Raw genomic sequence first — 115,343 nt, 5'->3', positions numbered from 1 at the left:
CATACTGTCTCCAAACGGGTTTATTGAGTCCCAGCTCCTCTCTTACCTGTTCAAGCTGCTCTTCTGTTACCGTTACATCCTCTGCTCGTAAAATCGTAGTGGCTGGATCTCCTGGAGATAAGCTAATCAACAAAAAGCTTATAGTAGAAAAAATCCACACAAAAAGAAGAAAACTTATGATACGCCGGCTTGCTGCTTTCATTATTCTTCGATTCCTATCTCATTTGTTATCATGTAGTATTCACTGGTACTCGTTTCCCACCCTGTAATGTTTTTTCTCATCGCCACACTATTAGTTGGGTGAACAATAAAAGAATGATAATATTCATCAAGAATCAAACTTACTGCTTCTTGGGCTAATTGGTTTTTTTTCTCTGCATTGGTTTCTTTATTAAATGCGTTGATTTTCTCAGTTAATTCATCATCTTCTACGTTTCCTACATTCAATCCGCCATCCGGGGCATAAGCAGTGTTTAATAAATAACTAGCATCTCCCTGGGGGGCGGTGACGAAACTATAAATAGAAAGGTCCCAGGACGTGTTATTTGCAAGGTAGTCATCAATTTGTTCGTTGAGCTGAATATCTATAGTAATTCCTGCTTCTTTCGCTTTGTCTTGCAGCAGTTGAGCAATTAAAGGAAGCTCCGGTCTTGCAGAATACGTTACAAGAGTCAGCTCCAGCGGTTTGCCGTCTTTCACAGCTTTGCCGTCTTCTATGGTATAACCTGACTCTTCTAATAAATTAATAGCCTCATTTATATCTGCCTCATTATCCTTGCGTTCCACAGAAAAATCAAAGTCCTTATGGAATGGCCCTTGTGCTGGTACGGCTTCTTGATTCATCGTTTCGACCACTTCCTGACGGTCTATTAATTTATCCAACGCTTTACGAACATTTTTGTCCTGCAGGGCCGGGTTTTCCATTTGATAAATGAGCTGATGGGTACGCAAACTTGAAACTGTATCCACCTGATATTCTTCTAGTGTATTTACTTCTTCCACGGGCGGCCGGTAAACAATATCGGCATCACCAGATTTCAGCGCAGCCAATCTGGAATTCGCATCTTCGTTAAATAAAACGATGACCTCTTCCAATTCAGAAGCACCAACCCAATAATCATCAAACCTTTTTAGCTTGAGGTATTGATTCGGCTTAAAGCTGTTCGTTTCAAAAGGCCCTGTGCCAATCACTTCCCTTTTATCATCAGATGGTTTGATTATCGCTGTGTTCGGGTGAACCAATTCGGATGGAAATGAAGCGTTGCTTTCTTCTGTCTTAATCGTGAGCTCTTGTCCGTCAGCTTCCATTTTTTCTATATCAAGAGCTTCCTCCATTGCTTTACTTTCTGCCATGGTTTCTTCTAACGAGTTCTTCACAGCTTCTGCGTCAAGCTCTGATCCATCGTGAAAGGTGACATCCTCCTGGATCGTAAAGACCCAGGTGTTTTCATCCAATTGCTCCCATGATTCAGCAAGCCATGGCTCTACTTCTTCATTTTTTGTATGGGCCAATGTTTCTGCAGCTCCCATTCTAACTGTGGTATAGTTTACATCAACCGCCGGATGAAGCACCTCTGCTGGATAATGAAAAGCGTATGTAATAGATGTTGATTGTTCTTCATTATTGTCATCTGCTCCTGGTGCCTCGCAGCCAAAAAATAGAGTAGCTGCCGCACCCATGAACAAAGCTAAATGTTTCATTTCTTCCCCTCCTATATTTTCGAATATTGCAACTTTTACACTAAATAACTCTTTCTTGCTCTAGATTAGTTTGCTTAAAAGAAGAACGTATTAACGACGGTGCGTAAGCCCAAAGCACAAGTGTGCGAGTAAGGGAAAATACGATGAACGCAAGCCAGAGCCCGTGGTTTCCCCAATTAGGCAAAAACAGAACCAGCGTTAATAAAAATAACACCATAGCTGCGATTAAAGAGTTTCGTACAGGAGCTGCTTTGGTAGCTCCGGTAAAAAAGCCATACAGTTGAAGACCCCAAAATGCAGCGATTGGAAACAAAATAATCCAAGTACTGTAATTGATAGCTGTATGGGCGACTTCCTCTATAGAAGTAAATAAACTTACAAACCAGCTGCCGCTTACAACCATGAATAACACCCATCCAACGGCTATTATAAAGGACCAGAACGCTCCTGTTTTCATTGTTCGCAAAAACAGTGAACGATCGTTTTTCCCTATCGCTCTGCCTGCTAAAATACTGCTCGCATTTGCTAATCCATCAAAAAAATAAGCCATGATGAAGTGCACCTGCATCAATATAGCATTCGCCGCTAACGTTACTTCTCCAAATGACGTTCCAACCGATGTAAATACACCGAAAACAGTTATTAAACAAGCCGTTCGAATAAATAAATCGCGGTTTACACGTATCATATGTAAGAATGGACCTGCTTCCCAAACAGAAGACCACCGAAAGACGGAAAATGTGAAGCCTGTTTTTTTCCAAAGATATACGGCCGCGATAAACACTCCTGTTATTTCAGCTATCAACGTAGCAAGTCCAATTCCGGCTGCTCCCATATCAATAAAAAAGACAAATAAAAGATCCAGCCCCATATTCAGCAGGTTACAGCCAAGCTGTAGAAAAAGAGCCACGTTTACATGGGAACGGCCAATCAACCACCCTAAAAGCACGTACTGTATTAAGGCAAACGGTGCTCCCCAAATGCGATAGGAAAAATAACCTTCTGCCTGATCCTGTACAGCTTCAGACGGCTGAAGCAAATGTACAGCAGTTTGCCAGAGCGGATACTGAGCAAGGATAAAAAATATCCCCACTGCAGATGCCAAAAGCAATGGCCTTGCCAGCATAATAAGCATCTCGTTTTCATCTTGCTTACCTGCAGCCTGCGCTGTAAAACCAGAAGTGCTCACCCGAAGAAAACCAAACAGCCAGTACAGTGTATTAAAGATTAACGCCGCAATGGTTACACCACCCAAATAATGAGGCGATTCTAAATAACCGACCACCGCTGTATCTACAGCCCCCAGCAATGGAGTCGATATCGTCGCCAGCATCAGGGGGATGGCAAGCGCCAGATAATGCCGATGGCTTCCCTCCTGTCGTGATCCATGTTTCATGCTATCTTCCCTTCTTTCGTGCTTGCTTTCCACTAGTAAAAATTTACTCTTTTGCAAATAGCAGGTTCACAAAAGGAAACTATGTATGATTTAATCGTAATAATTACGATTTGTCAATAATAAGAAAGGCGTAAACGCTCTGGTCAGCCTCGACAGGTAAATGTTCTTCAGTCATGAAAGGCGCTCTTACTTCCATAAGGATGTGGTGACTTCTGCGTTGCACTTTCGTCGCCAAAAACGCCACGTCCTGTGGCATTGGCGACATTAGCACGTCCTGTGCGTCGACGTGTGCGTCTCTTAGCAGAAGGGGCCTAAAGGATGTTCGACTAAGAACGTCACGTCCTGTGACAACGTCGAACTGACCCGCCTCATGCGGGCCTCCGAGAGGCTGAGCGTTGAAGCTAGACATCAAATTACAAAATTAAATATTTTATCACCTAATAAGAAAAGCCCAGAAGCTTATGGACAAATCCAAAAAGGAGGGATTTATATTGCTTTATACGATGACTGCAATCGAACAACATATTTTTGATACATATCAAAAGGCTTACCATACGCTACAACACGAAACAGATCTTTCTCCTAAAAACCCGGTTATTAATCAAACACTTTCTCAATTAGTTTTTACATTAACAATGCCAGTGGATCAAAAAGTTACAGACCAAATTATCGAACACCCTGAAATCAAGGCCATAAGAAAATCAATGTTGTCCTTACTTGCACAGGCAGAAAGCGAAATGGAGAAATACTATGCCATGCACTACTTAACAACTGCCCGTTCTATCAACGATTTAACTCACTTTATGTACTGGAACAATTACATCAACCTTGTCCAAAAAGAATGGGAAATCAGTCAAAACATCACAGAAGTAAATCGGATTACGATGATCGGTTCAGGCCCTCTTCCATTATCTGCTTTAATGATGACCAAGACGTGGAATGCAGAGGTACGGTGTTTAGATATCGATCCATTTTCCCATTTGTTAGGGGAACAATTGCTTATGTCTCTTCAAGGAAATGATGAAATTTTACACGAGCAGGAAGACGGGGCAAGGGCTGATTATAGCAGCGATGATCTTGTACTCATTGCCTCTTTAGTACCTAACAAAGAGGATATTCTCCAACAGATTAAGAATACCAATCCTAAAGCTATGGCAGCTATTCGCAGCGCCGACGGCCTGTACCAACTTTTATATGATCCGGTTCAGCCAGAAGTTTATAAAAAAAGCGGCTATCAGCTCATTCGCAGGACCGAAGCAGATTCCTCCGTCATTAATTCCACGTTGTTTTTACAGCAGGAAAAATAGAAGCATCATCACAAAAGGGAGGGTTGAGGTTGCAAAGGACTCTTGTTCCGTTATTTCTAGAAATTCATTCTTTTAGAAGAGATTTTTCATGGTTTTAGAAGCAATTGAGGAACGAGCGTCCGCTAACACTGCCAAATCCCTCGTTTTAGAAAAATAACGGAATGAGGGGCCGACCTACCTCCCTATCCATCTTCTACTCTGTCATCTTTCTCAGCACAGGATATACATAAGGGTTAGAAGGTTCTTCTATGACTCGGCCGCGCTCCGCTTTAATCAATGGCAGCTCAACTCCATTGTAGGTAGCTACCTTAAGAGTCCCTTCGATTTCCATCCAGATGTCTTCTTCATAGGAGTCGGCCTGCTCAAATTCCGTTAACCACCCTAGTACTCCCGCATCTGCAATACAATGCGTAATAATAAACCGGGAAATAACTAACTGGTTAGAAGGAAGGCCTTCTTCTTTGTAGGTGAATCCTTTCAGCTTAATTGTTTTCCCTGCAAAATCACGGGGGTTCTCATGAATTGCATCATAATAAGAGGAAAAGATATCATCTTTCATTTCGATCACATTTAATGCCTCTAAATCTTTCATTTTCGCTTCATATTCATCTTCCTGAAAATAATTATTATTAGGAAGAGGTTCCTGATCATGTAAATCAGTGGTACTTTCTTCAGCCCGTTTCTCACCCGTCTCAATTCTGTTCCCTTGAGATAACATCGTTCCTTTGTTTTCTGCAACAGATGAATTGAGAGTTTCTGGGGGCAGAGCAAATCCAGTTATGAGCGGAAACATAAGGATCCCGTAACAGATACATTTTTTTAAAAAGGAATCGTCATATCCATGATGATGAGTGCATCCTGAAGAGCAGTGATGATGAGTTTCTTCAGGCTTCCAAACTCTAGTGATTTGAATAAGGGTAAGAAAGACAAAGACCGCTCCAGCTGTTTGGCTTAACACTTCATATTTAGGATTCACAATTTTCGTTATATCACCAGAATAATGTAATCGTATAAAAAAAGCAGCAAAAACGGCGAGAATTACAGCCCTTAAAAATTGTTGAAAGGAAAAGCGCATGGATACTTCCCTCCTTACCTTATATGAATGAAGTGAGTATAATACATAAAAAGACAATGACTGTGATGAAAATGAACAATGTTACAACAAATCTTGCTTTAAACACACTAAGCAGCATAATTGTATTTTTTAAATCAATCATAGGACCGTAGACCAAAAATGCTAATATAGAAGTATCAGGAACTAAATTTCTAAAAGAAGCCCCTATAAAAGCATCTGCCTCAGAACAGAGAGATAACAGATAGGCAAGACCCATCATAATAAAAGTCGATGCTATCAGACCATCACCGAACAGAAAAAGAGAAGTGGCAGCAACGTACGTTTGTAAGAATGCTGCTACAAAAGCACCAATAATTAAATACTTTCCCATATCAAAAAACTCGTCTATCGAATGCTTTACCATCTCTTCTAATCTGCGTATAAATTTTTGCTTATGTGCAGCTTGTTTTCCAGACGCCGCTTCTTGTGCTTGTTTTAGTTGATTCGATTGAAAGAAAAAGCTGATAGAAAGTGCAATCAGCAGAGCCGCTGCAAAACCAGCTCCCATACGCAAACTCGCCATTTTTATGTCATTTCCAAATGCCATGTAAGTGGACAGAATAACAATAGGATTTATTAATGGACCTGTTAAAAGAAATCCTACTGCTGCATAGATTGGAACTCCTTTCGCAACCAGCCTTCGAACAATAGGGACTATGCCGCATTCACATGCCGGAAAGAAGCCTCCAACCACACAACTCATCGTGACAGCCATAAATTTATTCTTGGGAATCAAACGCTGTATGTGCTTTTCTGTAACAAACATCTGAATAAAGCCCGCAATAAACACACCAATCAGCACAAAAGGAATCGCTTCTATTAATATACTTAGAAAAATAGTATTTAATTGATAAAAGGAATTGGGTAAATGAGTCATCCATTTATCTCCGAGCCATTCATTAAAATACATAAAATAAATAACCAGTCCAATGACTAAAATACCTGTATAGTCAATCAAATATGTACGGAGCCCGCGATACATACTTACCCTCCCTCTAATCCCACAAATCGTAATATTTCTTTTTTAAAATCTATGTGTTGGTGTGATGAAGTATGTATGGGTTTTAAAAATAATAGAATACATAAAAATAGAGCCGTATCTCACAGCTCCTTGTTTGTTTTTTTGCTGGCTAAAAAATACGCATATTCAATAGGACGTTTATAAACAAGCTCCCTTTCCGGGAAAGTCTCTCTCACTTTGTGATAAAGGTTTTTTTGTAGTTTACCATTCACCTCTATGATTTTTATGTTTTTATTTTCATCAATAACCATATCTATACCAATTTCACCTAATATTCCCAGATGTTTTTCTATTAATTTTGACATTTTAATACTCATTTGGATCATTATTTCATAAAGATCATGTTGTTCTTTCGTGTCCTTTACTACTAATGACAGTACCTCTTCTGCTAAACAAATTCGATTGCTGCAATTGGTCACATAGTAGTCTTTTTGAGCGATCCGGCTGATGCCATTGGTAACAGCCCATTTCCCCTTGCTATTTTTTTGGACCAGCATTCGAATGTCTGCTATTCGGCCTGCGGCTCTTTCTGAAGGTACATATTCTTGAACGATGTGCTGTTTTCTGCTCGTCAATTCATCTATTTTTTTGTAAAAAGGTGCTGCGTCCTCGAAGATATATTTGGGTCGTTTTAAGGTGTCCTGATAGACTTTGTAGGGTTGGTCGTCTGTTTTTGCTTCCACCAGATACACACGTCTTCCTAAATATCCATAACAAGACTTTAAAATTAATTGTTTGCGGATCTCCAACAAGTTTTTAAAACGTTTCTTCTGATAAACCCACGTTCTTGGCAGATATGCGTTCAAATCCGTAATAGATAAAATCTTATAGAGTTCCCATTTGTTAAAAAAAGTGATCGTATTAAAGCATTTATTTTTTCCGATATATTTCTCTAAACGTTTAATAGTCTTCCCCTTTTTTTGATAGCATCGGTTATAAACAGCGTCTGGGAAACGAAATATCGTTGTTTCCCACTTTTGATTACGGAAAGAGCACCCTTTTATTCTTTTCGATTTCCAATCAATATTTTTAGGAGTAAAAGAAAAAAGCTCTACCGGAATATTTCCTTTGTATTTTTGATACAACCTTAGCGTTCGTTTTCGCTGGCTTCGCTTATTAACCATAATCCCAACCACAGGTTTACTACTCATTTTTTCCTCACTTCATATTAAAAATTGATTTCAATTTCTTTATAAGTTCCTCTTTACTAATCTCTCCATTATGCTTTTGCTTTAGGGCTTCGATGACTTTTTTATTGTCATTCTCATTTATCTTTTTCACAGCAAATTTCCTCCTTTAAGGTTTTATAGGTCACTGTTGGTTGGTTTTAAATGCGATAGCATTAAGACCTCGTGTACTAACAGTAATAAAATTTTCTGGTGCTAAGGCCATAATGGAGAAAGTATACGTTTTAGTTCCAGGCGTTGGTGGCTCTACGATCCAGCTGATATTCAGAGATCCACTCCATATTCCTAATTGGGCTGCTGTAGGAATCAAAATTCTTTCCAAAGCTACCGGAGGTATATCTATATCTGAACCAAATAAAGTTCCAAATAAAACAGCGTCACTTACCACCTGATTGAACGATCTGATTTCAGCACTTGCAAACATATCCAGCTTCACTGCTTCTCCTTCCTCTACATCCAGTTCGACTTGTAAACTTTCATTAAACATATCAACTTCCGTCGGAAAGTTAGTTCTTTGATCATAATCGGTTTTAATAAAGCTTCGTCTCGTTCCCATACATGCCACCCTGTCTATTGTTTTTCTTCTTATCAGTTAATGAAAAAATATAGAGGCAGACACGGCATTCGTCATAGACAAGGACAGCTTTGGACACGTCCCCAAACATAAAAAAAGCGCGCCTTCTTAAACAATGTAAGAAGAGCGCCATTCTGTCTCTAAAATCTTTATCCATGAATATCTCGTCGGTTATAACCGATAAAACCGGCTGCCAACAATATAATCGTCATAATAGTTAATATGGACACTTTCATAAAGTCCATTTCCTCTACCGGCATCTGCGGAATGTGGACAAAAGGTGATAAATTACCAACCCCAGTCTTCAAATTGAAACAACCCGCCTAAATAAACAACTATAAAAGAATAGCCCAGGTACAACCATGTAAATCCAGAAATATTTGGTGCAAAACCTACTAACAAGACGGCAAGGCCTGTCATTACCCAGATTGCAGGCAGATAAACTATGGCAGCACGACTAAAACGTACCAAATGAAATTCCGTCGTCCATTACTGTAATAGCTGTTGCTCCTATTAGAGAAATCATCACAAAACTGACGATCAGCCCTATAAGAAGATAGCTTCCCATCAGCCGGGTACGCGATATGGCTCGCGCTAATAAATGCTCTGTGCGTCCCTTTTTCTCTTCACTTATAAGCTTAAAAACAATCATAAGAGCTGGAACTGTGCTGATCATCGCTATAATGGACATTAGCTTAGCAGTGAATTGCTCTGTTAAAGAGATTCCCCCAACGGGTCCAATCAGATCTTCCATTACATCTATTTCATTAAAAAAAAGACTCTAAATCGCCAAACACAGGCCCGTAACACGCACCAATGAATAACATTCCGACAGCCCACCAAATAATAGAAGTGCACTGAAGCCTAAATGCAAGCCCAAAAGGACTTTGTAAAAAGGAAGATGCGAACTTTCTGCCTGGCTTTGACGGTAAAAACCCTGAGCCTGTATCTCGAATGGAATTTAAATACAGCACCATAACAACGAGAACGATAGAAGCTGCTGCAGTTACGATGACCGGCCACCAGTAATTGTTTACATGGAGAAAACCAGGAAAGTGTTTCATTGCTGACATCACTAATAGCCCGTATAAGATAGGAAACGCCCAGCATAGTAAAGGATAACCCAATCGTGCCGCACGAGCTTTCTGAAAGCTGGGCAAATAATGCGGTGATCCCTGTGAAAAAACATCCAACTGCTCCCAGCGCAGCCCCATATAATAAAGACCCCTTTACATCCATGCTTTCGATGCCTAACGCATATAAACCAAATCCCATTCCTAATGCTAACAGGACATTTGTTCCAAACAGAACTAAAATAACAGCTAGTAAATGAGATAACCGGCCGGCTGGCAAGGAACGTACAATTTCGATGCAGCCGTCCTCTTCCTCTGCTCGTGTACGGCGCGCTGTAAGTAAAATACTCATATTCCCAACCGTAACAGCAGTAAATAGCAGCATTTGATGGGCCATCATCGCACCAAAAGTGTAATTTTCTAATCCATAATCAGGCCCCACCATGGGAGTCATGGTAGGATTAACCATCGTTTCAGCAATTTTCTGTCTATCTTGCTCCGTTGGATAAGCTTGTAAAAGAACCCGAAAGTAAAAGAGTAAAACCGGTTAACGAAAGCAGCCTTACCGGAATACAAATGCGGTCCTGCCGTAATAAAAAACGGGAAAGCACCCCTGTTTTATTGTATAAGGTCGACATTAAGACCACCTCCGTCTCCTGTACTAGGATTTTGCCCGGCTGATTCGTAATGGCGCATAATAAATCTTCTAAGGTAGGTGGTGCACTTTCTAGCTTCACGATCCCATATTGACTTATATGTTTTATAACGTCGTCAAGCTTCTACGATGATTAGAAAGTCATGTTCCTCTAAAACATCCCCCTCTTTGACTCTTAAATTGGATTTCCCCATGAAAGAACAAAGACTTACACATCAATGGTGCTTTTTTGAAACAGTATGATCTACAATTAATGACCAAAAATAAAATTCATACAAGCATTAAATTTGCTACCATGGGATCTTAATTGTTTCATATAAATTGGTTAATAGCACCTAGTATTTTTCTCTGCTTTTCGGTGCGAAAAAGAACCAAATATTATGAGTGTAAACCCTTTTGTGGTGCAAAAAAGAACCAAATATCAAGAGCGAAGAAATAGCATCACGGAGATTCTTTAATAATTATCAAGGGATACACTAGTGTTTGCAGCTTAATCAAAAAAATTCTCTACTAAAAAACGTTTGGCATGATACTTGCACATTTCATAGTAGAACCAATCACAATTATGATACTTGTGATTGTATTAAAGGAGGTTTATTTTATGCTAAATACATTGGAAAATGGAGTTAAAGACACTCTACAAACGGTTTCACGCTTATCGAAGGAGGTTTTTGCTCCTCGTGCAAGTCAAATTGATAGGGAGAATAGGTTTCCTTATGAAAATTATCAAGTTTTGCAAGAACATGGGTTACTCGGCTTAGTGATCCCTAAGGACTATGGGGGTGTTGGGGGAGATTCGTTTCTGATGGGAGAGGTTATCAGAGAGATCGCTAAAGGTGATGGTTCCACAGCTAATACATTTAATATGCATTGTACAGTAATTAATATATTAAAAGAAATGGCTAACGAGGAACAAAAACGCCGATTATTTAGCGATGTAGTAAATGAAGGGAAGTTGTTTGCTTCACTAACTAGTGAACCGACAAGTAGTTTAAGAGGAAATTTTCGCCCTAGCACCATAGCTAAAAGGGTAGAAAGTGGTTATATCGTATCAGGTACGAAGCATTTTGCTTCTTTAAGCTCGGCCGCTGACTACTTTAATACACTTGCTCTTATAGAAGGAACTGATTTTGTGGAAGATGGCCTCATAATGCTGACAATACCAAGAACTACACTTGGTATTACAGTAGATGAAACTTGGGATGCTATGGGTATGAGAGGGACTGCGAGTAACACGGTACATTTCAAAGAGTGTTTTGTTGAAGAAAGAAATGCAATTGGGGAACCTGGAGATGCGATCCGGAAAAACGTTAGTGATGGTTATGCCTACGGTTTCGGTGCTGTTGGTATAGGATTAGCCGAAGCAGCCATGGAATTTACCGTTAATTATGCACAAAATACTACCTTCAAACCTGACACTAATTCCATCAGCCATTATCCTACTATTCAACAGCATGTTGCAGAAATGGCGATAGAAATTGAAAAAGCTAAATACTTACTGCGTCAAGCGGCATATGTTCGTGACCATGGAACTCTTGACGAACGTGTTCTCCCAGTGACAGTTGCTAAATATGTAGGTACGGAAACCTCTATCAAGGTTACAGATATGGCTATTCGGGTCTGTGGTGGAAAAGCGTATATGAGGAATTTTCCTCTTGAGCGTATTCATCGTGATGCGCGAGCAGGTATGGTAATGCCACCAAACAATGATAAGTGTTTAGAAATTATTGGTAAAACTAAATTGGACATTGATGTTAATGGTGGCTGGTTAAGCAAAGATAAAAAATAAATCTATATCCACCTTTAAATAACACACTTTGGTTTTTTATGGCGTTTAACGTCAAAAGAGATTCGTTCCATGTAAAAGGGTGCGGGAGATTCCCGTAACGAAGTAATAATCAATAAACCAGGTAGATGCAAGGCTACATGGGGCGAATAACAACCTGTATGTTCCAATCGAAACCGAATGTGAGCAAAATTATGTGATCGTAAACACCATTAGAAGAATTAATAAGTTTACTTCTATGGTTGTCGGATTACGCCCGAAAACCATAGAGCACACACATTAAGAACGAAAAATAAAAAGAGCAACTCACTGATTACTAAATCAGTGTCTGCTCTTAATATACAAGGAGGAATTGTAATGAAACTTGCACGTATTGATCATGTAGCCGTTTCAGTAAAAGATGTAGAAAAAGCCAGAGATTTTTATAGCCGTATTTTAGAATTACCTGAAATTCCTCGTCCGAATTTTGGGTTTAGTGGGGTGTGGTACAAATTAGATAAAGTTATGGTCCATGTCATTCAAAAAGATACTAATGCTAATCCAAATCGGGCAAACCTATCGGCTCAAGATCCGCATCTAGCCTTCTGCATCGAGGATCTAGAAGAATTAGATAAGTTTATACAAAAAATTGAATCAGAGAATATCCCATGGTATGAGCTTGAAAATGCACCAAGTGGATTAAGACAAGTGTTCTTTAAAGATCCAGATGGACATATGATTGAAATCGTGACTCCTAATCCTAAAAATCCTTACTATGAGTCTGTTTTTTTAAAATATTACGTTTAACAATTAATGATTTTAAGAGTTTAATGGTTACTTTTACTAAAAACTATATTTAGAGGAGGAAAAAAGGAATGAATGAAATCGTAGATCAAACCTCAAAATTTAAAGAAGTGATGGGGAATTACCCTACTGGTGTTACCATTGTCACCACTGCTGATGACGAAGGGAGTCCAGTTGGCCTAACTGTCAATTCATTTGCATCAGTATCTTTAGATCCTTTACTTATTTTATGGTCTATTGATCACCGCGTTTCTACTATTGATATTTTTAGATCTTCAGATAAATTCGCAGTTCATGTGTTAGCAGGTGATCAGACAGAGCTTTGTAACTTATTTGCTAGTAAAGGAATAGATCGTTTTAATAATTGTGACTGGAAACTATCTGAACATAACCTTCCTATTATCTCCGATGTTTTTGCTGTCTTACAATGTAAGACGTTCAAGCAGGTTGAGGCGGGTGACCATACCATTCTAATAGGTAAAGTCATAGATATAACAAAAGAAAACAAGGACCCAATGCTATACCATCGAAGAAATTTTGGTGTTATTCCCTCAAAGTTTTACGCTTAAAAGGTAGTTTTTGTGGTTAACTAAGTTTAGATTGGGCATAATTTAAACTTTAAAGGGTCTCTTCACAAATATACAGTTTAGAATTAGAAATAGTTCCCTTTTTTGTTAGTTTCTATTGAGATAACATCTTCCATAACGTAAACACCTGAAGGAGAACTTCAAAATTTAAGTGCTCCTTCTTTCAAAAAAGGCTACACTTAGTTGGACAGATTCGATAAGGTCATATAGGATAGTTCAAATATAAATTCTGATAATCGAAGAAGCTTCACGAAACATTCAAAGAACAAATTGTTCAGCTGCATGCTTCAGGAAAACCCAGGGCTGAAAGAATATGAGTTGACGCCTTCCGTCACAAATACTCGGTATCAGCAATGTGCGCCGTCCTGCAAATTGCAAGAAGTACGTATTATTACGAAGCTCAAATCCGTGGGGACCAGGCTGAAGAGTTAACACTGGTCTCCAAAGATACAATCGCTCAATACAAGCCTCCGTAAAATAATTAATATTCCCCTTGAATTATTGTTCATTAACATTAAAATAACGCGTTGCACATTGACTAGACCAATGTAGAGAGTATTTCGTAGGGCCTTGATTATCCGCGCGATTTTCTTTTTAATTATACCCTTATACCACTACATGTAGATAAAAAACCTAATGTAATATTCTCCATTATAAATGTGGGATAGACTATCAAAGAAGAACAAAAGCGCAAGCGCCCTGATCAGCGTCGACAGGTAAATGTTCTTCAGTTATGAAAGGCGCTCTTTGCCTTTCATGACTGGAGGTTATTTAACCCCGAGAGGCTGGGCGCTGAAGCTAGACGCGGATCAAACAATATGGAGATAGTTATCCACAACTTGTAAAAACATAATTTCCTAAACAATGAAAAAAACACACCTCAAAAAGTAAGATGTGCTTGAGTAATTATTTTTGATCTTTACGTATCTCTCGAATGACATGTGCAAGTTCATGTGAAATAATTCCAAAGATTTCTCTGAATCCAGGCATTTCCTTGTCTAAAATAACGAAAGAATTTAATTTTCTCTTTCAAGAAAAGAATTTTCAATCCAATTTAGAAAAAGACCTAACTTTTAGATCTCACAAATACAAACCTCTTTTTTTCGTTTAAAACCGATCACAAAAAAAGTGATGATAATTTCATCTAAATTTAGCTTTTTCTCCTGTTAACTTAACCTGACTTCTTTTCCGCAATTTCCCCTAACATTTCAACTTCAACCGCCTCACCTGGATTAAAACCCTTCCCCCCAGGCACCTTCACCAAACAATTACTTTCAAGAAAGCTTGAGAGAACATTTGAAGCCTGTTTATTGGAAATCCTAACTCTTAATTCACCTGATAAAGAACTATACGTTAATCCACGTAAAAATCGAGTATGAGGTATTTGTTTCTTTTCAATATTTTCATCGCATATTGCCTGTATTCGATTCGGTAACGGCTCTTTCCATCCTGCCATATATCGTATTGCAGGCATTAAATAAAGCCTTGCGTTAACATAAGAAGAAGCTGGATTTCCGGCCAAGGCAAAAATAGGTTTGTCTTGCCATGTGCCATACAAAGCTGGCATCCCAGGACGGGTCAGTGTTTTCCAAAAAACAGCTTTAGCACCAATTTTTTCAAATGTCATTCCGAGATAGTCATAATCCCCCATTGAGACTCCACCACTAGTAACCAAAATATCGACCTGTTGAAGAATTTCTAACATCCTTTTTTCCAACTCTTCTGGATCGTCTGGAACAATACCATAATAAACAGGGTCGCCGCCCATCTCTTTAACCAGACCGGCAAGCATTACCCCATTACTATCACGTAGTTTACCTAAATCAATGGGTTGATCTACATTCAATAATTCGCTTCCTGTTGAAAGAATACCAACCTTTGGTTTGGCATAAACCGGTACAACAGAAATACCGAAAGTGGCAAGCAAACCCAGCTCAGCAGGCCCTATAAGGGTCCCTGGGGTAAGAATAGTTGTTCCCTCTTTAACATCTTGTCCCTTTCTGGAAATGCCTTCACCAACCAAAACTGATTGGTAAATCATAACGCTCTCAGAATCTTCGTTTGAAATATCTGTTTCCTCTACTTTGACTACTGCATTCGCTCCTTTTGGGATAGGTGCTCCCGTCATAATGCGACTAGCCGACCATCGAGTCACTTCTTGTTGGGGTACATGTCCAGCTGGAATTTCTTCAATAATACGCAGCTTAACCGAGTTTGAATAGCTAGAAAATTCGATAGCCTCTGCCTGTAGAGCGTACCCATCAACAATGGAACGGTCAAACATGGGGACATTGTGTTCAGCCTTCACCGAATCTGCAAGACAAAATCCATAGGCTTCAGACAAAGGGACATTAATAACTGAAAGGCGACGTACTGTCGAAAGAACAAGTTGTTGTGCTTCCTCTAAGGGTATAGGTGAAGAATTGGGTATTGCTAACATGTTGGTCACCACCTAAAAAAATTGCTTAAATTGATTTACGCTTTCATACTCCATTAATTTATGTCATTCCTAATAAGGCAAAGCTCTTATATTGTCGATTTATTAACCCCCACTGACCGGAGGAAAAAAAGCTATCTCGTCAGAAGTATTTAAAACTTGGTTAGCCAAGACGTATTCTCGGTTGACTGCAACATGACAAATAGGTAGGATATCTGTAATGTTTGGGAAATTTTCTACCAATATTTTTTTTACATCTTCTATAGTTGATCCATCTGATAAAGAAGTTGTCCAACGTGAAGTGCCAGCTTTATCTGCCACAGAAGCAAAGAACAAAACAATTATTTTCAAAATGTAACACTCCTTTTTTTATGTTTTTTAATAGATATAACTCATGATATCTTTCATAAAGGTGACTTGTTAGTTGTTTATCTATTTACGTATATCTAGGTTTTTATTTTAAATTCGGCTAAATTTTTAAACTTTGATGATACTGGTTTACTAATCTACCCCCCAAGATATTGTGAATATAATACACGAGCAACTGACTCTTCGGATGTTCCATGGACTAGAACTCGTCCGTCCGGAAAAATTGATATCTGATATGGATCTTTTTTAAACTGTAGAAAATAAGGGCTTAAACGAACGCTACCTAAGGGAGAGAGCTCTTTAGCTAAAAGATTTAAATCTAGTTTCTTTGTTTCTTTAGGGTGCACTTGTACCGTATCACGGCCGCATAGCAATGTTACCGAGTCTCCCTCTTCTCCTTGTAAATATGGAAAATGCCCTTCCCCGCAAACCCGGCAAGAGGAGTTTATAGGCAGTTTAATTTCTTGTTGAGTAAAATTATCCCACATCTCTAAATGAAGTAAACTTTTCCTTATTTTCCCAAATTGTTTCGTTAAAAGTTTCATTGCTTCTGCGCCTTGGTAGGAAGCTACCAATTGTACAATCGGTCCTATTATTCCGGCCGTTTCACAAGTTGGTAACATCCCTGGTTCTGGTAGTTGAGGATGAAGACAGGCAAAACAAGGTCCCTGACCCGGCAAGAAGGTACTGGTTTCTCCAACATCTCCCACAATAGCACCATAAATCCAAGGAATATCGTGCTTCTGACTTACTTCATTAATCAAATACCTTGTAGAAAAATTATCATTCCCGTCCAGAATCAAATCCACGTCGCTAAGTAGGGCTTCTGCATTCTTCGCATTCAGATCTTGAGCCATAGCTTCAATCTTGATTGAAGAATTGATCTGCTCCAGGTGAGTTTTCGCGGCTATCGCCTTCGGTAACCCGAGTGCAGCATCCCTTTCATGAAACAATGTTTGGCGCTGCAAGTTCGAAACAACAACAACATCACGATCTATGATACGTATAAAGCCTACACCAGACCTAGCTAAATGATTAGCAGTAGCTCCTCCTAAAGCTCCGACTCCTACAATTGCTATGCGAGATTGAGATAATAAGTTTTGTCCTTGATCACCAATGGCAGGAAAACGAATCTGTCGTGCATAGCGCTCCTGTGGGTCCCAATTGGTGTGTGGATGTTTTTCCATGTTTGTGTTGGGTTCCATCCAAGCAGTTTCGTGAATCTGGCATCCCTCAATCCATTCAATCCCATCATCGTAGATTTCTTTCTTCCAAATAGGTATAGTTCGCTTTAACTCTTCGATTGCAAAACGTGAAGCAGCATAAGCTTGTGGACGGTGGGGGGAAGCGACAGCAATAGCGACGCTGACATCTCCAATAGCAAGATCCCCTAAGCGATGAGTAATGGCTAAATCAACACCAGGCCACTGTGCAGAAACACGATCAGCTATACGTTGAAGTTCTTTCAGGGCCATAGGTTTGTATCCTTCATAGGACAGAAAGTTCGTTCTTTTTCCATGTGTCCATTCTCGTACAGTGCCTGCAAAAAGAAGAACAGCTCCAGCCCCTGGGTATTCAACTTTTGAAATGATTTCTTGCAATCTTATGGGACTTTTAGTTATTTCGAACTTCTCATCAGTCGACATGTAATGTTCTTTAGTCTCCATCTTTGTTTTATCCCCCAATGTAGTGCATCTCTACCTTTTGATTGTTTGATAGGTTTGTGTTGTAAAGTCTCTCTTCGGAGTAACGATCAAGACGTCTATTCCAAAACTGTTCTATAAGCTTACTTATTTCTGCATCAGCACTCCCAGAACGGAGCTCAGAGCGAAGATCCATTCCTTTAGAAGCAAAAAGGCAAGTGTAAAAATTACCGTCTGCCGATAGTCGAGCCCGTGTACAGGTAGAACAAAAAGAATCTGTTACAGAAGAAATAATGCCTATTTCCTCATTTGAACCTTGGTAGCGATAACGAGAGGCTACTTCCCCCAAATAATTTGAGTTAAGGGGTTCCAGAGGTATTTCGTTGTGAATACGTTCAACAATATCTCGTTTCGATTCCACCTGGTTAAGATTCCAACCATTGCTATTTCCTACATCCATAAACTCTATAAAGCGTAAAATATGCCCAGTTCCTCGAAAGTGGCGCGCCATAGGAAGAATATCTTGGTCATTAACCCCTTTTTGTACCACCATATTTACTTTGACTTTCATTCCGATCTTGGCTGCAGCTTCAATCCCTTCAAGAACGGTTGAAACATCGCAGCGACCACCGTTCATTTGACGAAAAACTTCATTGTCTATGCTATCTAAACTAACATTGATACGGTTGAGACCAGCATCTTTTAATTCTTTGGCGTATTTGGTAAGAAGTGACCCGTTCGTAGTTAACCCAATGTCGGAAATACCTTCTATCAACCCCAATCTTCGGATTAACTTCGGTAGGTCTTTTCGCAATAACGGCTCGCCGCCCGTAACGCGAATCTTTTCTACGCCAAGTGACACAAAAATTTTTGCAAGACGGGTAATTTCTTCAAAACTTAGCAACTTATCCTTTGGAAGAAAAGGAAAATCAGGACCGAATACCTCTTCCGGCATACAATAACGGCAGCGAAAATTACAACGATCGATGACAGAAATACGCAAATCTTTGAGAGGACGTTGTAAAGCGTCAGTTGTTTTAGCAATGGAACCCATTTATATACTCTCCTTCACTTTATGTGTCTTATTCCTCACTTTTAATAACTCTGCCATGATACTTATGCTAATTTCTTCTGGTCCTTCCGCATCGATATTTAGCCCTATCGGCGAATATATCCAATCTGGTAATCTATCAGGTAACAATAAACGTTCTGTCCTTCGTCTGGGTCCTAATACTCCTAGGTAACTAGGGGAAGATTGAATCAGTTTGCGTAATATATTACTATCTCGCTGAAAACTATGCGTCATAATGAGTATATAGCTTTTGTTAGGTATCTCATGGTTTTCCAAGTATGACTCCGGATGTGTAAGTATAAATTGATCAACCGTTGGAAAAATAAATTCGTTACAACGACTGCTCCTTGGATCAATGATGGTAACAGAGAAATCTGTATCCGAGGCCAACCGGGCTAAAGGTTCTACATCAGGACCTGCTCCGAAGATGTATAATTGTTCTCTTGGTTCATATAATTCGAACAAGATATTCTCTTTAAAATCAGACAATTGAATGAGATCAATCTTTTTGCCGCTTTTTATAAAACTCAATAACTCAGGGAGAAGCTTCTCTTTCATGTTTTTATTTGTAGTACCAATAAATTGGCCGTCTTCAGAATAAAAAACATGCGTTCGGTTGGAATAGTTATCGCTTATAATTTTGGCCATTCCAATCTTATGACCTAAATTTAATTTAGAATCCACCAGGGGCCATATAGATTGGGAATGAAATGGTGGTACATAATCCCATTCGTAAGGTTCAACATAAACCTTTATGCTTCCGTTACATCCTGCCCCCTGGCCCCAAGATAAATCATCCTCAGACCTCAGGTCATAGATTAATGTTTTTGGTTGCCGGTTCATTATGACATCGTAAGCTTGATAAGATAAATCTTCTTCCAAACATCCTGCACTAATCGTTCCATATTGACGGCCATCTTCAGAAATTAACATTTTGGCTCCCGGGTGTCGGTAAGCAGAACCATCTACTCCGATAATTGTGGCCATTGCAAATCTAGTTTCTTTATTATTTTTCATCTTTCCTAATATTCTGTAAAAATCATTCATAGCATCCACCCTTTTACCTTATTGTTTGGAGTTCTAGTGAACTTTCTCAATCTATCAATGTTGGAACAACTAACAACAGATCTTATCCCTTTGCATATAAGGGGGCTTTAATTAAAACTTGACCATGTATTTTAAAGGCTCGAAATTACATACTTATTTCCGCTCCTCTTTTATCATGGCTGACTTTTATTCTTTCAGTCCCCAATGCAATTAGGCTTTTTTGAGTACTTGGAGGCAAAATCCGAGTAGCATAGGAATTGTTTCTTAGATAAATAAGTTTATTTTTTGACATAATTCCGTCAATTCCTAAATATTTAATAGCCCCTTCAGTTACATTTTGAAGCAAAGTATCCGAAGCTGACTTAGCCCGTCTTAAATAAATACCTGATTTGGAATCCATGTGGGGACGAGAGTTAATTGATTCATCTAATAATAATTCTGCACTACGTAGCAGTACATCCATTTGACCTAACCATCTCATAACCTCAACATTATCATTTTTACCTCGATAATATCTTTCGAATAGTTCTATTCCTAAATCGGCCATACCAACGTTTATGGCACATATTCCGATTGTTAAAGTATCCGGGTTCTCTAACTTAGCAATTTCTCCAGGTTGTCCAACCAAGTCTGCTGGAGATAATTCATAGTCGTTAAAACGTACACTATAAGTGGAGGAAGCAACCATGGAATCAAAACCATTTGTTTTTATTACTTCAACTGTTGGTGCATTTCCAATAGCGATACAAACTTGTAAAGAATCCATGGATGGATCGGAAACCTCTGTTTGTGCAAAAACTACATAACAATCAGCTAACCCTGCAAGGGTACAAAAATCCTTTTGACCACTTAATACGCTTGAAGATTTCATATGTGATATTTTAGTAGAAAAATTATATCTGTAATCTCTTTTATATTCAGTTCGAGCGAGTGAAAAAATATTTCCTTCGTCAAGCCATGTTTTTAAACGCTGCTTGAGAGTTTTGTCACCTAATTCATTTATAATTTTCACGGCATAATTATGAACATGGACTGCTAAAGCCAAGGGCCCATCTCCATAGGCTAATTGCTGCATAGTGTCTATGTATTGTCTGAGATCCAGGCCCCAACCATCAAAACTAGGTTCAATTAACAAACGATGGAATCCATTTCTAACGATTAGAGGCCAAACTTTTAAGAGTGCCGATTCACTATCTACTTTCTGATCAATCCGTATTTCGTTGCTCAGGGCTTTAGCGGTATCAATCAAGTCTTTACAAAACATATCCTGTTGCAAATACACCACCCTTTCCAGATTAGCATTTTGTATCACTTGTTTCTTAGTGTGAACTGAATCATTCCGTTAATTTGGGCGTTGACCTTTGTATCGATTTGCCGTTTGTTATGTTTTTTCCCAAATGGCTAACTGACTGATCAACGCCCAACTTTGGTAACTCATACACACCCAAATAAATATGTGATTTTTCGATTACATTTCACTTAATTCAAAGACATCTTAAGTCCTTAAAGAAGTACTAATTTCTTTATTAAGAGCCTTAAAAAATTGTCCCATTAATAAACTTGCCACACCTGACATCATTCGCTGACCTATTCCTGCAACTACTCCCCCGACAGTGGCCTCCCCATCACAATATACTGTTGTTTGGTCTTCAGACACTTGATCAAGTTTGATCAACATATTCTGATGCACAAATCCTAATGGTCCCTGACCATCCATAACCAACCTAAATTCTTCACCCAAAACTTGGTCGACCAGTTTGACGGTTCCTTTATAGCGTCCTTTCACCGCCTTTATTCCAAGCACTAGCTCTGCCTCGTATTCATTCTCATCAATGGGATTTAGTGACTGCAATCCTGGCACGGTACGGGCCAAAACATCAGGATCTGTAATTAAGTCATAAGTAGTATTGGCATCAGTCGGAACTTCATAGCTATTGCTAATCTTCATAATAAAACACTCTCCCTTTAATTTAAAATTAGATAAACAACACAATGAAGATGGATACGATTTTTGTCGAATAACTTAAAAGTTGATCGTACAATATTTAAAATGATAAAATATTATATAATTGACTTAGAGCAATTATTATTACCGGAACGAACCTTCCGGTAATAATAATTCGCAAAATTTTTAAGTTTCAGATGGAGTTTCAGTCTTCGCTTCTTTTAATGCTTGCCATATTGATTCTGGGGTTAATGGTAAATTCAAAAGCTTAAATCCTGGACGATCAATAGCATCTGTTATAGCACTAGCTAAAGTTGCCGGTACTGGTGCCGGGATTCCTTCTCCTTTTCCTTTTGAGCCTAAAGGTGTATAAGGAGTTGGAACGTTGAACTCTATCATTTCAAACTCAGGAACATCAGCTGCTGACGGCATGTGATACTCCATTAATGTTGTAGATAAAGGTTGCCCTGATTCATCGAAGCCATATTTTTCATAGAGTGCATTCCCTATGCCCATTGCTGCACCACCGTGAACCTGGCCACGAACGATCATGGGATTAAGCGGAACTCCACAATCATCTACTATGATATAACGTAAAATTTTATAATCCCCAGTCTCAGGATTAACTTCTACCACTGCACCGTGTACTCCTATGCTTAACATACTGGCAATATCGGCCTCAAAGTAAGCGGTAGCTTCCAAGCCAGCTTCCATTCCTGGTGGAAGTTTTGTTGGAGCTAAAATAGCTACATCTGCAATATCTAGTAAGTCTACTTTTTTCGTGTTATCTTTTTTCCAAACAACTTCTTTATCTGTAAAAATAAAGTCGTCAGCTTCAGCGTCAATTCCTAACATATGGGCAGCGATCTTCCCAATTTTTGGTTTTAATTTACGACAAGCCATAATTGCTGCACTAACGGTATAAGACGCTCCTCGATTGCCCAAGGTACCTGAAGCAAAAGGAGAATTAAAGGTATCGCCGTAATTAATATAGATATCATCAAGATGTACTCCAAGTTCGTCAGCCACTGCTTGGCCAATCGTTGTTTCATGGCTCTGACCTTGAGGAGAATCACCCTCAGATACCTGAATTTTTCCATAAGTATCAACTTTAACTGTTGCAGAGCCATAACCAGGTTGATTTTCCATTGGAACAAAGACCTGCGATCCCAATCCGGACATTTCAGCACCCATAGCAAAGCCAACACCAATGAGTCGTCCGTTCTTTTTAGCTTCTTTTTGTTCCTCTTTAATCCGGTCATAATCCAAAGCTTCAATTAAAGACTTAAAGGCTCCTACATAATCACCACTGTCATGGGTGATGTTGGTAGCTGATACATAAGGAAATTGCTTAATTATATTTTTTTCAAAAACTTCGCGAGTGTCTAATCTTAATTCTCTTGAAATAAGATGTAAAGCATAGTCCATTGCAAATCTAGCAGGAAATTCTCCAAACGCTCTTCCAGGAGATAAGCAAGGTTTATTAGTAACTACACAAGAGAGATCAATTTGAACATTTGGAATATCGTATGCATTTGTTAAATAAGCAGCACCTAACCATGGCATTACAAAGCCCATGTATACACCGTTACTTCCATCTCCAGAATCGGCTATCATGCGGTCTTTAATACCTAGTATTTTACCGTCCTTTTTTACAGCAATTTCCAAATTGTGAATTTGATCACGTTCCTGTCCGATTGTCATTAGGCTTTCCATTCGATTTTCAATCCATTTGACAGGTCTTCTTATTTTCATTGCCAAATAACTAACAATAAACTCTTCTCGATATACGGGTGCTTTTGTTCCAAAGGCCCCTCCGACGTCTTTTGGCGCTACAACTCGAACCTTGTCATGAGGTAAATTCATAATTTTTGAGATAGCCATACGTAAAATGTGTGGGCGCTGTGAGTTTATATGCAGTGATAAACCATTGAATTTGTCGTACATGCCTACCATTCCACGCGTCTCCATTGGAGCCGCTCCTGTACGATGTCCATAAAATCTTTCAGACAAGATATAATCAGCTTCCTCAAAAGCCTTATTCACATCTCCATTGGCAAGTTGACCTTTCCAAAGGACATTACTTTCCCAGTCTTCGTAGATTTTAGAAGAATCAGGTTTAAGAGCTTCCTCTGGATCTGTAAGGACAGGTAAAGGCTCGTATTCGATTTCTACTAACTGAGCTGCATCCTCTGCAAGATATTTACTTTCGGCTACTACAGCAACAATTGGTTCTCCGACCCAATTGACCTTATCTATTGCTAAAGGATAAACAGGAGGAACCTGGAGTTCTCCTCCTAAGTTAGGTCTCATTGCTGGAATCAGAATTTCACTCATTGCAGTACTAAGCTCTTCTCCGGTAATAACTGTTACTACACCAGGAGATTTTTCAGCTTCATCTATATTGATTTTTCGAATCCATGCATGTGCATGAGTACTTCGTACAAGATGAAGATAGGTTGTACCATGTGGGGTTAAGTCACCAATATAAGTTCCCTCTCCTACTAATAAACGTGGGTCTTCTTTTCGACGGACCGACCGTCCAACCCATTTTTTTTCAGATTCAGTAGTCATAAAATCCCTCTCCTTATCTATTATTACTATTTTAATAAGCTAATAGCTTAGCACGTTCCTCTTTTGGCATAGCTGCCAAACGCTCAGCAGCAAATTGTACGGCTTCAATAATATGTTGATAACCTGTACATCTGCACAAATTTCCAACTAATGCTTCTCTTATTTCATCAGAAGAAGGGTGGGGATTGACCTTTAATAAATTATAAGCAGACATCATCATCCCGGAAGTACAATAACCACATTGTAAACCGTGTTTTTCCCAGAAACCTTCCTGAACTGGATGGAAATTATCCTCAGTTCCCAATCCTTCTACAGTCATTAGGTCACAGCTGTCTGCCTGAACAGCCAATGATAAACATGATTTTATATTTTCACCGTTGAGCATAACGGTACAAGCTCCACATCTTCCTTCAACAGAACACCCTACGTGAGTTCCAGTTAATCCAAGTTCTTCTCGTATAAAGTCTACAAGTAACATTCTAATTGGAACTTCTTTTTCAATTATTTCTCCATTTACACGAACTTGAATAGTTTTTTCACTATCGACACCTGTTTTTTTCACAGAATTTAAGGTACTCATTAAAAGTCCTCCTTTGCTCTTTGGATAGCTTTCGATAATACATTAAAACCATATTCTTTTAAGAGTATTTTTCGATAGGTATCAGAAGCACGCATATCAGATTCAACATCAATTTCCTCAGAAATTATTTCTGATGCTTGTTGTAAAATTTCAGAATTGATTGTTTTACCTTGAAGGAACTCTTCTGTTTTAACTGCTCTTTGAGGACGTGGATTTACTCCGCCTGCGTAGATTCGTGACGATTGACAAACATCTCCTCTAAGTGTAACTCTCGCCCCGACGCTAATAACGGAAAAGTCTCCAAAGACCAAAGCGTGTTTACTATAAGCTGTTCCTGTGTTCGGTTCAGGGGCAGGGATGTCTATAGAAACGAGTAGGTCATTTTCTTCTACCACCGTCATCATTAACCCCAAGAAAAAGTCTTCTGCGGGATAGGTATGATCCCCGTCTTTTGATAGAACTCTTAATGTTCCGTCCAAAACTAATATAGGAACCGGTAAGTCAGCTGCTGGGTCAGCATGAACTAAACTTCCGCCAATTGTTCCTCGATTCCTAATTTGAACGTCTCCTATATATTTTGCTGCATCAGAAATTATAGGATATTTCGATAAAACCAATGGATGTGAAGCTAACGTTTTATGCCTTGTCATAGCCCCAATTTTTAAAATACGCTTCCCTTCCTGATTTCTTTCTCCAAACTCTTGTAATTCAATGAGTCTATTGATATCAATTATGGTTGATGTCTCTACCATTCTTAGTTTTAACAATGGCAGCATGCTTTGGCCGCCAGCTATTATTTTCGCTTGGTCACCATATTGTTGTAGCAAATTCAAGCATTCCTCAATATTTGTCGGGTTATGATATTCAGAAATAGGTGCTGGGTACATGAACTTTCCACCTCTTTATTAATAATTTGGGGTTAAATTATAAACTTTAAAGCAATTGTTAAAATGTCCTCCTGTATCTCCCCTTTCATTAGAGATTATTACATTTGACCTCCTTTCAAAGAATAATAACCAAACCATAATTATAAATCCTCAACCATATTGCGGATCTTTGCATTTTAGTTGGTAGGATTAAAAAATAGTGAGCAGTCATCACACAAAACTGTTTATTTTATTGAATATTCTGTATTTTATAAGTGGACAACTGGTACCTGCATCATGATTATCGATAACCTTGCTTCAAATGAATGCGTTTACAAAATTTGTTCTAATTCGAATTATATATATCAGGGCCTTTTATTTCAATGAACTTATTTTCATAATATGAAATAAGCTAATCCAAAGAGAGAACAAAAACTTATGAATTGGGATTTGCTTATGACTAAAATAAAATTTAGGGCTTATGAATAATTGATTACTTAGAATAACCTTGGTATAAAGTAAACTAAAACTATCTAGTATTGAAAGTTTTTGGCTTGTTCGTACTCTTCCGGGGTATCGATATCAAACAAAATTCCTGGATCATCAACAGGGGTTTTGCTCCATATTTTTAAATTTCTAATGATCTTTTTTGCTCCCTGATCTCCTTTTAACCCAGTAAAATTTATCATATGTATGTTCCCAAAAAAGACAGGATGACCAGGGAAGCCTTGGTAGGTCGGTTGCATTACAAAAGGTTGATTTGGAGTTACTGAATACTGTTCAATACCTCTTTGAAAAACTAATTGAATGGTATTCTCAGATATGAGGGGTTGATCCCCCAAAAAAACCATAACTGAAGGTTCGGAATTACCGATCATTTTTATCCCCTTCAAAAGAGAAGAACTTTGACCTTTTTGATAATTTGGGTTTACTACCCACTGAAAGCGAGTATCGTCTATTTGGATTAAACTCTGGATTTTCTCTGCTTCGTGACCAACAACATTGATCACTCTAGTAAATTTAAAAGAAAGTGTTCGACGGATGACATATTCAAGTAGAAAGTATCCCTTATATTCAAGCAGTTGTTTTGTGCGCCCCATTCGGGAAGAAGTTCCAGCACCAAGAATTAATGCTATAACATTACATTTTTTCTTTTGATTATGTGTTACGTTAACTTGGCTATTGTTCATAGTTCACCTCTTTTTCTACAAATGGTTATTGTCAGTCGTGTTAAACTACTACGGTTTTTGTAAGCCTATTAGCCAAAAATAAATTCGGAATGTCGTTCCATATTTATATAATAAAATAAATAAAATGGATCTTTGTTCCATTTTATTATAAAATATAGTCCATCTAAGGTCAACAGTTTTTGAGATAATTATCTTACAATTTAAAATATTTTTATGATTGAATGAATAACTCAACTTACGCAGCAGCCATAAACAGATAGACCTGCAAACCATCTCGATAGTTAATTTTTAAGTAATTGTTTGTATTGGTTTACTGGTCTTATTCAAGCATCTTGATCTTGAAAAAAGAAATAAACTTTCTAGTCTTACCAATCAAAATATAAAAAATGAATAAATTAATCTAGAAAATATTCCCAATATAATAATTTGATTGATTTTTGTCCAAGAGAGTTAGAAGGAATCTCTTTAATTAACTAAAGAGATTCCTTCTAACATCAAAGAATTGTCTTTTCCCTTTCCAAAAAAACTAACAATCCCCTTTTATTCGCTTAAACACTGCAATATAGATTTTCTTTGAAAGCGCCTCACGATCTATATTTTAAAAAAGTCTTTATTAAGATATAGCTATAGGACAGCCAAGAGGAATAAGGATAATAATGATCAATTTTCCAGATTAAGGAAGTATTTCTCTGATTCACTTAATTCCTAAAAATTATTTAACAATTCCAACTTCCTCCATTTTTCGAGCAACACATTTTACCGATTTAATAATCCCCTGATATCCTGTACATCGACACAAATTTCCTGAGAGGGCTTCACGAATTTCTTCATCAGATGGATTTGGATTTTCATCGAGAAAAGAGAATACTGACATAACAAACCCTGGGGTACAAAATCCGCACTGTAAACCATGATTTTCTTGAAAGGCCTCCTGGATATAGTGAAGGTTGTTAGGAGAACCCATTCCTTCAATAGTTTGCACGTTACAACCATCCGCTTGTACAACGAGGGTAATACAGGAGCGTATAGCCTCACCATCCATCAAAATAGTGCAGGCACCACACACTCCCTGTTCGCACCCTGTATGCGTTCCTTTTAGTTGCAGTTCCCGACGGATGAAGTCAACCAACAACATCCGTACATCGACTTCCTTTTCATAAGAAACTCCGTTTACGGTAACAGAAATTTTTTTTCGTGAAACAGCTTCCACCATTTAAATGATTCCCCCTTTTGTTCGTTTAAATGCAATTTTCAATGCACGGGTGCTAAGCGTACCCGCTACCTCTTTCCTATATTCAGCGCTAGCTAATTCTGATACCCGACGACCCGTCATACCGGAAAATTGTTTAACAAAAGCTGCTTCAGTATCTGCGTCCTCATTAGGATTAACCTCATCTGAAATTTCTTTTGCCAAACCTTCTATTGTATCCACATTGAACTTCTGTCCAACGAGTCTATCTACAGCCTTAACTCTATATGGCACACCGTGTTCGCTTACGTTCCCCAGGATGACGCGAATCTCGGCTATTTGATCTTTTCCGTCTAACGTTATCATTGCCGCTGTCGAGATAATAGGGATATGGCCGTGGCGGCGCGTGACCTCAAGGAAGGAGTAACCCGCTCCTTGAGGCAGTGACGGAAAACGGATTTCCGTCAAAATTTCATTATTTTTTAAATCTACCTTAAAGTGTCCAACAAAAAATTGATCCGCGGGGACTACTCGTTTCCCATCCGGACTAGAAATTACCATTTCGGCTTCGAGGAGGCGTGCAATAACCCCATATTCTGCACCAGGAGCATTCAAGGACAAAGAACCTCCAATCGTACCTCGATTACGAATTTGAAAATGGGCAATATGTTTAACTGCTTCCTGCAAGATCGGGCAAACAGACCTGATCACTTCCGATCTCTCAACGGCACGATGCCGTGTTAATGCACCGATTGCAATTCCTGAGGAGATTTCATGAATATAATCCAAATCAGTAATCCCATTGATATCCACCAAATAAGCAGGCCGTGTTTGCCTCATATTCATAGATGGCATCAAGCTTTGACCGCCAGCAATGATTCGGCTATCCGCCCCATTTCTTCCCAAAGCCTCAATGGCTTCGTTAATACTTCGTACAACGACATATTCAAATGGAGCAGGTTTCATACAATCCAATCCTCCTTAAAATGTTTCGAAACGTCATATTCTCTATTCAAGTCTACTTTATTTAGATAGACCTTGATATCATGGGGAGCACTCTTAATGACAGTATTTCATTCTTTCCTCATAAACCATTTTCATATTTTTTTACTAGCTCATAATCATGTGAAGGAAGAATAACATTTGCCTCTTTCTTGATTTTGTTCATTGCTCGATATGTCGCTTCTAGGTCATAAAAAAGTCCCGGTGGAATCCCTTGGTTAATATTTAAGTCAACTTTCCTTGCGATATCTCCAAGTATTACAGCTGTACCAACTTCTGTATTGACATATACTGCCTGGCTTCCCGGAGTATGTGTATTGGAAAAGAGAACACACTGGACACCTGGTGCGATTTCTTCATCACCTTCGAGCAATTCCACTTGACTCCAGAGAGGATCGACGATTTCAGCAATATCTTTTCGATCATAGAAAAGAGCTCCCCCGCCGAAATCCAAATGGGGTGACACCACAGGTGCTGCAGCAGCTTTCAATTCACTTCGTTGAATAATGAACTTGGCATTGCTGAATTGAGTGCACCCTCCTGCGTGATCATAATGAAGATGAGTTAGAATGACTGTTTTAATGTCCTTTGGTGTTAAACCGTGATTAGCCAGTTGCTGCTCCAGACTCCATTCCGGCTTAGTGCGGTGAGGTCCGAGGCCATGCACGTGCTGACACCGTTCAGCATCCCTAAACCCAGTGTCTACTAGAATGGGCTCACCTTGATCTAGCGGCATGAGGAGCCATGCCATAATCGGGACATCCACCTGTGACTTATCCCGGGTTAGAGACCAAAACACATCTAATACCTGTCCTACAACTGCTTCCCCTACTACAAGCGGGTATAATTTCCATTTACACTTTTCCAACAGACAGATCCCCCTTTTTGATACACTCCAAAACCCGTTCCGGGGTTAAAGGCAAGTCTTTAACACGCACGCCAAAAGGCTCCAACGCATCTTCGACGGCATTGGCTACAGCTGCCGGAGAAGGAATTGTACCACCTTCGCCCATTCCTTTCGTCCCAAGAGGAGTAAAGGGAGACGGACATTCAATGTGGATGGTTTCCATATCAGGCACCTCCATGGCAGTTGGACATAGGTAATGCTGGAAGTCCGGATGAATCATCTTACCCTCTTTATCGTAAGCCAGATCCTCCATTAAAACACCACCGATCCCATGGGCAATGCCGCCATGAATTTGTCCATCGACAATCATCTCATTAATGATGGTTCCAGAATCATGAGAGGCAACAAATTTATTAATTTTAACCTGCCCCGTTTGAACATCAACTTCCACCAAGGCAATAAATACTCCTGTCGGATGTGTAGTGTACAGGTTGATTCTCCCGAGTTCGTCAGGTTCCCAGTTTACTACTTTACTTGTCCAAGTATAGGTCACCTCTAAATTGCAATCGACATTCTCCGGAACGATGCCATACGGACCTGGCCAAAGGTAAACTTTATTGCCCAGCTCCTGCAAGCTAATACATCGCTCTGCTCCTCTAACGATCACCTTGCCGTCCTTCATTTCTAAATTGCTAGGTGCTTCTTTCAATAAATGACCAACGATCTTTAGTATTTTTTCTTTTAAAAGTTTAGAAGCTTCATAAACAGCTGATACGGCATACGTCGCACCTCTAGATGAAAAAGAACCTAAACCGTAAGGAGTGATATCTGTATCGCCACAAATAAATCGGATTTGATGGATGTCCACGTCCATTACACTTGAAACAATTTGAGGAAGTGTGGTTTCCAATCCTTGCCCGATATTCTGATGACTGGCCAAGACCTGAAAATCACCTTCAGGAGTCATACGAACTGTCGCCGGCTGGTAACCATTAAAAATCCCATCAAATACTGCCCCACCTGAAGGTTCTAGCATGGCAGAAATACCGATTCCAATATATTTTCCTTGTTTTCGAAGTTCCTGTTGTTTTTGTTTGAAACCAGAATAGTCCGCTTTTTCCATTGCGAGATCCATAAGCAGGTGAAAATCCCCACTATCATAAAGGGGCCCGGAAATTTGTTCGTAAGGGTATTCTTCCTTATTGATAAAATTTTTTCGACGTATTTCCTCAGTAGAAATACCTAACTTATGGGCCATGATATCCATCATGCGCTCAACGGGATAACTCGCGATATCTTTCCCATATCCACGATGAGCCCCATATGGCCCTTTATTAGTGACTACACCAATTGTTTCCACATCATAAACCGGTACTTTGTAGGCCCCCGGAAAATAAGCACCTGCAACTAACAATGCCGGCGTACCAGGTCCTTGGCATGTTCCGTCTATACCAATATTACCGATTAGTTTGGCTTGAAGAGCGGTAATTTGATAATCTTTATCAAGTCCTACTTTTAACGTGCAAGACCAATCACGGGATTGTATGCCGGATAATAAGTTTTCTACCCTATCCTCCGTCCATTTGACGGGCTTGCCAAGCATATGAGATACCATGCAGGGTATCACTTCCGCATTTGCCTGAAGCTTACTGCCATATCCGCCTCCTACATCCTGCGTAATGACTCGGATATTATTTTCCGACATACCCAATGTCTGGGCTATCAGTGTTCTGACTTGATTCGGCGCTTGTGTTGAACAGTGGACGACCAAGTTTTGGGAACCGGGGTTATAATCAGCGAGGCAGACCCGAGACTCCATAGGAGTTCCGGTATATCGACTATGTGTAATTGTCTCTTCAAATACATGGACAGATTGTGAAAACGCATGATCGATATCACCTATGGTGTTTCTCCATTCCAACTGCTTATTGTGACCCCAATCTTCATAAAGTAGAGCTTTTGGTTCAATAGCGTCTTCAATACTCACCACGGCAGGTAGCGGGGAATATTTCACTTCAATCAAGTCAACGGCGTCCTCAGCGATATAACGGTCAGTAGCGGCAACAACTGCAACCGGCTCTCCAAAATATCTGACCTTTTGATACGCAATCGCATATACTTCTGGTACATTATTAAAAATGTTGATTGTAGGGGCCAGAGGTCCCATATATTGACGTGCCTCTTCCCCGGTTAAAACAGCGGCTACACCCTGCAACTGCTTTGCCTTACTTATGTCCAATTCAACAATTCTTGCATGGGCATGGGGACTCCTTAAGATGGCCAAATGAAGGGTACCCGGCTTTTCCAAATCATCTGTAAACTCACCATGACCCGTTAAGAATTTCGGGTCCTCTTTTCTTTTCTTGCTTGCACCCAAACCTTTCTTTGACATAACCATCGCGATGTTTCGCCTCCTCTAATGTTTCTATAGGAAATGAGAGTGTCACATGTATATAAATATTAAAATACCGTTTTTCGTCCCCTATCTCCTCTTTATATTCATGTATGATAACGATTCCGGCTTTTGAAAATTATCGACTGGAATTTTCCAGACCGCATCTACGGTGACGGCTTGACGCGTTAAAAAGTTGGCTCGCACAAGATACCAGTTTCTTTAGGGGTGCGATTTAGAAATAAGAAACATACCTCAAAGGTTAATTGGTTTTCACCAGTCCTCGAACGATATATTCAAAATATCTGTCGTAGGAATATCCGAGCATCATTGTTAAGCATTATGAATGTATTGGCCTATATCCCCCCTTTTCAAAAGATCTTTCTAGGTTTAGGCCCTATATCTACTATTTTTTATCTAAATTTCTTTACTACTAATTTTAAGTGGTTCGTGACAACGTTATAGCTCTTGTTCGTTAGCAATAAGTACCTATTCAGTCATTGTTGTTTTAATTCAACGATATCACCTCATAATCTAGAAAATTCGACTAACCTTAACAAATTACATTATTACATCACCAAATTCATTCTTAATTCAGCCCTATTTGATTCCTATTTATTTTTTTACTAAATAGAGCACCTCGATATGTAGTTGATATTTCCATACAATTTAGTGAAAAGGGCACAATGAATGATTTTAGCTTTGTTATCTGTCATATATCTGTTATTCTTTTGTAAATATATGAATTTTTAGATTACTATATATAGATTACTATATACAGGTAGATAATCAACAGTAAGCGTTTTCAAATTTTTTTCAGTTTTTTATTGGAGGTTTCAATATACATACCTTCCTATTTCAGTCTGTAAAAGTAAATTTGTTTTAATGTCATTATCAGTTCAAGTCGACTGTGGTTGTGTAAAAGACCGGAAGCATTCCTTTTAAAAATTCGGAATATCGTTTTATAAAAAAAGCATATTTTTTTAATTTCGGAACACCATCTCCATTTAATGATAAAATTCCTATAGCTTTAGTGTCAATAATAAATTTAATAATTTTAAATTTTAATAAAGTTCAGAATTACTACTCCAAAAATCAATGTTTTGATAACCTAATACCTAATTCTCAACTTAAACTAAGAATTGTTGACTAAAAACAAACAATATTTTATTATAAAATGGAATATCAGTCCATTTTATAATAAAGTATTACTATTTTTATGAACGATGTTCCGTTAATGGTTAAAATACAAAAAAGGAGTTAGAAATGTCTAAAAAAAATGAAAAACAAAGTAATTCAACGGCAGACCGAGTCTTGTTACTATTACAATATATAGCGAAAAATAGAGGTGGTATTACTTTAGCTCAATTAGTGAAAGATCTAAATATACCAAAAAGTACAGCTCATAGATTATTAGAAACTTTAACGAACCTTGATTTTATTCATTTAGAAGAAGATACGGAAAGGTATAGTATTGGATTAAAAACCATTGAAATTGGCGTTTCAGGACTTAAGAATTTGGACATTGTTGATGTTGCTACCCCTTATCTCCGGGAATTAGCTCAGAAAACAGGCGAAACATCTTTTCTTTCAGTCTACAATGAAGGATCTGTGGTGCATCTATATAAAGTTGAAGGAACACAATCGATTAGGACTACTGCTGAATTAGGAATGAGAAGACCAATTCATTGTACAGCTGTTGGTAAAGCAATCGCATCTACATTATCGCTTGAAGAGGTAGATAGGATATTAGAAGAACAAGGAACGCCTTCCTTTACCAAAAATACCATAACAGATCGACAAAGATTTCTTGATGAACTGAGTACTATTAGATTACAAGGCATTGCAATAGATCGAGAAGAAATAGAGATTGGTTTGACCTGTTACGCTGTACCTGTCTACAATTATACTGGACGGGTAGCCGGAGCTATAAGTATCGGTGCGCCTACTTTGAGAATGAAGGAAAATCATGAAAGTAATACGATCCTGTTAAAAGATGCGGGACTACAAATCTCGAGGTGGTTAGGTTTTGTACCAAATATGAGAACTAACTTATAAAAAAGTATAAGCCACATTAGAGACACTCTTTCTTGTTTGTGTTGGTATGGGAGGTACATTTTACAAGAAGGGGACTCTTTTTGTATATTTTTATTGGTTATTTTTGGCTAACTAACAGGCATGTTATAAAAAGGTTTCTTCCCATACAATTCAGTTTTCTTGTTTCAATTAACTCACTTGAATCCTTTAAGAAATTATGTAGTAAAATAATCACTTTTTCCGATCTGTTCTTAAAAAACTCAAAGGTGTTAGTTTAACAGTTCATATTTTGAAAATCATTTAATTGGTTTGAAAAAATATGAATTGTAATACTTTTCAAAATTTTATTAATGCCTTTGGGTTTTAAGATATGTTACTAACTTCGCATCTTTAATAGCCTTATTTGTTAATTACACAGATGTTTATTAAGAGGAACTATACGAGGAACTATATATTAAATAAAAGTGTGCCCGGCACAGCTGCTAAATGGTTGAATCTCAAACGTCATCAGAGATCATAGTTTAAGATACCATGAAAGAACCGGTACGACAGATGATACAGAAAATGAAAAACCAACTTTGAGGCGGAAACGGTGAATGGGGGCGGGGCAAAATGTCAGAAGATTTAATAAACCTTCGTCAGTTTCAAAAAACAGAATGGGAAAAAATTTTCAATTCGTTTTATGACGGTATTTGGGTGGCCGATAGGAATGGTCGAACGATTTTGGTGAATAGAGCTTATGAGGTTCTAACCGGCATAAACAGAGAAACTGTACTCGGCAAGTTTGTAGAGGAGTTACTGGAAGTCGGTGTCTTATCTCAATCAGCCATTCCCGATGTAATAAAAACGTTAAAACCAGTAACGATTATAAACAAAGTAAATAATAAAGAGCTGTTGGTAACCGGGGTACCTGTATTTGACGAACATAACCAATTAGATCTCATTGTTTGTAACGTTCGTGACATTACTCAATTAATAGAACTTCAGCAAAGAGAAATTGAAAAAAAGAATGATCTTATCGAACATTATGAAAGGGAAATTAAAAGTTTTAAAGATAGTTCTTTGGCGGCGGAAAATGGAATCATATGTAGAGATGAAAAAATGATTCAGTTATTACAATTGGCAAAGCATGTAGCTGTAACCGAGTCGACAATCATCATCCTAGGGGAATCTGGAGTAGGTAAAGAAGTTTTTACGAATTGGATTCATCAAATGAGCCCACGGAAAAACAAACCATTTATTGTTGTAAACTGCTCCGCTATTCCTGAAAGTTTGATAGAATCTGAACTATTTGGATATGAACAAGGTACATTCACTGGCGCAACGAAAAGAAAAACTGGGTTATTCGAAATGGCAGACCAAGGCACGCTTTTCTTAGATGAAATTGGGGAACTTTCTATGAATATGCAGGTTAAATTACTTCGCGTTCTACAAGAAAAAAAGGTACAAAGAATTGGTGGGAGTAAAACAATTCCCATTGATGTCCGCGTTATTTCCGCTACCAATCGTCCATTAGAAGCAATGATCGATGAAGGTTCGTTTAGGGAAGACCTTTATTACAGACTAAATGTCATTCCTTTAACTATCCCGCCTCTTCGTGAAAGAAAAGATGATATTCCTGTGTTAGTTGATTACTTTTTAAAACAATTTAATAAAAGGTACAATCGTAATATAGAGATCAGTTCAGGTATTTTTGAACAGATAATGGAATATCACTGGCCAGGTAATGTTCGAGAACTTAAGAATATCATTGAAAGGATTGTTGTAATATCGCAACAGGGTGATTCAAACAGCATAAATCTCCCAGAATCCTTTCAGAAAGTATCAGGACTTCCTAATTTAAAACTGACAGAACCGTTACCATTACGAGAGTCCATGGAATTATATGAAAAATCAGTTATTATACGTACATTAAAAAAAGTAAAATCTATTCGCCAAGCTGCAAGGATCCTTGAAGTTAGTCATTCTACCTTAGTAAGAAAAGTACAGCGTTATGATGTAGACTATAAGACTTTGCTGTCCACATATGAGTAATATGATTTTCCTTTATTAACCAGTTATAATTGATTGACAAATAAATAATATAACATACCCCTTTTCAGAAAAAGAGCTCGGAACATTGGGAGAGACCTTATTAAACGAGACAAGGAAAAAGCACCACTGTAGTCGTATTTAGATAATACGAATGTAGATGGTGTTTTTCTTATGGGAAGAAGAGATCATATTTAGAAGAAATAAAATGGCCGTTATTCAATTGAAGTTAACTGAAGAATATTTGAATCGGGAAATAATGGATAAATTCGACATTAAGAATATAACCCAAATTAAAATATGGATGAAGTAGTAGAATGGCAACAGTATCGCCTGGTTCAAGGGATCGGGAAACAGTATAGCTATGGTAAAGAACCAGATACCAAGAAATCAAAAGGAGTTGGTTCCAGAAGTTATTGTTAACGCATATAAAAAGTCGACGTTTTTTCCCTCCGACAGAGCAGCTGCCTCTTCTAATTCCATGACCATAAAGATGTCTTGGTTTAGGACCCAGTAAGATAAACAAGCTCCTATCTGTTAACATTAATAATGATAGTTTTGTATTTCTAGATAATCACATTTAGGTGTAACCGTCTAACAATTCTAGGAATTTTGAACGGTCGAATGATAGCAAGGAATACATATTACAACCGTCGGAGGTAGAACACGGTAGCCTGAGAAACTCTGACTCTATTTATGCTTTAATTTAAGTAATTTAAATGATTGTTCCAGGGAAATTGCTATAATAATTGAAATTAATAACCCATTGCCAATTATATTCCCTACAATGGGATGAAATTGCTGAATAAAAGTATAAGGAATATACATGGCCCCTATTCCTATCATTAAGCTTAAACTAATAATAAATAAATTATTGTTGTTCATTTCAATTAGATTAAAAAACTTAAATCCTATTTCGATCAGTTGGATAAATAAAACAAATAGAACAATATATATCACAGGGTCAGGAATAGAGGATACCAAATTACTAAGTCCTCGAAAAAAACCTAAACTCAACATGATAAAAGAAGCTAATATGAATGGAAGGCGTGAAGATATTCCAGACAATTGAACGACACTAGAAGAACTTGCTAAAGGTAATAAACCAACAGTCCCACACATGCCAGACAACATATAAGATAATCCAGTCACTTTACCAGTATTTTCATATATTTTTTTTGATACTTTTGATTGCTTCACAATTAACATTGATTGTATACTAACTGCTATATTCGATAACATCAATATACCTGTGACAAGAGAAATAGATAGAATGCCCCAATTTAGCTCTGGGTAACCCCAGAAAAAAAAAGTTGGATGAGTAAACAATGGTTCCATTGAAAAACTTTTTTTAAAGCCTAGTAAATAATAGACCAGCCACCCCACCATGAGACCTATCAACAAGGAAAATGAATGGATCCACTTAACCCTCTTAAACTTGGTAAGTATTAACAAAAAAAGCAAAACCATTAAAGAAATAATAAGTGTTATATTTTTATAGCTTTGTACTGGATCAATGCCTAGTATTCCTTTCAACAATACACCAGACATTGATAAAGGCATGATAAGCATAAATATTCCATTAACTAATGGAGTAAACAATGAAGATATTTTATTAATCATCTGGGTAAAACTCATACATAGCAGACAAAAACCAACAATAATCAACCCTAACTCCATGCCTCGACCAATGTCCATCCTATTAAGTCCTAATTGAGTGTTAATTGAATATGTAATAAAGATAACACCCCACCATATACCAGCTGGACCCTCAATAATAGGCAATCGGTGCCCAAAAAACGCTTGAAGCAGAGAAAACAAACCAACTAACAAGAACGTATTACTTAAGAAAATTGATGTTTCATTTACGTCCAATTGAAATAAATAAGCAATCGATAATGGGATAACCATTGCATTGGTAAGCATCATTACAAACCATTGGATAGTTGTTAAAAATAGGGTTCCATATCTTTTTTTGTTAAAACAGGTATTATTAAGTTGAAACAAAGACATTGGAACTCCTTCCTTGCCCGTCTTAAAATACTCCGGGCGATAAATACTAACATCGCATATACAAATCCAGTTATAATTTTTTTCATATTTATGGATAAACTTAAATATCTTATCTGATACTTCTTCTGAACTTTCCATATGAATTTGGTGACCACTATCTTTTAAAGTGAATATCAAACTATCCGGTAACTCCTGGGAGACTTTTTCTGAAAAAATAGGTGGAGTAATCTCATCTATTAAACCAACTATAAGTTGTATAGGGATTAAAATATATCCATAGATCCCAATTACTAAGTTCAACTACTTCGACATAAATTTTCGATCAACCCATGTTTCTCAGTTAATCATTTCCTTGAAATCTACTAAACTATTTAAACCTTTTTGTTTTTTTGTTTAGATGAAATATTTTGTTCTGCAGAAAAATCAATGGCAATGTAATGAAATCATTTACTAAGTATAGTAACTATAGGTTCCCACACTTTTTTTGACATCCCTAAACCATGAAGAAATAGGACAGGAGGGCCTTTTCCTTCTATGTTTAATTGATCTTTTGAAATATTTAAATGATCAATTCCCATTTTTTCCTCCTTCTTTATAGTAATAATTACTATAATCATCTTTTTTTGTAAAATATTTTTATCAGCTCAACCTCATCATTAACATTTTTTGGTTTATAAAAATGTTAATTGCAACATCTAAATTTATGTCATCAGTGTTCGGTTTTCTACCAACGGTTACTAATAAAACATCGGTTGATAGCTCATAGGAATTTTCATTATTGACTGTATACTTTAGCGTAATACAATTATCATCAGAGCTTATAGACTCTGCCTTTGCATTGGTTTGAATATTTACTCCTGACCTCTTAAGTTTTTTCTCTAGAATTCGCGTGAAATAGGGAGAAAAACCAGGCAATATACATTCTTGATTCTATATAAAGGTAACTTCAGAACCAATTTTAGTAAATGCTTGTCCTAACTCTATACCAATATACCCTGCTCCTATAATGGTTAATTTATTAGGAACATACTGAAGTGATAAAATGTCGGTTGAAGACAACACCCTTTCCCCGAATGGAAAGTTGGGAAGCTCCATTGGTCGTGAACCAGCTACCAAAATGGAATATGAGCAACAAATGGACGAATTGCTAGGTACAAAGCTTGTCCTAGTCGTTTTCGTCCCTTTGTAAATAATTTTTTTGCTCATTTAAACCCATGGACTATGTTTGTAATGAATCTCAGTAAGGCTGACATGATATATGCTGTTATATCTCAACTGCTGTTCCTAAATGATCTTCCAATCTCCACTTTCTAATCGTGTTTTTAAATCTCGCATAAATTTGGCTCCGTCAACTCCATCAATCGTACGATGATCAAAGGTTGCTGTCATACGAAGGATAGGAGCAATATACGTATCTCCATTATTAGCAACTACTTCCTTATTCGTACAACCAACAGCAAGTATTCCGGTTTCCGGAGGGTTTATTATTGCAGTAAATTCTTCAACATCAAGTGAAGCTAGGTTTGAAATGGTAAATGTTCCTCCTTCAACTTCGTGTTTTGATAGTTTATTTTGTTGAGCTTTTTTCACTAGATCATTTCGTTTTTTAGCTATATCAACCAACTTCATTGTTTCTACTTCATGGAATACAGGTACAAGAAGTCCTTTATCTGTGGCCACAGCTAATCCAATATTAACATGTTTGTATTCTTCTATATGACAACCTTGATGACTGTTGATAAAAGAAGCGTTGATATGAGGATGATCCTTTAAAGTAAGGGCAACGGCCTGAATGAAAAAGTCGTTCACGGATAACTTTACTCCTATAGATGTTTCAAAACTAGACGACAAAGTTTTCCTGGTGTTTAACAATGACGTCATGTCTACTGATTTTTTTATTTGAAATTGAGGAACTTGTTGAATACTCTCTGTCATACGTTTTGCAATTATTTCACGCATTTGACTCACCGGTCTTTTAAGTGCACCAAGAGGTAGTGGTTCGTGTTTGAATTCAGAAGAAGTAACTTGTTTACTTAGAATACGTTGAATATCTTGCAAAACGATTCTTTCACGTGTGCCGGTACCCTTGACATGTTGTAAGTCGATATTGTTCTTTCTTGCAAGCTTTCGGGCGGCAGGAGAAGCAGGAATTCTTTTTGATTGGCTTCCGTTATTTCTTTCCGAAACATTATTTAGAGGTAATGTATCTGACTTTAGATTTTGTGTGTGATTTTGTTTCAAATTTTCAATTTCACTTTCAGAATTTTGGTCCTCAGATTCAACCTTTTCAACATCTGAGTCTGACAAGTAGGCAAAAACCGAGCCTACCTGTATGTTTTCTCCTTCTCTACTAATAATTTGCAAATAACCTTCGTCTTCTGCTTCTATTTCTAAAGCAGCTTTATCTGTTTGTACCTCTAAAAGGATTTCTCCTTTAGAAACATACTCACCCTCTTTTTTCATCCATTCTACGATTTCTGCTTCTTCCATCGTTTGACCCATTTTGGGCAATGTGATTTCCTTCCCCAACTTTATCACCTCTTATCGATAATTTTTAGTTTTCCTATTATTCATCCAAAACCCTTAAGTTGTCCTAAAAAACGTTAAGATCAACTTTAATTAATCTGTATTAACAACATATTTATTTACTAAATTGTTTGATAAAGTGTTTTCTTCACTGAATCAATGATATCCTTAACTTGAGGTAACATTTCCTTTTCAAGGTCTAAATTATAGGGAATAGGTGTATCTTCAGCACCGACACGTTGAATAGGTGCATCTAATTGATCAAATGCTCTTTCTTGTATCCGAGATACTAGCTCTGCTCCCCAACCGAATGAAAGGTGGGCTTCGTGAGCGATTACCAAACGATTCGTCTTGGATAAAGATTGAATTACCGAATCGACATCCAAAGGAACGAGTGTCCGTAGATCGATAACTTCAGCATGAATGCCCTCTTCCTTCAATTTTTTCGAAGCTTCCATAGCCAGTGGAACAGTAGAAGAAATCGCTGCGATGGTCACATCATGACCTTCTTCCTTTACATCTGCCTTACCGAGCGGAATGACATACTCTTCTTCAGGAACTATCCCTTTTGTGTTATACAGCATTTTATGTTCGATAAACATTACAGGTCCATCAACTTGAATTGCCTCTTTTAGTAAACCTTTGGCATCATAAGGAGTAGACGGCATTACTACTTTTATTCCAGGTATATGGCTGTAAATCGTTTCTAAACTCTGGGAGTGTTGAGCTCCGTTTCCTCGCCCACCACCACCTTGTGTGCGAATGACAAGAGGTACTGTCGTTTCTCCACCAGACATGTAAGCTATTTTAGCAGCCTGATTAACAATCTGATCCGTGGCGACTAATGTGAAATCTACCCACATAATTTCAACAATAGGACGTAATCCTGTCATAGCTGCACCAACCGCCGCACCGACAAATCCTGTTTCAGAGATAGGAGTGTCGATTACTCTCTCTCCACCGAATTTGTCATATAATCCTTTAGTTACTTTAAAAATACCACCGTATGAACCGATATCTTCTCCCATTAAAAGAATGCTATTATCTCGGCTCATTTCTTCTTCTAACGCTCTATTCAAAGCTTCTCTATAAGTCATGTTATTAGTAGACATCTGTAAAAATCTCCTCCATTTCAGGTTGTTTCGATTTTTCCGCTCTAAGATATGCTTTTTCTATTTCATCTTTCGCTTTGTTTTGAATTTGAATCATTTTTTCTTCCGATAAAAGATTCTTTGTCATACATAGCTCTTTGAACTTTAATAATGGCTCTTCTTTTCTCCTTTCCTTCACTTCTTCTGCCGTTCTGTAAGTTTCTGGATCCCCATACATATGGCCTTCTAGTCTATAAGTTTTGGCCTCAATGAATGTCGGCCCTAATCCTTTACGAGCCCTTTCAATAGCCTCTTTGGTTGCCTCAAACACATCTATTACATTATTACCATCGACTACAACAGAGGGAATACGGTAAGCTAAGCCACGTTCAGCAAGATCTTCATTTAGCACCGAATTACGAATTGGGGTCATTTCAGCATATAAATTATTTTCACAAATAAAGATAACAGGCAATTTCAAAACAGCTGCTAAATTAAGAGATTCATGAAAAGCTCCTTGGTTTGTAGCCCCATCTCCAAAAAAGGTGCCAGCAACCTGATTTGTTTTTCTATACTTAGCAGTTAATGCTGCTCCAACAGCATGCGGGATACCGCCTCCAACAATCCCATTTGCACCTAAAATCCCATTTTTTCGTGATGCTATGTGCATTGGACCACCTTTACCTTTACTGCAACCATCGACTTTACCCAACATTTCTGCGAACAAATAAAATGGATCGGCTCCTTTTGCAAGCGCTTGTCCACGCCCACGATATGAAATAGTTATTTGATCTTGAACATCGAAATTCATACATACTCCAGTGGCAACAGCTTCTTGTCCAATATAAGAATGAAGGGATCCCCCCATTAATCCTTTTTTATATACATCAATACTTTTTTCTTCAAAATGCCGAATTAAATTCATTACATACCATGCTTGTTGCAACTTATCTTCATCAAACCTTTTGTAATTATCATCACTTTTATATATTTTAAAATAGGTATCCAATTTTAATTCTCCTCCTCTTTCTTGTTTTGTTGATTTAATGATTTATTTTATATCTATATAATGGCTTACAATATTTCTTCCCCCTTTAAAATCCAATTCAATTTTTTTATAACATTAAATACTATTTTTATTCTCCCTGCATAACACTAGGTAACCAAGTAATCAAATCAGGAAAAATTAATAGTATGGTCACACATATCATCATCATTATGATAAATGGAATGGACCCAGTAAAAATTTCACCAATATCGGCGTTATCGCCCAGAGCAGATTTCATTGAGTAGGCCACTAGTCCAAAAGGGGGCGTCAACAAGCCGATTTCTATGACAATAACCGCAATGATCCCAAAAGTAATAAGGTCATATCCTATTGCACTAACAACCGGCAGCATTAAAGGCATTGAAATAAGTAAAATTGAGGTTGAATCTATGACCATGCCCATTACAAACAAAATAATAAACAGTACAATAATTAACATATGTGTTGATACATTGAGTTGATTTACAAATTGATTAACATACGAAATTATTCCAGTCATAGATAACATTCGGGAATACATACTTGCAGAAATCAATAACAACAGAACGCTTCCAGTGGTATAGCCTGTTTCTATAAGATTCATCCAAAACTCTTTAAAATTTAATTTTTTTCTGAATATTACTAATAATAAGGCACCAAATGCACCAATAGCTCCAGCTTCTGTAGGGGTCAAAAAACCAACATAAATTCCTCCTAGTATCACAATAACGAGAGTGATTATAGGAAAAGTTTTAATTAGGGCTTTTAATAAATCCTCTTTATTAAATGTCGTATCTAGTTTTACATCCCTACCACCAACCAAATGAGGTTTTAAAGTCGCCATCGTATATATCCCTATGCAATAGACTAATACCAAAATAATTCCGGGAATTATCCCTGCAATAAATAATTTCCCTACCGATATTTCAGCTAGCATTCCATATACAATTAATAGTAGACTTGGAGGAATCAGCATACCTAATACGGAACTCCCAGCTACCGTTCCTAACGCTAACTTTTTATCATATTTTAAATCCAACATTGATGGCAAAGATATTTTACTAAACACAGCAGCAGATGCTACACTAACCCCTGTAATCGTAGCAAATATAGCATTAGCAATTACTGTCGCCATACCAATACCACCGCGTACCGCCTTCAATAATACATGGAATGAATTATAAAGATCTCTGCTTGCACCAGACATGTTTGATAATAAACCCATCAATACAAACAAAGGGATAACAGAAAAAATATATTCACTAATACTATGAAATGTAGTAGTACTTAAGACATTTATACTGACATTAAAGTCACCGATCGATAACCAAATACCAAGAATACTCATGAGAGCAAGAGCTACTGCTATATGGATACCTAGTAATATTAGTATTAGTAATAATACTGTAGTCATAACACCTATCGTTAATGGGTCCATAAAAGCCCTCCCTAAAATTCCCTGATTCCCACTTAAGATTGGCCTCTTTGCACATCAATCAAAGAAAAAACAGATTGAATTACCATACATATACTGCTAAAAACAATGATAAAATAGGTTGGAAAAGTGGGAATTCGTATCGAACCTTCTCCTGTAAATTCTTTATTCATGAAGGATGACATTGTTGCCGGCCAAATCGCGTAAATCAATAGAGCAAATAAAATAATAACCGCTATCCACGTCACATATAACAAAAATTGTTTCCATCTTCCTTTCAATTTGTCCACAATAACTGTTGATCTAATATGCCTTCCTTTAAGGAGTACATAAGGCAATTGTAAAAAGGTAATTCCCACAATTGAATTTTTCGCAATTTCTGGAACCCCAATGATTGGGTGATTGAAGAAATTACGACCTACCACATCAGAAACAATTATCAGCATCAAGGCCAATATCCAAATCACTCCAATAATTGCCATTATGAAGACTAAGTTTTTAAAGGTTTTTCTTAAAGAAAATGATTTCATGCTTTTCTCCTCTTTTCTTACGATGAGGTGTCAGCTTAAAGGACAGGCAACACCAGGTCATGATTACTAATTAATTTGATAATCAACCGGGAATACATGCCCTTCATCGATCTGTAGTTGAATATAATCTTTCATTATTTCACTTCCTGGAAGACCTTTTTTGTTCAATTCTTCAGCATATGAATTTGGAATATCTGAAAGCAGTTTTGCTATTTTTTTTCTTTCTTCATTTGGTAATGTGGAGAGAGTGCCTCCTCCGTCTTCAATTTCTTTTAATGCTTCATCAGTCTCATTGTTAGAGAGTTCAGCCATTGCCAATGGAAATTGTACACCCACTTCTACGATCACCTCTTGAACTTCAGACGGAAGATTATCAAAAGTATCTTGATTAATAGTCAACCCTCCAATGACAGCACATCCAAACCCTATCTCAGTAAAGTATTCGGCCTGTTCATAAAGCTTCGTGCCAGTTACCGATGTTGGTGCAGCCACTACTCCCTTATAAACACCAGATTGTAAGCTTTGGTACATTTCAGCCAAAGCAGCCTGGACAGGTGTAACACCCAGTGGTTCGATCCATTTTATGTTAGAACCAACTGCTGCAATTGTTTCCCCTTTTAAATCATTAAAAGATTTTACAGGGAATTTCGTTTGAATCGCATAATCCTCCGTTGTTCCCAATCCTAGTAATTTTTGATTAGCTTTATTATATTCTTCTGATAATTCAGGATATTTTTCATTTAGGGCATTGATTGCTTTTGAAACAACTACAGGATCTCCACTAGAAAATGGAACATTGTAACCAATATTACTTATTGGTAATGCTGAAACTTCGAAAGGTGAAACTACAAATGCGATATCCAATAACCCATTCTTTACTGCCCCCAATTCCTCACCAGCTTTTGCAACGGTTCCACTATAGTTCTCTGTCCAATTAATTTTATAATTTGTATCTTGCAAAGCTTTATTTACTTCTGGTATAAAAAAATTTTTTAACGAATTGGTCCATGGTAATTGTGGTGAATAAGCGGAACCTACTTGTAAGGAAATCACTTCTTCATTTGCACTTTCAGCGTTTTTTGTGGAGGTATTATTACCACAAGCAGCGATTATCATACTAAAAGACATTAGACACAATAAAATGGATAAACCCTTTATTTTTACATTCATCTTTTTTCACCAACCTTCTTTTAAATTAAATTCATGTCTAATTGTCAATATGTTTAATCCACATAACCACAATAACTATTGGGTATTATTCCAGGGAGGGAATGACTAAGACCACGCCCAATACTTACAGCGTTTCCAATAGGCTGGTTTTACCGTTCTAAACATAGATATAAGGGTTGTCTACCACTATAGTTCAACTCAAGACATTGACATAAACTAAATATGATATTTCATCTATAATTAGTTATTGATTAAGGAGTTCAAACAATCAACCAATTGATCGAAAAATAATAAAGGATCCAGCAGGTTTAACTTCTGCAATAATGTTCATTGGAAAGCAAACCTGCTGGGAGATTGGTTTAATCTAAGGTGATGATGGTATGAGTATTGATCGAAATTTTTTTGAGAGAGGTATTTTTTTTGGATACCCATACAAGCCTGCACAGTATTAGGTGTGGCACTAGTTGGAATAACCATGAGACAGCTGTATTCCCATGACTTTGCCAATGCTCTTATGATGATGGGAGATGCTAATATTAGTTATTTTTATCGGTTACATTTGTTAATCTTGTAGGATCCTCAAACAAACCTGCACCAGCATTAGGGGTAGCACTAGATTGAATAACCATAAGACGAGCTGTGCTTGCCCCGACATTTGCAAATGCTCTTAAGATATTGGGTGGTACTGAAATCAGATCAAGGGGACCAATTGTAACTTTTTCCTCTCCATTAGGCCCCCAAGAGACTTCCCACAAACCATCCAATGGAATGAAAATTTCTTCTATCTCATGATCATGCAATTGAGATTGAGGACCAGGACCAGCTTCAATAATGCCAAAAGATATATCACTCTCTGTTAAATTAGGGGGGATTGATTTGTCTGTGGATGCTAATGTACCCATGTAACGGAAAGTACCTTTTTTAATATCTGGGAATGCATCCCAATTCACAGGAACATCTTGTCTGCGTACCAATCTCTCATAAACATCTTTTGGATTTACTTGCACTTTTTCTACATCCTTATTTGTAGTCATTTACATTCTCCTTTTCAAACAAATTTTTGAATTTTCAATCTTTAATTTAAATATTACATACTATTTTCAAAGGACTGTACATAAGATTCCTAACTATCATTAAAACCACGCAAATCTTACATGAACTTACTTATACCCTTATTAGAATGCTTTATATTTCCAGCACTACCACCACCTTTAAAAACTATTAACAACTCCCGGTACCATATATAATTAATTGAACTCTTGTGAACTATTCATTTACATACGATCACCCCCATAATTTTTATATTGTGTAAAGTTTGAACCCCAAAGATTTTGATGCTTCCTCGGCTATTGTGCAAACACTGTCAATTAATACATCGCTTTTATTACGGTACCTTTCCGACGGTACGGTTACACATAAGGAAGCAGCGACCTTACCTTGTGCGCCAAATACAGGAGCAGCAACACAACTAATTCCAGGAATAAATGATTCTTCATCTAAGGAATAACCATCTCTTCTTATATCTTTAAGTTCCATTAACAACTGATCAATATTGTTCGGAGTGTTCTCAGTAAGTTTTTCCATATCCCTTCCTTCAAAAAATTGAATGACTTTCTCTTCTGGCCAAAAAGCCATAATTGATTTTGGAAGAGCTCTTGCATGAGGATGCTCATTGTATCCTAAATGAAGAGATCGAACCCGGACTGCTTGAGGACTTTCAAAAATATCCTGTATCAAAACCTGAGAATTATGTTCAATTCCCAAGTATGCAGTTTCTCCAGTCCTTTGTGAGAGTATTTCTAAATAACTAGATAAATTATAAGTAGGTCCAATAGATTGTAGGAAGGAATTGTTTAAAAATGGAATCTTGCTTCCCAAGATATAACGTTCATTATTTACTTTTTGAATGTAATCGCTTTCAATCAATGTATTAACTAGATGGTATGTGGTGCTTAGATTAAATTTTAACTCGATACTTAATTCCTTTATTAACATTCCTTTAGAATTTCTACCTAAAATATCAAGTATCATTAAAGCATTCGTCACTGAATTGATTTTGGTTTTTTCTTTTTTTGGTTGAAAATTTTTTTCAGAATTTTTCATTATTCTTACCACCTTTACACAAACTATTAAACTTTGAATATTATGAAATAAGGATCTGCAAATATCAGTAAAATTCCCTCAAATAACTGAGTTTATAATTATTCGTTGTCAGAATTTTCATCGGCTTATATATAGACTATTAAAATTTTTTAATAAAATCAATAAAATTTTTTTCATAATATGAAATAGAGGGCTGCTCCTTGTTAAAGTACTTAAAAAACCCTGAATCTCAACACTCAGGGTCCTAATGTATGTGGATTAACAACAAAGTTATCATGCAACTGCTTTATTCAATGATGTTTTAAAAGTTATTTTTGTACCTTTTTTAGACTCTTAATACTTTTTCTGTTTTTTTCTTGATTCAATAAACTCATGCGTTTGAATCAGTTTAGTATGTTGGGTCCAAAGAGACCATCTATAAGAAAATAGAATCGATAAGGATATGTGAAGACTTTTACCAATTCTAATTTAGGAAGAATGTACAAGTGGAGAGTGTGATTGCCTTCGTTCGCTTGGGGAAGAGTTATATGGTGGTCTATGACCAAGGACAAACATGTATTTTTTCCTTCACAATCGAAATGGTTTTGTACATCTCTTAAGGAAAGTACAGGTTATGAATAATAAATTCAATTAAATATTAAAAAAAGAAGGATTAAAAAGACAAAAAATAGAATTATAACAATGTATTCAGAATGTTTTGAATAAGGAGAGTGGTTATATGCTGACAATGTTATTTTTTTTTAAATCAAAAAGGACATGGCATGACTACAATGATTTTGAACGTAAAATGTGGGTACAGCTCTTCATGGAAAAAACATCTGAATTACAAAAACAGTTTGGTTTCTCATTGGAATGGTATAAAATAGCAAAACGTTATGCAGATCAGCAATTGAGGTGTTTAGGATAAGTGTGTACTGTAAGTATGGAGCATAAAGACATATAGGGGCCGTTTTAAAAAGGTATTATTTTTAAGACGGCCTCTTTGTGGTCCTTGGTTCAATGTGTTCGCTAGTATCTAGCCGGTGCTCTTTTCATCCACCAGTACATTGCATCTATATCTTTATAAAACATTCGATCAGTTTTGATAAACGGAACGACAGTCCTCCCACTTTCTAAAAAAGTTCTTGTCTTCGGTGCCATTTTGTCTTTTCCACGGTATTCAGCTGCCTGCATGCTGCAAATCGCTTCAATGGCCAGTACACGAGTGGTATTTTCAACAATTTTGGCGGCGTGCCTTGCCGCAATAGTGCCCATACTGACATGATCCTCCTGGTTGGCCGATGACGGAATCGAATCAACACTAGCCGGATGGGCCAGCGTTTTGTTTTCCGAAACGAGCGAAGCTGCAGTATATTGCATAATCATGGCGCCAGATTGCAGACCCGGTTCGGGACTTAAAAATGGCGGCAAATCATTTAGATGAGGATTGACCAGCCTCTCTATACGCCGCTCGGAAATGTTCGCAAGTTCTGCAACTGCAATTCCTAGAAAATCCATGGCCAGAGCAATCGGCTGTCCGTGGAAATTTCCTCCTGAAATCACTTTCTTTCCATTTTCAAAAATAAGCGGATTATCCGTTGCAGCATTCATTTCAATTTCAAGTTTATCTTTAACATAGTGAAGCGTTTGCCAGGTTGCTCCGTGAACTTGCGGTATACAGCGGAGTGAATAAGCGTCTTGTACCCGCAATTCTCCTTGTTTTGTCGTTAAGCGGCTGCCTTTTAGGTATTTCCGTATCCTATCTGCCACCTCTGCTTGCTCTTGATAGCCACGCGCCACATGAATATCTTTATCAAACGCATCAATAATGCCTCGCAGCCCCTCCATCGTAAGGGAAGCAATGATCTCCGCTTGATAAGCAAGCTTTTCGGCTTTCAAATAACCGAGGACCCCCATTGCTGTCATAGCCTGGGTACCATTAATGAGGGCCAGGCCTTCTTTTGCTGATAGTGCAATCGGATGAATTCCTTCCTTTTTTAAAGCAGTAATAGCAGGGACTTTTTTTCTTTTATAAAAGACTTCCCCTTCCCCTATAAGTGCTAATGCTAAGTGGGATAAAGGCGCCAGGTCTCCGCTTGCTCCTAGTGATCCCTGCTGTGGAATTACCGGATGAATACGCTTGTTTAATAAATCAATCAAACGATTGATTAAGAGAGGACGCACCCCGGAATATCCCTTTAACAATGCATTTGCCCTCAATAGCAGCATAGCGCGTGAAACGATTTCTGGAAAAGGATCCCCGACCCCGCATGCATGCGAATATATTAAGTTTTTTTGAAGACCTTCTACATCTTCTTTTTGAATCAGTACATCGCTGAATTTCCCAAACCCAGTTGTAATGCCATAAATAACACTCTCTTTTTCCACAATGTCTTCCACCGCTTTGCGGCTTTCTTTTACATCCTCCATGCTTTTGTCGGAAGCAAGGACTGTCTCTCTTTCAAACAATACTCTCTTTATCTCTGAAAAACGAAGGGAATGACCTGTTAATACTACCATATCTTCCACTTCCCCACTCTTACCTTTTACAATAGCCCATTAAAAAAGACAGCATGGTGTGGATAGCACTTTTCACAGATTGTTCGCCTACATCCTTCCTCGGGTCTAAACAAACGATATCGACAGCCTTTACTTTTGCATGTTCGCCGGCCAGCTGGACGGCTTCAAATAATTCTTCCGTATACATGCCTCCGGGTGCTGCAGCAGGCGCTGCGGGGCTGTAAGCGATATCAAGCACATCCATGTCTACCGTTACATATATCGTATCTACGTTCTTCTCCAATTGCTGTAAGGCATCCCTTATAACGTAAGAGATCCCTTTTTTCCTTGCCTGCTTCATCGTTGTATAGTTTACGCCCGCTTTGTCTGCATACTCTTTAAGTTCCTTCGTGTTAAAAAAGCCGTGCAAGCCGATATTATGGACATGATGCCCCTTGATGCTTTCACTTTCAATTAAGTGACGAATCGGAGTACCATTCGCAGGGCCGATGATGTGGTGGTCTCGTAAATCGAAGTGGGTGTCCAACTGTAATATGCCTACCGTTTCATGAGGGTGTGCCTGCTTCCAGCCTTTTACGAGCATGGCTGTAATCGAGTGGTCCCCGCCCATCACAACAGGCAGTGTGTGCGGATGCCTCTCCCGCATCGCAGCCATCACCTTTTGAATTTGCTGATGTGTATATTCAATGCTCGTAACATGTTGTTTTACATTTCCGAGATCTATCACTCTTAGCTGGGCCAAGTCGATATCTTCATCGAGGTTATAGGTAGTGAATGATTTCCACGCCAGCCTCATCGCTTCCGGGTTTTCACTGGCAGCCGAAGTACTGATGGATGATTTTGATAGAGGCACACCAAGAATAGTTACATCATAATCCGCCCAGTTTGGTTCATTTTCTCCTGCCGTCTCAATCCATTCATGTACCTTTATGTCTGTATTTTCGGACCGTTGGCAGGACCATACTAGATTTGGTCTCTCTAACATAGGATAAGGATACCTGCTCATTTCAGCTGACCGCCTTCAACTACTGGTACTCCCGCTTTTACGACTGTATCCACGTGATTTATTCCATATTTATACGACAATGTGAGATAGTTCGGCACTTTAAAAATAGTGACGTCTGCTTTTTTACCTGGTTCGAGGCTGCCGATGCTTTCTGCACATCCAATCGCGTGGGCGGCATTTATAGTCGTTGCTGTTAATACTTCTTCAGGTGTCATCCCCATTTTTAAGCAACCTAAATTCATCATGAATGGAAGTGAAATTGTTGGAGAAGATCCAGGGTTTGCATCAGTAGATAGGGCTATGGCTACGCCGGCGTCAATCATTTTTCTTGCTTCGGCAAATTCAGCCATTAAAAAGAAGGCTGTTCCAGGCAATAATACCCCAATCACTCCTGCCTCTGCCATTTTCTTTATACCTTGCTCCGAAGCCTTAAGAAGATGATCTGCTGAAATCGCTCCAACTTCTGCCGCTAATTCTGCTCCTTCATATGGTTCAATTTCATCGGCATGAATTTTTGGCGTTAATCCATATTCTTTGCCTGCTTCTAAGATTCTTCTCGACTGTTCTGGCGTGAACACTCCTCTTTCGCAAAAAACATCATTGAAGACAGCTAACTTTTTCTTCGCTACTTCCGGAAGCATCTCTTCTATAACACGTTTAACAAAACGATCAGGATTATCTTTTTCATCCATTGGAACAGCATGAGCACCCATAAAGGTGGAAACGAGGTCAAACGGATGGTCCTTATCTAATTGTTTAGCTACCTCCAGCTGTTTTAACTCATGTTCAAGTGTTAAGCCGTATCCGCTCTTTGCTTCCACGGTGGTTACCCCATGCAATAGAAACTGATTTAATCTTTCTTCTGATTCGTCATACAGCTGCTTTAAGCTGGCCTGCTGTGTTGCTCGTGTCGTGGCATGAATACCGCCGCCAGACTTCATAATGTCCATATAGCTTCGGCCTGTCAGCCGCATAGCATATTCGTTTTCTCTTGTTCCCGCGTGAACAAGGTGAGTGTGGGGGTCAACCAGCCCAGGCACCACCACTTTTCCTGTGGCATCTATGTGTTTAGCTGATTGGAGATGGGCCTGGTATTTTTGACGAATCTTTTCTTCAGGCCCGGTTTCCACAATTTTGCCATTTTCAATGAAAATACTTCCATTTTTAATTATATTTATGTGCGACATGGCTTCTTTTACAGCTGGTTTCTTCGTATACCCTTCCATCGTTATCAGCTGTGCGGCGTTTGTAATAAAAAGCTTTTGTGTCACTTGCTTTCCCCCTGTTCCTTTCTAAGCATTGGGACGTGAATCCCTTTGTTGTGCGCCGTTTTTTCAGCAAGTTCATAACCAGCATCAGCATGGCGGATAATACCTATTCCAGGATCTGTAGTCAGTACTCGTTCGAGGCGTTTTTCGGCGTCTTTTGTTCCATCTGCCACAATCACCATTCCAGCATGCAGAGAATAGCCCATCCCCACTCCTCCGCCATGGTGAACACTAACCCAGCTTGCACCGACTACGCTGTTCATTAGCGCATTCAAAATCGGCCAATCCGCCACCGCATCACTGCCATCTTTCATCGCTTCCGTTTCCCGATTCGGGGACGCAACAGACCCAGAATCCAGATGGTCGCGCCCAATCACAATCGGATCCTTTAACTCTCCGTTCGCCACCATATTATTAATGATTTTTCCAAACTTCGCTCTCTCGCCATAACCAAGCCAGCAAATACGGGATGGAAGTCCTTGAAAACTAATTTTTTCTTGCGCCATACGAATCCAGTTGCACAAGTGTTCGTTTTCACTAAATTCTTTTAAGATTACTTCATCTGTTTTGTAGATATCTGCTGGATCTCCTGATAAAGCAACCCAGCGAAACGGCCCTTTTCCTTCACAAAATTTCGGCCGGATATAAGCCGGAACAAATCCAGGAAAGTCAAATGCATTTTTAACTCCTTCATCTTTTGCCACTTGGCGAATATTGTTTCCATAATCAAATGTAACCGATCCTTGTTTCTGCAAATCAAGCATCGCACTCACATGAGAGGCAATAGCCTGTTTTGAAAGGCTTATATAGTAATCCGAATCTTTCTTTCGAAGTTCATTGGCTGTTTGTAGATCCATTTCTATTGGAACATACCCATTTAATGGGTCATGGGAAGAGGTTTGGTCTGTCAACACTTCAGGTACAAATCCTATTTCACTCATTTTTGGCAGGATTTCTGCTGCGTTGCCGAGCAGCCCAATAGAGAGTGCTTTCTTTTTCTGTTTGGCTTCTTTTGCTAAACATACAGCCTCTTCTAGACTTTCTGTGTAAACATCCAAGTATTGTGTATCAATACGGCGTTTGATACGATATCGATCGATTTCAATCGCGATACAAACACCGCCGTTCATGGTAACGGCGAGCGGCTGAGCTCCCCCCATACCACCAAGTCCCGCAGTAACCGTAATCGTCCCTTTCAAATCTCCATTAAAATGCTGCTTAGCACACTCGGCAAAGGTTTCATACGTACCCTGGACAATCCCCTGGCTTCCAATGTAGATCCAGCTTCCTGCTGTCATCTGTCCATACATCATTAACCCCTTTTGGTCCAGCTCAAGAAAGTGCTCCCAATTGGCCCAAGCTGGTACAAGGTTCGAATTCGCAATCAACACTTTTGGTGCGTCTTTATGAGAAGGAAAAACCGCAACGGGTTTTCCGGATTGAATCAACAGCGTTTCATCGTCCTCCAGCTTTTTCAACGTATCTACAATAGCCTCATAACATTCCCAATTACGAGCCGCTTTTCCAATTCCTCCATACACGACCAGCTCCTTTGGGTTTTCTGCTACGTCCGGGTGCAGATTATTGTTTAACATACGAAGCGCTGCTTCTTGCACCCAGCCTTTCGCATGCAGTTTCGTACCGGTGTATTGTTTTACTTGTTTGTCATTTGGATCAGTCACTTTATTCATCCTTTCCTAAGTAAACAAGATCGTGTTGAACTTTTATCTTTACTTATAGGTATGCGTGCTGATACCACAAAAAAACTCCGAAACAGTAAACTTCGGAGTTAATAAGAAATTATTCCATTTAAAATAATTGCTTTATATGATTTTAGCGTTTTTTTCCGCGCTTTCTTTTCTTTTGTTTATTGTTCATCCCTTTATTAAGCCCTAAAGCCTTTTTACCACCGCCTACAGACTGCTGCTGTTTCGTATTAGAGCTGCTGATAGCAGCATTCGTCCCTCCGGTGCTGTACTTTCCTCCCCCGCTTGCTACTTGAGTAGCACCTGCTTCAGAAGCACCTGTACGGTTTAGCTGATTATTGATTGCGATAAGAATTTGATTTTCTTCCTTTCGACGCCGTTTCTTTTTGGACGGCTGAGTCTGCTTGCCCTTCATTCCTAAATTTTTTGCTTTGCCCTGTGCTCCCACACTCTGCTGCTGCTGGGTATTCGATGAGTTAAGGGCAGCATTATTCCCAGCTGCACTGCTTTTTCCAGCACCGCTGGCTATTTGGGTGGTATTTGGTGAATCCGTAAACTGATTGTTGATAACTGCTGTTATTCGCAGGTGTTTTGGCATAGGGTAAACAACTTTACTTTTTATCCCGTTTGTTTTAACCAAAACCGAAACTTTATCTTTCTTGTTCCGTCTTTTTCTTTTAGACCTCTTGCCCGTATTTTTCCGGGTACCTGTCTTTTTTTTCATGGTATCCCCCCTTCCATAGCACCAGCTTATGCAAAGGAGGACAAGATGGTATAAACCAGAATCCCGTGGGGTCGTTCATTCAAACTGGCGCCTTTATAAAAAGAAAGACGCACCGGTATATAGCACAGTTGCGATTCCAGCAGCTATGAGGGCCGGTTTTAATTTATAATGGGCATAATCTACTACTGTTAAATTTAATATTCTTGCGATCGTATTTGTATCATCGCTTAACGGAGAAGCAAACGCTCCAAAAGAACCGCTTGCAAATACGGCCCCTATAATTAAAGGCAGCGATACATCCCCAACCGTTGACAAAGACACTCCAAGCGGCATGAGAATACCCCATGTCCCCCATGCGGAACCTATAAAATAAGAGACCGCTGCTCCGAATATAAACATAAGCGGCGTTATGAACATCTCAGGAATCCAGCCGCTGTGTGCCGTAACAAAATCAGAAAACCCAAGCTCTTCTGTTACAGAAGATAAACCCCACACCACAGACAACAGCACAATCACTGACATCAATTCATTACCGCCGACTACAAAGCTGTTGATAATATCCTTTAATTTAAACTTTTGAAATAAGAAAAAAACGACAGTAATCAGTGTTGTAATTAAAAGCGCAATGACCATGGCTTCTAATACGTCTGCTTCAATAAAAGCTTCCGGAAAGCCATATCCTTGTTGGAAACCATCCCACCATGTCAAAAATAAAGTGAGACCAATAACGAGAACAACGGGAAGGATCAAATTCCACGGCTTGGTCGGCAGTTCTTTAGCAACCGCAGGGTGGCAATTATGCCAGTCATCCTCTTCTTCTTCCTTTTCTTTGTTATCTTCAATTTGTGTAGGAGCATTGGACTTTGAGTGATGAAAAAAACTTAAATAAATACCCAGTAAAATAATAACAATAGCGAAAAAATTAAAGGGAATGCTTTGTAAAAACAAATCGTATGGATCTCCTGCGTCTGCTTGATTTCTAACAGAAATCTGGATAACCGACACCATGTAACCCACAAAAGCGGTTGCCACTGGAATTAGAACAATAATAGGCGTTGATGTAGTCTCTATTACAAACCCAAGCTCTTTCGTGCTCATTTTCACTTTTTTCAACAGAGCTTTCATGATGGGGGCAATCGTAACAAATCGAAACGTCGGCGCACTGAATGTCCCAATGGTTGAAATGTAAGTAAGAAACAACGCTTCTTTTTTTGAGGTTATTTTTTCGGATGCTGTTTCCACAAACCCTTTTATTCCGCCGCAAAATTTTATCATGCCAATCAAACCTGAAAACGCATATAAAAACACAACAATCTTTATGTTGTTTTCATCAATTAGCGCTTCCACCAAATAGCCAAGCATTGCTTGCATTCCACCAATAACCGAAGGGGAAACAATATACGAACCCACGAGCAAACCTAATATCAGGCCAGGTAGCACTTGTCGTGTGATAATTGCTATAGGCATAACGACCAAAAACGGAATTATTGACATCCAATTGGAATCCATACGCATCTCACCTATCTTTTTCATTCATACCGATTAGTGTATGGAAAGAAGGTGAAAGCATGCACAAAAAATTCAGATAGTGCCGAGGACCAATTTGAAGCATGAAGGGTGTGGACACCTTGGAATTGATATGTGATATTGCTGTCTATTTTTTCTTCATAAAATTTACAGTTCTTAATCAAATTAAAAGCAAATTAACACTAGTCCCAAAGTATTGCATCTTCACCCAATAATTACCACGATGTGATGAGACAGTATAAAACAGATTGAAAAATAGACGCAATCCATAGACGCATGTGAGCCTACTTTGCTAGTTTATGTTTAGCTGATATAAAATCAGCGTCTTAAATTCTAACCTGAAACGGGGGAAACACAAGATGAACAAAAAGCTCCTTTACACTACAGCTTCTGCTTTAATGGCCATTGGAGTACTTACAGCATGCGGCGAAGCCGAAGAAGAGCCGCCCGCCGGAGAAGAGGAACCAGCTGAAGAAACAGGTACTGACTTAAATGACGATGGAGAACAAGGAGAAAAGGAAGAACCTGCTGGCGACGAAACGAATGAAGAAGCTGACATGGAAGAAGATATGGAAAAAGGTATGGATGAGAGCGGTCAAGAACAAGAAGACGCTGAAGAGCCTGGCGACGAAGAAACTGATACAGAAGGCGACAATACAGAAGAAGATACCGAAGTTCCTGAAGAAAACAATGAGGAAGAAATGGAAGAGGGTGCCTAATGTTTAGTGCACGCCATTCATTTTAACATTTTCGCAAATGGAATCACTAATTAATAGGAAGATACCGAACCATTGATTTTTTTACCGAAAGTGTAAAACTTTCCATGAAACCACCACATTGACAGACTGCCCAAATTTTCCGGTATGAAAAGGATTGCCCCGCCCCGGGTGAAGCAATCCTTTCTCAGCCGGATTTTTTTTATGTTAATCAAAGGCTGGAACATGAAAAAGAACCGAAACGCCGTTTTACGTATCCCGGTTCCATTTTCAGCTTATTTTATAAAGAATAAACTTTTTGATGAGTCCAGAAATAAACTAGGCTGCTCTCCGATAACTTCTTGCGTATTTACGTATTCGCTTATACATGGAAGGATCAACTTTTTTCAGCATCCGATATTGAGGCCTTGAGTTGATTTCTAACACCCACAAATTCCCCTGTTTGTCATACGCGAAATCTATTCCTAACACGTGGATATTTTTATTCTTTGAACTTAAATATTCAGCAATGTTCAGAGCAGCGCTTTTCAGTTCTCTATCTCGCTTTTTTTGTTCAGATTTGGATAACTCTAGCTTATTGTACAGTTCTCCCATCAAATAGATTTGCCCCCCACGGCTTACGTTGGTGACAATTTTATCTTTCTTTCCTACTCTGCCGTTAATTCCAGTGCGAGCCCACTTACCTTTAAGCTTCCGTTGTACCGTTGCCCGGATGTCGTATGGGCGCCCTGCCACATGCTCCAGCGCAATACCTTGCTGAATGATTCTCTTCTTCTTAGACTGGCTCTTGATATATTTATAAAGATTCGATAAGTTCTTAAACGTTTTAGTCCGCTTCGTCGAACGACACTCGTATTTTGTTTTTAAACGTCTTATTCGATAGATGCCTCTGCCTTTTGAACTTCTTTGCGGCTTCACATATAAAGTCGGAAATTTCTTCGTCATTTTTACTAAATTTTTATAAGTGAAGTTTTTCGTCGTTGGAAGATATTTTTTAAATGTTGAGTTTCTCGACAACGTTTTATACATCCCTAGTTTTCCACCGAAATGAAAGGGCCGATAATATTTTCCCATTTGTTCTCACCTCCTCAGGCTATAGTATGTTGTTCATTGCTTGCTAGATTATACGGTTGTACATATAGATGTTAATGTGAGCAGCTACCTTGTTAAATGAAAAGACTGCCCTGTTTACGGGCAATTCCAACTTTCGAAAAAAAGAGACCGCTAAGGCCTCTTTACTTTTGATATGAAAGACTTGTTCCGCTCACTGCTATCAAACACATTTTTTACTTTTTCTACGGTATACTCACTGCCTCCCCGGCCCTTTACATCTTCGATCATCATGGTGATCAGCATGTCTTCCTTCTCATAATCATAAGCGACAAACCAGCCATTTTCCGTTCCGTCCTCTTCACCTTGAGCTGTCTTCAGTTCAGCAGTTCCTGTTTTTCCAGCAATGGTGAGCTGATTTTTAACTGGTTCATACGCAGAACCGCGTTCATTTTCCACAATACCGCGCAGGCCTTCTGTTATTATTTCTGTGTCTTCTGCTGGAATGACTTGTTCCTGCCATGCTTCTTGCTGCTGCTCTTGAAGATTCAGGGTTGGTGTCAACATATCTCCGTCATTCAAAAACGGTGTGTATACAACTGCCAGATGAATAGGCGACATCAGCATCTGTCCTTGCCCGTACCCCGTATCGGCAAGTAATATTTCCTCATCCAATCCGTTATTAGCAATCGCAGAACCGTTCACCGGGAATTCGTACGGCACATCTTCTTCAAAACCAAAGCTCCGCAGTCCTTCTGTGAAGTCCTCACTGCCGGTATCGAGCGCAGCCCGGGCAAAAAATATATTGTCTGATGTGATTAGTGCGTCTTGCAAATTCACTTCGGTTAATCGATCGGACACCCGTGTTACTTTATAACCGCCCCAGCTCTCATTTGGCTGCCAGCTCTTTCCTTCTATCGTTTTCGTTTGCTCCGCATCAAGGCTTCCGGCCTGCAGTGCAATCGAAGCAGTAACCGGCTTTATCGTTGATCCGGGAGCATAACGATTGTTAAACCTTGCGGAAAAAGGATTTTCCTCATCTTCGCTTGCCTTGTCATATTCTCCATCCGGCCAGCCAAATACAAAATGATTTGGATCATAAGCCGGAGTGCTTACAAGGGCAAGTGTTTCTCCGGTTTTCGGATGAAACGCAACTCCGGCACCAGCGTCGCCTTTCATTTCATCGTACATTTTTTGCTGTAAAGACGCATCTATAGTTGTGGTAACATCGACTCCGTCTTCTGCTTCTTTTTCTGCAATGGCCGTATCACTTTCCGGAATAAAGATTCGCCAGCCCGAAGAACCGCGGAGTTCTTCTTCATAAATGTTTTCCAGTCCGGTGCTTCCGACGACGGATCCAGCACCGTATTCATTTTCCGGAAGCTCCTCTAAGTCCTCAGCTGTGACTTGACGAATATATCCGATCAGATGAGCTGTTTTTTCAGCAAATGGATAATAGCGTGAAGAAGAATCCTGAATCATTACTCCATCCACTTCTAAAAGCTCCTCTGCGGTATTCTCTTCATCCGGTCTTATTTTTGTTAAAGGTACAAACGAATCATCCGACACCCACTCTGCTTCTAATGCTTTTTCGATATCCTCTTCTTCGGTATCTATAATATCAGCAACTTCCTCCACCGTGTCATCGCCCATTTTCCCGGGAACAAGGCCTGCTTCTTCCACCGATGAATTGATGGCCAGGGACGAGCCTTCCCGGTCGAAAATTTCTCCGCGAACCGGCTCTTCTGACGCCACTTGTACGGTTTCTCCCTCTTCAAGCTCAGGAAAAATAAACGATGAATCCCAGTTCACTTTCCATGTCTTCCCGTCTTCTCGCTCTTCTTCAACTAGCTCGGCTTCTCCAGTAAAGGTAACCTCTCCGGCCAAAGTTTTCATGGAAACTTCATAGGGCCAGGACCCATCTCCCTCTTCTTCTTCGGAAACACCCACTGCTTCCACGGCAAGCTCCTCTGCCCCGACACCCTCATAAATAGATTCATAGCGTTCTACAAAAGTCTCTTCATCTATATCATCCTGCGATTCTTTAGAAAGATATGTATACATTTCTTCAAAATCTTGCTCATTCCAGGCAGAAACAAATTCATTCATAACTTCTTCCTGGGTCGGACCGTTCGAACAAGCAGCAAGACTGACCAGTAACATAGGCAGCACGTATTTTTTCATCCTAACCCCTCCATTCGACAAAATCTTCCCTAAATCCATTGTACTAGACAAAAAGTTTAATATCATTTATCTTCCACAAGAAAACAAGCCCTGGTCTTATATCATAAGATAGAGTTTCCGAATTCATTCTTTATTTCTGGTTAAGTTCACCGATACACTGCCTAAAATTTTTGATATAGTAAAACGTAGTAATAAAAGGAGAGGAATAAAGATATGGAAAAAAATAAAATTATGCTTGTGGACGGTATGGCCCTTTTATTCCGGGCATTTTACGCGACAGCCATGAGCAACTACTATATGGTTAACAGTAAAGGCATCCCGACCAACGCCGTGTACGGCCTTGTCAAACATTTGTTTACAGCCGTTAATAGATATCATCCGACTCACGTGATCTGCTGCTGGGATATGGGAAGCCACACCTTCCGTAACGCTCTCTACCCTGAGTACAAAGCGAACCGAGGAGCGCCTCCTGAGGAATTAATTCCGCAATTTGATCTCGTGAAAGAGGTTATCGGCGCACTGAATATACCCAACGTTGGCGTTGAAGGCTATGAAGCGGATGACTGTATCGGTACGCTCAGCCGATTTTTCAGTAAAAACGAGGAAGTTTTGATCCTGTCAGGCGACCAGGACCTCCTTCAATTGTTGAAGCCAAACGTCACGGTTGCGCTGCTGAAAAAAGGCTATGGCAATTACGCCGAATATAACGAAGCTTCTTTTACCGAAGAAAAAGGCATCACCCCCGCCCAAATGGTTGATGTAAAAGCTCTGATGGGAGACACAAGTGACAATTACCCTGGCGTCCGCGGCATTGGGGAAAAAACAGCTCTGAAACTTTTAAAAGAACACGAGACGATCGAAGGCATACTAGAAAACATAGATGCCTTAACAAAAGGGCAGCGCGCTAAAATCCAGGAAAACATCGAGATGCTGCACCTTTCGCGCCAGCTTGCCCGTATCCATTGTGAAGCAGATGTTAATTGCTCATTAGAAGACGCATTATATGCGATTGATGATATGAAAATGGCCGCTGCCTTTGACGACCTTGAATTTCGGAACTGGCGTAAAAACCTTATTATTCAGCAGGAAGAAAAAACAACAGTAGATCCCTTTTCATAAAAGATAACTACTGTATTACCCAATCGCAGGGAACGATAAAGTATGGAACCTAAGTGAAATTATGAGCAACATCTGCAGAGGCCGATGGCGTCAGGGGGAACGGATCCTATGTCCGCCCACTCCCCTCTAAATAACCCCGCACTTCCATGAAACAGTGCGGGGTTATGTTACTCTTATTTAGTGTATTTAAGTCTTCTAAACAACGAATTTTTCCTCATTTCCACATCCAAACATTATCTCCATCGTAAACTTCATTTCTCTGCCGTTAATTTTAGCATTATTCACACCCTACTCCATCCCCATCTCGGTCCAGATGAGTATCATAGCCAGGATCGCCTTCATAAACCGGTGCCGCACCTGCTGCACGTACTGTATCACAATTTTCATAGTACACATTTTCTTCGGAGGAACTAGAAGCAGGCTCTGACTCGTCGGAAGAAGTGTTGTCTTCCATTTCAAAACCTTCGTCTGTGACATACCCATCCATACTCCATACGCCTTTATTTTGTTCTTTTGCTTTTTCTTCAGCAGCTTGCAGGACGTCGGAGTGAGTATAAGGAGGGTCGTATTCATAGGCGTATCGAGCAAGTCCTTCTTCTAACAGCATTTCATTAAACATCTCATCTTCTATCCAAATATAAGCAAGAATACGATCATAATGGTCACGTTTCGGACCATCGTATTCCAGTTCCACTTCTTCTCCACTTAAGGTTTCTTCAGCAAATTCAGTAGCTTCCGGTCCATATTCTTGAACGGGAAGCTCTGGATGATTTGTCTCTGGGGTATCGACTAAAAGAAGACGGACACTTTCTTCCTCCCCGTCCATATTCACTTTTATGGTATCCCCATCGACAACAGATGTAACCTCGGCCGATTCATCTTTGTCTTGAGATGACTCTTGCTCTGTTTCTTTTTCAGATTTTTCATCCTTATCTTGTTCGGTCTCCCGATTGTTATGGTTTTCTTTTTCGGACTTCTGATCTTCACTTGTTTCTTGTTTTTGATCTTCATCGGTTTCCACACTCGAAGGATAGGTTTGCTCTTCTATAACCTCTTCAGCAGTTCTGGTCATCGCGCTGACTACAACAAATAAGACACCTAAAGATACAATAATTCCTGGCTTTATTGACCTGGCGCCGAGATCTTTATTTATTTTCCATTCATACAGTCCCCAGCCTGCAACCACCAAGCCAATACTGAGAATAGGAAAATTTATTACAACTCCAATCAATAAAAATAAAACAATGAATCCTAAACAACCTTTTTTCAACCTTCTGTAACCTCCTCAACAAGCCTGAAACCTTTCGTCTTAAGAAATTTCATATGATGTGTAAATGTCTTAATTGTCTCAACGCAATCTATATTTTCAAAATGCAGCTCCTCCATTTCGTTTTTGTACATGAAAACAGACAGAATGCATCCATTCTTTTCGTCTGCTTCAGCCAGACCATAAACATGCACCACCACAGTATCTAATGGCAGTAATGAAAAAAGCTCTCTGCCTGCACGCAAAACAGAACTGCTAATATATTCTTGAAACAATGTAAAATGCTTCCCTTTGGTCATATTTTTTTGAGATAGTTTCCCTGTTTTTGTCACCGAAAGCTCTTTCGCAGAAACCACTCTTTTATCTACCTTCATTTTTAACATAGCTTGATTCTTCTTTTCCTCCACATAGAAATCTATGGTACTTCCCAAGTCTTCCAAGTCTTTAAATGGATTTGTTTTATGGATAACTTCTTTCCATGCTTTCCGGTCTCCCTCTAGGACTTGTTTTGCTTGATGTACCTCGTCCTGCCACTCTTTATAATGGATACGGTCTTTCTCTTGAGCTTCCGGTAATTGGGATTTCATTTTTTCAATGCGTGCCTCGGTTCTATTAAAAATTTTATCTCGTAATGTCGGTTGAAAGTTTTCTATTTGTGCATTTAACTTTCTGACATGTAATCCATCTTCCGAAGTGGTAGAAGGCGGTGGTGAATGAGCAATTTCCTGCCAATCAATCTTGTCCGCTGCCCCTTCGTGGAGAGAAGTTAACATATCCACGTGGGCATTAAACTGTTCTACTTGCTGTTCGGCAATGTACCTCTGATGGTCTTTTTCTTTGCTCTTTGAGACTTGTTTTTCCTATGTTTACTATTTTTACTAGTAGAAGTTAGCCTTTTGTTATATGAAATACCGGTTCCTGGTATGCTCGATCCAACTGAAACTCCTCGAGAACTAGTATTAACTCGCAAGCCTTTCCCGCCCACACTGGTACTCACACCGCGTTTCCCTACATTTAACCTCACACCAGGAGCTACTTTAAAACTTTTTCTAAACCTAAATGCCATTTTCCCCAGCACCTCCTCTTAATTAATTTCTTTTTTCTCATTTGCTCCCTCCACTCCTAATAGATTCATTTCACATACTAAATTTACCAATTTTATTACTTATGAACAAAACGCTTTAGCAACGCGAATCCCTCTTTTTTGCTAGCTATTATTTTTTTGTTATATGCAAAAAAGTAGTTTTTTGTATAAAAATTCTTCAAAAGAACAAAAGCGCAAGAGCCCTGTTCAGCCTCGACAGGTAAATGTTCTTCAGTCATGAAAGGCGCTCTTACTTCCACAGGATGTGGTGACTTCTGCGTTGCACTGGGACGCGGATCAAACAATATGGAGATAGTTATCCACAACTTGTAAAAGCATAATTTCCTAAATAACAAAAAAGCCAATAATGAAATTGGCTTTTTTTCTTTGGAGGACGTTTTACATTTTTCACGTTTATGGGAGAAACACTCACCAATCCGAGGAACAAGCTTTCTCCCGATTCTAATCCCATTTTTCCTAACTATTCGCTGCTTTTGGAATTAGTTTTACCGCGGCGCTGATATTGTTTTTTGCAATACCGCGTATTTTTTTACAGTATGACCGCTCCATTCGGTAAACATTTTATAATAGTGGCAAAATTGATAACGCCTTCTTGCCTTGTTCCATGCTTTTTTCGGCTTATTTCCTTTCCTGTCTGCTTTATATACTTCCATGGAAAAAAAGTCATTTATATCTATCACATCTGCTGTCATGGGTGAATTTGAAACGAGAAAATAACCCCTTTTCCACTCTTTCCTTTCTGCGTCTTTCATACCATTCATAGAGACGCTCATTTCCATTTACCCCCTGAATTTCCAATTGTAATATGTATATACTATTCTAAGTGATCAGATAAAAAGTCTCAACACTCTCTATTCTAACCTTTTTAACTAAGTCTATTCTCATTATTTATGAACGGATTTTATAAAGTTGGTATGCCTTTTTCAGGGTTGGCTGCGGTTTTTCGTTGGTGTCTAGTATATGTATAATTGGCTTGCGGACCCTCGTTCCGTTATTTGCTTTTCAACCAAATCAGGTGATTTGCGGCAAATAATGGAACAACGGTCTGCGAAGTGCTTCCTGAAGGAGAAAATGTAGGAAATAACGGAACCTAGGTCCACTGTCGATTACTCTTTTTCAAGAACAAAGCTCTCCGATTCTCCGTTCCTACTTACAGCACAACCGCTGCGCTACTGTCGTTGTAAATATTTTTAAAATTTAGAATTTTTGAATTGTTGGTAATATAGGACGGTGCTAATTGTTTATCAGCGACCATAGGACGATTATCAGCGATTTTTGAATCATTATCAGCGAAAATCTTGTCGCTTCAATCGAAACCGCATACTGACACATAACCAAAAAAATAAGCCAGCAACCATAAGCTGACTTACTTCTTTCGCGGCATGATTTCCTCTGATTCTATTAGTGCTTTTTCCAGAGCATCAATATGTTGCGAGATAGATGGCTGCTTTTCATATGAATGGACCCGCATCATGAAACTCTCTTCTCCTTCTCCTATGAGCAATTTCAAAAATTCAATATGATACTCGTTTTCTTCCATCACCGCACGTTCCATTTCATTTCTGTATGCTTTGGCTTGTTCTTCTGTCATTGGTTGTTCTAAGGAAAAATAAAGACACAACACGAAGGGATGGATTGGCTCCGCTATGCAGATTGTTTGGTCCTTTTCTTTGCTGGCAATGATTCTTTTTCCCTTTTCAAATGCTTCGACCACAAATTCCTCCAGGGAACCTTCTTTTTCCCCGCTCCCTCCAACAGAACATAGCCCCCCCTCTTCGTCTTCAACATAAAGAAAGGCAGCAAAGCAACCATTTATGGTGTTTACTACAGTGGGATTAAAATCAGGAGCCTGCACGATATCAACAGGGTGCTGGAAAAACGTTATTGCTTTATCTAAGAAAACGGACCAGGCTTTGCTGTGGTTATTTTCCTGTATCTTGTTTTTTTCATTTAGCATCATCAGGGTGTAATCGGCAAAGTGAAGCAGTTGAGATGCCTGTTTTTTCAACTTTTGAAGGTTGTCTCTTTCTGGGATAAATTTAACGACGGAGCGTAAAGACGTACTCAGCATTGCCGAAATATTTTTTGCCTGCTCTCCTGACTTCGAAATGTCAAAATCATAGAGCCAGTGGCCGTTTTGAAACACCTCAAAAAGAAATGCCCAAATAAATGGATCGGCTGTTTCAAGAAATTGTTTTGCAAGACCGCCGTTTTCTATTTCATCTTTTATCCAATTTTCAAACGGTTCAAAAGGGGAATCGGGTTTACGGTGATGGTTGTCTAAATAGGTATTGTGAAGGTCTTCTAGTTTCTTTTGAATGCGGAAAAAATTCTCCTTTACCTCGGGAGATACAAATACAAGGATATGTTTTTTTTCCATAACAGCCGCTTTGTATTCTAAATAAGCAGGCGTCACATTTCCTGGCAAGAGCTTTGTGCTCGCCCCTGACTTTCGATGAATGAGGAGGACGAAAACATCACTTGCTCTCACAACATCCTGGCATTGCTTTAGGGTATCTTTTTCCCACGTTCCAAAATCACCGTCTTCAAAAATAGGTACGTCATGCCCGCTTTCTTCTAAATGTTTTTTCACCATTTTCCGCGGCGTTTTTAGATCTTCTTCATACGCAGAACTAATAAAAATTCGTGTTTTATTGATCAAGGGAAAGACCTCCCTTCCCAATTATCGATGCTATATCTAAATTTTACCATAATCCATGCGTTGGGAAAGACGAGAAATTCGACGTGTTTTGCCAAAATGAGAGGATTTTCTTTCACCACGAGGTTTGGAAGAAAAAGAATCTTCACCAGCTACCAAGGGTGAAGGCGGCGAAGGCCTGTATTTCGCCTAGGTGTATATGAAATCACACATATTTCAAACGAACGTCGAATCCCTGCTTCTTTTAAACTGCCAGGCGCTCTAGTTGTGGGGCCGGTTTGGCTTTTTGGCATTAGAAAAAATACAGACATAGGATCTCTTATTTGTATAAAAATCGTCCTTAGAGAGTGTTCGCGGACAGAGAGTAAATGGCCTCTTTTCAGGAGTTTTTACAACTAATAACGAAACGAGGGTCCGCGAAACCTTCTTTTCGACCCTATTTTAGCAAAATAGCGGAATGAGGGTCCTTCTCCATGCCGCCCGTCATCTTTCTGCATCCTCGCCACACTGAAGAAGGAGCCGCCTAAGCAGCCCCTTCTTCCTAACTATTCACAGCTCCTGTATATCAAAAGCAATCACCTGATTAGTGTTTGTATGATAAACAACATTTCCACGAACCTGCTTCGCTTCCTGCGGTGATTGTAATAACAGATTGTACGTCTCTTTCGTTTGATGCGGATTTAAAGGTGTTTTTCCAACGGCCCGGAAGTTTGTCACATAATAACTTGGAAAAGCTGTTTGCGTGATGACTGATAAATAATCTCCCCATCTTCCGTTATCAAAATCTGATTCAGACTCTTCTACTGGGGTAATTTCAACATTTAAAACACCTACGTCGAGGTTGGCGCCCAGAGCCTCAAAGGCATTACGGTGAAGATTGATTTTATTGGGCGGATAACCTCTCGTCTCGTCGACGACCATAACAGTCACTTCTTTATCGGGATCAGAAAGATTTTTTACTCTAAGCATCTGGCCGCATTGATATGGGGAATCTTCTCCTACTGCTGCAGTCATATAATCATTTGTAGACCAGGGGATTCCGCACTTTGTCACCTCTCCTCCTTCTGTCCAGGTAGCCTGCCCGCGAACAGATTGCTGCCGCTCAAAGCCGTAAGAATACCCGAAATAATTTCTATCGTCCGTGAAATAAGGATGCGCCCCATAATATTGCCCTTGATAAGGGTTCGCTGCATAGGGATGTAGCGGTGGGAATTGGTAGTAATGAAAGTACATAATTTTTCCTCCTGTCTTCAAAACTCTGGGTTAATATATGCCCAGGAGAGGTTGGACTGTGACAAATTATTTTTCCTGCAGTTGAAATAGATTAACTTTCTTCTTTATGACTTGCTCCTTGCGCTGGTTTTTCTTTACGTAAAATACCCATTAATCCTGCTGGAACAAGGAAAAGAGCCGGAACCACTCCGAATAAACTAATTGAAATTAAGATAGCGATGCCGCTGATGGCCATTAACCAGCCGCCTAATTTCGGTTTAAACTTAACCAAAATCGCTCCTGCAATAGCTAAAGCACTAAACAAAAAAGCACTAGCGCCCAATCCTGTTAAACTGCTGGCCGTTTCATTGAAGGCTTCATCAAGGCTTCCCATAAATAAAGCAAAAAAGGCTCCCCCAAATCCAATTAGCCCTCCAATAATTCCCAGAACCATTTCCGTGACTCTGCTCATCCAGCCACCCCCTTCTAACATAAGGATAAGTGCACATATGTATAATATTTTGAGAGAAAGATAAATATTCCCTGTATTTACCAGTACAAGCATTATCAAAATAAACAATCGAGTAGGAGGGGATGAAATCCTGGACCCGTATAAAATCAAACGTGTTTATCTTTCAGTATTAATCGCTTAACGTATGATGAAGAATTGGAGGGTTAGATTTAGCATTAAAAAAATAAGGCTGCTCACGCATTCGACAGGCAGGATCGTTGCCTGCATATCAAAGGCAAAAATAAACAAACGGGAATCTCTTCCGCTGAATCTAGAAAAGCGTAAAGGCCTTTGTTTCGAGCGAAAAGCACTTGCGGACCAGCCTTAAGAGTGGTTAAGAGTTTAGAGATTAGTCCCTCCCTTCTCCATATTATAAATTCATTTCTATTTATCTAAGAGTGTTGGAACTGTAACAAACTTATAGCCCTGTGCGTGTAATTCATCAATGATTTGAGGCAATGCCTTAACAGTTTCAAATTGCCCCGATGCATGGTAGTTATGTTGAAGGACTATAACCCCTGAGCTAGCATCTTGCTTCACTCTTGATACAATTTCTTCTGCAGACACTCCGCGCCAGTCCTTTGTATCAGCCGTCCACATGATCGAACGGTAGCCTTGTTTATGAAGCAGTGCTACCTGTCGATCTTCAATTTCTCCAAATGGAGGTCTGAATAAATCTGGTTTGAACCCTGTAATTTCCTCAATTTCTGCAGTTGTAGATTGGATATTTTCAATAAATTGCTTGTCCGTGAGATCAGGTAAATGAGGGTGATCCCAAGTATGGTTGCCTATAGCATGTCCTTGTTTGTAAATTTGTCTTAGTCGCTCTGGATACTCCTTGGCCCTCTCTCCCATCACAAAAAAGGTAGCGTTCACACCTTTTTTCCTTAAGATCTCTAAAATTTTCGGGGTATAGTTATCTTCTGGACCGTCGTCAAAAGTAAGGGCGATTCTTTTCTTACTGGGATTTCCCATATAAATCATTTCATTTTTTATTGGAACATTGATTATTTGTCCAGGATAAATCCAATGAGGATTTTTAATTATTGGGGTCGCTTCTAATAACTCAGGTATAGAGACTCCGAGCTTATTCGAAATGTGATAAAGTGTGTCCCCTCCACTAACTATGTGCGTGTCTGGAATTTCTAAGTATTGACCTGGCTCGAGTATAGTAGATTGTAATTTGTTCAGGTTAACAAGCTTATCTAATGATGCTCCATGCTTGTCGGAAATCTTAGAAAGGGTATCGCCTGATTCAACCATGTAAGTCTCAGCCATTGCAGATTTATCAAACATAGTCAGACAAACGAAGAAAAATGGTAGCATTTTAAGCATGATTTGACCTCATCCTATCACTATAGGTTTATTTAAAAATTAAAAATTGGTTTAATCATAGCAGGCGCAATAGCGAGCTCAATGCCCACTTGAAATGTATTATTTATTCACCTCAAGATGTTCTTTTAGTTCATTAGAAAGTAACTGTAGATTTTCCTCATCCGGAAAATAATAGTAAACTCCATTCTTTTTTTTATCTTCTCCTTCCATTTGGTGCTGTTCTATATGATTGATGGCCTTTTTATATCCTGATTGAATATTCCACATGTCATCTAACGTCAAATTCGTTTTTACATTGTTCTCAACGACTTGAAAGATATCAGTAAAGTTCGTAATAGAGGATATGCTTGACCCCTTCTTAATGACAGCTTCAATAACTTGACGCTGTCGAAGTTGCCGGCCAAAATCTCCTCGTGGATCTGCATGTCTCATACGAGAGTAGCCGAGTGCTTTTTCACCATCTAAAGAGATCGTACCTTTCGGATAATGCTCGTCATAAAAAGTGAAATCGAGATCATTATATACTTCCACTCCTCCTACTGCATCAACAATGTCTTTAAAACTTTCCATATTGACCTTTACAAAATAATCAACAGGGACATCTAAAAAATGCTCGACAGTACGTATCGTCATTTGACTTCCGCCAATTGCATGTGCGTGGCTAATTTTATCTTTCGTTCTATTTCCTCTTATTTCAGTATACGTATCACGAGGAATGCTTACCATGTTTATTGATTCGGTGTGTGGATTAATGGTTAATAAAATTAATGAATCACTCCGCCCAAGGTCTTGACGACTTTCAAGATCATCAACCCCCATTAGCAAGACAGAGATTGGATCACCATCTTTAAAATTAATTTCTTCTAGGCGCTTTTCAGATTTTACTCGATCAATATTTTCTTGAATATTTGCTACAGTTGACATTACTACCTGCCATACGTAGCCTCCTGCACCTAAAACTAACACGCCAATTGTTGTTATGATAATAAGTAGAATTTTCTTTCTCTTTTCAGTTCCCATTATGGTACCTCCTAGCATTTCAATCTCCTCGTTCATCTCAGAATAAGAACGAAAAATGCCGTAAAAGCCCAAGACGAATTGAGTATTTACGGCGTTTAACTTGGTTAACTATAACTACTAGACTATGCAGCACGTTTAGGACCAGTTTGATAATCCCGGCCTGTTCGAGAAACTTTATTCCAATCTTTGTTAAAGAAATAAGCAATCGTTCCGTGTATTGCCACGTATATCAGGACAAAACGATAGAGAAAAACATCTATAAGAATTGTAATAAATAAGGAAGATATATCCTTCTTTTGAAACTTAAATCCGTAATGCCTATTCAATGCAATGGCTGCTAAATCATACACAACACCAAATACAAAAAGGTAGGACAAGTAGAATAATGTATAGTATAAATAGGAATCAGGGGGATACAAGATAGCGTTCACCACAAAAAAAACTGTCATGACAAAAGCAGAAACGATCCCAACTAGAAATGATTCAACGATATAGAAAAACGAGACTGCTTTCGTAAATAAAGTTTTCGAAAAGAAGGACCGCAAATGGATGACGCAGTCTATATAAGCTTTTTGCCAACGTATACGTTGTTTGAAAAAATCCTTCCAGTTTTCAGGTAGCTCAGTATAAGAAATTGCGTCTTTTATATGAACAACTTTTTTGTTGACATGTCCGGATATGTACCTATGTATGCGTAATGTTATGTCAATATCCTCTCCTATCGTTGATCGATAACCCCCTATATCAATAAGAGCTTGTTTTCTAAAAATACCGAATGCTCCTGATATGATCGCTAAAGCATCAAAGCGTGCCAGTGATAACTTTGTAATATAGAATGCTTTTAGAAAATCAAACATTTGTAAACGTACTAACATGTTTGCATGAAGTAAAGACAAACGGCTCAACGGTTTAGATGTTTTGGTTTGTAATATGTGCACCATTCCACCTGCAGCAACAACATCTTTATCTTCAAATGTTTCATTGACCTTTGGCAAGGCACTATCTGTCAAAATGGTATCTGCATCTAACGTGACAACCAAACTCTCGCTGGCATATTCAATACCCGCATTTAAGGCATCAGCTTTTCCTCCATTCGATTTATCTATAACGTATATATTAGGATAAAGATCAGATTGATAAACATTTTTCACTTTTTTATGCGACAATTTTCCGAGTGGAGCTTTAGAGCTTGGTTTCAACTTTAAAAACTTATTCAAAAGAGGAAGTGTCTGATCCGTTGAACCATCATTGACATAAACAACCTCAAACTTTGAATAAGATAATGATTTCATATTTTCAATTGAAGTTTCGATAATTCCTTGTTCATTGTAACAAGGGACTAGAATACTAATCCCCTTTTCTTTTTCAAGTTTTCGAATAACCCCTTCACTTTTTGTTCGAAACCAAGGGGATGAATGGATTAAATGAAGCAATGGAAAAATAATCCCTAATATGAAGAAAATACTAAACAGAATCTCAAAATAATCTATCCATTTATTTTTATCTTTTGCATCCCATAATCCGGCTCGTCGTGCATCGGCAATTCCATTAATTGAACCGTCTTCTTTATTTAATTCAAGGGATTGAATTCCCCCGAAATAGACGGCCAAATTTTTTGTATCAGATTGATATCCTTTTTTTGTAATATCTTTCAATACTTCATCAGAAAAACCATCCTCTACATACAGATTTTCATCTTCTCCATAGAACCGTTTAGCTTCTACAGCGTCTTTAAGTGATTCATCAAAATAGAAATGCCTGGCTAACACTTGTGCCATGACAGGTGGAATTCGGTTTCCTCCTGGGGTTCCGATTCCAAAAACTCTTTCTTCATTGGTAAATATAGTCGGGGCTGTTAAACTTCTTGAGCGCTTGCCAGGTTCATAACTGTTTGGTGAATCGCTATAACGGCTGAAATATTCAATTGAATTATTTATAAAAAAACCAGCCGTATAGTCTCCTGAACCGAAGAAATTACTTAATGTATGGGTTGCAGATACGACCATTCCATCCGGATCTATAATGACAAAGTGAGTCGTATCTGTATGTTCGTCTTCGACATTTTCCTCATCATCCACTGTTTCTCGTGAAAGATGTGAAGTAGAAATTTGATCTGCTAGGTTTTCGATATGATTATCGCTGATGAGCTCATCCACCTCAACATCAGTAAAGGACGGATCACCGACTTCTGTTATTCGATCATTTTTTGTTACTTTTGAGATTTCTGTCATTAAGTGGGCGAATTGACCTTCATTATCTTTTGTTTCAGCTATATTCAATTTTTCAGCAAGTAGTAACGACTGAACGACGGACACTCCGGCAAGAGGAGGACTCGCAGAATAAATGGTCCCGTCATTTAGTTCTCCTTTCACAGGTTCTGTGATCTCAACTTCATATTCTTCCAGCTCTTCTTCGTCCAAGTATGGAACAGATTGGATTAATTGCTTACTAATTTCACCATTATAAAAAGCGTTCGGACCGTTTTCTTTGATTTGAGTTAGGGTTTTTGCCAATTCCGTCTGCTTTAACGTTTCTCCTGGCTCTACAGCTTCACCTTCAGGGTAGAAATGCGGCAAATCTTCTACCGGCATGCGATAAGAAGCGCCTTCAAGACGTTCCCATAATAGATAATCGACCTTAAATCCGTCTTTGGCTAGGGAAATTGCAGGTGAAATAAGGTCCTCAAATGGTGTTAACCCATAATCCTGATAGATAACATCCAGCCCTTTAACGAGACCAGGGACACCTGATACTTTGTCATCCCACTCTTCATCAGAAGGGGCTCTTGCCCGATAGTCATAAACAACAGGTTCATTTTCGTCTGGCGGTAAAAGTAACATTTGCCCCCCGCCGCCAATCCCTGATCCAAACGGCTCTACCACTCCCAGCGCATATGAAACGGCAATGGCAGCATCAACGGCATTTCCACCATTTTCAAGCACTTCCATACCGACTTCAACTGCGGCAGGGTGGGAAGAACTTACACCATAATTGTCATATGTTTCAGTAGGATCAGTAACGCTATTTTCTTCACTTGATACTGAATGGGGGTGAACTATTCCACCTAGAACAAAAATATTTAGAATCAAACATAACGATAGTAATTTTTTTAGCAAGGACAGTTCACCTCCTCCTAAGTAATGTATTAAAATGGTATAAAAATCACCAATGGTTATGCTATCAAAAAAAATAGGGAAAAGTGTCTATTTAATCGAAATGTAAAAAAATTAACGTTCTTATTACAGTAAGAAGTGGCAAATCATAGTGGACTTAACAAAGTCGTTTTATGTCAAGATGACGTATTCCAACCCAACATGAAGAACGCCAGAAAATCATTAAAGCAAAAAGAAAATAAGGATATGTCGTGGATAATGAGGACTTATGGGATATATGATGACTCCTACAAACAATGATTACAATGGGGAAAATCAAAGAGGAAAACAAACGGACAATATAGTGAAGAAATGCCGGGGACAGAAAGGACAGGCTTGCCATAATAGGTAACCCTGCCCATGAACTTATTTTTGTTCGTTGTCTCTAATGCTTTATCGAGTGCCTGCCAGGCCATTAAGCAATTATGGCCGGTGAACGCTAGCGCCAAAACATCGCCTAAATCTACGAAGTCAGGAGAATGTCCCTTTTTAATCAACACCTCCATTTTATTTTTTTTACTTCTTCGATTGCTTTTCCTTTTACCAATCAGTCATCATGGAACAAGACAAAATGCTGATGCTCCAGCCTTCCCCAACAAAGGAAATATCTTTTATCCCTCCGGAGAAAAGTTCCAATACAGAGGTCATTACTCGGCATGTTGGATTTTTATAATATAGGTGGTGTACGCCTTCTCCTTTTAATGCCCCATGATTTCGCCGGTACTTTGCATGGTCCATGACAAGATGACGGTACAATGGATCGAGCATCCAATCCTCCTTGTTTAAAGCAGTTGAAGTCCTTTCTTGATTTTTTTCTCATCAAGGTCCTCTCCGATGATGACCAGAACCAGGGAAACATCTCTTTCTTGATGATATTTCTCAAAGGTTAATCCTCCATAAGAGTAATTAAACAGAAAAATTTCGGGGCCGCTGGTAAACCTTACAAATCCTTTCATTCGAAATACATTTGCTTCCATTTCTTTGATCCACTGAGAAAACTTGAGCCGGCTTACTTGTTTTGGCAGCGGGAATGTTAAAGAGTGAAGATGCAGATCTTTCTCTGCATGCGTATTATTTTCCGTTTGCGACAGAAAAGACGAATGATTTTTTTGTGAAAATAAAATCGTTAAATCTATATGAGCGTACGTGGTAAGAAGAACTTTTGCTTTTGGATTTATTTCTTTTATCGTTTGATTTGCCGTCTCTTGTTCGCTTCTGCTTACTTTGTCTATCTTATTAAGAACGACAATATCGGCATATTTTACTTGCTCTTTCATTAATTTTTTTACCTTGATGCTTCCTTTTTTCTCTATCCATTGTTTCGTGTCAACCAGAGTGGTGACGGCTTTTATTCTTAATTTGTCTGCGATAAATGGATGAGTGCAAGCCTCAATGACTTCGACAGGATGAGCTGCACCAGTTGCTTCAATGTATACCGCATCAAGTGTGTGTTGATTGAATAAATCGTCCAATTGCTGGCTGAGCTGGCCCTTGATGGTACAACAGATGCAGCCGTTTAATAGCTCTTTTAATGTTGTATCGGAAGGAACAACGGATGAATCAATGCTTTTCTCTCCCAATTCATTCATCAAAACAGCCACATTCCTTCCAGCTTCTTTCTCTTTCTGAAGTAAGTGCCTGAGCATCGTGCTTTTTCCGCTTCCGAGAAAACCGTTTAAGATGTAAATATCTGCTCGGTGATGGTTCAAAATAGCTCTCCTCCCCAGTTAGAAAATACGTTTATTATTATTGTTTTGTAGATTTAGATATGCCAACAGAAGATATATTGCCAGGCTCAAAGCTTGTATATTGGTAACGGTAAGTAATTAACGGGTGAAGAGGCTCATTTTTTTGGATATGTTGATTAATAATTTTTCTCCCCCAAATCAGGGCTGATTGCTTTGTACCATACTCCTTCCGGGTAAACCACCACAACACAAGCATCTTCACATCTTCCGTTACAGCGCGTCCGGGTGGTGTGAATGTATTCAGCCAGACCAGTTTTTTATTTCGTCACGGATGGCTTGATGACCATGTGTATATCCATCAAATCAATAATCGTAATCATTACTATTTATGTACAAGAATTCTAGTCGATGTTTCATTTTAAGTCAACAGTACTTTGGACTCCTCTTACATTAAAACAGCGCTTCTTCACCGTGTAAATCGACGAAGAAACGCTACTTTTGCATTCAATTTATATTAAGGTGCCTCTTAGGCAAACCCTTCGATTTAAGTATTTTATCCTGGAACTAAAACGGTACGGCCGTTAATTTTTCCCTCGTCCAGCATTTTTAAGACTTCATTCGCTTCGCTCAATGGATAAGAAGTAGAGTGCAGGTGTATTTTCCCTTTCGCATGTAATTTCATTAATTCATACAATTGATTGTAATTGCCCACAAGACTCCCCACTATATTCACTTCATTATTAATAATATTCAATGAAGGTACATGTAACGCACCACCATAACCAACTACAAAATAGGAACCGCCCTTTTTCAGCATTTTCATGCTATCTTCATGGGTTTGATCTATTCCTACAAGATCTATAATTAAATCTACTCCTTTGTCTTCAGAAAGATGCAGCACCTCTTCAATCATTCCATCTTTAACTAAAACATTTTCATCCGCCCCGTAGTCGACGGCTAATTTTAACCTTTCTTCATTGGTATCCATAGCAATGATATCGGAATTACCAAATTCTCGCAGAAGCTGCACCGCTATGTGACCAAGCCCACCCATTCCAATTAATAGTGCTTTTGTTCCTGGTTTAGCTAAAGGAGCAGCTTTTTGAACCGCTCTATAAGCTGTTATTCCAGCGTCTGCCAAAGGTGCTACATCTTTTGGTTCCACGCCGTTTTCTAATTTTATCAGAGCTCGTTCAGAGGTTTTTAAATATTCCGCGTCCCCCCCATCAGCAGTTAAACCGGGAAAAACCAGATTTTCACAATGCACATTGTCTCCTCTTGACTTTCTTCCTCCGAAAAACCACTTTCTTCTCCTGTCTACTGCTCTTCTTGTTGATCTACCTGATCCGCTTCCGTTTCCATATTCTCTTCTGAACTGCAGGCTGCTGTACCCATCCATAATATAAGTACCATCATAATCGAATATGCTGCTTTCATGCTTTTAACCTCCGCCTCTCCCAATTTAAGTCAAATTTATACGCTAATCTTATCACAATTGGTTATCTATTCCAGCTTGATATAATTGTAAAAACACTGAGATTTCAGTGTTTTTTAGTTCTATTAACAAAAAACTGGCTCCTTTCTACAATTTGCACGGAACTTGGAATGTTGTGATAAAAAGTACAGTGGTTTTGAAATGCAGGGGTTTTTAATTTTAAATATGGATTTCTCTGCAGCTGTAAAACCTGTTATTCTGCGATTCGCCGCTATTTCTTTTTCCAATTATGATCAAGCTACCATGGAATACAAGAGAAGGCGCGCCGTTCTTATTGGAGAAAAGATAGCATGAACCACGCACTAGGCATTCCGTTTGAAGAAGTAGCCGAAGACTTTACGCCGCTTGTCTTAGGAATGATCAAACGACTGAGGATTTACAAAAATACAGAAGAATACACGCACATCGGGTTTATCGCCCTCTGGAAAGCATACGAACAATTCGATGCAGAAAAAGGTGCCTTTTCCAGTTTCGCGTTTTCATATGTTAGAGGTGAAATGCTCGCTCACTTGAGAAAAGAATCGAGGTACGAAGAACGCTATGAACCAAGTGATTTCGAACAAAACACCGAACCCGCCGCTCCCTGCAGTGAAAGTATTTATCAAGAAATTAATAGTCTTGCTCCTTATTTAGAAGCATTGAGCCCAAGAGAACAGGACTGGGTGATCGAGCATGTCGTTTATGGTCGCGGAATAACCGAGATTGCAGAGAAATATAAGGTCGCACCGTCGTCGGTGAAGACGTGGCGGAAGAATGCGATTAATAAGCTGCGAGGATCAGCTTTTCTAGTTGATTAAAGAAGGCAGGGGGAATCTCCCCTTTCCTCCTCAAGAGTGCAGATAGATTTTGATAGTGTTGACCAGGATGGCAGAATGCTCTTAGTGACGCTATTTCATCACAGCAACTAAAATCAGGAGCTAAGAAACCTTGTTGGTTACCGTTTTATTGAAAAACCACTTTCACCGGTCCAAGACCCTTCTTTGGCGACTGCTGTTTTTTCAGCTAATATGGGCACCAACGATGACTTTAAGTAACCAATCAGTGTATTCACCAGCTTAAAAAACAGGCGCCAACACTTCATTACCTTTCCTCCCTGAAGTATATATTGTTAGTCTGATTCCCAAAATGTAAATGAGGTGATTTTTAATGCGAATTAATATCTTACTTTTCTTTCTATTTCCATGGCTTTTAGGGATATGGTTATTTAAACAGGACAAGAAGCTTTTTTTACGATTGCTCCCTTTTGGGATGGTGATCGCGAACGTCATCGACTTATGGGGGCATTACAATAATTACTGGGTATTGAAACCCATCCGGAAAAAATGGCAGTTCATAACCACCATTCCTTTAAATTTAGGATTATATCCTATTTCAGGTGTGTTAATGGTTTATTTAATAAGAAAAACGAAAGAACGAGAGCGTCCATCTTCATGGATCGTCGTTTTTGCGTGCCTGTTAACCATATTTGAATTCACCTCAAAATTCATCGGCTGGGCAGCATATCGAAATGGCTGGAACTTAATGAAAACTTTCCTCGCATATTTAACCGCCTATTATTTAGTCCACCGCTATTATGTGTGGCGGAGTGAGTGGTAGATGGATGTGCTGGAATGAGGGTTTTAACGGCTACCATGGTACTTGGTTTTTATAGTTGCCACCATATTCCCTGGACTCCATGGAGCTTCCTTGGTTACCGTGCTTATGGAGCAGCAGATTCAATGGGCTCCAAGAACTTCTCTTTAGTGACCAAATATGTCATTCTTTCGCTTTAACGGTCTTCATGAACCCCTCTTAATGACTGGCCAGTTCCTTTTTCCTCTTTCACGGGCTTCAAGGAATTCCCTGGTTACCGTTCACCAAATTATTCTCCCCCCAACAGAAATCAAGATGCTGCTTAAGCGCCCATCTGACTGACGTATCAGCTCAAACGGGCACCAAGCGGCTTGCACACTCTTACTTTCATCCGCGCTGGTAATGTTCACAGGGGTTGCCGTGGATCCAGGTCAGCTCGTTGTCTGATAGGTTCATCACAATGCTGAAGACATTTTCCATTTTTTCGCGAAGGTTTTGGCTGCTGGATTCATGCCGACAGATGGAGTTAGGGTAATTTTCATGGTCAGACAGGATGTGAAATACATCTTCTTTTTCGATTTCTTTATTGTTTAGTTTCCCAACATGTTTATTTATAGCAGACAGACGATGATATGAATCTGGTAAGATATCTTCATTCATTTCTTCTCTCATTTCCGGTGAGCAGAGATGATTGGTATGGACGAGCAGTCCTTCGGTAGGTGTTATTTGTTCGGTGCGCACTGGTGAGACCTCGAGGCTTGCCATATCACCTGTTTTCGATGCAACTAAAAAGTGAGCCGGTGATGCCATTTGGTTGTTTTCTACTTTTTCTAATGCTTCTCGGAAGGAAAATGAATCTAAAATGGCTCGTAATCCAAGATGTATAGGGATTTTCGGCAGCCAGGTGTCAGTGACCAAAGCATTCAAACATACCCCGAAACCTGTGCTGTTGCAGCCAATTTTGCCGATAATTCCTGCTTCGGTTACCATCTCGATTGTCGGCAGGTCGTTTTGTTCTATCTGTACGTGTACTAAGGATTTAAGCTGGGTTCCTTTCCAATCCCAGTTTTGAGCTAACCATGTTTTTGACGTTTTCGGATGGCTCATTGCAATTGACGTACAGCCATCAGGGGCTGTTATTAACGCAATTTCGCTTCTTGCGTTCAAAGCGAGCACGTCCTCAAATGAAACCCCAGCTCCTTTTGCCAGCCCTTCCATTTCCTCTACATACTGCGGGTACAGCTTTTCGATTGCATCCAAATGAGTTAATGCTTTTTCGCATGCTTCTCCCCAGGAGATTGCAGTGTGTTCTTTAAACATTCGTTCATATGTTTCTAGACTCGAATGCACTTTCGCTTTTGCTTCTTTTCCGTGCTGATGCCCAATATCAAATGAGGAACCGGACAGGGTAAGCATTTCTTGCGGCTTTATTTCTTTCATGACTGCACCTCTACATTCGCATTTTCATAAATCTTTTCCCCATCAATCATCGTCCATTCTATCTGAGCTTCCAAAATGTCATCGGTCTCTGCCTGCAGCAATGACCGGTCAAACAAAACAAGATCTGCAAGCTTGCCCGGTTCTATGCTTCCTTTCACCTCTTCTTCAAATGAAGCATGAGCCCCGTTGATCGTGTACATGCGGATCGCTTCAAGCAGGGAAATTTTCTGGTCTTCTCCATTCATCAGGCCGGACTCAGTCTGCCGTTTGACCGCCGTATGAATGCCACGCCTTGGATCAAAGTTGGTCACAGGGCAGTCTGATGCGATCGCTGCTGGTATGCCAGCTTTTACGTAATCGCCGAGCGGGTACATGTAAGAAGCACGTCTGCCGTAGTTTTCTATATAGCCATCGCCGTATTCGTAATGAAATGCTGGATTCGGGGTCGGCACCACGTTTTGTTCTTTCATTCGTTGAATTAAATCAGGAGCGGCCATGCCTGCGTGCTCAATCCGGTGCCGTGCGTCAGAGCGCGGATGCAGCCGATTCGCTTTTTCAATCGTATTCAACAGCATATCAATTGCTGCGTCACCCTGGGCGTGTGCTGTAATTTGCCAGCCTTTTTCATGAGCAGGAAGAAATAATTCATCCACTTCTTCCTGAGTAAAATAATGCACGCCGTAATTCTCAGGATCACTTGTATAAGGGTCGCGCGTCCAAACAGTCGGCCCGCTGCTGCTTCCGTCGAGAAAAAGCTTCACCGGTCCGAGCCGGAATTTATTATCTCCTAATCCAGTACAGATGCCCGTCTCCACTATGTGCTTTACAATCTTCTCTGATTCATTTAAAGCACCTGCCATCGCGTAGACACGCTGCTTGATCAATCCGCTTTTCGCATGTGCTTGCAGGGCTCGTAAATTATCCATCCCATAGCCGGTGGCATCGTGAATAGAGGTAATCCCTTTTTCCGCAAACTGCTGTGAAGCAATTTCGTGCGCCTGCTTGATTTCTTCATCGGTAAAAGCAGCAATTGAAAACATCTTCATATGAGCATTTTCCACCATTAAGCCAGTGAGCTCTCTCGCTTCATCTTTTTCAAATCTGCCGCCTTCAGGGTCTGCGGTCGTTTTATCAATGTTTGCTAAACGAAGGGCATGACTGTTTACGGCAGAAATATGCCCGCAAGCGCGGACGATAATGATCGGGTGGTCGGTTGAAACAGCATCCAGCGGAATCGTTTTTCTGCTGTGTTTTGTTCATTATACCCCCATGCCCGGATCCATTCGCCCTTCGGTGTCACCTGGGCCCTCTTCTTTAACTCTTTTAAAAGGTCCTCAACAGCCTGTATACGACCGCTTTTGCAGGAAATAGAAAGCTCATTGGTGCCGTGCATCGTAATATGAAGATGCGAATCAATGAAACCCGGCATGAGTGTCCGACCCTTAAGATCGACCACTTCACTGTTTTCATCTTTTAAGGCTAAGATTTCCTCGCTCGTTCCGACCGCAATAATTTTGTTTCCTTTCAAAGCGGCTGCCTCGGTCACCTCGTTTAGGTCGTTTACTGTTATTACTTCGCCATGAATAAACAAATACTGCTTTTCCATTCATCCCTCACTCCTTATGATACTGATGTTTTTGCATCATTCCATGTCAGAAACATCTTCTTCATATAACTCATCAACCATACCCAAGAAACGCTCAGTAGTTTCTCTGGAAAGAGGCTTGGTCATCAACGAAACGAGGACAAATACCGGCATATTCACAAGCAGGCCCAGATACCAGCATGAACACCGAGCAGCGGATGTGCATCGAATTAGAAACTTCTTTATCTTCGTTGGAATGAGCTAACCGCACGCACCGGTCTCACCAATTTTCCCAACATCCGCTAATCCGCTTTTTTAATCGTAAAACGATTTACCAGGGTACTTCCTTCCCATTGTTTTATTTTGATTATTTAGAATTAACTGTATATTATAACATTAAAAGATTTGAAGTAAAAACACATGGATCAACATGTTAAAAATACTTATCAATAATTTTATGATCTGCCTATTTTAAATGTAATAGACACTTGCCATCTTCCTAAAATTCGCGCTATTTGGTGCTTTTTATCCTATCTATAAAACTTTTTTCTGGCATTCTTCCTCAGAAAAAACTAGTAAGATCATCTTCCACTAACAAAATACGTGAATTTTCGATATATAATTCAATTCAACATCAATTTAAGAAAGGAGTTTTTAATAAAACTAGTCATCATGAAAAAAATGCAAATAGGTGTGTATAATCAATATGAAAATAAGAATTTTTCAGGCATTAGTTACTTGTTTAATAGTAACCATAACGATCTATTCATTCGTTCCCGCAGCCTATGCGGCAAAACCAAAGATTTCGGCTGATACAGTGGAAGGAATGTCGATAGAGGAAATAAAAAAAGGAATAAATACAAATCGTTTCACTTGTGAAGAATTAGTTTCCGCTTACATAGACAGGATAGAATCTTATGATCAAAAAGGCCCTGAATTAAATGCTGTTATTAACATAAAGAACAAAAGCGCAAGCGCCCTGTTCAGCCTCGACAGGTAAATGTTCTCCAGTCACTAAAGGCGCTCTTTGCCTTTAATGACTGGAGGTTATTTAACCCCGAGAGGCTGGGCGCTGAAGCTAGACGCGGATCAAACAATATGGAGATAGTTATCCACAACTTGTAAAAACATAATTTCCTAAACAAAAACGAAAAAGCAGCTGATCAAGCTGCTGAACTAGACAAGCAGCAACGTTCAAGCAAAAAAAGATCTTGGTGAAGCTCATTGTGTTCCAGGAGGTGTTGTCAAAGACGTTATCAATACAGATGACATACCTACAACAAATGGTTCTTCTCTTTTCAAAGACTGGACCCCAGACGAGAATGCTACGATAATAAATAAATTGGAAGAACAAGACGCAATCATACTTGCCAAGACCAACCTAGATAATTTCGCTGCTTCCGTTTACGGAATATCCAGCCTCCAAGGGGCTATGAAAAATCCATATGAATTAGAGCGTACGGTAGGCGGATCTTCAGGTGGCAGTGCATCAGCAATAGCTGCACAGTACGCTCCCCTGGCAATAGGAACCGATACAGGAGGCTCTCTCTTCGTATACCTGCAGCCTTGACTGGGGTTGTTATGATCAGGCCAACGATGGGATTAGTTAGTCATTGATGGAATCTTTTCACGTGCTTTAACTCAGGATACGGCCGGGCCAATGGCAGCGAGTGTAAAAGATGTAGCAACCGGGCTTGATTTCATTGTATGCTATGATGAGTCTGACCCAATGACTGCACGAAGCGTAGGAAACATCCAGGAGAATGGATACGCTTCCTCCGCAAAGGGAAAAAATCTGAATGGAGTCAAAATCGGTCTTGTTACTGAGGGATTATCCATCTTGGGGGGGGACGATCCAAATGGACCGGTAGTAGAGCTAATCCGCCAAGCAGCAGAAGATATTGAAGCAATGGGAGGAGAAGTGGTAGAGATAGACGGACCGGACAGGGACCTCCTTGGAGACTCATCCGTTATCACTTATGAATCAGCCCGTGACGTAAACAAGTTTCTTTCCGAACAAAATGGTGGCGTGCCTGTAGAATCTTTTAAGGAGCTTTATGATTCAGGAGAATATAGTGAATATGCGGGAGTATCCTACGACGGTGAAATCCAAATTGATCCTGATAATCTCTCTGAAAATTCCGATTACCAACGTGGACTTGCATTACGTACAGAACTGCAAGACTGGACGCTCAATACCATGGCAGAAAATGATTTGTCTGCCATCGCGTACCCTTCTTCTGCACAGGTAGCAGACATTATTGGAAATGAGCAAGCTGGCCTGTTTACAAGATGGAGTGAAAACACTGGATTGCCAGCTTTAAATCCCTATGAGATATGTCAAGTCCGACACTGGAACGTCCTTACCCGCAAATATCGGTTCCTCGGTAAAGCATTTGATGAATATGGCATTATTCAGATCGCACATGCTTATGAAAAGGCGACGAGCAAAAAGGAGGAACCTCCTTTACCAGAGATTAGCAACTAATAAAAAAGATAAAAATTAATAAAAGAATGGCTGCTCCACAGGTGATTTTTCACTCAAGAACAGCCTTCTTTTTTTTATTTAATTTTTCGAACCAAAAAACAAGGACCACTTTGTTAAGTGGCCGTATAATCCTATCCTACATATCCGTTTCTTCTGAATAAATGGCTATCAGCAGAATAGCTGATTCATCGCCGATGTTTTTGACGTAGTGAGGGACGCTTGCATTCCAGCTGAAAGAGTCACCTTCCTCTAACACTACCGAATCTTCTCCTTGTTCGGCGAGAATTTTTCCTTGCAGAACGATATGGCACTCTTCGCCTTCATGCGCATGAGGCTCCTCGCCGGTGGATGATCCAGGCGGCATGTCTACGCGCTGCATCCGCAGTCCACCTTTGTGTGTTAAATGCTCCACTTTCACCTCTTGATCGTTATGAGTTGTTACTTGACGCTCGTGTTCTCGAAGCACCCGTATTTTCTGGTTTTTTTCTAATAAAAGATAAGGAAGCGGAACCTTAAGAAAATGAGCGACCGTCTGCAAGGTGTTTATGGAAGGAGATGTATTATTGTTTTCCATATTGCTAATAAAACCTTTGGAAAGCCCGGTTCCTTCACTCATTTCAGCTATGGTTATTTTTTTCTTTTTACGGATCGATCGAACGGCGGAGCCTATATCCACGGCAGTTCACTCCTTTTCATTTTCTTATAATGAATTTTTTTCTATATGAGAAAACAAATAAATTGACGCTTCCATTCCCTTTTGTTATCTTTTAGGTAATAAAGTTTCATATAAGAAAACTTTAACACATACAACACTGCTTCGCCAATCTATATAAGGAGGATTTTTATCTATGATGCCGTCTTTTTTCATCGCTCACGGAGCACCTTTACTAGCTCTCGAAGATAACAGCTATACTCAATTTTTACATCAATTAGGTGAGGAGCTGCCTCGGCCAAAAGCGATTGTCTTATTTTCAGCCCACTGGGAGTCCCCTACTCAGATGGTAAGTGAAGTAGAAAAATACAAAACAATTCATGATTTCGGCGGTTTTCCTGAAGAACTGTTCCGCATGCAGTACCCGGCGAACGGTGATCCAGAGCTTGCGAAGGAAATTGAAAATATTTTTACCTCTCATAATATATCCTTTAATGTAGACACCACCCGTGGATTAGATCACGGGGCCTGGGTCGTGTTGAAGCTGCTCTATCCAAATGCTGATATACCGGTGATTTCCATGTCGGTCAACCCTGCCCTCTCCCCGGAAGAGCAATACAGCATCGGAAAATCTCTGGCTTTGTTACGAGAAAAAGATGTAATGATTATTGGAAGCGGCGGGCTTGTCCATAACTTATCCATCATTCGAATGGACACCGATGACAACCACGTCGAAGAATGGGTGCTGGATTTTGAAGAATGGCTCAACCAAAAAATAGAGGACTGGGACACCAATGCCCTGTTTGATTATCAAAACGAGGCGCCCTACGCTAATAAAGCTGTTCCTCCGTTTGGAAAAGAGCATTTCATTCCGCTCTTCTACGCCATGGGAGCAGCTGATAACAACAAAACAGCAAGCTTATTACACAACAGCTACCGCTATAGAAACCTCAGCCATACCGTGTGGCAATTTGGCTAGGGTCCCTGGTAAATGTAAAGGATGAAAGCTGACCAATCCATCGCACGATTGCTCAGCTTCACCCGTTTTATCCCCTATGTATTGGTTTGTGTATTTAAAATTAAATCGCGGTCCAGCTGCCATCTACCTTCACTGTATCTCCCATAGGACATTTTAAAATTTACCCCTGCAAATATCATGGCTCATACTTATTGCCTTGATGAAGAGCAATGGATAAACGTAACTGAGCCAATAAAGCCAAACACGTATATTGGACCGTATAAGGACTGTAATCAGTATAATCAGCAGTACGCACAACAGGAATTGCACCCATACCAGCAGTACCCTTACTATCCTCAGTATCGATTTTGAATTCAAATCTGGCACGGTTATTCTGTGCCAGATTTTCTTGCGCATTATGTGTCTACTGTGTAACATTTGTTATTTCGATAGAATGTTGAAATCTATTTTTCACTACATAATCCGAAGAGCCTAAACTATATGCTTACAATTAATACCTCCAGAAAGCTCGATCCCTACACTATTCCCAGTGCAAATGGTATACCTATACAAAATAAAATCCAAAAATGAAGTTTTGTTATTAATTTCATGATAATCGCCTTATTTCCCTAAATTCTGTTAAAAGATATATTAAATTTAAGAAACTTATACATTATAAATCCGTTAAAAAACTTTACTTCTGGTTTCCTAACCAATGAAAGACACTGCTGCTGGTATTCTCAAGTAAACGACAAACGTTATAATGTTTGTCATTTTATTTTGTGAAGTAATGCCGCAACGGGTTAGATGGATTTTCCTCGTATACATATATTCATGGGCAATTTATAAACATAGGAGGATTATAATGCTATTCTCGAATTTACGAAAGCCTAAAGAATTATTTGTAATAATTAGTTCTATCTTCTTAGTCGTATCTGTAGTCTTAACCCCTTAGTCAAGTAACATGCAGGCAGCAGCTAGTTCTGAAATTGAAGATACTGAAGAGTTAGAATTAACACCTGAACAAGAAGAAAAAGCTAACCAAATAGCTAATGATTGGGTTAAAATGTCTGTACTGGCTAATGAGCTGGATCAAGGTAAAGTAGATCAGTTAATTGAAGCATCTACAAAAGAAGAGGAAACCTCTGTAGTGATAGTGAGGAAGAACTTGATAATATTAATAAAGGATTAGATGAAAATGGAGTAGATAAACTCCCAGAAGACACAATTTCAATCGATTTTCAAGAAAATGGCAGCTTTGGGATAACAACTAAAACAAATGAAGATAGTGTTTCTACTGCTGGATTTTGGGATACTACATGGCAAGTCACTAAATGTGCAGGTCATCTTGGGTTAGTTATTTTTCCAGAAGCTGCCGCTTGGAGAGCAGTTAAAGCACTAGGAGGAATTAAAGAGACTGCTAAATTACTTGTTAAAGCAGGAAATGCAGATGATTTCATAAAAATAGGTGGTGGCGCTGCTGCAGAAATCGTTGGTATTCAAGGCGTGCAAGAAAACTGCTTTTTCTAAAATCAATGAATAAGGAGTTTTTTATATGCTAAGCTCGCGGGAAACATCAGAGAAGTCCGGTGTTCTTCATCCAATAAGTACAGGAGCAAAAATGGCATTTGTTTATGCTATGCTATTTGTTGCTTTGATGCTGTTTACTGGAGGAACAATTACTGTTGATGGATTAGGACTTCCGGCGTTTGTTTTATTTTTAATAATTTCTCTCGTTGAATATATTGTCACTAGAAATGGTAAACCTCTTCCTCAATGGCTCATAATAGGGGCTGTTCTATTGTCCATGGCCACAGCAGTCATTATGACTATAATATTTAATTAGAAGATTTCTAGGCTTCTAGGCTGTTGAGATATACTTTCTCAACAGCCTATTTATTACATATCGATTAGTGTTTTGTAGATATCCAAACTCATCTATCTTTGTAGAAATATAAGTAAAACTGAATAGGAGAGATGTGTTTTGCCAAACGTAAGTTAATTCACCTCTCCTGATTCAAAATATGTCTTTATTCATTTATCTTTATTTCTAGGTCTTTGTAGTTCAGTTTGACCCAAGTATGAAAAAGTCCAAAAGTAACTTTGCCCCTTTACAGCAAAAAAATACCTTAATTTCGGCAGCCCTTAAAGATACCTTACTTGAATCTAGAAAGTATTTCACAGCAATCACTTCGCTTCTCATGAATACGCATGCAGGAAAGATACTATTTTTCCTGTTTTTTGTAAACGCTTTAAAGTACATTAATAGGAAAGAAAGTTTTTCTTTAGCAAATATGGCAAGGTCTTTGTAGATATTATACAGTAGACATTGTGAGCAACTTTCCATGGAGGCTTTTATGACAAAAACGAAGTATATCAAAATATATGAGGATTTGAAAAAGAAAATTGAACAAAACGTGTTCCCTTATCAAGAATTGCTCCCTTCGGAAAATACCCTGCTTAAAGAGTACGGCTGTTCGCGAAACACTGTCCGAAGAGCAATTGCAGAGCTGGCATCAAAAGGATACGTTCAGACGAAGCATGGTCAGGGTGTGCGTGTTATTTACCAGGAGTTGAAGCAAAAAGAGTACATGTTTGGAGATGTGGAAACCTTTAAAGAGTTTTCGATGAGACATAATAATAAGCAGCGCACCGAAGTTTTCCGGTTTCAGGAATGGACGGTCGACGAGTCTTTACATAAGATTACCTCGTTTCCAGTGGGGACCGACATCTATTATTTACAGCGGGTTAGATATTTAGATGATAAACCTCTCATTATTGACCATAATTATTTTAGAAAAGATGTCGTCCAGGACTTAACGGTCGAGATCACGGAAGATTCGGTCTATGAATACATGGAAAAAGAGTTAAACGAAAGCATCGTGACCACAAAGAGAAAAATGACTGTCGAGAAAATGGATGACTTGGATGAACGGTATTTACAATTAAACGGCTATAATTGTGTGGCTGTGGTGACAAGTTATACGTACAATGCGGATGGTGTGATGTTTGAATACACCCAATCGAGGCATAAACCCGACTACTTTGTTTTTTATGATCAAGCTCAGCGACGAAAATAATAGCAAAAGTGTACGAGAACCACCACTGGCGGTGACTCTCGTACACTTTTTTTACTTCGAGGCTAAATGGATAAAAACACTTGATGTCCAGGTATGTGCTTTATCCCTTAAACCTTCCCCGGTCTCTGCATGGAAATTTTCCGCAAAGCCGTTATGTTTGACAAGCTCTAAGAATTTTTTTGTCACTTCTGCTGCCAGCTCTTTTTCTCCACATTCCTCTAAAGCTTCGATAAACAAAAGAGTCGTCGGCGCCCAAATTGGACCTCGCCAATATGCGTCTTCCTCATAATCAGGACTATCCAGAGCCTCTGAAGCAATCCCCCATTCCGTTAAATATCTGTCACTGCCAATGACGTCAATGATATTGTTTCTTGCTTTTTCGGGCAGTTTATCGGCAAGAATAATTGACATGAGCGGCAGAATGCTTTTACTTTCGATAGCCTCCCCATTTCGCGTATACCTCGCGACTGGAAAATCATTGACCAGAAAGTAGTCGCAAAACACTTGCGTTAACCGCTTCGCTTCTTCTTCCCAATAGCTTTTTTCTTCTTGTTTATCTAGCTTTCCGGCAATAACAGCAAGCATATCTATTGATTTAATAAGAAAAGCTGTCAAATCTGGAGAATCGATAATATCGGTATGTTTAAATACGGTGCTGTTGTCCTGGCCAGAGTCGTTTCCATGGTGATATTCGCATATTTCGTCCCGATTTGAATCCTTGTAGTGAAAATAAAACTGTACTTGTTTTTCAATTTGTGTGTAAATGGTCTCCAATTGAGAAGGACTCAATGTCATTTTTTCCATCATCTTTAATATAAACAACCCGTGCACCGGGGGCTTCGCAAAATTCCATCGAATCGATGAATCACTGACCGAACCAGGGATTTGTCCTTGCTCATCCTGATGATCGAATAACACTGCTATTTGATCCCAGGCTAATTTAGTATCCACACCAGCAAGTGCTAACGCGTTAAAGGCGTTGTCCCAGCTCCATACACCGGGGAAATTATTATTGGACATATACATGGCTTCTCTATGTAAAAGTCCTTCCGGCCGGACGATGCATGACCAATTAAGATATGCAGCATCGGCAAGCGTTTGTTGATAATTTTCTGGAACGACAGGATGTTTGGATAAAAACTCTTGAAATTGGTTTTTTGTTTTTTCGAGTGCTCTATTAAAATCGTATTCTCTGTCTTCTGGAACCGCGCCGTGTGTTGGAATGTCTTCAATCACACATAAAAATTCATCCGCGTCTTTTTCTGGTGTGATATGAATGGTAGATAAGTTATCTGCTTCATTGGTGCTGCCGGTTGTGTCGATAAACACATTTTGCTGCAGGGAAACAGAACCTTGCGGGGAGAAAATTAAGTATTTGGTCAGGTTTTTATAGCTGTTCACTATACAATATTCCTGCCCTTGACCTCCTAATAAATAGTTATATTCAAAGTTGTATACAGGCTGGGTGTCCAAGCAAAGCCCTGTCTCTTTTCCGACTCCCTTCACTAGAATTTGATTTTCGTTTTCAAAGCATATATGTAATTCTCCACCAGAGAAATAAAGAGAAATTTGAAATTCATCTGCTTGATACTTATATGCGACGGGTTCTCCCTTTACCATCGGTATAATTTTCATAGCGTTCATATGCTTTCTTGCTTTTCCTCTCGAAGAGTTTACGTACAAGCCGTTTTTATAGGACTCTTTATTTTGTTGGTATTTAAGCGCCATATAGGAACCGTAGCGGCTTAACGGCGTATTTTTAATATCCAAATAAAACCCTCCAATTTCGATTTTTCTTGACAACCATTTTCACTGTACTATAATGAACTTGTTTAAACAAGTTATAACTTCTTTTTTTGAAAACGCTTATTTATTATGGAGGAGAAGCTTATGAGTTTTAATGAAAACGTTGCCAAGCTCATAGAGAATATTGGCGGAGTGAATAACGTTTCGAATGCCAGCCACTGTGTGACGAGATTACGTCTGGTGTTAGTAGACGAAAGCTTGGTTAACCAACAAGAATTGGAAGAAAATGAACTCGTGAAAGGAACCTTTTCTGCCAGCGGCCAATTTCAAATTATTATCGGTCCTGGGCTGGTAGAAAAAGTGTACAATGAGTTCATAAAGCAAACGAACGCAGAAGAAGTCAGCAAAGACGAAATGAAAAAAATCACGACAGAAAAAGGAAATATTCTTCAAAAAGGAGTCCGGGTATTAGCGGATATCTTCATTCCTATCCTTCCTGCAATCATAGCAGCCGGACTTCTGTTAGGACTTTATAATTTACTTTCGAATCCAGGCATCTTTTATGATGAGCAGTCATTTCTCGATGTACATACCGGCTGGACAGGGTTTGCAGAATTTATTAATACTATCGCAAATACAGCGTTCACGTTCCTTCCTGTGTTGATTGCCTGGTCAGCGGTAAAAAAGTTTGGCGGAAATCCACTGTTAGGTATCGTCCTTGGTCTGCTTCTCGTGCATCCAGATTTAATGTCCGCGTATGAATACGCAGAGAACCCAGGGGATGTGGGATATTGGAGCTTTTTTGGCTTTGACATTGCTAAAATCGGTTATCAAGGACAAGTGCTTCCTGTTATTTTTGCGGCCTTCATATTGGCCTGGGGAGAAAAACATATCAAGCGTTTCATTCCAGATAATTTACAAATGCTTTTTGTGGCACCGCTTGCATTAATTTTTGCCGGCAGTATTACATTTGGAATTATTGGTCCGGTTACAATGGCTGGCTCCAACGGAATTACGAACGGGATTTTGTATTTGTTTGAAGTATCCCCTGTGTTTGCCGGAGCCATATATGGATTTATATCTGCGCCGCTCGTTATCACTGGCATGCACCATATCTTTTTAGGCGTCAACCTGCAAATGGCGGGAACCTTAGGATACGTTACGTTATGGCCGATCAGCGAAACCGTGACCCTCGCTCAAGGAGCAGCAACGTTAACGATGTTCTTTATTCTAAAACATAATAAAAAACTACGAAGTGTTTCCCTTACCGCCACTGTCTCCGCATGGCTCGGCGTAACCGAACCAGCAATTTACGGTATTAATCTAAGGTTCCGTTATCCGTTTATTGCAGTCATGATTGGAAGCGCTTTAGGAAGCGCCTTCATTGCATTGCAAGGAGTAAAAGCAACTTCTGTCGGCGTGGGAGGCGTTCTCTCTTTCTTATCCGTTTATCCAGAGCACTGGGTGTACTATTTCACAGGCTGCGGCATTGCGTTTATCGCCACCGTGCTCCTGACCTTTGGGTTCCATAAAAGTAAATTCTTTAAAACAACGAAAGCTCCCGAAACTTCTTCTCAGCAGAAAGAAACGAAGGTTGGCAAAAAAGTTACGGAGCTGACAACATAAATAATGAAAAAAAGTGGTTCCTTACGCGTTAAGCGGGAACCACTTTTTTAGCTTTTAATAGGAGAGAGTCACATCTGCTACTACAGGGAAATGATCACTAGGGTATTGACTATTTTTTTGATAGTTTACGATTTCAGTAGTATTCGTTGTAACCTTTTCATTGGATAGAATCCAGTCGATTCGATTGTCCGGTCCTCCGCCGGTTGGGTCATTGAAACCATTAAACGTACCGAGGTTTTCATTTACAACTGTATCTGCTTCTGTCCACGTATCCACAAAAGGACCTTCTTTTGTCAGAATGTCATAAGGCTCACTATCAGGCCCTGCGTTAAAATCTCCTGTTAACAATACAGGAAGCTCCTGGTCAAATTCTTCTATCTTCTCCGAAATAAGCTTTGCACTTTTCTGTCTTGCTTCTTCAGACATATGGTCAAAATGGGTATTTACAAAATAAAACTGCTCGTCTGTTTTCGTATCAAGAAACTTCACCCATGTTACCATCCGTGGAACGGAATTTCCCCAGGAGGTGGAGCCGACAACGTCCGGCGTATCTGACAACCAGTAATGATCGTACTCCATGGGAGTAAAACGGGTTTGATCGTAATAGACAGCCATAAATTCTCCTTTATCTCCGCCCTCTCGACCTAAACCAATCCAATCATAGTTTGGTAAATCCTCATCGACATCCTTCACTTGCTGATAAACAGCCTCCTGGGTCCCAAAGATATCAGGCTGCTCTTTTCGAATAACCTGACGCACAGTCGAACGTCTTTCCTCCCAAGTGTGCGGAGAAGGATCAGAAGTATTCAAAAACCTCAAATTAAAACTCATCACCGTTAAATCCGTCTTAGAGGAGTAACTACCTTTGGATGCAAAGGTCTCTGTTGGATGAAAAAATAAACTTCCCACCGTAAAGACAGCAAATGCCCACAGAAAAAAAGACTTCCATACTTGTTTCATTCCCATTCCCCTTCCATTATGTAATACCAGGAAATCATAGCAAATCTATGTAAATACATTACAAAGGCAATGTAAAATTTTCATTTGCTATAAAAAATAGCCTTCCATAACGAGAGTAGGCTCTATTAGTATAATACTTCAATCTTCTCTGATTAGGACTTTTATGAAATGGTCTAGTTGATTACTAAAAGGAAATTCAGGCCGGCAGATTCTATGTTTAATATTTTCAAAAACAGATATTTTTTAAATATTTGCAACAAAAATCCAGTACGGTTTATGTCTTCAAAATCAAAAAGGCATGGTCCCAACGGAATATCGTACCCATTCCATGATAAGACAACATCAGGGGCTAGTTGACATTTACAAGTTCATAGTTTCATAAAGAGGAAACATTATTTACAAAAAGTAGATTTAGCAGTAATAAGCATTGAGGAAAAGTCCAGCGCTTATTTGTAAGAAATAGTATGGTTTGATATTTCCCCCACGTTTGTAGCATGCCTGGTTGTATAAGTATAGGAAAATTCTAACCCCTCTCCATTGCGGCTCGCCTCTTTAAAATAATGAGGCAGTTCGTAATAAAGAGCACCAAGGGCGGTAGCCAAACCAAGCGGCTTATACCCAAGTAAACCAGAAATGATACTGGTCCAGCCAGAAATAGTCCGGACTTCTTGATAATTGTCTATGACTTCATTCACTTCACTAGGCGTTAAATACACCGTAATATCAAACGACTCTTTGGTATCAAATGGATCATCGTCATAATCGGGATAGGCGCTTGCATTCATAGGAGTCGAAACAAAGAAAAGGACGGTAAGCACTAAGGGAGCGAGAACTTTGACAGGCCGCAATATGAACACTCCTTTTCTTTAGGGGCTCCTCCCATTTTCTTTTGAACGGTAACGCTCCAACACAGAAGGAACGACCATAAGCAAAATAGCCAGGGCAACCAATAGATTCACTGGAACATCAATCACGCCTGTTAAATCCAAAACCATGAAAAGTAACACAATTGGAAGCAACACCAGCTGCCATGTTTTCAGACGTTTCACTTTACCCACTCCCTTTTACAGCGATCATACCAACTAGCCAACAATTGTAAAATAGGGTGTTCAAACACATTTCCATAATTAGTAAAAATATAGTTCTTCGCACCAGTACATTAGGAAACAGAATTTACGTCGGAGTTGACGGTTATTCGATGGTTTTCTCATCTGTCATTTCTTCAATACTATTGAGGCCTCTCTTTGCCTAAACCACTATTTTTAAACCACTCATATGGCATATTATCTGACCTTACTGTAGAGATATCGTTAATTAATACACCGCCAAATTTAATTACATCCATAGCTCTTAATGCAAGTTGGATATGGGTAGGGAACAGTCCAACTTATTAGTTTGTTCAAATACCTAATATATATCGTTATACGAAATAAAATTATAAAAAACGATGAGCTTTATTGTTTTTCGTCCATTCGGCTGACTCTTCATAGGTCTCCTTCACTTCGTATTGTTGTGGCTGCATGGTTTGAGTGCTCCTTTCTGAAAAAGTAGCCATTCGTAAACAATGTCTTTGATTTTACGATACCACAGCCTGCCATTATTTTACTTCTTAATGGTTTACATATAAAAAAATAATAACGACCGGAAACCGCCGAAAGCAAATCAGTATTAGTACAATCGGTACCAAGCCCGTTTTAGTTGGGGATAGAATATCCTTTCTATATCATCAACAAAGAAAAATAGTATACCTTTAAAACCTTTCCCTTCCGATTATTAAATAAATGTACCGGCGGATGAAAGAGTATGGACAAAGGATACTTTTACCAAACATCCGTAAATTAATAAGACTATATGAAGTGCCGAAGCCTGCTGCTGAGCGGCCAAGTCTCTTCAATATTTTGTTATTATTTTTTCTATAAAAAGCCAGCTATACATCCATCCATAAAAAGGATAAGTATAGCTGGCGTTTATTTACATCAAAACAAAACCAGCAAAGCTCATTGTTATAGTAAAAAAAGGTTTTTCTTTTTATTTCCTGGCTAACACTTTTACTTGCAGGTGCTTTGTAAGTAATTTCTTTACTAGCGAACCGTTAAGCTTTTCCCAATATCTAAAAACAACAAGCGAGACTCTCCTTCAACAGTTCCAATTTGACTGAAATGAAAACTTCTGTGAAAAAGCTGGGATTAACTATTTGCTTGTTTTTCCTCGTCCATTTCTTCTTCTATTTTAACGTTTCCTAAATAGGTAACGTTTTTATACACTCCGTAACGACTAACCAAAAAGTAGATGCCGATCAACCACCATCCCAATAGAATAATCCATTCATGCCAACCGAGACCTGCAGGCATGCTGGGAATATATTGGATCATAAAGAAAAGACTTAAGAAAAAAGCAAGCCAACAAATAATGGTGCTTCTCCCTGCTTTAAACGGCCGACTCATGGCTGGTTCTTTTTTTCGCAATTTCAGACAAGAAATGGCTACCATAAAATAAGCAATAACAATGGTTAGACCACCAGCTTCAACCAACCAACCGAGCATTGGAGCTCCGAAAAAAGGACTTATCGTGGCAAGAAGTCCAATAAACAAAATCGCATTTGATGGCGTTTTGTATTTAGGATGGAGTTTCCCAAACCATCCCGGTAACATCTTTGTTTCTGCCATCGCGTAAATAACACGACTTCCGCCAATGATGAAGGCATTCCAACTTGTCATTATCCCGGCAATACCACCAATAACTAAAATATTTCCAAATGTGTCTGAGCCAAAAACTGCTGCCATCGCTTCGGCTGTTGTGAGTTCAACGTTCGTTGTATTTGCATCATCAATACCAAACCCAACTGCGTAAATAATAGCAATATAGAAGGCAACAGCCGAAATGACAGAACCAATTAACAGCTTCCCAATAGATCTTTGTTTTATATTCATTTCTTCAGCTGCTTGCGGAATCACATCAAATCCTACAAACATAAACGGTGTCGCAATGACAACAGCCAGTATGCCTGCCCCTCCTCCTTGAAACAAAGGTTCTGCGTTGGCAAGGCTTCCATTTACCCCTGATCCAACAATAAGCATGAAACCTACCAAAAGAATTATACTTGTTAAAATCATTTGGACCGCAGCTGCCATTTTAATTCCGATATAATTGATAAAAGTGACAAAGAGAGAGGCTGCCACCCCTGTCATTACCCATGTGAAATAGACATCATACTCGGTGATGGTATACATGTATCCCACTTTATAGTGAGGAAAAATGTATTCCAAAACATTTGGCAAAGCAACTGCTTCAAATGATACAACGGAAATGTATCCAAGTGCGATAGCCCAAGAAGCAATGAATGAACCCCTGGGCCCCACCCCTCTGAGCGTATAAGCATGTTCCCCGCCCACTTTCGGCATAGCTGAAGCTAGCTCTGCATAAGTAAGACCTACAAAAACAACCAACGTTCCGCCAATTAGAAAAGCCGTTATAGCGCCTGCCACGCCGGCCTCCATGACCCAATCACCCGATAAAACGACCCATCCCCATCCGATCATAGCTCCAAAGGCTAACACAAGGGCATCTAATTTGCCTAATACTTTTTTCAATTTCTTGTCTTGTGACGCCACTCTATCAGCTCCAATTTTATAAAACGATTATTCACAATTAAATATCAATATTTTTAAATTCTTCTAAACATTTTTATTATCATTTCCAGTACGCCATAGAACGTTTTTTTATAGATTCTCGAAATTGCTGTGTGGATTTAAGCAGAACTTTATCTGTACTATAATCTATGATGACTCCGTAACGGCGAATGACATCCAACTTATCTATTTCTTGGCTTTGATATAATTGTTCAACATAAAGGGGATCCTCCTCTAACCATTGTTTCCTATTACTTCTGATAAATTTTCTTTCTTTAACGGTCTCCTCATCATCCACTACTAGATGACCTAAATTTTTATCAATCACTTTAATAATTACACCATAGTCTTTTTTAGCTCTTTCCAATGAAACGTATTCATCAATAACATCCTCTAAAACGGCTTCAGGTTCTCTTTCAAGTGGGTCGCCTAAACCACCGCCCCCCGCTGAAGGGCGAACAAAGGAATCACCGCTTTTTACCTTGACATTTGAAAAAATCGCACCTAAGAATTGTTCATTCTTTTCGCCTGGGTTTAACCACGCTCCATGAGGATAAGAAGGCAACCCTCCGAAAATCCCCCACGTTACGGAACGAGATCGGTCACAACAATAAGACATCACAGTATTATCTAAATCTGTAAGTGTGCCTCCTTTTTCCACTCCACATCCACCACGGTATTTACCAGGACCACCTGAGTCTGTAATAATTTCATGTTTTGTCGTTATAACAGGTGACAATCTTTCTTGTCCTTCGCAAGGCTGTACACTAAGTCCAACTCCAAATACGGGAGAAAGTGCATTCACACCATCTCTATCACTGCGCCCCCCATGACCACCTGCCATCCAGTCATACCACATAAAGTAACTTTTTTGTCCATGTCTTTTATCCGTACCGCCAATTAATAAATACTCGAGATTGAATGAGCAGGCAATCGCTTTATCTGGCAAGATGTTTGACCATAGTTCATAACAAATATTCATAATCTTCTCGTAAGCTCCAGAACAAAATCCAGTTACTGCTATTGGGTAAGGAGCATTCACGACAGAATTTTCTGGTAATTTTACCTTTACAACCCTATAAAACCCTGAGTTTAATGGAATTTCAGGGAAAAATGTCTTTGTTCCTGCATAAGCTGCAGATAAAGAAGCACCAAAACCTGAATTCAAGAAACAACCTATATAAGGATGAGAACCATCGAGATCATACAATACTTGATTGTCAGTAATCGTCATTTTAACTTTTATAGGAATTAAACCATCTCCAATGTCTGGATCCATATCAATATAATCTACTGATTCCCACGTTCCTTTTGGTAATGAAGACACTTTTGACTTGGCTAAACGCTCTACATAACCTTGAACTTCTTCAAAAGCAACCAATATCGTATCTATTCCGTATTTTTCTACAAGAGTTAGCAGTTGACGTTCCCCTACTTTGGCTGCTTCCACTTGCGCTCTCAAGTCACCGACTCTTTCATCAGGAACACGCATATTAGAAGATAATAAAGTTACAACATCCTCCAAATATTGGCCTTTACGATAAATTCGAACAGGTGGAATTCTTACCCCCTCTCCAAAATGGTCTTTAGCATTAACATCAAATGAACCTGGAGTAGACCCACCCATATCAGCCCAATGACCATTCGTTTGCATCAATGCAATGAGACGGCCTTCATAAAAAACGGGTAAAATAACACGAGTATCATTAAAATGAGTACCACCGCGGTAAGGATCGTTTACTAAAAACACATCCCCTGGATGTATGTCTTCTCCAAAGTCTTCTAAAACTGCTTTAGCTGTTAAATGTAATGTACCTACGTGAACAGAAATATCCTGTGTTCCTTGCATAATTGTATTCCCATCCGCATCAGATAATGCACAGCTAAAATCACGATTATAAATAACAAATGAATAACATGTTCGTAGTATTTGTTCGGCCATTTGATCGACAAGATTAATAAAACCATTCTTTAAAACTTCGAATGTAACCGGATCTAAATTGTTTTTCTCAAAGTCTAAATGATTAATTTGCATATTTCCCAAAATAATTCACCTCTTTTTTAATTTGCAGCAGTAATAATGAGATTTTTATATTCATCAACCTTAGCTGTAAAGGCTGGTGGTATTACTGTCGTTGAATCAAGTTGATCGACTATAGCAGGACCTTGTATTTCAGAAAGCACAGGAATTTTTTCTCGTTCATACACTGTAGTATGAATAAACCCTTCTTCAAAATACACTTCCCTGCTTTCCTTTATTGCGTCTTCAATCGTACCGGAAGGCTCATACTTTGGAAATTTTGGTTTTGGTACAGTACCAATAGCTGTCACGCGTAAACCATAAATTTCAACGGATTGGCTTTTATCGGAAAATGCAAATTCACGTTCATGTTCTTGGTGAAAGCTATTTAAAGTATCTTCTAAAGTTGGAATGTTTCGACCAACCGACACGGCTAACGAACGCCATTGTCCCATATATCTCATATCAACATACCTCATTAAAGTTGACTCTTCTTTCGAAACGCCCTCTTCTTGTAATAGATCTTCTGCCTCTTTTTCCATTTGCAGGTATTCCTGTTCCAATTCTTCAATCGAAACGTCACGAACGTTTTTAACATACGTTTTTGAAATATCATGACGAACATCAACTAATAAGCATCCCATTGCAGCTGCAACGCCTGGATGAGGGGGAACAATGACTGTTGGAATTTGCATTTCTTTTGCCAAATAAGCTCCTTGTAAAGGTCCAGCACCTCCCATAGTAACTAGCGCAAAGTCACGGGGGTCATATCCACGTCTAACTGATATTAAACGTAAAGCATCACACATATTCGCATTTGCAACTTGTATCATTGCATTGGCAGCTTCCTCTGTTGAATAGTTAAAGCGCTCACCAATTTTATTCACTGCTTGATATGCTTTTTCTTTATTCAATTCTATTTTCCCATCAAGAAGCTTTGTCCCAAGCCGGCCTAGTACTAAGTTTGCGTCTGAATTTGTCGGCTCCGTTCCCCCCTGTTCATAACAGGCCGGTCCAGGAACAGCACCAGCACTCTGAGGACCATTACGTAAAGAGCCACCTTCATCTGCCCAAGCAAGGCTCCCACCCCCTGCACCAATAGTAAGTATCTCAATACTTGGAAATCCAATTGGATAACCATACTCTATATACCAATCTTTTGTTATTTTTAAATCACCTTCATGCATTAAAGAAATATCGGTACTTGTTCCTCCCATATCTAAACCAATTGCATTATTAAAACCACAAAGTTTAGCAATATGCTTACTAGCAATGGCTCCTGCTGCAATACCTGAACTTGCCATCCTAGCAGCATAACGGGGAACGGTTTCTGAAGTCATTACTCCTCCCCCGGAATGAAGAACTAAAATATCATCTTTATACCCTTTCTCTTTCATTTCATTTTCAAGTACATTTATATACTTCGTAATAGGAGGTCCCAGCACTGCATTCACAATGGTTGTACTCATGCGCTCATGTTCAAAAATTTCAGGTAATACTTCACTGGAAATACAAACATATACATCCGGCAATTCTTCTTGCAGTATTTCTTTCACTTTCACTTCGTTTTCCCCATTCACATATGCATTCATTAAACAAACCGCTATAGACTCTGTGCCACGCTTCTTTAATTTTGCAGCTAATTCCCTCACTTCATTTTGATTTAGTTCGGTAGTAACGACTCCTGAATAATCTACGCGTTCTGTTACTTCAAAACGGTCTCTTCGTTGTATATATGGTCTAGCTACATCGTCATAAGCGTCCCATAGCTCCAGTTTTGTTCCGCGACGAATCTCTGTAACATCCCTAAACCCTTTTGTAGTAACAAGAGCTGTCTTTGGCAGTTTTCTTTCTATTAACGCATTTGTACCTACCGTCGTTCCGTGCGAAAAAATCTTTATCTCTTCACCATCAATCTCCGCTTTAGCAATTCCATCTAATATTCCACGTTCTGGGTTTGAGGGTGTAGAAGGTGTTTTTGTAACTGAGATTTCCCCCGTATTTTCATCAAAAACGAATACATCTGTAAATGTTCCACCTACGTCAATTGCAAGCCGGTATTGTTTCAAGTATCTACACCTCATTTTTTAAAGTTTTTTTTACACTGAAAAATAAGCACTGCAAATAGATAAATAGTTAAACTGCATAAGAAAGGTATTAAAGGAAAAGTTAATTCTAGTTAAATAGATTTACCTTGCATTTTCACACTTCCACTATTTTTGTTAAGTTCATACTTTTTTTGTATACATAGAATGCATCTGTACATGATGAAGCGGTAAGAAGCTCCTGGCTTACATCGATGAATACACGTTTTCTTCCACAGCAAAAATCGCTTCATCGAGGATAGAAACCATTTCGTGAATTTGTTCTTCGGTCACAATCAGAGGCGGAGCAAATACAAGTGTATCTGAACCTTCATAAATGGTACCTCTGCAAATTAGTCCTCTTTTCAATGTTTCTTTCACCACTTTTGGCGCCATGGGCTCTTCTCCTTTTTTAATCAATTCAACAGCACCGAGCAATCCGATCGTCCGCACCTCGCCGACGGTATCGTGTTTCTTTTGTACGTCCTGGAATGCTTTTAGCAATACGCTGCCCATCTCTTTTGCATTTCTTGCTAATCCTTCTCTTTCAATAATATCAATATTTTTTAATGCCACGGCACAAGCTGCCGGGTGCCCGCTGTACGTATATCCGTGGAATAAAATTCCTTCTGATTTACTATCAAATACCTCTTTGATTCTCTCTTTGATTGCAACACCGCCGAGAGGCATATATCCACTGGTTACCCCTTTGGCAAACGTAATCATGTCTGGCTCTACACCATATTGTTGAATGCCAAAATACGTCCCGGTTCTTCCAAATCCTGTAATAACCTCGTCTGCTACAAATAATATATTGTTTTTTTCACAGATTTCTTTTACTTGTTTAAAATAGTCTTCATGCGTCGGCAGTACTCCACCTGTCCCCTGAACTGGTTCCGATATATAGGCAGCAATATTGTCTGCTCCTTCTTTATCAATCAGCGCTTGTAAATTCTCCACTGAATCATTTTTCACATGCCTAAAATCCGGATCATTGGAATTCGTGAAATGATGAAAGGCATCCAGTCCTGTTGCACTTGTTGCTCCCATTGCAACACCATGGTAAGACCGCTTACGCGAAATAATGATTTTCTTTTCTGGCTGTCCTTTCAAGATCCAATAGTGGCGAATCAGCTTAAATGCCGTGTCGTTTGACTCTGAACCGCCGGATGTAAAGAAAATTGAATTTAAATCTCCCGGGGTTAATGAAGCGATTTTTGCTGCTAGCCGAATGGCTGGCTCGTGACTTAAAGAAGCGAAGCTAGAACTGAAGGCGAGCTTGGTCATCTGTTGTTGGGCTGCATCCGCTAATTCTTTTCTTCCATGCCCAACGTTTACATTCCAGAGACTAGATAAGCCATCAAATACTTTTTTCCCGTAAACATCTTTTAGGTAGACACCTTCCCCCTCTGTAAAAATAAAGTCAGGTCCCTCTTGCTTCTGTTTTTTTAGCGAAGAAGTAGGGTGAAAATAATATTTTTTATCCAATTCAATTAATTCCTCGATCATATTCTGATTTATTATTTTTTGTTCTTGCATGGTATCTCCTCCTAAAGGAATGAATTAATACAAACTTTTCAGTTAAATATTCTCACATTCCTTTTTTTCTGTTTTATTTTTCCATTTAGGGAACATTCTATTTGCAGCTTCAATAGCTGGTCTCGTTTCCGCCGTACCTTCTGCCGCAATTTCCTTCAACATCTTCTCTGTTGCCGTGTTATTAACTTGTCATTTTTCTTCTGACAACATTTCAATCCAATTTCCATCCATGTACAGCAATGCAGTATTCCTCCGTTTGCTTAATTTTTTCCTTTCTGGTTCATCCACAATATATTGCAATACTTATGCCAAAATTTATTAGAGTATATTCATATATTTGGGACGCCGCTTCTACGTCAATAAAAGTATATTGCATCGACCTTATTTCTAAAAAATTAGTATATTGACAGTTTTCTAAATAATATATAGTGTTTTTTATAAAATAATTTATCTATGCATCACTAATCATGCATAGGTGCATGATTAATCTATGGAAAGCAGGTGCTGAATATGAATACAAATGAAAAAGTTCCCCTTTTAGAAAACGAGCATGAGGGAATTATTATTTTAGATAACAGAGGCAGCATAGCTGCTTACAATAGAAATGCAGCCGACCTCCTTCCCACGTCTAAAGATAATCTATCCAAACAATTGTTTACCGATTTATTTCCACAGGACGACCAATTGAAAGAAATATGCAACAATAAAAAAGCATTTCCCACCCATTATGATGTTGAACATAAAAATATTAGGTTAATGTTTGATACTATAACTTTTTCTGCTGCGGGGGAAGAAGTTATTTGCAGAATTAAAAACTTGCAGCCTATGCAGGAATTAATGGAAAAACTCCAGCAGTCCGAACTTTTAACATTAGAACTTGAAACCATTATTAATTCAAGCATTGATGAGATTTTTGTGACAGACGGAAACGGGAAAGTTCTTCGTGTAAACCCAGCCGGGGAAGAATTGTATGGGATAAAGGAAGAAGAACTTATTGGACGCTATACTGATGAACTCGGAGAAGCGGGCTTTTATTCTCCTGTTTTTTATCCCACTATCATACAGCGTCAAGAAAAAGTATCCATGATTCAACGAACACGAGCCAATAAAACGATTCATGTCATTGGCAACCCTGTTTTCGATGATGACGGAAACATTTCACTCATTGTCTACACTTCGAGAGACTTAACGGAGATCAAACATCTCAAAGAGAAAATGGAAAGAACGGAATTTTTACTAGACACTTATAAATTAGAGCTGGAAGAGCTCAGTTCTTTTCATGACCAGGATTTTGATATCGTAGCTTTTTCACCTAACATGAGGAAATTAATGCTTTTCGTTGAAAAAATAGCTCGGGTAGATTCCACCGTTTTGATTACGGGAGAATCAGGAGTAGGAAAGGGGCTTATCGCCAATGCCATTCATAAAAAAAGCAATCGTTCCGAACAAACCCTGGTTCATATTAACTGCACGGCGATTCCTGATTCCTTGTTCGAATCAGAATTATTTGGCTATGAAGGCGGTACGTTCACAGGAGCAAAAAAAGAGGGGAATAAGGGGCTATTTGAACAAGCGGACGGCGGTGCACTGTTTTTAGATGAAATCGGTGAAATTCCTCTCCATTTTCAAGTGAAGCTATTAAAAGCGATACAAGAAAGAAAAATCGTTCGAGTGGGCGGTTCCAAACCGATTCATGTAGATGTTCGCATTATCGCTGCGACAAATCAGGATCTTGGCCGGCTTGTGAAGGAAGGTGCGTTTCGGAAGGATTTGTATTATCGTCTTAACGTTATTCCGATTCAAATCCCCCCGCTGCGAACCAGAATTGAAGATGTTTCGTATTTAATCGACTTTTTTATGGATACATTCAATAAAAAGTATGGGCTCAACACGCAAACGACACTTGAAATCGAAAATGCACTGATGAAATACTCCTGGCCTGGAAATGTAAGAGAGCTGGAAAATATTATTGAACGGTTAGTCGTCACGGCAGAAAAAAATGAAATATCATTAAACGACCTGCCCGATTATATACGGCACAATGAGAGCATTGAACATACGGATACTTCATCGGAAGATACCTCAGTCCTTGAAGTTCGGCATTTATGCACCCTGCAAGAAGCAAAAGAAGAAATGGAAAAACAATTGATTCATAAAGCTTATCAACAGCAAAAAAGCTCATACAAAGTAGGAGAGATTCTTGGCGTCAATCAGTCTACAGCTCTACGGAAAATTCAAAAGTACATTAAATAATTCAACATTCGCAGTCCAAACCACAAGTATGCCCTAATTTGTCCTTGCTATAAAATCTGAGCCAATGGCTGATAGGCCAGCATCTAACTTCCTAATCTTTTTGTGTTGCCTCTTCATCAATATAATCAGCATGGTTTAATCCTTATTTCACTTCTAACACTCTTTTAATTAATCAAACGTTTGATTAATAGTCTAATGAACTTCATAAAGAATTTTACATGCTGTTACACAAATAACTAGCTGATCATTCACAGGGCAGAGTATATTTTGTAAACTTTTGTCGTACTACCTCCGCTCCCTCTTTTATTGTGGTAATATTTAAAATATTAACAATATAGAGAGGAGTGATGCTATGACTGAGCCAAGAAAGTTACCAATCTCCCTTTTTATGAGTGTTATGCTGATTATGTCGCTAGGCTCTATTACTTTTGCAGAAGAGTCTGCTGTCCAGGAGGCGCAGGCGGGCGAAATTCAACGTGATTCCTTTGAGTTTGATGGATACGAGCGAACCTATCAATATTATGTACCGAGTTCTTACAATGGAAAGAAAGCCGTTCCGCTTATGCTATCTTTCCATGGCAGAGGCAGCAATTCGGATGAACAAATATCACTAACCGGGTTTGAAGAAATAGCAGAAAAAGAAGGATTTATTGTAGTATTCCCTGACAGCACAGAGATAGTAGATGATTATATAGATGAAGATTCTGGCCACCGTTTTCAATGGAACGACGGCCGGGAAGAAACCCCGCAGAAACGTGCCGGCGTAAATGATGTAGGTTTTACTTCCGAGCTTATTGATAGATTTGAAGAAAATTTCAATATTGACTCAAGCCGAATCTATGCAAACGGCATGTCGAACGGATCACTCTTCTCGCACCGCTTGGCTGTAGAGCTATCAGACCGTATCGCAGGGATTGGAGCTGTAACGGGACCGTTAGCCTCTTCCATTGCAGAAAAAACTCCAAAGGGACCCGTTCCTATTGTCTTATTCATGGGAGATAACGACACTATAGTGCCATATGAAGGTGCTGAGAATATCATTCTAGGTGCAGAAGCTACCGTAGATTACTGGGTTGAGGCAAATAACACGGCTCCAAAGCCAAGAGTGACGTATTTACCTCAAACCGCTGAAGACGATCCAACAAAAATCCGCCGGGAAGTTTACAGCGGCGGGAAATACGGAACAGAAGTGATCTTCTATAAGATGGAAGGAGCAGGCCATACCTGGCCCGGCGGACCGCAGTATGCACCTGAAGAATCCATTGGTCTCGTGTCCCGCCATATTAATGGAAGCCAGGTGATTTGGGACGAACTGAAAACACACCGGCTGCCGGGGGCGAAAAGACAATGCGGTAAGTAATTGACCGTACTGCCACACGAAAAAGAGCATGAGACCTTTAAACCTCACGTCTCATGCTCTATTTGTCATATGTTTATTTTCCAACATCTTCAACCCGAGGTTTTGTTGGATGAAGGGATACCTCCCCTTTCGTGTTCCCTGGTCTTTTGGACCAAATCGTGGCAAGGATGGGGCCGGATATATTGTGCCATACTGCTGCTATGACATTAGGTAATGCCGCTAATGGACCAAAGTGGGCTGCAGCCAGGGCTGCTCCCAGTCCGGAATTCTGCATGCCGACTTCGATAGAAATGGCTCGTCGTTTACTTTCATCCAACCTCATCAGCCATGCTGCAGTATATCCAAGCAGCAGTCCTAATAGATTATGAAGCATAACAGCTGAGAAAATAAGAAGCCCGGAGGTAGCAATACTCTCCACATTTGCTGATACAACAGCAGATACGATAATAATGATCGTAACAACGGAGATTAATGGGATAACTGAACTGCTTTTATTAACGGCGGCTGGAAATAATTTTCTAATCATCAGTCCAAGCGCTATCGGAAGAATGATGACTTGAACGATCGACACAAACATCGAGACCGGATCGACCGGTAACCATTGTCCTGCCAGCACCAATAAAATAAGCGGTGTGGCCACAGGAGCAAGTAAAGTAGAAAATGATGTCATAGCAACAGAGAGTGCCAGATTTCCTTTCGCTAGATAAACCATGACATTAGAAGCTGTACCCCCAGGGACAGCACCTAATAAAACCAGACCCGCCGCTAATTCATTCGGTAAATGTAAGGCATAGGCAATAGTAAAAGCGATCAGCGGCATCATCAAAAATTGAGCGAACACGCCAATAATCACAGGCAGCGGTTTGCTGAGAACCAGCTTAAAATCAACAGGCTTTAGAGTAAGCCCCATTCCAAACATCACAATTCCTAAAAGAATAGTGATATAACTATTAAAAAAGAGAAAAGGATTTGGAACAAAATAGGCTATTACAGCTGCACCAACAACCCAAATGGCAAAGTACTTCCCTGCTATGTTACTTATCATTTCCAGGCCTTTCATACGCTTCTCCTTTTTGGCTGAACCAGTTTGTGCGGATTAAAAATTCCCTTTGGATCTAATGCTGCTTTGATGTTTTCCATGACTTGCAGCGCCGAGCCGTGCTCTTTTTGCTGATATTTCATTTTACCGATGCCTACTCCATGTTCACCGGTGCAGGTGCCGCCGCGCTGTAAAGCATAGTCCACAATTTTCTCATTCAGCTTTTTTGCTTTTTTGACTTCTTCCGGATCCTCCGTGTTCAACATAAGCAGAACATGATAATTTCCATCCCCCACATGGCCAAGAATGCCCCCGTGAAGGTCTAATTCATTCACATTTTCTCGAGCGTGTGTTATCGCTCCTGCTAATTCGGAAATCGGAACACAAACATCGGTTACCATTAACTTTTTGCCAGGACTTCCATGGATATAAGCATAGGCGAGATTGTGCCTTGCCTCCCATAAACGGTTTCTTGCTGCGTTATCTTCTTCAAAATAAATCTCTTCACAATGATGATCGGCAACGATTTCTTTCGTAAATTCCACATCATGGTTAAGTCCCGGTTCATTTCCATGAAACTCTAAAAACAAGGTGGATTTTTCCTTATAATTGGTATCGCTGAACAAGTTAGCTTGCTTCATGGAAGGCTCATCAATAAGCTCCACTCTTGCAATCGGTACACCCGCATGCAGAATGGAAACAACGGCTTCCACTGCGTCATCTATACTGGCAAAAGAGGCTCTAGCAGCCACGATATGCTCAGGAATGCCATATAACTTTAATGTTAATTCAGTTATACAGCCTAATGTTCCTTCTGAGCCGACAAATAAACTATTTAAATGATAACCCGACGATGACTTTTGTGCTAAGTTGCCTGTATGTATGACTTGTCCATCGGCAAGAACAACTTCTAAATCATGAACTTGATCCCGCATCACACCATACTTTACGGATGTCGTCCCGCTGGCATTCGTCGCTGCCATGCCGCCTAGAGTAGCATCGGCCCCAGGATCAACGGAGAAGAAAAGTCCATATTTTTTAAGTTCTTTATTTAATTGAGATCGTGTGATACCTGGCTGAACTCGAACTAAAAAATCTTTTTCCCGAACTTCCAGGACTTTGTTCATTTGGGAAAAGTCTATAGTAATACCGTGATCATTTGGAATAACATGACCTTCCAAACTAGTTCCCAATCCATAAGGAATAATTGGTGTATGATGTTCATTTGCCACTTTCACAATCCCGCTTACCTCATCAGCACTGTCAGGAAAAACAACGACATCCGGTAAACTGCTTTTGTGATACGACTCGTCATGACTATGTTGTTCCCTCATCGTTTCATTCATCGTTACCTGATGATCTTTTAGAAACGCTTTCAAATCATGGAATACATGATCTACTGTTAGGCTCATAAACATTTCTCCTTTAATAGCAGCTAATATCTCTCGTGATCTAATTGTACAGAATAATCTAATAATTTAAAACAGTTTTCACTACAGTTCACTCCTTTCAATCAAAATTTATGAAACCCTTTATAGCGTTACTTGGAAAATTAAAAGAGATATCGCTCGTAGACAATAAAGAAACTTCTTTCATTCCGTTACTAATTAAAGAAAAGAGGCAAAAGACGATTTCCTTTGCCTGAAAATGTTATTTTAATATTTCACAAAGCTAGCACCTACAATAATTAAAAGAATAAACAATAAAGGCGATAATTTTATCACCGATGTCTGAAAGAAATGCTGGGTTGTATATAAATAAATATTAGGTCTTTAAAATCTCCTTCTTCTATCTGATCTATCCAAAACTTTCAATGCTGCTGCAACTTTTTTAGCAAATACAATTGGATCGTCATCTGTGGATTGAAAGTGCATATACATGGCACGAGGCTCATCAAAAAGCCAGTGGTTGTGAATAGCTGTAACCGTTATATCACGTTTACGTAGTTCAGTTAGCAGGGGGTTGATTTCCTCTTCTAAAAGTACAGTTTCCCCTAAATTTAATACTCTGCCATCTCTAAATTCAAATGAAAAAAATTGCGGTCTAACTAGGGGAGAACGTGTTGGAACTCTATCAATAGTAAAATTTAAATCACGCAGTCTTTGTATTAAGCAAACTCCATCTTCGGTTACACTACCTTCTCCATCTAAAATATCTGCAACTATATCACATAGCTCTTTTAATTTTTCTAAATGCAAAAAAACCCTCCTTTTATTGGTTTTAAATAGAATATGAATTTTTGTCATTGTTGCTTGGATAAATACATTAAGAGTAAAAACTATTATCCCTTCTAATTTTTGATAAGTATTACGGAACAAAAAGGGTTTTGTTATATATATTGTTATATGAATGACATCCTAGAAAAAATAGCATATTAAGGGAAATGATAGCTGGAGGAGTGAATACGATGGAATTTATACCGCGTGATCAACTAATAAATGAGCTGCAGGATTCTTTTCAGCCGCTTATGGAAAAATACAACATAGACAACATAGGTGTTTTTGAAGAAGAAGGCCAGGATAATACCTATTACGTCGGGTACACGGTTAGAAAGGACGGGAAGGTTTATATGGTGCATCTTCCGTATACCAAAAATGTGGACGGCCATTTAGCTCGTGCTCCCGGAGGATGGATGGTGGAAACGGACGAACCTTCGAATTTGGATGTAGCGGGTTATGATGATTTAGATGAAGTGTTCCAACGGTTTCTTATGTGATTTTCTTTTCGGTGCGATTTGCACACCCTTTTGCTGGATGGCCCTACTAAGCTTTGGTAACAAATAAGCGTAAGCCACATACAATATGGCAGGCGATGACCCACCATATTCTTTGGCAAGAAGGTGTTTTTTTTGAGACAAAATGAAATGTGGCAACCTGTTGTAATTGAGTTAAATCGCAGTCTGTTCAGTGAAATGATGGTTTGTTCCATGAGCACCCAGTTGTTTCATATCCCCGAAACCGAAAATTTACAAGGAAATGCAGAAATGCATTCCCATCTCGTTCCTGCTTCTTATCATCGAGTGACCGCAAGTGGATCGGCCCAAAGGTTAATGAATGGAGAAAACGGGCCATCCCTCGTACAAACCTTGACCAACTGCATACAAAACGCCGAACAGGAAGACCGCGGTGTACGCCGTGGCTTGCAGGTCATGGAAAATGCCGCTCCCTCTTCCTACAAACCGTTTATTCAAAGCATTATCCTTCATCAGAATGAGGCAGAACGGTATTTACAAAATGCGAAACAAACGACAATGCAAATCACAGGGGGTGGTGCGTGGCAGGGGCAGTCCCAGTACAGTAATTCACAAGGAGCATGGTATTAATTTTGGCAAACGACATCTTTACTATGCAGACAGAAAAAATGGTTCCCTCTCGTTAAGGGAACCTTTTATTCTAAATGTTTCAACTTGATCTTTCTATCTCTCATTCTGCGACAGTTTAGTTATAATTAATTTTTCTTATGAAGTTCTGCAAGTTGTTCATACATTCTCGTTGTTAGATCCCTTAGTACCGGGAAGTAAGGGCGAACCTGATTGTGATGATCGATATCCAGGTCTCCTAAAGTAATACCTTCTCCTTCATATGGAGCTTTGCATAATAGTGGGCTTCCAGGAACCTTTGTATCTTTTTCACCGGCTCCGATGATACAGCCGCCGCCCCAATATTCCGTTTCTCCTTCCTTCCCAACTAAGTTCGTGTAAACAAAGTTTACTGTATTTTCCATCGCTCTCACTTTTACGATAGGTTCAAAGATATCTTTTTCAAATGAAGGGGAGCCTGATATTCCTACAATAATATCTGCTCCTTTTAATGTTAACATCCGGGCTAATTCGGGAAAGAAAATATCATAACAAATAAGAACGCCAATTTTTCCTATATTAGTAGAAAACACAGGTAAATCTTCGCCTGCCTTAAAGTATCTTCTGTCAGGAAAGGCTCCAGGACCTGTTTTATCCGTTGCATGCCCTGGAAGAGTATTTTTTCTCCATTTTCCAATGTAACCTTCTGGCCCTACAAGTACAGCTGCATTATATAGTACACCATTCACACTTTTTTCAGGCATGCCCCAAATAATATAAATATTATGCTTTACAGCTAGTTTCTCTAAAAATTGGGTAGAGGCACCTGGAATAGACTCAGCTATATCAAAAAAAGAATCTCCACAATTGTAACCAGATAAAGCCAGCTCAGGAAATACTACTAATTCCGCACCCTTTACTGCTATATCTTCTGTATAGTGCTTCATTTTTTCCAGGTTACTATTTATTTGTGCCGTTTCGGGTGTAATTTGCCCTATAGCTATTTTAGCCACGTTAATCCCCTCCCATGTCTCATCTTTATCCCATTATTTCAATCTTTCTAGTTTCGACAAAACTTCTGAGAATTTGGACGTTTTACAAAGATCTGCAACTAACTTTTTGTCTTGAACTAAATTCCAAAGCCTATTAAAAAGCGAGCTGAATTCCTCTTTATCTTTTTCATTCAATGCGAGAAGCAAAATGAATTGAACAGTATGTTCTCCCCACTTTACAGGCTTCTTCAATATTCCGATCGCAATACAGGAATCAAGTGCGTTCGGTTTTAATGGATGAGGGATCGCTACTAAATTCCCAATTGAAGTCGGCGAAATGTCTTCCCGTTCAAGGACAGAATTTACATAATCATCGTTCACGTACCCTTTTACATTTAAGGCATGAGACATTGATTTTATTATTTCTATTGGGTCTGTTTTGTCGATTTCAGTAAAGAATAAATCCTCACTAAATAAATTTTGCATTCTTTCGAAGGATTTTTCTTTATCCTCATTTAAATATTTACTAGATATATAATTTTTCACTTTATTTATATCTTCAGCAGTTAATAAGGCGTTAATTTGAAGTATTGGTATGGTGCATTCTTTATTAATTGGAACTGTACTTAAGATTAAGTCAGTTCCTTCTTCCTTAATATCTTTTAAAGAATAAGCAGGATACGTACCGACAATCGTTAATCCAGGGAATTCACTTTCAATACTCGCGGCCAATAATTTTGCTGTACCTATGCCTGACGAGCAAACGATAGCGACGCGTCTTATCTCACGCTTTTTCTTGTTTTTTATTCGTTCAATGGCTGCTGCTAAATGGACAGCGATATATCCAATTTCTTCTTCGTTGATGACAACCTCCTGTTTAGACTGAATAACATTAGAGGCTGCGATAGCAAGCTCAAAAGAAAAGGGATAGCTATTTTTAATGTCTTGCAGCATTGGATTTTTAAGGTTCATGTTATATTTCATTCGGTTCAACGCTGATTTTAAATGCAAACCTAAACCAAAGAAGAGTTCATCGTCACCAAGGTCAATGCGATATGCTCGTTTTATTTCATCTAATATATCAATGACCAGTTGATAATTACTCTTCCCTATCCATTCCATAAATTCTTCTTGTGAAAGCTTTCCGTCCTGAAATTGTTTCGCTCCAAGAAGATGAATCGTGATATAAGCAATTTCTTCTTTTGGAATTTTTATGAAAAATACCTCTTCTAATGAAGTGACAATGTGAGAGGCTACAAAGTATTCTTTTTTATTTTCAAGAGGTGCTATTTCTATAGCCTCTACATCAATACTTTTTCCTTTTTTAATGCGCTGGATGCCGATAGCAATATGCATAATCAGATTGTTAAAAGGCATTTCAGCAATTTGAAAAGGCAATTGTTTAATATGCTTCTTGGTAATGGCTTTAATTAATTCAATATCTATTCCTTCTACTACAGATTCATTTTCATCAAGTTTATCAGTTTTGAAATCAGACAAATACGCAGATAAACAAAAACGAATATTCATCTCATTTCCAGCAAGCTTGATCCCGTAATTAGGTTTTTTGAAAATAGTCACGTCAAATTTATTGAGTAATTTTTCCACTTGTTTCAAATCGTTATCCACTGTTGATTTACTCACAAATAATTCATTAGCTAATTGTTCAATCGTTAAAAAATCATCGGCCATAATAATTCTTTTCAAGATATAAAAAACTCGATCTTCCGGTAAAACAGGCAATTTATTGTCTTTCGTTTCATTAAGCTGAAACAATTCTTCTACTAACTCTTTGATTTCACGATCGGGCGTTGGGTGCAGGAAATACCCTACCCCTCTTTGGGCATCAATTTGGACTCCGATTTTCTTTAATTCTTGATTCAATACAGTGATGTCATTTCTTATCGTACGGGAGGTTACCCCTAAAAAATTAGATATGTATTCACTTGTTACGGGGCCATCAAATGTTAGTAATTCTTTGATGATCTCTTTTAATCGAATGGATAAAATCATTCAATGATGCCCCCTTTTCACAAATAAAAGTCTATACTCTGCTTAATTTAATATTAATTATTTCATTTTCCTTAATATTGGTTATTACCATCGTATCTTTATGGAATTGGAACTTGTCAGCTGTTTCATCTCCAGAAAGTGGTTTCTCGTTCAAATCTGCCAACTCCGCTTTCTTGAAGAACTTTCCGTTTATTTGTGCGTGAACGAAAGGAATTTCCTTATCCGTTGTATTATAAATTCTTATTATCACATTATCATCATTTTCACACTTTTTTACTGCGCTGATGGCCATAAAAGGATGATCTAATTCAAAGAAGCTATTTTTATCACTAAACCTTTGGGTATCAGAGGGTTCATTGATTTGCACTGCAACCATGGAGGCAGTATATTCATCCGCTTTCAAACCAATTTCAGCTTCTGCCTCATTTCCTGAATGGGGGATGAAAGAATACTCCATTTCATACCTGCCTAACAGACTGCTGTCAGGTGTCTCAACATGAAGTCCTGATCGCCTTCCAGGACGGTGAATTAAATCTTGTTTCCCCATATAATCTGTTCCACACAACAATGTAAGTGCAATGGTTGGTGTATTCCCATCCAAAATTTCGTATTGCGGCAGACCTTTATTAAGGACGGAAAGTCCTTTCTCCCCATCAGAAACATCTACATATTTTTGGTGAGGATAAATGGGATAGTATTTTTCCTCCCATTGTTCTTTTTCCCAATAATCAACCTGCGGCAGCAGATTGTCCCGGCGAATGACGCCAAATTGTTGATCAGCTTTGTGAGTATTAGTAACTACACCCGTTTCGAAAAGCGCCCGAATTCTATGATTTTTAACTGTGTTATGAATAACTGTCTTAATATCTATCCGATCTTCATGGCGTTTTACTGTTACAAACGTCTCAATGATGACAGATTCCTTTTTTTTGGATCGTTTATTAACATCTGTATCGACAGGTACCTTTATAATGTGACCAATTTTCACAGTTGCAAATAAGGGGCCGTTATGCACCACTAAAATTTCTGGTTCAGAATCACGTGTCGTTATGATGACATCTTCTCTTGGTGGAGAGAAATCATACTCATCTCCGGCATTCCCGCTTTCTTCAAATATATTTAAATGGGGAAAAACCTTATTTGAAGTATGTTCTTTCACCGTTATTGATCCATTAGATTCAATCTCAGCCTGAAAGTAATCATTTGAAAATACACCATGTTGATAAACATTAGAATGATCCAGCTGATTTGTATGATTCTCTACCATATAAAACGTTTCATAACCTAATCCAACCACTTCAGCGAACAACATAATTTTAGATGTCCATACGTATTGATCCTCTAAAGCCCCTTAGCGATCTTGGACAACGAAAAGTAACTTCGTTACACTAAGAATCAAAGGGGTTGATTGAAAATGAAACGACAAGTTTACTCCAACGACTTTAAATTACAAGTAGTAAAAGAAG

General features: G+C 39.1%; 100 protein-coding genes and 3 pseudogenes (1 of these 103 running past the window's edge). 22 read left to right on the top strand and 81 right to left on the bottom strand.

The annotated features are described in order from the left end of the window. The 4 genes from nikB to ACE1TI_RS00505 form a co-directional block, all read right to left on the bottom strand. Positions 1–202, bottom strand: the start of a protein-coding gene (nikB, locus tag ACE1TI_RS00520; RefSeq protein ID WP_375005614.1) for a nickel ABC transporter permease. Its footprint begins 734 nt before the window's first position; only the first 202 of its 936 coding nucleotides appear in the window; its start codon is at positions 200–202; its stop codon lies beyond the left edge, outside the window. Beyond that, a complete protein-coding gene (gene nikA / locus ACE1TI_RS00515; protein ID WP_375005613.1) occupies positions 202–1,701 on the bottom strand; it encodes a nickel ABC transporter substrate-binding protein in 1,500 nt (499 codons plus the stop codon). The genes nikB and nikA overlap by 1 nt, the downstream gene beginning before the upstream one ends. Positions 1,702–1,741: 40 nt before the next feature. Beyond that, complete coding sequence (locus ACE1TI_RS00510) at positions 1,742–3,097, bottom strand: MATE family efflux transporter (protein WP_375005612.1); 1,356 nt, start codon at positions 3,095–3,097, stop codon at positions 1,742–1,744. A gap of 103 nt (positions 3,098–3,200) precedes the next feature. After that, complete coding sequence (locus ACE1TI_RS00505) at positions 3,201–3,332, bottom strand: hypothetical protein (RefSeq protein ID WP_375005611.1); 132 nt, start codon at positions 3,330–3,332, stop codon at positions 3,201–3,203. A 256-nt stretch (positions 3,333–3,588) separates the two neighbouring features. On the opposite strand from ACE1TI_RS00505, the gene ACE1TI_RS00500 reads away from it, so the two are divergent. Beyond that, the gene (locus tag ACE1TI_RS00500; protein ID WP_375005610.1) at positions 3,589–4,404 is read left to right on the top strand and encodes a nicotianamine synthase family protein; all 816 of its coding nucleotides are present in this window, start codon (positions 3,589–3,591) and stop codon (positions 4,402–4,404) included. Between the two features lie 193 nt (positions 4,405–4,597). Here ACE1TI_RS00500 and ACE1TI_RS00495 read toward each other — a convergent pair whose 3' ends face one another. The 9 genes from ACE1TI_RS00495 to ACE1TI_RS00455 form a co-directional block, all read right to left on the bottom strand. Then, positions 4,598–5,479: a TIGR03943 family putative permease subunit gene (locus ACE1TI_RS00495; RefSeq protein WP_375005609.1), complete on the bottom strand. Its 882-nt coding sequence runs from the start codon at positions 5,477–5,479 to the stop codon at positions 4,598–4,600. 19 nt (positions 5,480–5,498) lie between these two features. Further along, positions 5,499–6,500 (bottom strand): permease, encoded by a 1,002-nt coding sequence (locus ACE1TI_RS00490; protein ID WP_375005608.1) that lies wholly within the window; start codon positions 6,498–6,500, stop codon positions 5,499–5,501. A 119-nt stretch (positions 6,501–6,619) separates the two neighbouring features. After that, entirely contained in the window at positions 6,620–7,690 is a 1,071-nt protein-coding gene (locus ACE1TI_RS00485) for a YheC/YheD family protein (protein ID WP_375005607.1), read from the bottom strand. 7 nt (positions 7,691–7,697) lie between these two features. Then, positions 7,698–7,820, bottom strand: coding sequence for a hypothetical protein (locus tag ACE1TI_RS00480; RefSeq protein ID WP_375005606.1), 123 nt, complete (start codon positions 7,818–7,820; stop codon positions 7,698–7,700). Positions 7,821–7,850: 30 nt separating this feature from the next. Beyond that, positions 7,851–8,282, bottom strand: a complete 432-nt coding sequence (locus ACE1TI_RS00475) for a hypothetical protein (protein WP_375005605.1) — start codon at positions 8,280–8,282, stop codon at positions 7,851–7,853. A 167-nt stretch (positions 8,283–8,449) separates the two neighbouring features. Beyond that, a complete protein-coding gene (locus tag ACE1TI_RS00470; protein ID WP_375005604.1) occupies positions 8,450–8,608 on the bottom strand; it encodes a hypothetical protein in 159 nt (52 codons plus the stop codon). A 149-nt stretch (positions 8,609–8,757) separates the two neighbouring features. Then, entirely contained in the window at positions 8,758–9,054 is a 297-nt protein-coding gene (locus ACE1TI_RS00465) for a hypothetical protein (RefSeq protein WP_375005603.1), read from the bottom strand. 110 nt (positions 9,055–9,164) lie between these two features. Next, entirely contained in the window at positions 9,165–9,842 is a 678-nt protein-coding gene (locus ACE1TI_RS00460; RefSeq protein WP_375005602.1) for a hypothetical protein, read from the bottom strand. A 19-nt stretch (positions 9,843–9,861) separates the two neighbouring features. Continuing rightward, on the bottom strand, positions 9,862–10,011 hold the full coding sequence (locus ACE1TI_RS00455) for a hypothetical protein (RefSeq protein WP_375005601.1): 150 nt from the start codon (positions 10,009–10,011) through the stop codon (positions 9,862–9,864). 618 nt (positions 10,012–10,629) lie between these two features. Here ACE1TI_RS00455 and ACE1TI_RS00450 point away from each other — a divergent pair. The 3 genes from ACE1TI_RS00450 (at position 10,630) to ACE1TI_RS00440 (ending at position 13,166) form a co-directional block, all read left to right on the top strand. Then, positions 10,630–11,817: an acyl-CoA dehydrogenase family protein gene (locus ACE1TI_RS00450; protein ID WP_375005600.1), complete on the top strand. Its 1,188-nt coding sequence runs from the start codon at positions 10,630–10,632 to the stop codon at positions 11,815–11,817. A 354-nt stretch (positions 11,818–12,171) separates the two neighbouring features. Continuing rightward, complete coding sequence (locus tag ACE1TI_RS00445; protein ID WP_375005599.1) at positions 12,172–12,600, top strand: VOC family protein; 429 nt, start codon at positions 12,172–12,174, stop codon at positions 12,598–12,600. 68 nt (positions 12,601–12,668) lie between these two features. Further along, entirely contained in the window at positions 12,669–13,166 is a 498-nt protein-coding gene (locus ACE1TI_RS00440) for a flavin reductase family protein (protein ID WP_375005598.1), read from the top strand. 1,189 nt (positions 13,167–14,355) lie between these two features. Here the strand turns inward: ACE1TI_RS00440 and ACE1TI_RS00435 are convergent. From ACE1TI_RS00435 to ACE1TI_RS00365, 15 genes are all read right to left on the bottom strand, one after another. Continuing rightward, positions 14,356–15,624: a molybdopterin molybdotransferase MoeA gene (locus tag ACE1TI_RS00435; protein WP_375005597.1), complete on the bottom strand. Its 1,269-nt coding sequence runs from the start codon at positions 15,622–15,624 to the stop codon at positions 14,356–14,358. A gap of 102 nt (positions 15,625–15,726) precedes the next feature. Further along, positions 15,727–15,972: a molybdopterin converting factor subunit 1 gene (gene moaD, locus ACE1TI_RS00430; RefSeq protein WP_375005596.1), complete on the bottom strand. Its 246-nt coding sequence runs from the start codon at positions 15,970–15,972 to the stop codon at positions 15,727–15,729. 155 nt (positions 15,973–16,127) lie between these two features. Then, positions 16,128–17,657: a ThiF family adenylyltransferase gene (locus ACE1TI_RS00425; protein ID WP_375005595.1), complete on the bottom strand. Its 1,530-nt coding sequence runs from the start codon at positions 17,655–17,657 to the stop codon at positions 16,128–16,130. 7 nt (positions 17,658–17,664) lie between these two features. Beyond that, positions 17,665–18,687, bottom strand: a complete 1,023-nt coding sequence (moaA, locus tag ACE1TI_RS00420; RefSeq protein WP_375005594.1) for a GTP 3',8-cyclase MoaA — start codon at positions 18,685–18,687, stop codon at positions 17,665–17,667. Next, positions 18,688–19,752 (bottom strand): XdhC family protein, encoded by a 1,065-nt coding sequence (locus tag ACE1TI_RS00415; protein WP_375005593.1) that lies wholly within the window; start codon positions 19,750–19,752, stop codon positions 18,688–18,690. 145 nt (positions 19,753–19,897) lie between these two features. Then, positions 19,898–21,028 carry an acyl-CoA dehydrogenase family protein gene (locus ACE1TI_RS00410; RefSeq protein ID WP_375005592.1) on the bottom strand — a complete coding sequence of 377 codons (1,131 nt, stop codon included), beginning with the start codon at positions 21,026–21,028 and terminating at the stop codon, positions 19,898–19,900. A gap of 219 nt (positions 21,029–21,247) precedes the next feature. Then, entirely contained in the window at positions 21,248–21,700 is a 453-nt protein-coding gene (locus ACE1TI_RS00405) for an SRPBCC family protein (RefSeq protein WP_375005591.1), read from the bottom strand. Positions 21,701–21,883: 183 nt separating this feature from the next. Next, positions 21,884–24,271, bottom strand: coding sequence for a xanthine dehydrogenase family protein molybdopterin-binding subunit (locus tag ACE1TI_RS00400; protein WP_375005590.1), 2,388 nt, complete (start codon positions 24,269–24,271; stop codon positions 21,884–21,886). Positions 24,272–24,302: 31 nt separating this feature from the next. Next, positions 24,303–24,851 (bottom strand): (2Fe-2S)-binding protein, encoded by a 549-nt coding sequence (locus ACE1TI_RS00395; protein ID WP_375005589.1) that lies wholly within the window; start codon positions 24,849–24,851, stop codon positions 24,303–24,305. Next, the gene (locus tag ACE1TI_RS00390) at positions 24,851–25,738 is read right to left on the bottom strand and encodes an FAD binding domain-containing protein (protein ID WP_375005588.1); all 888 of its coding nucleotides are present in this window, start codon (positions 25,736–25,738) and stop codon (positions 24,851–24,853) included. Before ACE1TI_RS00390 ends, ACE1TI_RS00395 begins: the two co-directional genes overlap by 1 nt. Positions 25,739–26,250: 512 nt before the next feature. Then, entirely contained in the window at positions 26,251–26,907 is a 657-nt protein-coding gene (locus ACE1TI_RS00385; RefSeq protein ID WP_375005587.1) for a nucleotidyltransferase family protein, read from the bottom strand. Between the two features lie 712 nt (positions 26,908–27,619). Continuing rightward, positions 27,620–28,120, bottom strand: a complete 501-nt coding sequence (locus ACE1TI_RS00380; protein ID WP_375005586.1) for a (2Fe-2S)-binding protein — start codon at positions 28,118–28,120, stop codon at positions 27,620–27,622. Continuing rightward, positions 28,121–29,062, bottom strand: coding sequence for an FAD binding domain-containing protein (locus tag ACE1TI_RS00375; RefSeq protein ID WP_375005585.1), 942 nt, complete (start codon positions 29,060–29,062; stop codon positions 28,121–28,123). 118 nt (positions 29,063–29,180) lie between these two features. After that, positions 29,181–29,966 (bottom strand): N-acyl homoserine lactonase family protein, encoded by a 786-nt coding sequence (locus ACE1TI_RS00370; RefSeq protein ID WP_375005584.1) that lies wholly within the window; start codon positions 29,964–29,966, stop codon positions 29,181–29,183. Beyond that, positions 29,953–32,343 (bottom strand): xanthine dehydrogenase family protein molybdopterin-binding subunit, encoded by a 2,391-nt coding sequence (locus ACE1TI_RS00365; protein WP_375005583.1) that lies wholly within the window; start codon positions 32,341–32,343, stop codon positions 29,953–29,955. The genes ACE1TI_RS00370 and ACE1TI_RS00365 overlap by 14 nt, the downstream gene beginning before the upstream one ends. 1,260 nt (positions 32,344–33,603) lie before the next feature. On the opposite strand from ACE1TI_RS00365, the gene ACE1TI_RS00360 reads away from it, so the two are divergent. Together ACE1TI_RS00360 and ACE1TI_RS00355 are read left to right on the top strand one after the other, a co-directional pair. Continuing rightward, entirely contained in the window at positions 33,604–34,395 is a 792-nt protein-coding gene (locus tag ACE1TI_RS00360; RefSeq protein ID WP_375005582.1) for an IclR family transcriptional regulator, read from the top strand. A gap of 591 nt (positions 34,396–34,986) precedes the next feature. Then, on the top strand, positions 34,987–36,408 hold the full coding sequence (locus ACE1TI_RS00355) for a sigma-54 interaction domain-containing protein (RefSeq protein WP_375005581.1): 1,422 nt from the start codon (positions 34,987–34,989) through the stop codon (positions 36,406–36,408). Positions 36,409–37,095: 687 nt separating this feature from the next. Here the strand turns inward: ACE1TI_RS00355 and ACE1TI_RS00350 are convergent. From ACE1TI_RS00350 to ACE1TI_RS00300, 11 genes and pseudogenes are all read right to left on the bottom strand, one after another. Next, entirely contained in the window at positions 37,096–38,718 is a 1,623-nt protein-coding gene (locus tag ACE1TI_RS00350; RefSeq protein ID WP_375005580.1) for a purine/pyrimidine permease, read from the bottom strand. A gap of 143 nt (positions 38,719–38,861) precedes the next feature. After that, positions 38,862–38,996, bottom strand: coding sequence for an alpha/beta fold hydrolase (locus tag ACE1TI_RS00345; RefSeq protein WP_375005579.1), 135 nt, complete (start codon positions 38,994–38,996; stop codon positions 38,862–38,864). A 61-nt stretch (positions 38,997–39,057) separates the two neighbouring features. Beyond that, positions 39,058–39,624: pseudogene (locus ACE1TI_RS00340) on the bottom strand (FAD-dependent oxidoreductase). Between the two features lie 78 nt (positions 39,625–39,702). Beyond that, the gene (locus tag ACE1TI_RS00335) at positions 39,703–40,956 is read right to left on the bottom strand and encodes a dihydrolipoamide acetyltransferase family protein (protein ID WP_375005578.1); all 1,254 of its coding nucleotides are present in this window, start codon (positions 40,954–40,956) and stop codon (positions 39,703–39,705) included. Positions 40,957–41,066: 110 nt separating this feature from the next. Further along, the gene (locus ACE1TI_RS00330) at positions 41,067–42,041 is read right to left on the bottom strand and encodes an alpha-ketoacid dehydrogenase subunit beta (protein WP_375005797.1); all 975 of its coding nucleotides are present in this window, start codon (positions 42,039–42,041) and stop codon (positions 41,067–41,069) included. A 4-nt stretch (positions 42,042–42,045) separates the two neighbouring features. Further along, positions 42,046–43,044, bottom strand: coding sequence for a thiamine pyrophosphate-dependent dehydrogenase E1 component subunit alpha (locus tag ACE1TI_RS00325; RefSeq protein WP_375005577.1), 999 nt, complete (start codon positions 43,042–43,044; stop codon positions 42,046–42,048). Between the two features lie 127 nt (positions 43,045–43,171). Then, positions 43,172–44,500: a TRAP transporter large permease gene (locus ACE1TI_RS00320; RefSeq protein ID WP_375005576.1), complete on the bottom strand. Its 1,329-nt coding sequence runs from the start codon at positions 44,498–44,500 to the stop codon at positions 43,172–43,174. 32 nt (positions 44,501–44,532) lie between these two features. After that, a complete protein-coding gene (locus ACE1TI_RS00315; RefSeq protein WP_375005575.1) occupies positions 44,533–45,027 on the bottom strand; it encodes a TRAP transporter small permease in 495 nt (164 codons plus the stop codon). Between the two features lie 66 nt (positions 45,028–45,093). Further along, complete coding sequence (locus tag ACE1TI_RS00310) at positions 45,094–46,197, bottom strand: C4-dicarboxylate TRAP transporter substrate-binding protein (RefSeq protein WP_375005574.1); 1,104 nt, start codon at positions 46,195–46,197, stop codon at positions 45,094–45,096. A 536-nt stretch (positions 46,198–46,733) separates the two neighbouring features. Next, the gene (locus ACE1TI_RS00305; RefSeq protein ID WP_375005573.1) at positions 46,734–47,231 is read right to left on the bottom strand and encodes a cupin domain-containing protein; all 498 of its coding nucleotides are present in this window, start codon (positions 47,229–47,231) and stop codon (positions 46,734–46,736) included. Positions 47,232–47,496: 265 nt separating this feature from the next. Continuing rightward, positions 47,497–48,300 (bottom strand): IclR family transcriptional regulator, encoded by an 804-nt coding sequence (locus tag ACE1TI_RS00300; protein ID WP_375005572.1) that lies wholly within the window; start codon positions 48,298–48,300, stop codon positions 47,497–47,499. A 718-nt stretch (positions 48,301–49,018) separates the two neighbouring features. On the opposite strand from ACE1TI_RS00300, the gene ACE1TI_RS00295 reads away from it, so the two are divergent. Beyond that, positions 49,019–49,207 (top strand): hypothetical protein, encoded by a 189-nt coding sequence (locus ACE1TI_RS00295; RefSeq protein ID WP_375005571.1) that lies wholly within the window; start codon positions 49,019–49,021, stop codon positions 49,205–49,207. Between the two features lie 101 nt (positions 49,208–49,308). On the opposite strand, the gene hutH is transcribed toward ACE1TI_RS00295, so the two are convergent. The 6 genes from hutH to ACE1TI_RS00265 form a co-directional block, all read right to left on the bottom strand. Further along, positions 49,309–50,799, bottom strand: a complete 1,491-nt coding sequence (gene hutH, locus ACE1TI_RS00290; protein WP_375005570.1) for a histidine ammonia-lyase — start codon at positions 50,797–50,799, stop codon at positions 49,309–49,311. A 19-nt stretch (positions 50,800–50,818) separates the two neighbouring features. Then, a complete protein-coding gene (locus ACE1TI_RS00285) occupies positions 50,819–51,805 on the bottom strand; it encodes an agmatinase family protein (protein ID WP_375005569.1) in 987 nt (328 codons plus the stop codon). Next, complete coding sequence (gene hutI / locus ACE1TI_RS00280; RefSeq protein ID WP_375005796.1) at positions 51,802–53,031, bottom strand: imidazolonepropionase; 1,230 nt, start codon at positions 53,029–53,031, stop codon at positions 51,802–51,804. Before hutI ends, ACE1TI_RS00285 begins: the two co-directional genes overlap by 4 nt. Before the next feature lie 41 nt (positions 53,032–53,072). After that, entirely contained in the window at positions 53,073–54,764 is a 1,692-nt protein-coding gene (hutU, locus tag ACE1TI_RS00275; RefSeq protein WP_375005568.1) for a urocanate hydratase, read from the bottom strand. A 142-nt stretch (positions 54,765–54,906) separates the two neighbouring features. Continuing rightward, on the bottom strand, positions 54,907–55,503 hold the full coding sequence (locus tag ACE1TI_RS00270) for a hypothetical protein (RefSeq protein WP_375005567.1): 597 nt from the start codon (positions 55,501–55,503) through the stop codon (positions 54,907–54,909). Positions 55,504–55,596: 93 nt separating this feature from the next. Beyond that, positions 55,597–57,012 (bottom strand): Na+/H+ antiporter NhaC family protein, encoded by a 1,416-nt coding sequence (locus ACE1TI_RS00265; RefSeq protein ID WP_375005566.1) that lies wholly within the window; start codon positions 57,010–57,012, stop codon positions 55,597–55,599. A gap of 377 nt (positions 57,013–57,389) precedes the next feature. Between ACE1TI_RS00265 and ACE1TI_RS00260 the strand changes: the two genes are divergently transcribed. Further along, the gene (locus ACE1TI_RS00260) at positions 57,390–57,749 is read left to right on the top strand and encodes a hypothetical protein (protein WP_375005565.1); all 360 of its coding nucleotides are present in this window, start codon (positions 57,390–57,392) and stop codon (positions 57,747–57,749) included. Between the two features lie 315 nt (positions 57,750–58,064). Here the strand turns inward: ACE1TI_RS00260 and ACE1TI_RS00255 are convergent, their stop codons facing one another. Both ACE1TI_RS00255 and ACE1TI_RS00250 read right to left on the bottom strand, forming a co-directional pair. Then, positions 58,065–58,820 carry a YheC/YheD family protein gene (locus ACE1TI_RS00255; RefSeq protein ID WP_375005564.1) on the bottom strand — a complete coding sequence of 252 codons (756 nt, stop codon included), beginning with the start codon at positions 58,818–58,820 and terminating at the stop codon, positions 58,065–58,067. Between the two features lie 150 nt (positions 58,821–58,970). Beyond that, complete coding sequence (locus tag ACE1TI_RS00250; RefSeq protein WP_375005563.1) at positions 58,971–60,980, bottom strand: penicillin-binding transpeptidase domain-containing protein; 2,010 nt, start codon at positions 60,978–60,980, stop codon at positions 58,971–58,973. A 213-nt stretch (positions 60,981–61,193) separates the two neighbouring features. Between ACE1TI_RS00250 and ACE1TI_RS00245 the strand changes: the two genes are divergently transcribed. Further along, entirely contained in the window at positions 61,194–62,099 is a 906-nt protein-coding gene (locus ACE1TI_RS00245; RefSeq protein ID WP_375005562.1) for a 5'-3' exonuclease, read from the top strand. Positions 62,100–62,376: 277 nt separating this feature from the next. Here ACE1TI_RS00245 and ACE1TI_RS00240 read toward each other — a convergent pair whose 3' ends face one another. The 14 genes from ACE1TI_RS00240 to ACE1TI_RS00175 form a co-directional block, all read right to left on the bottom strand. Beyond that, positions 62,377–63,369: a thermonuclease family protein gene (locus ACE1TI_RS00240; protein ID WP_375005561.1), complete on the bottom strand. Its 993-nt coding sequence runs from the start codon at positions 63,367–63,369 to the stop codon at positions 62,377–62,379. Next, positions 63,366–64,139 carry a hypothetical protein gene (locus ACE1TI_RS00235; RefSeq protein ID WP_375005560.1) on the bottom strand — a complete coding sequence of 258 codons (774 nt, stop codon included), beginning with the start codon at positions 64,137–64,139 and terminating at the stop codon, positions 63,366–63,368. The genes ACE1TI_RS00240 and ACE1TI_RS00235 overlap by 4 nt, the downstream gene beginning before the upstream one ends. A gap of 23 nt (positions 64,140–64,162) precedes the next feature. Beyond that, positions 64,163–64,432, bottom strand: a complete 270-nt coding sequence (locus tag ACE1TI_RS00230; protein WP_375005559.1) for a DUF4236 domain-containing protein — start codon at positions 64,430–64,432, stop codon at positions 64,163–64,165. A 524-nt stretch (positions 64,433–64,956) separates the two neighbouring features. After that, entirely contained in the window at positions 64,957–65,244 is a 288-nt protein-coding gene (locus tag ACE1TI_RS00225; protein ID WP_375005558.1) for a hypothetical protein, read from the bottom strand. A 593-nt stretch (positions 65,245–65,837) separates the two neighbouring features. Continuing rightward, complete coding sequence (locus ACE1TI_RS00220; protein WP_375005557.1) at positions 65,838–67,133, bottom strand: DUF4062 domain-containing protein; 1,296 nt, start codon at positions 67,131–67,133, stop codon at positions 65,838–65,840. Positions 67,134–67,679: 546 nt separating this feature from the next. Continuing rightward, the gene (locus ACE1TI_RS00215) at positions 67,680–68,363 is read right to left on the bottom strand and encodes a DUF3889 domain-containing protein (RefSeq protein ID WP_375005556.1); all 684 of its coding nucleotides are present in this window, start codon (positions 68,361–68,363) and stop codon (positions 67,680–67,682) included. Positions 68,364–68,454: 91 nt separating this feature from the next. Continuing rightward, positions 68,455–68,814, bottom strand: coding sequence for a DUF4064 domain-containing protein (locus ACE1TI_RS00210; RefSeq protein WP_375005555.1), 360 nt, complete (start codon positions 68,812–68,814; stop codon positions 68,455–68,457). 423 nt (positions 68,815–69,237) lie between these two features. Beyond that, on the bottom strand, positions 69,238–70,188 hold the full coding sequence (locus tag ACE1TI_RS00205) for a polysaccharide deacetylase family protein (protein ID WP_375005554.1): 951 nt from the start codon (positions 70,186–70,188) through the stop codon (positions 69,238–69,240). Between the two features lie 99 nt (positions 70,189–70,287). Next, positions 70,288–71,208, bottom strand: a complete 921-nt coding sequence (locus ACE1TI_RS00200) for an LCP family glycopolymer transferase (RefSeq protein WP_375005553.1) — start codon at positions 71,206–71,208, stop codon at positions 70,288–70,290. 122 nt (positions 71,209–71,330) lie between these two features. Continuing rightward, on the bottom strand, positions 71,331–74,324 hold the full coding sequence (locus ACE1TI_RS00195) for a gamma-glutamyltransferase (protein WP_375005552.1): 2,994 nt from the start codon (positions 74,322–74,324) through the stop codon (positions 71,331–71,333). A gap of 576 nt (positions 74,325–74,900) precedes the next feature. Beyond that, complete coding sequence (locus tag ACE1TI_RS00190; protein WP_375005551.1) at positions 74,901–75,128, bottom strand: iron-sulfur cluster assembly scaffold protein; 228 nt, start codon at positions 75,126–75,128, stop codon at positions 74,901–74,903. 14 nt (positions 75,129–75,142) lie between these two features. Continuing rightward, entirely contained in the window at positions 75,143–76,069 is a 927-nt protein-coding gene (locus tag ACE1TI_RS00185) for a CobW family GTP-binding protein (protein ID WP_375005550.1), read from the bottom strand. Between the two features lie 37 nt (positions 76,070–76,106). Further along, positions 76,107–76,304: a hypothetical protein gene (locus tag ACE1TI_RS00180; RefSeq protein WP_375005549.1), complete on the bottom strand. Its 198-nt coding sequence runs from the start codon at positions 76,302–76,304 to the stop codon at positions 76,107–76,109. A 297-nt stretch (positions 76,305–76,601) separates the two neighbouring features. Further along, positions 76,602–77,315, bottom strand: a complete 714-nt coding sequence (locus tag ACE1TI_RS00175; protein WP_375005548.1) for a zinc-binding dehydrogenase — start codon at positions 77,313–77,315, stop codon at positions 76,602–76,604. A 518-nt stretch (positions 77,316–77,833) separates the two neighbouring features. Between ACE1TI_RS00175 and ACE1TI_RS00170 the strand changes: the two genes are divergently transcribed. Continuing rightward, complete coding sequence (locus tag ACE1TI_RS00170) at positions 77,834–78,340, top strand: sigma-70 family RNA polymerase sigma factor (RefSeq protein WP_375005547.1); 507 nt, start codon at positions 77,834–77,836, stop codon at positions 78,338–78,340. Between the two features lie 137 nt (positions 78,341–78,477). Here the strand turns inward: ACE1TI_RS00170 and ACE1TI_RS00165 are convergent, their stop codons facing one another. After that, entirely contained in the window at positions 78,478–78,624 is a 147-nt protein-coding gene (locus ACE1TI_RS00165; protein WP_375005546.1) for a hypothetical protein, read from the bottom strand. A 65-nt stretch (positions 78,625–78,689) separates the two neighbouring features. Between ACE1TI_RS00165 and ACE1TI_RS00160 the strand changes: the two genes are divergently transcribed. Continuing rightward, the gene (locus ACE1TI_RS00160; protein ID WP_375005545.1) at positions 78,690–79,139 is read left to right on the top strand and encodes a hypothetical protein; all 450 of its coding nucleotides are present in this window, start codon (positions 78,690–78,692) and stop codon (positions 79,137–79,139) included. 363 nt (positions 79,140–79,502) lie between these two features. On the opposite strand, the gene ACE1TI_RS00155 is transcribed toward ACE1TI_RS00160, so the two are convergent. After that, positions 79,503–80,555: a C45 family autoproteolytic acyltransferase/hydrolase gene (locus ACE1TI_RS00155; protein ID WP_375005544.1), complete on the bottom strand. Its 1,053-nt coding sequence runs from the start codon at positions 80,553–80,555 to the stop codon at positions 79,503–79,505. Next, a pseudogene (locus ACE1TI_RS00150) lies at positions 80,552–82,161 on the bottom strand (amidohydrolase). Before ACE1TI_RS00150 ends, ACE1TI_RS00155 begins: the two are co-directional and overlap by 4 nt. Before the next feature lie 685 nt (positions 82,162–82,846). Between ACE1TI_RS00150 and ACE1TI_RS00145 the strand changes: the two are divergent. Both ACE1TI_RS00145 and ACE1TI_RS00140 read left to right on the top strand, forming a co-directional pair. Next, the gene (locus ACE1TI_RS00145) at positions 82,847–83,140 is read left to right on the top strand and encodes a hypothetical protein (protein WP_375005543.1); all 294 of its coding nucleotides are present in this window, start codon (positions 82,847–82,849) and stop codon (positions 83,138–83,140) included. Between the two features lie 225 nt (positions 83,141–83,365). Next, a pseudogene (locus ACE1TI_RS00140) lies at positions 83,366–84,628 on the top strand (amidase family protein); the annotation flags it as partial. 136 nt (positions 84,629–84,764) lie between these two features. Here the strand turns inward: ACE1TI_RS00140 and ACE1TI_RS00135 are convergent. Then, the gene (locus ACE1TI_RS00135; protein ID WP_375005542.1) at positions 84,765–85,304 is read right to left on the bottom strand and encodes a helix-turn-helix domain-containing protein; all 540 of its coding nucleotides are present in this window, start codon (positions 85,302–85,304) and stop codon (positions 84,765–84,767) included. A gap of 172 nt (positions 85,305–85,476) precedes the next feature. On the opposite strand from ACE1TI_RS00135, the gene ACE1TI_RS00130 reads away from it, so the two are divergent. After that, positions 85,477–86,259 (top strand): dioxygenase family protein, encoded by a 783-nt coding sequence (locus ACE1TI_RS00130; RefSeq protein WP_375005541.1) that lies wholly within the window; start codon positions 85,477–85,479, stop codon positions 86,257–86,259. A gap of 175 nt (positions 86,260–86,434) precedes the next feature. Here ACE1TI_RS00130 and ACE1TI_RS00125 read toward each other — a convergent pair whose 3' ends face one another. After that, positions 86,435–86,572 (bottom strand): hypothetical protein, encoded by a 138-nt coding sequence (locus tag ACE1TI_RS00125; RefSeq protein WP_375005540.1) that lies wholly within the window; start codon positions 86,570–86,572, stop codon positions 86,435–86,437. Positions 86,573–87,202: 630 nt separating this feature from the next. On the opposite strand from ACE1TI_RS00125, the gene ACE1TI_RS00120 reads away from it, so the two are divergent. From ACE1TI_RS00120 to ACE1TI_RS00110, 3 genes are all read left to right on the top strand, one after another. Beyond that, complete coding sequence (locus ACE1TI_RS00120; protein WP_375005539.1) at positions 87,203–87,430, top strand: hypothetical protein; 228 nt, start codon at positions 87,203–87,205, stop codon at positions 87,428–87,430. A 363-nt stretch (positions 87,431–87,793) separates the two neighbouring features. Continuing rightward, positions 87,794–88,084: a hypothetical protein gene (locus tag ACE1TI_RS00115; protein WP_375005538.1), complete on the top strand. Its 291-nt coding sequence runs from the start codon at positions 87,794–87,796 to the stop codon at positions 88,082–88,084. Positions 88,085–88,595: 511 nt separating this feature from the next. Further along, entirely contained in the window at positions 88,596–89,318 is a 723-nt protein-coding gene (locus tag ACE1TI_RS00110; RefSeq protein ID WP_375005537.1) for a UTRA domain-containing protein, read from the top strand. A 51-nt stretch (positions 89,319–89,369) separates the two neighbouring features. Here the strand turns inward: ACE1TI_RS00110 and ACE1TI_RS00105 are convergent, their stop codons facing one another. Further along, entirely contained in the window at positions 89,370–91,088 is a 1,719-nt protein-coding gene (locus ACE1TI_RS00105; protein ID WP_375005536.1) for an amylo-alpha-1,6-glucosidase, read from the bottom strand. Between the two features lie 120 nt (positions 91,089–91,208). Here ACE1TI_RS00105 and ACE1TI_RS00100 point away from each other — a divergent pair, with 120 nt between their 5' ends. Next, entirely contained in the window at positions 91,209–92,690 is a 1,482-nt protein-coding gene (locus tag ACE1TI_RS00100; protein WP_375005535.1) for a PTS transporter subunit EIIC, read from the top strand. A 54-nt stretch (positions 92,691–92,744) separates the two neighbouring features. Here the strand turns inward: ACE1TI_RS00100 and ACE1TI_RS00095 are convergent, their stop codons facing one another. From ACE1TI_RS00095 to ACE1TI_RS00060, 7 genes are all read right to left on the bottom strand, one after another. Beyond that, positions 92,745–93,650, bottom strand: coding sequence for an endonuclease/exonuclease/phosphatase family protein (locus ACE1TI_RS00095; RefSeq protein WP_375005534.1), 906 nt, complete (start codon positions 93,648–93,650; stop codon positions 92,745–92,747). Between the two features lie 446 nt (positions 93,651–94,096). Further along, a complete protein-coding gene (locus tag ACE1TI_RS00090; protein WP_375005533.1) occupies positions 94,097–94,498 on the bottom strand; it encodes a hypothetical protein in 402 nt (133 codons plus the stop codon). A gap of 18 nt (positions 94,499–94,516) precedes the next feature. After that, the gene (locus ACE1TI_RS00085) at positions 94,517–94,699 is read right to left on the bottom strand and encodes a hypothetical protein (protein WP_375005532.1); all 183 of its coding nucleotides are present in this window, start codon (positions 94,697–94,699) and stop codon (positions 94,517–94,519) included. A gap of 1,137 nt (positions 94,700–95,836) precedes the next feature. Further along, positions 95,837–97,261 (bottom strand): APC family permease, encoded by a 1,425-nt coding sequence (locus ACE1TI_RS00075; RefSeq protein WP_375005530.1) that lies wholly within the window; start codon positions 97,259–97,261, stop codon positions 95,837–95,839. Between the two features lie 79 nt (positions 97,262–97,340). Further along, complete coding sequence (locus tag ACE1TI_RS00070) at positions 97,341–99,314, bottom strand: hydantoinase B/oxoprolinase family protein (protein ID WP_375005795.1); 1,974 nt, start codon at positions 99,312–99,314, stop codon at positions 97,341–97,343. Positions 99,315–99,340: 26 nt separating this feature from the next. Further along, complete coding sequence (locus ACE1TI_RS00065; protein ID WP_375005529.1) at positions 99,341–101,368, bottom strand: hydantoinase/oxoprolinase family protein; 2,028 nt, start codon at positions 101,366–101,368, stop codon at positions 99,341–99,343. Positions 101,369–101,590: 222 nt separating this feature from the next. Beyond that, on the bottom strand, positions 101,591–102,922 hold the full coding sequence (locus tag ACE1TI_RS00060; protein ID WP_375005528.1) for an aminotransferase family protein: 1,332 nt from the start codon (positions 102,920–102,922) through the stop codon (positions 101,591–101,593). A 510-nt stretch (positions 102,923–103,432) separates the two neighbouring features. Here ACE1TI_RS00060 and ACE1TI_RS00055 point away from each other — a divergent pair. Beyond that, on the top strand, positions 103,433–105,175 hold the full coding sequence (locus ACE1TI_RS00055) for a sigma 54-interacting transcriptional regulator (RefSeq protein WP_375005527.1): 1,743 nt from the start codon (positions 103,433–103,435) through the stop codon (positions 105,173–105,175). Positions 105,176–105,527: 352 nt separating this feature from the next. Next, positions 105,528–106,535 carry a CE1 family esterase gene (locus ACE1TI_RS00050; protein ID WP_375005526.1) on the top strand — a complete coding sequence of 336 codons (1,008 nt, stop codon included), beginning with the start codon at positions 105,528–105,530 and terminating at the stop codon, positions 106,533–106,535. A gap of 73 nt (positions 106,536–106,608) precedes the next feature. Here ACE1TI_RS00050 and ACE1TI_RS00045 read toward each other — a convergent pair whose 3' ends face one another. From ACE1TI_RS00045 to ACE1TI_RS00030, 4 genes are all read right to left on the bottom strand, one after another. Then, entirely contained in the window at positions 106,609–107,595 is a 987-nt protein-coding gene (locus ACE1TI_RS00045; protein WP_375005525.1) for a bile acid:sodium symporter family protein, read from the bottom strand. Beyond that, a complete protein-coding gene (locus ACE1TI_RS00040; protein ID WP_375005524.1) occupies positions 107,592–108,986 on the bottom strand; it encodes an FAD-binding oxidoreductase in 1,395 nt (464 codons plus the stop codon). Before ACE1TI_RS00040 ends, ACE1TI_RS00045 begins: the two co-directional genes overlap by 4 nt. A 243-nt stretch (positions 108,987–109,229) precedes the next feature. Continuing rightward, a complete protein-coding gene (locus ACE1TI_RS00035) occupies positions 109,230–109,298 on the bottom strand; it encodes a YjcZ family sporulation protein (RefSeq protein WP_375005794.1) in 69 nt (22 codons plus the stop codon). Between the two features lie 48 nt (positions 109,299–109,346). Further along, on the bottom strand, positions 109,347–109,772 hold the full coding sequence (locus ACE1TI_RS00030; RefSeq protein WP_375005523.1) for a DUF1259 domain-containing protein: 426 nt from the start codon (positions 109,770–109,772) through the stop codon (positions 109,347–109,349). A gap of 209 nt (positions 109,773–109,981) precedes the next feature. On the opposite strand from ACE1TI_RS00030, the gene ACE1TI_RS00025 reads away from it, so the two are divergent. Further along, positions 109,982–110,290 (top strand): DUF5634 family protein, encoded by a 309-nt coding sequence (locus tag ACE1TI_RS00025; RefSeq protein WP_375005522.1) that lies wholly within the window; start codon positions 109,982–109,984, stop codon positions 110,288–110,290. A 123-nt stretch (positions 110,291–110,413) separates the two neighbouring features. Then, complete coding sequence (locus ACE1TI_RS00020) at positions 110,414–110,896, top strand: hypothetical protein (protein ID WP_375005521.1); 483 nt, start codon at positions 110,414–110,416, stop codon at positions 110,894–110,896. 125 nt (positions 110,897–111,021) lie between these two features. Here the strand turns inward: ACE1TI_RS00020 and ACE1TI_RS00015 are convergent, their stop codons facing one another. From ACE1TI_RS00015 to ACE1TI_RS00005, 3 genes are read right to left on the bottom strand one after another with little or no spacing between them, the layout of a single operon-like run. After that, positions 111,022–111,885 (bottom strand): carbon-nitrogen hydrolase family protein, encoded by an 864-nt coding sequence (locus ACE1TI_RS00015; protein ID WP_375005520.1) that lies wholly within the window; start codon positions 111,883–111,885, stop codon positions 111,022–111,024. Positions 111,886–111,918: 33 nt separating this feature from the next. Further along, positions 111,919–113,877, bottom strand: a complete 1,959-nt coding sequence (locus tag ACE1TI_RS00010) for a BglG family transcription antiterminator (protein WP_375005519.1) — start codon at positions 113,875–113,877, stop codon at positions 111,919–111,921. 31 nt (positions 113,878–113,908) lie between these two features. Beyond that, positions 113,909–115,189 carry a glycoside hydrolase family 38 C-terminal domain-containing protein gene (locus ACE1TI_RS00005; protein WP_375005518.1) on the bottom strand — a complete coding sequence of 427 codons (1,281 nt, stop codon included), beginning with the start codon at positions 115,187–115,189 and terminating at the stop codon, positions 113,909–113,911. Positions 115,190–115,343 lie beyond the last annotated feature (154 nt).

The sequence above is a fragment of the Alteribacillus sp. JSM 102045 genome, assembly GCF_041949975.1.
GTDB lineage: Bacteria > Bacillota > Bacilli > Bacillales > Marinococcaceae > Alteribacillus.
This window is presented reverse-complemented; position numbering and strand designations above follow the sequence as displayed.

Excerpts from the sequence above, each read along its gene's own strand:
- nikA (WP_375005613.1), bottom strand. The coding sequence starts at position 1,701 with ATGAAACATTTAGCTTTGTTCATGGGTGCGGCAGCTACTCTATTTTTT.
- ACE1TI_RS00510 (WP_375005612.1), bottom strand. The coding sequence starts at position 3,097 with ATGAAACATGGATCACGACAGGAGGGAAGCCATCGGCATTATCTGGCG.
- ACE1TI_RS00495 (WP_375005609.1), bottom strand. The coding sequence starts at position 5,479 with ATGCGCTTTTCCTTTCAACAATTTTTAAGGGCTGTAATTCTCGCCGTT.
- ACE1TI_RS00490 (WP_375005608.1), bottom strand. The coding sequence starts at position 6,500 with ATGTATCGCGGGCTCCGTACATATTTGATTGACTATACAGGTATTTTA.
- ACE1TI_RS00485 (WP_375005607.1), bottom strand. The coding sequence starts at position 7,690 with ATGAGTAGTAAACCTGTGGTTGGGATTATGGTTAATAAGCGAAGCCAG.
- ACE1TI_RS00475 (WP_375005605.1), bottom strand. The coding sequence starts at position 8,282 with ATGGGAACGAGACGAAGCTTTATTAAAACCGATTATGATCAAAGAACT.
- ACE1TI_RS00465 (WP_375005603.1), bottom strand. The coding sequence starts at position 9,054 with ATGGAAGATCTGATTGGACCCGTTGGGGGAATCTCTTTAACAGAGCAA.
- ACE1TI_RS00460 (WP_375005602.1), bottom strand. The coding sequence starts at position 9,842 with ATGGTTAATCCTACCATGACTCCCATGGTGGGGCCTGATTATGGATTA.
- ACE1TI_RS00455 (WP_375005601.1), bottom strand. The coding sequence starts at position 10,011 with ATGTCGACCTTATACAATAAAACAGGGGTGCTTTCCCGTTTTTTATTA.
- ACE1TI_RS00450 (WP_375005600.1), top strand. The coding sequence starts at position 10,630 with ATGCTAAATACATTGGAAAATGGAGTTAAAGACACTCTACAAACGGTT.
- ACE1TI_RS00445 (WP_375005599.1), top strand. The coding sequence starts at position 12,172 with ATGAAACTTGCACGTATTGATCATGTAGCCGTTTCAGTAAAAGATGTA.
- ACE1TI_RS00440 (WP_375005598.1), top strand. The coding sequence starts at position 12,669 with ATGAATGAAATCGTAGATCAAACCTCAAAATTTAAAGAAGTGATGGGG.
- ACE1TI_RS00435 (WP_375005597.1), bottom strand. The coding sequence starts at position 15,624 with ATGTTAGCAATACCCAATTCTTCACCTATACCCTTAGAGGAAGCACAA.
- ACE1TI_RS00425 (WP_375005595.1), bottom strand. The coding sequence starts at position 17,657 with ATGGAGACTAAAGAACATTACATGTCGACTGATGAGAAGTTCGAAATA.
- moaA (WP_375005594.1), bottom strand. The coding sequence starts at position 18,687 with ATGGGTTCCATTGCTAAAACAACTGACGCTTTACAACGTCCTCTCAAA.
- ACE1TI_RS00415 (WP_375005593.1), bottom strand. The coding sequence starts at position 19,752 with ATGAATGATTTTTACAGAATATTAGGAAAGATGAAAAATAATAAAGAA.
- ACE1TI_RS00405 (WP_375005591.1), bottom strand. The coding sequence starts at position 21,700 with ATGAAGATTAGCAATAGCTATGAAGTTCCGACTGATGCCAATACTACT.
- ACE1TI_RS00400 (WP_375005590.1), bottom strand. The coding sequence starts at position 24,271 with ATGACTACTGAATCTGAAAAAAAATGGGTTGGACGGTCGGTCCGTCGA.
- ACE1TI_RS00395 (WP_375005589.1), bottom strand. The coding sequence starts at position 24,851 with ATGAGTACCTTAAATTCTGTGAAAAAAACAGGTGTCGATAGTGAAAAA.
- ACE1TI_RS00390 (WP_375005588.1), bottom strand. The coding sequence starts at position 25,738 with ATGTACCCAGCACCTATTTCTGAATATCATAACCCGACAAATATTGAG.
- ACE1TI_RS00385 (WP_375005587.1), bottom strand. The coding sequence starts at position 26,907 with ATGAACAATAGCCAAGTTAACGTAACACATAATCAAAAGAAAAAATGT.
- ACE1TI_RS00380 (WP_375005586.1), bottom strand. The coding sequence starts at position 28,120 with ATGGTGGAAGCTGTTTCACGAAAAAAAATTTCTGTTACCGTAAACGGA.
- ACE1TI_RS00375 (WP_375005585.1), bottom strand. The coding sequence starts at position 29,062 with ATGAAACCTGCTCCATTTGAATATGTCGTTGTACGAAGTATTAACGAA.
- ACE1TI_RS00365 (WP_375005583.1), bottom strand. The coding sequence starts at position 32,343 with ATGGTTATGTCAAAGAAAGGTTTGGGTGCAAGCAAGAAAAGAAAAGAG.
- ACE1TI_RS00360 (WP_375005582.1), top strand. The coding sequence starts at position 33,604 with ATGTCTAAAAAAAATGAAAAACAAAGTAATTCAACGGCAGACCGAGTC.
- ACE1TI_RS00355 (WP_375005581.1), top strand. The coding sequence starts at position 34,987 with ATGTCAGAAGATTTAATAAACCTTCGTCAGTTTCAAAAAACAGAATGG.
- ACE1TI_RS00345 (WP_375005579.1), bottom strand. The coding sequence starts at position 38,996 with ATGGGAATTGATCATTTAAATATTTCAAAAGATCAATTAAACATAGAA.
- ACE1TI_RS00330 (WP_375005797.1), bottom strand. The coding sequence starts at position 42,041 with ATGACTTATAGAGAAGCTTTGAATAGAGCGTTAGAAGAAGAAATGAGC.
- ACE1TI_RS00320 (WP_375005576.1), bottom strand. The coding sequence starts at position 44,500 with ATGGACCCATTAACGATAGGTGTTATGACTACAGTATTATTACTAATA.
- ACE1TI_RS00315 (WP_375005575.1), bottom strand. The coding sequence starts at position 45,027 with ATGAAATCATTTTCTTTAAGAAAAACCTTTAAAAACTTAGTCTTCATA.
- ACE1TI_RS00310 (WP_375005574.1), bottom strand. The coding sequence starts at position 46,197 with ATGAATGTAAAAATAAAGGGTTTATCCATTTTATTGTGTCTAATGTCT.
- ACE1TI_RS00305 (WP_375005573.1), bottom strand. The coding sequence starts at position 47,231 with ATGACTACAAATAAGGATGTAGAAAAAGTGCAAGTAAATCCAAAAGAT.
- ACE1TI_RS00300 (WP_375005572.1), bottom strand. The coding sequence starts at position 48,300 with ATGAAAAATTCTGAAAAAAATTTTCAACCAAAAAAAGAAAAAACCAAA.
- ACE1TI_RS00295 (WP_375005571.1), top strand. The coding sequence starts at position 49,019 with ATGCTGACAATGTTATTTTTTTTTAAATCAAAAAGGACATGGCATGAC.
- hutH (WP_375005570.1), bottom strand. The coding sequence starts at position 50,799 with ATGGTAGTATTAACAGGTCATTCCCTTCGTTTTTCAGAGATAAAGAGA.
- ACE1TI_RS00285 (WP_375005569.1), bottom strand. The coding sequence starts at position 51,805 with ATGAGCAGGTATCCTTATCCTATGTTAGAGAGACCAAATCTAGTATGG.
- hutI (WP_375005796.1), bottom strand. The coding sequence starts at position 53,031 with ATGGAAGGGTATACGAAGAAACCAGCTGTAAAAGAAGCCATGTCGCAC.
- hutU (WP_375005568.1), bottom strand. The coding sequence starts at position 54,764 with ATGAATAAAGTGACTGATCCAAATGACAAACAAGTAAAACAATACACC.
- ACE1TI_RS00270 (WP_375005567.1), bottom strand. The coding sequence starts at position 55,503 with ATGAAAAAAAAGACAGGTACCCGGAAAAATACGGGCAAGAGGTCTAAA.
- ACE1TI_RS00265 (WP_375005566.1), bottom strand. The coding sequence starts at position 57,012 with ATGGATTCCAATTGGATGTCAATAATTCCGTTTTTGGTCGTTATGCCT.
- ACE1TI_RS00260 (WP_375005565.1), top strand. The coding sequence starts at position 57,390 with ATGAACAAAAAGCTCCTTTACACTACAGCTTCTGCTTTAATGGCCATT.
- ACE1TI_RS00255 (WP_375005564.1), bottom strand. The coding sequence starts at position 58,820 with ATGGGAAAATATTATCGGCCCTTTCATTTCGGTGGAAAACTAGGGATG.
- ACE1TI_RS00250 (WP_375005563.1), bottom strand. The coding sequence starts at position 60,980 with ATGAAAAAATACGTGCTGCCTATGTTACTGGTCAGTCTTGCTGCTTGT.
- ACE1TI_RS00245 (WP_375005562.1), top strand. The coding sequence starts at position 61,194 with ATGGAAAAAAATAAAATTATGCTTGTGGACGGTATGGCCCTTTTATTC.
- ACE1TI_RS00235 (WP_375005560.1), bottom strand. The coding sequence starts at position 64,139 with ATGTTAACTTCTCTCCACGAAGGGGCAGCGGACAAGATTGATTGGCAG.
- ACE1TI_RS00230 (WP_375005559.1), bottom strand. The coding sequence starts at position 64,432 with ATGGCATTTAGGTTTAGAAAAAGTTTTAAAGTAGCTCCTGGTGTGAGG.
- ACE1TI_RS00225 (WP_375005558.1), bottom strand. The coding sequence starts at position 65,244 with ATGAGCGTCTCTATGAATGGTATGAAAGACGCAGAAAGGAAAGAGTGG.
- ACE1TI_RS00215 (WP_375005556.1), bottom strand. The coding sequence starts at position 68,363 with ATGTACTTTCATTACTACCAATTCCCACCGCTACATCCCTATGCAGCG.
- ACE1TI_RS00210 (WP_375005555.1), bottom strand. The coding sequence starts at position 68,814 with ATGAGCAGAGTCACGGAAATGGTTCTGGGAATTATTGGAGGGCTAATT.
- ACE1TI_RS00205 (WP_375005554.1), bottom strand. The coding sequence starts at position 70,188 with ATGCTTAAAATGCTACCATTTTTCTTCGTTTGTCTGACTATGTTTGAT.
- ACE1TI_RS00200 (WP_375005553.1), bottom strand. The coding sequence starts at position 71,208 with ATGGGAACTGAAAAGAGAAAGAAAATTCTACTTATTATCATAACAACA.
- ACE1TI_RS00190 (WP_375005551.1), bottom strand. The coding sequence starts at position 75,128 with ATGCTCGATCCATTGTACCGTCATCTTGTCATGGACCATGCAAAGTAC.
- ACE1TI_RS00180 (WP_375005549.1), bottom strand. The coding sequence starts at position 76,304 with ATGCTTGTGTTGTGGTGGTTTACCCGGAAGGAGTATGGTACAAAGCAA.
- ACE1TI_RS00170 (WP_375005547.1), top strand. The coding sequence starts at position 77,834 with ATGAACCACGCACTAGGCATTCCGTTTGAAGAAGTAGCCGAAGACTTT.
- ACE1TI_RS00165 (WP_375005546.1), bottom strand. The coding sequence starts at position 78,624 with ATGAAGTGTTGGCGCCTGTTTTTTAAGCTGGTGAATACACTGATTGGT.
- ACE1TI_RS00160 (WP_375005545.1), top strand. The coding sequence starts at position 78,690 with ATGCGAATTAATATCTTACTTTTCTTTCTATTTCCATGGCTTTTAGGG.
- ACE1TI_RS00155 (WP_375005544.1), bottom strand. The coding sequence starts at position 80,555 with ATGAAAGAAATAAAGCCGCAAGAAATGCTTACCCTGTCCGGTTCCTCA.
- ACE1TI_RS00145 (WP_375005543.1), top strand. The coding sequence starts at position 82,847 with ATGAAAATAAGAATTTTTCAGGCATTAGTTACTTGTTTAATAGTAACC.
- ACE1TI_RS00130 (WP_375005541.1), top strand. The coding sequence starts at position 85,477 with ATGATGCCGTCTTTTTTCATCGCTCACGGAGCACCTTTACTAGCTCTC.
- ACE1TI_RS00125 (WP_375005540.1), bottom strand. The coding sequence starts at position 86,572 with ATGGGTGCAATTCCTGTTGTGCGTACTGCTGATTATACTGATTACAGT.
- ACE1TI_RS00120 (WP_375005539.1), top strand. The coding sequence starts at position 87,203 with ATGCAGGCAGCAGCTAGTTCTGAAATTGAAGATACTGAAGAGTTAGAA.
- ACE1TI_RS00115 (WP_375005538.1), top strand. The coding sequence starts at position 87,794 with ATGCTAAGCTCGCGGGAAACATCAGAGAAGTCCGGTGTTCTTCATCCA.
- ACE1TI_RS00110 (WP_375005537.1), top strand. The coding sequence starts at position 88,596 with ATGACAAAAACGAAGTATATCAAAATATATGAGGATTTGAAAAAGAAA.
- ACE1TI_RS00100 (WP_375005535.1), top strand. The coding sequence starts at position 91,209 with ATGAGTTTTAATGAAAACGTTGCCAAGCTCATAGAGAATATTGGCGGA.
- ACE1TI_RS00095 (WP_375005534.1), bottom strand. The coding sequence starts at position 93,650 with ATGAAACAAGTATGGAAGTCTTTTTTTCTGTGGGCATTTGCTGTCTTT.
- ACE1TI_RS00070 (WP_375005795.1), bottom strand. The coding sequence starts at position 99,314 with ATGCAAATTAATCATTTAGACTTTGAGAAAAACAATTTAGATCCGGTT.
- ACE1TI_RS00060 (WP_375005528.1), bottom strand. The coding sequence starts at position 102,922 with ATGCAAGAACAAAAAATAATAAATCAGAATATGATCGAGGAATTAATT.
- ACE1TI_RS00055 (WP_375005527.1), top strand. The coding sequence starts at position 103,433 with ATGAATACAAATGAAAAAGTTCCCCTTTTAGAAAACGAGCATGAGGGA.
- ACE1TI_RS00050 (WP_375005526.1), top strand. The coding sequence starts at position 105,528 with ATGACTGAGCCAAGAAAGTTACCAATCTCCCTTTTTATGAGTGTTATG.
- ACE1TI_RS00045 (WP_375005525.1), bottom strand. The coding sequence starts at position 107,595 with ATGAAAGGCCTGGAAATGATAAGTAACATAGCAGGGAAGTACTTTGCC.
- ACE1TI_RS00040 (WP_375005524.1), bottom strand. The coding sequence starts at position 108,986 with ATGAGCCTAACAGTAGATCATGTATTCCATGATTTGAAAGCGTTTCTA.
- ACE1TI_RS00025 (WP_375005522.1), top strand. The coding sequence starts at position 109,982 with ATGGAATTTATACCGCGTGATCAACTAATAAATGAGCTGCAGGATTCT.
- ACE1TI_RS00010 (WP_375005519.1), bottom strand. The coding sequence starts at position 113,877 with ATGATTTTATCCATTCGATTAAAAGAGATCATCAAAGAATTACTAACA.
- ACE1TI_RS00005 (WP_375005518.1), bottom strand. The coding sequence starts at position 115,189 with ATGTTGTTCGCTGAAGTGGTTGGATTAGGTTATGAAACGTTTTATATG.